General features: G+C 64.5%; 97 protein-coding genes, 1 pseudogene and 1 riboswitch. Of the genes and pseudogenes, 55 read left to right on the top strand and 43 right to left on the bottom strand.

Going from position 1 to position 90,554, the window contains the following annotated elements; genetic code table 11:
• Positions 1-94: 94 nt before the first annotated feature.
• Positions 95-706, bottom strand: coding sequence for a TIGR00730 family Rossman fold protein (locus FJW05_RS23545; RefSeq protein WP_140636093.1), 612 nt, complete (start codon positions 704-706; stop codon positions 95-97).
• Positions 707-918: 212 nt separating this feature from the next.
• Positions 919-1,092, bottom strand: a complete 174-nt coding sequence (locus FJW05_RS27835) for a hypothetical protein (RefSeq protein ID WP_246673614.1) — start codon at positions 1,090-1,092, stop codon at positions 919-921.
• Between FJW05_RS27835 and FJW05_RS23540 the strand changes: the two genes are divergently transcribed.
• The 4 genes from FJW05_RS23540 to FJW05_RS23520 all read left to right on the top strand — a co-directional run bounded on the left by FJW05_RS23540 (position 1,073) and on the right by FJW05_RS23520 (position 5,513).
• Positions 1,073-2,344 carry a LysM peptidoglycan-binding domain-containing protein gene (locus FJW05_RS23540; RefSeq protein ID WP_246673613.1) on the top strand — a complete coding sequence of 424 codons (1,272 nt, stop codon included), beginning with the start codon at positions 1,073-1,075 and terminating at the stop codon, positions 2,342-2,344. The two genes, FJW05_RS27835 and FJW05_RS23540, sit on opposite strands and share 20 nt — an antisense overlap.
• Before the next feature lie 271 nt (positions 2,345-2,615).
• Positions 2,616-2,951, top strand: coding sequence for a metalloregulator ArsR/SmtB family transcription factor (locus FJW05_RS23530; protein WP_140636089.1), 336 nt, complete (start codon positions 2,616-2,618; stop codon positions 2,949-2,951).
• Complete coding sequence (locus FJW05_RS23525; protein WP_140636087.1) at positions 2,951-4,834, top strand: ABC transporter ATP-binding protein/permease; 1,884 nt, start codon at positions 2,951-2,953, stop codon at positions 4,832-4,834. Before FJW05_RS23530 ends, FJW05_RS23525 begins: the two co-directional genes overlap by 1 nt.
• Before the next feature lie 337 nt (positions 4,835-5,171).
• Positions 5,172-5,513: an antibiotic biosynthesis monooxygenase gene (locus FJW05_RS23520; RefSeq protein ID WP_181165051.1), complete on the top strand. Its 342-nt coding sequence runs from the start codon at positions 5,172-5,174 to the stop codon at positions 5,511-5,513.
• Here FJW05_RS23520 and FJW05_RS23515 read toward each other — a convergent pair.
• Positions 5,489-6,361 (bottom strand): SMP-30/gluconolactonase/LRE family protein, encoded by an 873-nt coding sequence (locus FJW05_RS23515; protein WP_140636083.1) that lies wholly within the window; start codon positions 6,359-6,361, stop codon positions 5,489-5,491. The two genes, FJW05_RS23520 and FJW05_RS23515, sit on opposite strands and share 25 nt — an antisense overlap.
• A 161-nt stretch (positions 6,362-6,522) precedes the next feature.
• Here FJW05_RS23515 and FJW05_RS23510 point away from each other — a divergent pair, with 161 nt between their 5' ends.
• On the top strand, positions 6,523-7,260 hold the full coding sequence (locus FJW05_RS23510; protein WP_281405784.1) for a phosphatidylserine decarboxylase: 738 nt from the start codon (positions 6,523-6,525) through the stop codon (positions 7,258-7,260).
• A gap of 75 nt (positions 7,261-7,335) precedes the next feature.
• Entirely contained in the window at positions 7,336-8,079 is a 744-nt protein-coding gene (locus tag FJW05_RS23505; protein ID WP_224525202.1) for a phosphatidylcholine/phosphatidylserine synthase, read from the top strand.
• Positions 8,080-8,088: 9 nt separating this feature from the next.
• On the opposite strand, the gene FJW05_RS23500 is transcribed toward FJW05_RS23505, so the two are convergent.
• Complete coding sequence (locus tag FJW05_RS23500) at positions 8,089-10,311, bottom strand: AMP-binding protein (protein ID WP_140636081.1); 2,223 nt, start codon at positions 10,309-10,311, stop codon at positions 8,089-8,091.
• 170 nt (positions 10,312-10,481) lie between these two features.
• Here FJW05_RS23500 and FJW05_RS23495 point away from each other — a divergent pair, with 170 nt between their 5' ends.
• Positions 10,482-10,967 carry an antitoxin Xre/MbcA/ParS toxin-binding domain-containing protein gene (locus FJW05_RS23495; RefSeq protein WP_140636079.1) on the top strand — a complete coding sequence of 162 codons (486 nt, stop codon included), beginning with the start codon at positions 10,482-10,484 and terminating at the stop codon, positions 10,965-10,967.
• A complete protein-coding gene (locus FJW05_RS23490; RefSeq protein ID WP_140636077.1) occupies positions 10,964-11,470 on the top strand; it encodes an RES domain-containing protein in 507 nt (168 codons plus the stop codon). The genes FJW05_RS23495 and FJW05_RS23490 overlap by 4 nt, the downstream gene beginning before the upstream one ends.
• 34 nt (positions 11,471-11,504) lie before the next feature.
• Here the strand turns inward: FJW05_RS23490 and FJW05_RS23485 are convergent, their stop codons facing one another.
• Positions 11,505-11,912 carry a 4-oxalocrotonate tautomerase family protein gene (locus FJW05_RS23485; RefSeq protein WP_140636075.1) on the bottom strand — a complete coding sequence of 136 codons (408 nt, stop codon included), beginning with the start codon at positions 11,910-11,912 and terminating at the stop codon, positions 11,505-11,507.
• A gap of 111 nt (positions 11,913-12,023) precedes the next feature.
• Between FJW05_RS23485 and FJW05_RS23480 the strand changes: the two genes are divergently transcribed.
• Entirely contained in the window at positions 12,024-12,878 is an 855-nt protein-coding gene (locus tag FJW05_RS23480; protein WP_140636074.1) for a LysR substrate-binding domain-containing protein, read from the top strand.
• 145 nt (positions 12,879-13,023) lie between these two features.
• On the opposite strand, the gene FJW05_RS23475 is transcribed toward FJW05_RS23480, so the two are convergent.
• The 3 genes from FJW05_RS23475 to FJW05_RS23465 all read right to left on the bottom strand — a co-directional run bounded on the left by FJW05_RS23475 (position 13,024) and on the right by FJW05_RS23465 (position 16,513).
• Positions 13,024-13,941, bottom strand: a complete 918-nt coding sequence (locus FJW05_RS23475) for a DMT family transporter (protein ID WP_246673612.1) — start codon at positions 13,939-13,941, stop codon at positions 13,024-13,026.
• A gap of 40 nt (positions 13,942-13,981) precedes the next feature.
• Positions 13,982-14,875: a DMT family transporter gene (locus FJW05_RS23470; RefSeq protein ID WP_140636072.1), complete on the bottom strand. Its 894-nt coding sequence runs from the start codon at positions 14,873-14,875 to the stop codon at positions 13,982-13,984.
• Positions 14,876-15,016: 141 nt separating this feature from the next.
• Positions 15,017-16,513, bottom strand: coding sequence for a peptidase S10 (locus FJW05_RS23465; protein ID WP_140636070.1), 1,497 nt, complete (start codon positions 16,511-16,513; stop codon positions 15,017-15,019).
• A gap of 321 nt (positions 16,514-16,834) precedes the next feature.
• Between FJW05_RS23465 and FJW05_RS23460 the strand changes: the two genes are divergently transcribed.
• Complete coding sequence (locus tag FJW05_RS23460) at positions 16,835-17,338, top strand: OsmC family protein (protein WP_140636068.1); 504 nt, start codon at positions 16,835-16,837, stop codon at positions 17,336-17,338.
• A gap of 164 nt (positions 17,339-17,502) precedes the next feature.
• On the opposite strand, the gene FJW05_RS23455 is transcribed toward FJW05_RS23460, so the two are convergent.
• From FJW05_RS23455 to rpsF, 12 genes are all read right to left on the bottom strand, one after another.
• Positions 17,503-17,727 carry a hypothetical protein gene (locus FJW05_RS23455; RefSeq protein WP_027165524.1) on the bottom strand — a complete coding sequence of 75 codons (225 nt, stop codon included), beginning with the start codon at positions 17,725-17,727 and terminating at the stop codon, positions 17,503-17,505.
• 145 nt (positions 17,728-17,872) lie between these two features.
• A complete protein-coding gene (locus FJW05_RS23450; RefSeq protein ID WP_140636066.1) occupies positions 17,873-18,616 on the bottom strand; it encodes an SDR family NAD(P)-dependent oxidoreductase in 744 nt (247 codons plus the stop codon).
• A 59-nt stretch (positions 18,617-18,675) separates the two neighbouring features.
• Positions 18,676-20,157: an amidophosphoribosyltransferase gene (gene purF, locus FJW05_RS23445; RefSeq protein ID WP_095766993.1), complete on the bottom strand. Its 1,482-nt coding sequence runs from the start codon at positions 20,155-20,157 to the stop codon at positions 18,676-18,678.
• 101 nt (positions 20,158-20,258) lie between these two features.
• Complete coding sequence (locus FJW05_RS23440; RefSeq protein WP_140636064.1) at positions 20,259-20,936, bottom strand: CvpA family protein; 678 nt, start codon at positions 20,934-20,936, stop codon at positions 20,259-20,261.
• A gap of 42 nt (positions 20,937-20,978) precedes the next feature.
• Complete coding sequence (gene radA / locus FJW05_RS23435; RefSeq protein ID WP_095766995.1) at positions 20,979-22,382, bottom strand: DNA repair protein RadA; 1,404 nt, start codon at positions 22,380-22,382, stop codon at positions 20,979-20,981.
• 220 nt (positions 22,383-22,602) lie between these two features.
• Positions 22,603-24,093 (bottom strand): replicative DNA helicase, encoded by a 1,491-nt coding sequence (locus FJW05_RS23425; protein WP_095766996.1) that lies wholly within the window; start codon positions 24,091-24,093, stop codon positions 22,603-22,605.
• A 646-nt stretch (positions 24,094-24,739) separates the two neighbouring features.
• Complete coding sequence (locus FJW05_RS23420) at positions 24,740-25,705, bottom strand: small ribosomal subunit Rsm22 family protein (RefSeq protein ID WP_140636062.1); 966 nt, start codon at positions 25,703-25,705, stop codon at positions 24,740-24,742.
• A 1-nt stretch (position 25,706) separates the two neighbouring features.
• Positions 25,707-26,030 (bottom strand): YnfA family protein, encoded by a 324-nt coding sequence (locus tag FJW05_RS23415; RefSeq protein ID WP_140636060.1) that lies wholly within the window; start codon positions 26,028-26,030, stop codon positions 25,707-25,709.
• 68 nt (positions 26,031-26,098) lie between these two features.
• Positions 26,099-27,385, bottom strand: a complete 1,287-nt coding sequence (locus tag FJW05_RS23410; protein WP_140636058.1) for a cyclopropane-fatty-acyl-phospholipid synthase family protein — start codon at positions 27,383-27,385, stop codon at positions 26,099-26,101.
• Between the two features lie 245 nt (positions 27,386-27,630).
• Positions 27,631-28,215, bottom strand: a complete 585-nt coding sequence (gene rplI, locus FJW05_RS23405) for a 50S ribosomal protein L9 (protein ID WP_095767000.1) — start codon at positions 28,213-28,215, stop codon at positions 27,631-27,633.
• Between the two features lie 218 nt (positions 28,216-28,433).
• Complete coding sequence (gene rpsR, locus FJW05_RS23400; protein ID WP_006203718.1) at positions 28,434-28,682, bottom strand: 30S ribosomal protein S18; 249 nt, start codon at positions 28,680-28,682, stop codon at positions 28,434-28,436.
• Positions 28,682-29,158: a 30S ribosomal protein S6 gene (rpsF, locus tag FJW05_RS23395; protein WP_140636056.1), complete on the bottom strand. Its 477-nt coding sequence runs from the start codon at positions 29,156-29,158 to the stop codon at positions 28,682-28,684. Before rpsF ends, rpsR begins: the two co-directional genes overlap by 1 nt.
• 433 nt (positions 29,159-29,591) lie before the next feature.
• On the opposite strand from rpsF, the gene FJW05_RS23390 reads away from it, so the two are divergent.
• The gene (locus FJW05_RS23390) at positions 29,592-31,202 is read left to right on the top strand and encodes a pilus assembly protein (protein ID WP_140636054.1); all 1,611 of its coding nucleotides are present in this window, start codon (positions 29,592-29,594) and stop codon (positions 31,200-31,202) included.
• Between the two features lie 158 nt (positions 31,203-31,360).
• Here the strand turns inward: FJW05_RS23390 and FJW05_RS23385 are convergent, their stop codons facing one another.
• Both FJW05_RS23385 and FJW05_RS27830 read right to left on the bottom strand, forming a co-directional pair.
• Positions 31,361-32,482: an ABC transporter permease gene (locus FJW05_RS23385; RefSeq protein ID WP_140636052.1), complete on the bottom strand. Its 1,122-nt coding sequence runs from the start codon at positions 32,480-32,482 to the stop codon at positions 31,361-31,363.
• 3 nt (positions 32,483-32,485) lie between these two features.
• Positions 32,486-32,662: a hypothetical protein gene (locus FJW05_RS27830; protein WP_224627788.1), complete on the bottom strand. Its 177-nt coding sequence runs from the start codon at positions 32,660-32,662 to the stop codon at positions 32,486-32,488.
• Here FJW05_RS27830 and FJW05_RS27825 point away from each other — a divergent pair.
• Entirely contained in the window at positions 32,639-33,235 is a 597-nt protein-coding gene (locus tag FJW05_RS27825; protein WP_246673611.1) for a hypothetical protein, read from the top strand. The genes FJW05_RS27830 and FJW05_RS27825 overlap by 24 nt on opposite strands.
• Here the strand turns inward: FJW05_RS27825 and FJW05_RS23375 are convergent.
• From FJW05_RS23375 to FJW05_RS23365, 3 genes are read right to left on the bottom strand one after another with little or no spacing between them, the layout of a single operon-like run.
• Positions 33,216-33,824 carry an ABC transporter substrate-binding protein gene (locus FJW05_RS23375; protein ID WP_140636048.1) on the bottom strand — a complete coding sequence of 203 codons (609 nt, stop codon included), beginning with the start codon at positions 33,822-33,824 and terminating at the stop codon, positions 33,216-33,218. The two genes, FJW05_RS27825 and FJW05_RS23375, sit on opposite strands and share 20 nt — an antisense overlap.
• 9 nt (positions 33,825-33,833) lie before the next feature.
• On the bottom strand, positions 33,834-35,051 hold the full coding sequence (locus FJW05_RS23370; RefSeq protein ID WP_140636046.1) for a sulfotransferase: 1,218 nt from the start codon (positions 35,049-35,051) through the stop codon (positions 33,834-33,836).
• A complete protein-coding gene (locus tag FJW05_RS23365) occupies positions 35,051-36,067 on the bottom strand; it encodes a type III polyketide synthase (protein ID WP_246673610.1) in 1,017 nt (338 codons plus the stop codon). Before FJW05_RS23365 ends, FJW05_RS23370 begins: the two co-directional genes overlap by 1 nt.
• Positions 36,068-36,429: 362 nt before the next feature.
• On the opposite strand from FJW05_RS23365, the gene FJW05_RS23360 reads away from it, so the two are divergent.
• Both FJW05_RS23360 and FJW05_RS23355 read left to right on the top strand, forming a co-directional pair.
• Positions 36,430-37,134, top strand: a complete 705-nt coding sequence (locus tag FJW05_RS23360) for a class I SAM-dependent methyltransferase (protein ID WP_140636042.1) — start codon at positions 36,430-36,432, stop codon at positions 37,132-37,134.
• On the top strand, positions 37,131-38,303 hold the full coding sequence (locus tag FJW05_RS23355) for an NAD(P)/FAD-dependent oxidoreductase (RefSeq protein ID WP_140636040.1): 1,173 nt from the start codon (positions 37,131-37,133) through the stop codon (positions 38,301-38,303). Before FJW05_RS23360 ends, FJW05_RS23355 begins: the two co-directional genes overlap by 4 nt.
• Positions 38,304-38,507: 204 nt before the next feature.
• On the opposite strand, the gene FJW05_RS23350 is transcribed toward FJW05_RS23355, so the two are convergent.
• Positions 38,508-40,433, bottom strand: a complete 1,926-nt coding sequence (locus tag FJW05_RS23350; RefSeq protein ID WP_140636038.1) for an LTA synthase family protein — start codon at positions 40,431-40,433, stop codon at positions 38,508-38,510.
• A gap of 277 nt (positions 40,434-40,710) precedes the next feature.
• Here FJW05_RS23350 and fabD point away from each other — a divergent pair, with 277 nt between their 5' ends.
• The 7 genes from fabD to gmk all read left to right on the top strand — a co-directional run bounded on the left by fabD (position 40,711) and on the right by gmk (position 47,666).
• A complete protein-coding gene (fabD, locus tag FJW05_RS23345; RefSeq protein WP_140636036.1) occupies positions 40,711-41,664 on the top strand; it encodes an ACP S-malonyltransferase in 954 nt (317 codons plus the stop codon).
• Positions 41,665-41,892: 228 nt separating this feature from the next.
• A complete protein-coding gene (gene fabG / locus FJW05_RS23340; protein ID WP_140636034.1) occupies positions 41,893-42,630 on the top strand; it encodes a 3-oxoacyl-[acyl-carrier-protein] reductase in 738 nt (245 codons plus the stop codon).
• A gap of 198 nt (positions 42,631-42,828) precedes the next feature.
• Complete coding sequence (locus FJW05_RS23335) at positions 42,829-43,065, top strand: acyl carrier protein (protein WP_006203723.1); 237 nt, start codon at positions 42,829-42,831, stop codon at positions 43,063-43,065.
• Positions 43,066-43,099: 34 nt separating this feature from the next.
• Positions 43,100-44,362, top strand: coding sequence for a beta-ketoacyl-ACP synthase II (gene fabF, locus FJW05_RS23330; RefSeq protein ID WP_140636032.1), 1,263 nt, complete (start codon positions 43,100-43,102; stop codon positions 44,360-44,362).
• 168 nt (positions 44,363-44,530) lie between these two features.
• Complete coding sequence (mltG, locus tag FJW05_RS23325) at positions 44,531-45,793, top strand: endolytic transglycosylase MltG (RefSeq protein ID WP_140636030.1); 1,263 nt, start codon at positions 44,531-44,533, stop codon at positions 45,791-45,793.
• A 303-nt stretch (positions 45,794-46,096) separates the two neighbouring features.
• Positions 46,097-46,987 carry a YicC/YloC family endoribonuclease gene (locus tag FJW05_RS23320; RefSeq protein WP_140636028.1) on the top strand — a complete coding sequence of 297 codons (891 nt, stop codon included), beginning with the start codon at positions 46,097-46,099 and terminating at the stop codon, positions 46,985-46,987.
• Positions 46,988-46,991: 4 nt separating this feature from the next.
• The gene (gene gmk / locus FJW05_RS23315) at positions 46,992-47,666 is read left to right on the top strand and encodes a guanylate kinase (RefSeq protein WP_095767013.1); all 675 of its coding nucleotides are present in this window, start codon (positions 46,992-46,994) and stop codon (positions 47,664-47,666) included.
• 211 nt (positions 47,667-47,877) lie between these two features.
• On the opposite strand, the gene rsmA is transcribed toward gmk, so the two are convergent.
• The 6 genes from rsmA to lptF form a co-directional block, all read right to left on the bottom strand.
• On the bottom strand, positions 47,878-48,723 hold the full coding sequence (gene rsmA / locus FJW05_RS23310) for a 16S rRNA (adenine(1518)-N(6)/adenine(1519)-N(6))-dimethyltransferase RsmA (protein WP_246673609.1): 846 nt from the start codon (positions 48,721-48,723) through the stop codon (positions 47,878-47,880).
• Positions 48,724-48,730: 7 nt separating this feature from the next.
• The gene (gene pdxA, locus FJW05_RS23305; protein WP_140636024.1) at positions 48,731-49,765 is read right to left on the bottom strand and encodes a 4-hydroxythreonine-4-phosphate dehydrogenase PdxA; all 1,035 of its coding nucleotides are present in this window, start codon (positions 49,763-49,765) and stop codon (positions 48,731-48,733) included.
• Positions 49,766-50,027: 262 nt separating this feature from the next.
• Positions 50,028-50,948, bottom strand: coding sequence for a peptidylprolyl isomerase (locus FJW05_RS23295; protein WP_140636020.1), 921 nt, complete (start codon positions 50,946-50,948; stop codon positions 50,028-50,030).
• A 235-nt stretch (positions 50,949-51,183) separates the two neighbouring features.
• On the bottom strand, positions 51,184-53,595 hold the full coding sequence (locus FJW05_RS23290) for an LPS-assembly protein LptD (RefSeq protein ID WP_181165049.1): 2,412 nt from the start codon (positions 53,593-53,595) through the stop codon (positions 51,184-51,186).
• Complete coding sequence (lptG, locus tag FJW05_RS23285) at positions 53,595-54,677, bottom strand: LPS export ABC transporter permease LptG (RefSeq protein WP_140636019.1); 1,083 nt, start codon at positions 54,675-54,677, stop codon at positions 53,595-53,597. Before lptG ends, FJW05_RS23290 begins: the two co-directional genes overlap by 1 nt.
• Positions 54,678-54,679: 2 nt before the next feature.
• On the bottom strand, positions 54,680-55,876 hold the full coding sequence (lptF, locus tag FJW05_RS23280; protein WP_140636017.1) for an LPS export ABC transporter permease LptF: 1,197 nt from the start codon (positions 55,874-55,876) through the stop codon (positions 54,680-54,682).
• A gap of 377 nt (positions 55,877-56,253) precedes the next feature.
• Between lptF and FJW05_RS23275 the strand changes: the two genes are divergently transcribed.
• From FJW05_RS23275 to FJW05_RS23225, 11 genes are all read left to right on the top strand, one after another.
• Positions 56,254-57,756, top strand: a complete 1,503-nt coding sequence (locus FJW05_RS23275) for a leucyl aminopeptidase (protein WP_140636015.1) — start codon at positions 56,254-56,256, stop codon at positions 57,754-57,756.
• Positions 57,757-57,765: 9 nt separating this feature from the next.
• A complete protein-coding gene (locus FJW05_RS23270; RefSeq protein WP_140636013.1) occupies positions 57,766-58,215 on the top strand; it encodes a DNA polymerase III subunit chi in 450 nt (149 codons plus the stop codon).
• Between the two features lie 81 nt (positions 58,216-58,296).
• Positions 58,297-59,154: a hypothetical protein gene (locus FJW05_RS23265; RefSeq protein ID WP_140636011.1), complete on the top strand. Its 858-nt coding sequence runs from the start codon at positions 58,297-58,299 to the stop codon at positions 59,152-59,154.
• Positions 59,155-59,246: 92 nt separating this feature from the next.
• Positions 59,247-60,236, top strand: coding sequence for a 3-oxoacyl-[acyl-carrier-protein] synthase III C-terminal domain-containing protein (locus FJW05_RS23260; protein ID WP_140636009.1), 990 nt, complete (start codon positions 59,247-59,249; stop codon positions 60,234-60,236).
• 2 nt (positions 60,237-60,238) lie between these two features.
• Positions 60,239-61,222 carry an NAD(P)-dependent oxidoreductase gene (locus FJW05_RS23255; protein ID WP_140636007.1) on the top strand — a complete coding sequence of 328 codons (984 nt, stop codon included), beginning with the start codon at positions 60,239-60,241 and terminating at the stop codon, positions 61,220-61,222.
• The gene (locus FJW05_RS23250) at positions 61,219-62,043 is read left to right on the top strand and encodes an MBL fold metallo-hydrolase (RefSeq protein WP_140636005.1); all 825 of its coding nucleotides are present in this window, start codon (positions 61,219-61,221) and stop codon (positions 62,041-62,043) included. The genes FJW05_RS23255 and FJW05_RS23250 overlap by 4 nt, the downstream gene beginning before the upstream one ends.
• Complete coding sequence (locus FJW05_RS23245) at positions 62,040-63,296, top strand: F390 synthetase-related protein (protein ID WP_140636003.1); 1,257 nt, start codon at positions 62,040-62,042, stop codon at positions 63,294-63,296. Before FJW05_RS23250 ends, FJW05_RS23245 begins: the two co-directional genes overlap by 4 nt.
• Entirely contained in the window at positions 63,293-64,438 is a 1,146-nt protein-coding gene (locus tag FJW05_RS23240) for a GNAT family N-acetyltransferase (protein ID WP_140636000.1), read from the top strand. The genes FJW05_RS23245 and FJW05_RS23240 overlap by 4 nt, the downstream gene beginning before the upstream one ends.
• A complete protein-coding gene (locus tag FJW05_RS23235; protein ID WP_140635998.1) occupies positions 64,435-65,430 on the top strand; it encodes a Rieske 2Fe-2S domain-containing protein in 996 nt (331 codons plus the stop codon). The genes FJW05_RS23240 and FJW05_RS23235 overlap by 4 nt, the downstream gene beginning before the upstream one ends.
• A 52-nt stretch (positions 65,431-65,482) precedes the next feature.
• Positions 65,483-65,770 (top strand): type II toxin-antitoxin system RelE/ParE family toxin, encoded by a 288-nt coding sequence (locus FJW05_RS23230; RefSeq protein WP_140635996.1) that lies wholly within the window; start codon positions 65,483-65,485, stop codon positions 65,768-65,770.
• 1 nt (position 65,771) lies between these two features.
• A complete protein-coding gene (locus FJW05_RS23225; RefSeq protein WP_140540881.1) occupies positions 65,772-66,077 on the top strand; it encodes an addiction module antidote protein in 306 nt (101 codons plus the stop codon).
• A gap of 6 nt (positions 66,078-66,083) precedes the next feature.
• Here FJW05_RS23225 and FJW05_RS23220 read toward each other — a convergent pair whose 3' ends face one another.
• The 4 genes from FJW05_RS23220 to FJW05_RS23205 all read right to left on the bottom strand — a co-directional run bounded on the left by FJW05_RS23220 (position 66,084) and on the right by FJW05_RS23205 (position 70,105).
• Positions 66,084-67,247, bottom strand: a complete 1,164-nt coding sequence (locus FJW05_RS23220) for a hypothetical protein (RefSeq protein WP_140635994.1) — start codon at positions 67,245-67,247, stop codon at positions 66,084-66,086.
• 91 nt (positions 67,248-67,338) lie between these two features.
• Positions 67,339-68,409 carry a glycosyltransferase family 2 protein gene (locus FJW05_RS23215; RefSeq protein ID WP_140635992.1) on the bottom strand — a complete coding sequence of 357 codons (1,071 nt, stop codon included), beginning with the start codon at positions 68,407-68,409 and terminating at the stop codon, positions 67,339-67,341.
• Positions 68,410-68,414: 5 nt separating this feature from the next.
• Positions 68,415-69,332, bottom strand: a complete 918-nt coding sequence (locus FJW05_RS23210; protein ID WP_140635990.1) for a lysylphosphatidylglycerol synthase domain-containing protein — start codon at positions 69,330-69,332, stop codon at positions 68,415-68,417.
• 299 nt (positions 69,333-69,631) lie between these two features.
• Positions 69,632-70,105: a carboxymuconolactone decarboxylase family protein gene (locus FJW05_RS23205; protein WP_140635988.1), complete on the bottom strand. Its 474-nt coding sequence runs from the start codon at positions 70,103-70,105 to the stop codon at positions 69,632-69,634.
• A 132-nt stretch (positions 70,106-70,237) separates the two neighbouring features.
• On the opposite strand from FJW05_RS23205, the gene FJW05_RS23200 reads away from it, so the two are divergent.
• From FJW05_RS23200 to FJW05_RS23190, 3 genes are read left to right on the top strand one after another with little or no spacing between them, the layout of a single operon-like run.
• Positions 70,238-70,858 carry a TetR/AcrR family transcriptional regulator gene (locus tag FJW05_RS23200; RefSeq protein ID WP_246673608.1) on the top strand — a complete coding sequence of 207 codons (621 nt, stop codon included), beginning with the start codon at positions 70,238-70,240 and terminating at the stop codon, positions 70,856-70,858.
• A 31-nt stretch (positions 70,859-70,889) separates the two neighbouring features.
• Positions 70,890-71,516, top strand: a complete 627-nt coding sequence (locus FJW05_RS23195) for a hypothetical protein (RefSeq protein WP_140635984.1) — start codon at positions 70,890-70,892, stop codon at positions 71,514-71,516.
• 56 nt (positions 71,517-71,572) lie between these two features.
• Positions 71,573-72,421 (top strand): 23S rRNA (adenine(2030)-N(6))-methyltransferase RlmJ, encoded by an 849-nt coding sequence (locus tag FJW05_RS23190; RefSeq protein WP_140635982.1) that lies wholly within the window; start codon positions 71,573-71,575, stop codon positions 72,419-72,421.
• 14 nt (positions 72,422-72,435) lie between these two features.
• On the opposite strand, the gene FJW05_RS23185 is transcribed toward FJW05_RS23190, so the two are convergent.
• A complete protein-coding gene (locus FJW05_RS23185; RefSeq protein ID WP_140635980.1) occupies positions 72,436-73,191 on the bottom strand; it encodes a helix-turn-helix domain-containing protein in 756 nt (251 codons plus the stop codon).
• Positions 73,192-73,374: 183 nt separating this feature from the next.
• Here FJW05_RS23185 and FJW05_RS23180 point away from each other — a divergent pair, with 183 nt between their 5' ends.
• From FJW05_RS23180 to FJW05_RS23170, 3 genes are all read left to right on the top strand, one after another.
• Positions 73,375-73,797 carry a VOC family protein gene (locus FJW05_RS23180; RefSeq protein ID WP_095767036.1) on the top strand — a complete coding sequence of 141 codons (423 nt, stop codon included), beginning with the start codon at positions 73,375-73,377 and terminating at the stop codon, positions 73,795-73,797.
• Positions 73,798-73,833: 36 nt separating this feature from the next.
• Positions 73,834-74,196: a DoxX family protein gene (locus FJW05_RS23175; RefSeq protein WP_140635979.1), complete on the top strand. Its 363-nt coding sequence runs from the start codon at positions 73,834-73,836 to the stop codon at positions 74,194-74,196.
• 436 nt (positions 74,197-74,632) lie between these two features.
• On the top strand, positions 74,633-75,085 hold the full coding sequence (locus FJW05_RS23170) for a hypothetical protein (protein WP_140635977.1): 453 nt from the start codon (positions 74,633-74,635) through the stop codon (positions 75,083-75,085).
• Between the two features lie 258 nt (positions 75,086-75,343).
• Here the strand turns inward: FJW05_RS23170 and FJW05_RS23165 are convergent, their stop codons facing one another.
• Entirely contained in the window at positions 75,344-75,934 is a 591-nt protein-coding gene (locus FJW05_RS23165; RefSeq protein ID WP_140541114.1) for a TetR/AcrR family transcriptional regulator, read from the bottom strand.
• A 105-nt stretch (positions 75,935-76,039) separates the two neighbouring features.
• On the opposite strand from FJW05_RS23165, the gene FJW05_RS23160 reads away from it, so the two are divergent.
• The 5 genes from FJW05_RS23160 (at position 76,040) to FJW05_RS23140 (ending at position 79,363) form a co-directional block, all read left to right on the top strand.
• Positions 76,040-76,570, top strand: coding sequence for a DinB family protein (locus FJW05_RS23160; protein WP_140635975.1), 531 nt, complete (start codon positions 76,040-76,042; stop codon positions 76,568-76,570).
• Between the two features lie 410 nt (positions 76,571-76,980).
• The gene (locus FJW05_RS23155) at positions 76,981-77,358 is read left to right on the top strand and encodes a hypothetical protein (RefSeq protein ID WP_181165047.1); all 378 of its coding nucleotides are present in this window, start codon (positions 76,981-76,983) and stop codon (positions 77,356-77,358) included.
• 272 nt (positions 77,359-77,630) lie between these two features.
• On the top strand, positions 77,631-78,227 hold the full coding sequence (locus FJW05_RS23150; protein WP_140635973.1) for a glutathione S-transferase: 597 nt from the start codon (positions 77,631-77,633) through the stop codon (positions 78,225-78,227).
• 258 nt (positions 78,228-78,485) lie between these two features.
• Positions 78,486-78,863, top strand: a complete 378-nt coding sequence (locus FJW05_RS23145) for a TfoX/Sxy family protein (protein WP_140635971.1) — start codon at positions 78,486-78,488, stop codon at positions 78,861-78,863.
• 86 nt (positions 78,864-78,949) lie between these two features.
• Entirely contained in the window at positions 78,950-79,363 is a 414-nt protein-coding gene (locus FJW05_RS23140) for a GFA family protein (protein ID WP_140635969.1), read from the top strand.
• A 148-nt stretch (positions 79,364-79,511) separates the two neighbouring features.
• On the opposite strand, the gene FJW05_RS23135 is transcribed toward FJW05_RS23140, so the two are convergent.
• Positions 79,512-80,159 (bottom strand): outer membrane protein, encoded by a 648-nt coding sequence (locus FJW05_RS23135; protein ID WP_140635967.1) that lies wholly within the window; start codon positions 80,157-80,159, stop codon positions 79,512-79,514.
• 413 nt (positions 80,160-80,572) lie between these two features.
• Between FJW05_RS23135 and FJW05_RS23130 the strand changes: the two genes are divergently transcribed.
• The 10 genes and pseudogenes from FJW05_RS23130 (at position 80,573) to FJW05_RS23080 (ending at position 87,945) form a co-directional block, all read left to right on the top strand.
• Positions 80,573-81,337: an SDR family oxidoreductase gene (locus tag FJW05_RS23130; RefSeq protein WP_140635965.1), complete on the top strand. Its 765-nt coding sequence runs from the start codon at positions 80,573-80,575 to the stop codon at positions 81,335-81,337.
• Complete coding sequence (gene uvrC / locus FJW05_RS23125; RefSeq protein ID WP_140635963.1) at positions 81,334-83,424, top strand: excinuclease ABC subunit UvrC; 2,091 nt, start codon at positions 81,334-81,336, stop codon at positions 83,422-83,424. Before FJW05_RS23130 ends, uvrC begins: the two co-directional genes overlap by 4 nt.
• Before the next feature lie 513 nt (positions 83,425-83,937).
• The gene (pgsA, locus tag FJW05_RS23115) at positions 83,938-84,534 is read left to right on the top strand and encodes a CDP-diacylglycerol--glycerol-3-phosphate 3-phosphatidyltransferase (RefSeq protein ID WP_040984724.1); all 597 of its coding nucleotides are present in this window, start codon (positions 83,938-83,940) and stop codon (positions 84,532-84,534) included.
• 9 nt (positions 84,535-84,543) lie between these two features.
• Positions 84,544-84,801, top strand: a complete 258-nt coding sequence (moaD, locus tag FJW05_RS23110) for a molybdopterin converting factor subunit 1 (protein WP_095767047.1) — start codon at positions 84,544-84,546, stop codon at positions 84,799-84,801.
• Between the two features lies 1 nt (position 84,802).
• A complete protein-coding gene (locus FJW05_RS23105; protein ID WP_140635959.1) occupies positions 84,803-85,282 on the top strand; it encodes a molybdenum cofactor biosynthesis protein MoaE in 480 nt (159 codons plus the stop codon).
• Between the two features lie 133 nt (positions 85,283-85,415).
• Complete coding sequence (locus FJW05_RS23100; RefSeq protein WP_140635957.1) at positions 85,416-85,829, top strand: YbaY family lipoprotein; 414 nt, start codon at positions 85,416-85,418, stop codon at positions 85,827-85,829.
• A gap of 181 nt (positions 85,830-86,010) precedes the next feature.
• Positions 86,011-86,280 carry a hypothetical protein gene (locus FJW05_RS23095; RefSeq protein WP_140635955.1) on the top strand — a complete coding sequence of 90 codons (270 nt, stop codon included), beginning with the start codon at positions 86,011-86,013 and terminating at the stop codon, positions 86,278-86,280.
• Positions 86,281-86,502: 222 nt separating this feature from the next.
• Positions 86,503-86,565: riboswitch (Fluoride riboswitch) on the top strand.
• Between the two features lie 98 nt (positions 86,566-86,663).
• Positions 86,664-87,053: pseudogene (gene crcB / locus FJW05_RS23090) on the top strand (fluoride efflux transporter CrcB); the annotation flags it as partial.
• Positions 87,054-87,158: 105 nt separating this feature from the next.
• Positions 87,159-87,566 (top strand): fluoride efflux transporter CrcB, encoded by a 408-nt coding sequence (gene crcB / locus FJW05_RS23085; RefSeq protein WP_140635951.1) that lies wholly within the window; start codon positions 87,159-87,161, stop codon positions 87,564-87,566.
• 34 nt (positions 87,567-87,600) lie between these two features.
• Positions 87,601-87,945 (top strand): DUF190 domain-containing protein, encoded by a 345-nt coding sequence (locus FJW05_RS23080; RefSeq protein WP_027165589.1) that lies wholly within the window; start codon positions 87,601-87,603, stop codon positions 87,943-87,945.
• On the opposite strand, the gene FJW05_RS23075 is transcribed toward FJW05_RS23080, so the two are convergent.
• Together FJW05_RS23075 and ndk are read right to left on the bottom strand one after the other, a co-directional pair.
• On the bottom strand, positions 87,927-88,169 hold the full coding sequence (locus tag FJW05_RS23075) for a hypothetical protein (RefSeq protein WP_140635949.1): 243 nt from the start codon (positions 88,167-88,169) through the stop codon (positions 87,927-87,929). The two genes, FJW05_RS23080 and FJW05_RS23075, sit on opposite strands and share 19 nt — an antisense overlap.
• A gap of 164 nt (positions 88,170-88,333) precedes the next feature.
• Positions 88,334-88,756, bottom strand: a complete 423-nt coding sequence (gene ndk, locus FJW05_RS23070) for a nucleoside-diphosphate kinase (RefSeq protein ID WP_027165590.1) — start codon at positions 88,754-88,756, stop codon at positions 88,334-88,336.
• A gap of 158 nt (positions 88,757-88,914) precedes the next feature.
• Between ndk and FJW05_RS23065 the strand changes: the two genes are divergently transcribed.
• A complete protein-coding gene (locus FJW05_RS23065) occupies positions 88,915-89,148 on the top strand; it encodes a hypothetical protein (protein WP_140540922.1) in 234 nt (77 codons plus the stop codon).
• Positions 89,149-89,197: 49 nt separating this feature from the next.
• Here the strand turns inward: FJW05_RS23065 and FJW05_RS23060 are convergent, their stop codons facing one another.
• Both FJW05_RS23060 and FJW05_RS23055 read right to left on the bottom strand, forming a co-directional pair.
• A complete protein-coding gene (locus FJW05_RS23060) occupies positions 89,198-89,494 on the bottom strand; it encodes a DUF1905 domain-containing protein (RefSeq protein ID WP_140540923.1) in 297 nt (98 codons plus the stop codon).
• A 23-nt stretch (positions 89,495-89,517) separates the two neighbouring features.
• Positions 89,518-90,210: a glutathione S-transferase family protein gene (locus tag FJW05_RS23055; RefSeq protein ID WP_140635947.1), complete on the bottom strand. Its 693-nt coding sequence runs from the start codon at positions 90,208-90,210 to the stop codon at positions 89,518-89,520.
• 60 nt (positions 90,211-90,270) lie between these two features.
• Here FJW05_RS23055 and FJW05_RS23050 point away from each other — a divergent pair.
• Positions 90,271-90,554 (top strand): DinB family protein (locus tag FJW05_RS23050; protein WP_246673607.1); only part of this gene is annotated, 284 nt, incomplete at its 3' end.

The raw sequence follows: 90,554 nt of genomic DNA, 5'->3' as shown, positions 1-90,554 counted from the left end.
GGGGAGTAGGGGAGTAGGGGAGCCACTTCCGGGGTGCCGTTTTGCGGCAACCTAACATACTCCCTTACTCCCCTATTCCCTTACTCCCCTGGATCTACATCTTGTCGATCACCGACTGCACCCCTTCCGTCGGCGCGTCGACCGACGAGCCGGCCACCATGATGGCTGCGACGATCGCCTCCGGGTCGTCGACCACCAGCGGCTTCACGCGATGCGCGGTGTGGATGAACCCCTCGGCCGACATGTGCTCGATCAGCGCCAGCATTGGGTCCCAGAAACCCTTGATGTTGGCGAAGACCATCGGCTTGCGGTGGTGGCCAAGCTGCGCCCAGGTCATGATCTCGACGATCTCTTCGACCGTGCCGATGCCGCCCGGCAGCGCCACAAAGGCGTCGGATTTTTCGAACATGCTATGCTTGCGCTCGTGCATGTTGTCGGTGATCAAGAGTTCGTCGAGCTTGTCGAGCGCGGTCTCGGTCGCCTCCTTGTTGATCAGGAAGCGCGGGATGATGCCGGTGACCTTGCCGCCGGCCTTGAGCGCACCGTCGGCGACAGCGCCCATGATGCCCTTGGTGCCGCCGCCATAGATGAGGCGCAACCCGGATTTGGCAACCGAGCGGCCAAGTGTGTGGCCGGCCTTGATATAGGCCTCGTCGCGGCCCGGAGACGAGCCGCAATAGACGCAGACGGATCGAATCGTGTTCATGGCGATGATTGGTGATGGGGACGGTCGGCGGGGTCAAGCCCGCGGACGGGCTTTTTCTTGTCGGACTCGGGAAAACACGCTAGACCGGGCGTTAGGTGGCTAAGGGGGCAATACGGAATTATGGCGATCAATCCTTCTAAGGCGTTCTTGTTCGCGGCGGGCGGCGTTGTCGCCGTCGCGGCCGTCGCCTATGGCTCGGGTGCGCTCGATCCTTACATCGACAGCCAGAAGCCGGCGCAGGTCGCGACGCTGCCGCAGACCGATGCAAAACCGGCTGAATCCTCGAGCACGAGCACGGAGGCGCGTGTGCCCCAAGCTCCTTCAAACACAATGGCTCCTTCAAACACAATGGCTCCGGCGAACACCATGGCGCCAGCCAACACCATGGCGCCCGCCAATAAGATGGCGCCAGCCAACAATGCGGCAGCGGCCCAGGCGCCCGCCGCCACCGGTCCGACACTGCCGACCTTCGATGTCGTGCGCGTCGAGGGCAATGGCTCGATCGTCGTCGCCGGCAACGCCGCGCCCAACGCCAAGGTCGAGATTTTGAATGGGGGCACGGTGCTCGGCTCGACCGAGTCCGGACCCGACGGCGCCTTCGCCATCGTGCTCGACGAGCCGCTGAAGCCCGGCGACTATACGATCACGCTGCGCCAGACGGTTGGCGGCATCGCCGTTGCCTCGGCCCAGACCGCCGTCGTCTCGGTGCCGCAGAGCCCGACAGGCCAGGTGCTGGCCATGGTCGAGGAGCCGGGTAAGGCCTCGCAACTGATCACCGTTCCTGAGACCGAGAGCAAGCCGGCGGCGTCGGCCGCGACCGATCAGGCAGCGGCGCCCGCGACCCAGGCAACGACCGCGCCGGCGGCATCGGACACGGCCTCGGCGCCGGCCGCGACCGCGCCGGCCGCCACAGACCAGGCGACCGCGCCGGCTGCGGCCGCCGCGGCGGAGCCCAAGATCGCGGTCGAAGCGGTCGAAATCGACGGCAGCAAGATCTTCGTCGCCGGCACGGCCGATCCCGGCCGCAAGGTGCGCGCCTATGCCGACGCCATCCTGCTCGGCGACGCCAAGACTTCGGCCGACGGGCATTTCCTGATCGAAGCGACGCGCGACATTCCGGTCGGCAGCTACACCATCCATGTCGACGGCCTGGACAATGATGGCGTCAAGGTCGTCGCCCGCGCTGCCGTCCCGTTCGAGCGCGAGCCCGGCGAGTCGGTCGCCGCCGTCGCCCCAAGCGGGACCAAGCCGGCCGAGACCAAGACCGCCGAAATCACGACCGACACAGCAACGGCCGAAGCGGCCAAGCCCGCCCCGGCCGCCGGGGGCGCTGCCAAGGTTGCCGAGGCGACGCCCTCGACCGACGTGCCCGAAACGGTCGCGCCAAAGCTCGAACATGCCGACAGCGCCGTCATCATCCGCCGCAACGACACGCTCTGGCGCATCTCGCGCCGCGTCTACGGCCATGGCACGCGCTTCTCGACGATCTATCTGGCCAACAAGGACCAGATCCGCGATCCCGATCGCATCTGGCCGGGCCAGGTGTTCAAGGTGCCCTCGACTTCGAAGGAAGGCGAGGCCGCCGACATGAAGGCCATGGGCGAGCAGATGACAGCCGCACCGGCGAAGACGGAGTAGGGGTTGGCGAATAGCCAATCTCCGCCCTTGTGGGGGAGATGCCCGGCAGGGCAGAGGGGGGCGCTGTCCCGCCGACTTGTCAGTCTTGCTGCTTCCCGCAAATCGCCGACGCCAGCGATGTACCACCTTATTTTGATTGGTCGCGTTCCTTCGCGCCCCCCTCTGGCCTGCCGGCCATCTCCCCCACGAGGGGGGAGATCAGCAGCTCCGGCCATTCTACCCATGCGCCTAGCTTGCCCTCCCATCGTTCATCGTCTATCGCCGATGAACGATGTCCGAATCCCCCGACACCCGCTGCACCGAAAGCCGCGCCATTGCCGCGCGGCTGGCGGCGCTGTCGCATCCGGCGCGCATCGAGATCCTGAAACATCTCTCGGCCAGCCGCTGCTGCTCCTGCCGTGAGGTGGTCGATCACCTCGATCTCGCGCAGTCGACCGTTTCGCAGCATCTGAAGGTGCTGGTCGAGGCCGGGCTCGTCCGTTTCGAGGCCGACCGGCAGCGCTCGCGCTACGCGGTCGACCACGCCGCCCTTGCGGGTGTCTCCGCTTCGCTCACCCAGCTCGTCAACTCCTGCTGCCCCAGCCTCTCACCCATAAGGCAAGACTAGTGGCCGAAAAGACCGTATCCGCCGAAGCCGGCACCCTCACCACCCTGCGCAATCTGTGGCCCTATATGTGGCCGGCCGACCGCGCCGATCTCAGAGCCCGCGTCACCTGGGCGACGCTGCTTCTGGTCGTCGCCAAGGTCACCTTGGTCGCCGGCCCGTATTTCTTCAAATGGGCGACCGATGCGCTGGCCCATGGCTCGAAGACACCGCCGCCGCTGCCATCCTTCCTGCTGGCGCCGGTGGCGCTGGTCATCGCCTATAACGTGCTGCGCCTGATCCAGCTCGGCTTCAACCAGCTGCGCGACGCGCTGTTCGCCCGTGTCGGCCAGTATGCGGTGCGCCAGCTCGCCTTCCGCACCTTCGTCCATATGCATCAGCTGTCGCTGCGCTTCCATCTCGAGCGCCGCACCGGCGGCCTGTCGCGCATCATCGAGCGCGGCACCAAGGGCATCGAGACGATCGTGCGCTTCATCATGCTGAACACGGCGCCGACCATTCTCGAATTCGCGCTGACAGCCGGCATATTTGCCTTCACCTATGGCTGGAAATACGTCGCCGTGGTCGCCGTCACCGTCAGCCTCTATGTCTGGTTCACCGTCAAGGCGAGCGACTGGCGCATCTCGATCCGCCGTGACATGAACGACAGCGACACCGACGCCAACACCAAGGCGATCGACTCGCTGCTCAACTTCGAGACGGTCAAATACTTCACCAATGAGCGCATGGAGGCCGAGCGCTTCGACCGCTCGATGGCACGCTACGAGATCGCCGCGACGAAGACCTGGACCTCGCTCGGCTGGCTGAACTTCGGCCAGGGCCTCATCTTCGGCCTCGGCACGGTCATCGTCATGTGCATGTCGGCGCTGGAGGTGCAGGCCGGCAGGCAGACGGTCGGCGATTTCGTCTTCATCAACGCCATGCTGATCCAGCTTTCGGTGCCGCTCAATTTCATCGGCTTCATCTACCGCGAAATAAGGCAAGGGTTGACCGATCTCGAGCATATGTTCGACCTGCTCGACGTGCCCCAGGAGATCGTCGACAAGCCGGATGCCAAGCCTTTGAAGGTCGGGCCCGGCAAGGTCGAGTTCCGCGACGTGCATTTCTCCTATGATCCCAACCGCAAGATCCTGAAGGGCGTCTCCTTCGAGGTGCCGGCCGGCAAGACGGTTGCGATCGTGGGCCCGTCCGGCGCCGGCAAGTCGACCATCTCCCGGCTGCTGTTCCGTTTCTACGACGTTCAGGGCGGCAAGGTGCTGATCGACGGGCAGGACATCCGCGACGTCACGCAGGAGAGCCTGCGGGCGGTGCTCGGCATGGTGCCGCAGGACACCGTCCTGTTCAACGACACCATCGCCTACAACATCCGCTACGGTCGCGTCGGCGCCAGCGAGGAGGAGGTGCGCAAGGCGGCCGAGCTCGCCCAGATCGGCCCGTTCATCCAGAAGCTGCCAGAGGGCTACAAGTCAATGGTCGGGGAGCGCGGGCTGAAACTTTCGGGCGGCGAGAAGCAGCGCGTGGCGATCGCCCGCACCATCCTGAAGGCGCCGCCGATCCTGATGCTGGACGAGGCGACCTCGGCGCTGGACACCCAGACCGAGCAGGAGATCCAGGCAGCCCTCGACCTGGTCAGCAAGGGCCGTACCACGATCGTCATTGCTCACCGGCTGTCGACGGTGATTTCGGCCGACGAGATCATCGTGCTGAAGGACGGCCAGATCGCCGAGCGCGGCACCCATGCGGCGCTGCTTGCCAAGCACGGCCTCTACGCCTCGATGTGGGACCGCCAGCGCGAGGCGACCGAAGCCGAGGAGCGCCTGCGCATCGCCCGCGAGAGCGACGAGTTTGGGGTTATTGTGCGCAGGAGGACTTCGGAGGTGAGCTAGCTGTGGCTCTTCCTTCTCCCCTTGTGGGAGAAGGTGGCCGCGAAGCGGCCGGATGAGGGGTGTTCCAGCGGAGTGAGACGCTGGCGTTCCCTGGAACACCCCTCATCCGGCTCGGCGCTATCGCGCCGATCCACCGCCCGGCCCTTCGCAGGCTCAGGGCGTTCGAAGCTCGAAAAGCCAAGCAATTGGCTTTTCGTCCGCTAACGCGGACCGCTTCTCACCCCACAAGGGGAGAAGGGAAGGACAAAAATTCCCCTTGACCTCAACCTATCTTGAGCTTGCAAACCGTCTCCGAGCCACCTGCCAGGCAAACCTTCCAAATCGGAGATGGATGAAAATGACCGCCAATAATCCCCGCACCGGCAGCGTGTTCCGGGTCGATAAATTCGTCGTGCCGGCGCAAGCGCGCGACGAAATCCTCAGCAAGGCCAGGATGACGCATGAATTGCTGCGCCAGCAGGAGGGTTTTGTGCAGGACTTCCTGCTCGAGCAATTCTCCGGCCCGGGCGAGTTCAACCTCGTCACCATGGTCGAGTGGGAAAGCCAAGCCGCGGTTGACAAGGCGGTGCCGATCGTGAAGGCCGCGCATGAGCGTATCGCCTTCAGCGCGCAGGAAACGATCGCGCGCCTCGGCGTCAAGGCCGACATCGCCAACTATCGGCGCGTGCCCGAACTATAGGAAGGCCATCCGGCTCCGGGCACCGAAACAGCGGCGCTCAGCACCTGGCCGGTGCGGGCGTCGCTCACCATACTTTCGAACCCGCGCCATTCGGCGGCGGCGATGAACAACGTCCTGCCGTCGGCGCCGCCCAACATGCAGGCAAAGCAGCCGCGATCGACCTCAACCCTGTCGATTTTCTCGCCGCCTTCGCGAACCCTGACACAGTGGCGGTTCGGCACGTCGGCATACCAGACACAGCCTTCGGCATCGATGCAGATCCCGTCGGGATAGTCGTTGCCGAGATCGGCCCAGACGCGCCGCTTGGAAAGGCTCCCGTCCTCGCCAATATCGAAGGCGGTTAGCCTCCTGGCGTGGGACTCGGCGACGATCAGTGTCTTGTTGTCCGGCGTCACCGCCATGCCGTTGGCGAAGGCGATATCCTCGGCGACCTGCCGCACGCCGCCGTCCGCTGCGACCAGCACGATCGTGCCCGGTCCGAAATGCTCGCCCGGCGCCGGCGCCGGCCCGCCGCCATTGACATAGATATTGCCGCGCCCATCGACGACGATCTCGTTCCACGGGTTCTTCGACAGATGCCTCAGATCGGCATGGGTGACGAGCGTCCCGCCTGCCTCCTGCCGGAGCAGCAGGCCTTCCCGGCCCGAGACCACCAGAAGCCGGCCATCCGGCAACCAGTCGATCGAATAGGGCAGGACGGCCGGCACGGTAAGCATCACCTCGCTCCGGCCATTTTCGTCCACCGCGACGATCTCGCCGGTACCCCAGTTGCAGAGCCAGAGCCGGCCGTCATGCCAGCGCGGCGACTCGCCGAAGGCGAGGCCTGTTGTCACGACCTTGGCACTCATTGAAGACGGTTTCGGCGAAGGCATTGGCGGGCTCCCTGGGTGTCCTCTCGCCAAGGACGTGTGACGGAGCCGAGTTCCTACATACGGAGCAAAAGTTAGGCTTGCGTGCCGGCGTTGCTGCCTCCCCCATTGTTGCGTTGCGGGGAAGGGGGCTTTCCGCTATTGAGGCGCATCCTGAAACAGGGACCGCCCCAAGCCCTATGACGCTTCTCGACTCGGTCAAGAATACATTCGTTCCGATCCATCGCGAAGGCTATCCCTTCATCGCCGCCTTCGCCGCGGCGACGCTGTTTCTCGGCTATTTCTCCTCGGTCCTGTTCTGGATCGGACTGATCCTGACCGCATGGTGCATCTATTTCTACCGCGATCCCGAGCGCGTCACCCCGGTCGACGACCGGCTGGTGGTGAGCCCGGCCGATGGCGTGATTTCCGCGGTCGGCCCCGCCGTGCCGCCGAGCGAGCTTGGCCTGGGCTCGGGCGAGATGACCCGCATCTCGGTGTTCATGAACGTGTTTTCCTGCCACATCAACCGCGCTCCGGTGCGCGGTCGGATCACGCGCATCGAGCACAAGCCCGGCAAATTCCTTAACGCCGAGCTCGACAAGGCAAGCGCGGAGAACGAGCGCAACGGCCTAGTCATCGACAGCCCGAACGGCACGATTGCCGCTGTCCAGATCGCCGGCCTTGTGGCACGGCGCATCGTCTGCTGGGCCGAGATCGGCGGTACGATCGCGATCGGCGAGCGTTTCGGCTTGATCCGCTTCGGCTCGCGCGTCGACGTCTTCCTGCCGTCGGGCGCCGTGCCGCGCGTCGCGGTCGGCCAGACGGCGGTCGGCGGCGAGACCGTGCTTGCCGAATTCGGCGGCACCGCGGTCACGCCCTTGGTCAGGGTTTCCTGAGCGTTGGGCGCGCCGTTCAAGAAATTCGAGGCCCATGCCAGCGGCGGTCCGCGCATCCGCGAGATCCCGATGCGCATGGTGCTGCCCAACCTGGTCACCGTGCTTGCCATCTGCGCCGGCCTTTCCGGCATCCGCTTCGCCTTCGAGAACCGCTTCGAGATCGCTGTGGTCATGGTGCTGCTTGCCGCTTTCCTCGACGGCATCGACGGGCGGCTGGCGCGCATGCTGAAGGCGACCTCGAAATTCGGCGCGCAGATGGATTCGCTGGCCGATATCGTCAATTTCGGCGTGGCGCCGGCCCTGGTGCTCTACGCCTTCCTGCTCGACCGCGCCGGCTCGCCGGGCTGGATCGCCGCACTTCTCTTCACCATCGCCTGCGGCATGCGGCTGGCCCGCTTCAACGTTCTGGCCGACGACGCCGAGCAGCCGGCCTGGCAGACCGAATATTTCGTCGGCGTGCCGGCCCCGGCGGGTGCTGTGCTGGTCATGCTCCCGCTCTATCTTTATTTCCTGCGGCTTGGTCTGGAGCCCAGCCGGCCGGCCGCCTTCGTCGCCACCGGCTTCACCGTGCTGGTCGCTTTCCTTCTGGTCAGCCGCCTACCGGTCTACTCGGGCAAGAGCGTCAAGGTGCCGGGCGACAGGGTGCTGCCGGTCATCCTGGGCGTCGTGCTCTACATTCTCTTGCTGATGACCTATCCCTGGTACACGCTGACGGCTTCCGTCGCTGGGTACCTGCTTTTCCTGCCGTTGTCGGTGCGCGCCTATTCGAAGCGGGCCATGCGCGAAGGCGAGAAGGTGCCGCCGTCGGATATCGGGTAGCGCTGCGCCCTAGGCCGCCGCACTCAGCCCCAGCCGGTCGATCGCCAGCTTTCTTGCCGAGATGTAATCCGTCTTGCCCGAACCCAGCACCGGGATATCGTCCACCTTGATGATGTCGTTGGGCACCATCAATTCGGCCGCGCCGGCTTTCTTGCCGAACTGGCGCAGCTCCTCGGCATTGGCGTCGTCGGCGGTGGTGACCAGCACGATGCGCTCGCCGCGCCTCTTGTCGGGCACTGCCACCGCCGCGTGGCGCTCTTCCGGCCATAGCGACTGCACCAGCATCTCGACGGCGCCCAGCGACACCATCTCGCCGGCGATCTTGGCGAAGCGCTTGGCCCGCCCGCGTATGGTGATGAAGCCCTCGCGGTCGACCGAGACGATGTCGCCGGTATCGTGCCAGCCTTCCAGCCGCTGCAATTCGCCGGGACGGTCGGCGGTCATATAGCCCATCATCATGTTCGGTCCGTCGAGCCACAGCCGGCCGCCCTCGGCGATGCCTTCGACCGGCTCCAGCTTCATGCGGATCGCCGGCAGCGGCCGCCCGACTGTGCCGTCGCGGCTGTGGATGGCGGTGTTCACCGCCACCACGGGCGCGGCCTCGGTCAGCCCGAAGCCTTCGACGATCGAGGCCTGGAAGCGGTCGCGATAGGTGCGCCGCGTCTCCGGCTTCACCGCTTCGGCGCCGGCCACGACGAAGCGCAGGCTGGAGAAGTCGCCGTCCTTGGCGGTGCGCGCGTAATTGGCGAGGAAGGTGTCGGTGCCGAACATCACGGTCGGTTTCACCTTGCGGGCGATCTCGGGGATGATCTTGTAATGCAGCGGCGAGGGGTAAAGGAACAGCTTAACGCCCAGCACCAGCGGCAGGATGGTGCCGCCGGTCAATCCGAAGGAATGGAACACCGGCAGAACGTTGAGCAGGATGTCGGCCGGCGAGACGGAGACGCGCGCCTCGGCCTGCATGACATTGGCAAGCAGGTTGCGGTTCGACAGCACCACCGCCTTCGGCGTGCCTTCCGAGCCGGAGGTGAACAGGATGACAGCGGGCTTCGCGGCTTGCTGCCGCTGCAGCGGCAAACGCCACAGAAGCGCTGCGGCGACCTTGTCCAGGGTCGTCACATTTGCGCGCACATCTTCCAGCCACAGCATCTTGGCGCCACCCGCCTCGACCGCGGCGACGATATCGTCGATGCCCGCCTTTTCGATGAAGGCGCGGGAGGAAACCACCGTCCTGATGACGGCAGTGCGGATCGCCGCGGTCACGCTCGCCGGGCCGGCGGTGTAGTTGATCATCGCCGCCACCCGGGCAGCTGAGACCAGGCCGACGAAGGACAGCACCACGCCATTGGCGTTGGGCAGCAGCACGCCGACCGCTTCGCCGGGCGCCGTCACCGCCTCGAAATGGCGGCCGAGCACGCGCGCGCCGATGAACAGCTTGCGGTAGCTGAGCGAACCGGAAATCACATCCTCGATGATCGGCCGCGAAGGGCCGATGCGGTCGGCGGCGTCGCGCATGGCGAGGAAGAGCCCGCGATCGAGATTGGTGCCGTAAAGCCGCGCCTCGGCGAACCGGTCGAACAGCGCATTGGTGTTGGACGCCATGTCGGGATTGCGCGCCACCAGCTCGGCAATGGTCATCGGCTCCAGCACACTCATCGAAAGCCGCGGGAACCAGTGGCGCGGCGCTTTTTCCTTCGGCGTCAGCGACACCGGCAGGTCACGCGTGCCGGCAACGAAGATTGGCACGATGCGTGCGTCGGCCTGCATGGCGATGCGCGTGATGGCGCGAAACAGCCTGAAGGACTTGACGTCCGGCTCGACATTGTCCGGCAGATAGACGGCAAGCCGCCCCTTGCCCTTGAGCACGCGCACCAGCCGGCGGCTGACGAAGATATGCTCGGCGTTGAAGGCGATAGTGCGGGCAAGCTCACGCCACGGCTCCAGCCATGGCGAGCGCGCCGAAGCCTCGTCCAGGATGTGCAGCGTGTCGTCGGGAAGCAGCGACAGCATCAGCGCCGGCTCGATGCGCGACTGGTGCCAGACCACATAGATGACGGGGGTCTTCGCGCTGCGGGCAATGCGGATGCGGTTATCGGCGATGCGGTAGGCGAGCTTGAACGGAACATAGAGCAGCGCCTGGGTGAAGCGCAGGTCGAGCCGGAACCGCTCGATCACGGCGATCAGCAGCCAGGCAAGGACAAGGCCCGCCAGCAGCGCCAGGGTCAGGATCATGCCGCTCTCTCCCAGTCTCCTCCAGGACGCGGCTCTTGGCGACCGCTTCGGTGGCAGAGGGTAGCGGAAGTGCGGGCAAGGTCAATGCGGACTGAAGCAGTGCCTCGATCTCCACTTGAAAAACTCTGACACATGTCGTAAATAAACCGACACGTGACGGAGAGGCAAAGATGGCCAGTTTCCCGACGGGGTTTGCCGAAGCACCACACATGGAGCCGGAGTTCGAACGGCTGATCGACCTGTTCGGCGGGCCGAAGGTTCTTGGATCCTCGGTATCCAGCCCGCTCGAGGCGCATGAAATGATCCTGCATGGAATTCCAAGCCAGGCTCTGGAAAGCCTCGTCAGGCAATTGACCGTCATCGAAGCAGATGCCTTCGAGGCGGCATTCGGCATGAGCGAGCGGACATATCAGCGGCACAAATCTGATCACTCCCGGACGCTCAATCGGGAGCAGGGTTCAAGGACCTGGAATTTCGCCAGGGTTCTCACCAAGGCCACGTCTGTTTTCGGCAACCAGGAAGCGGCCGAGAAATGGATGATTGAGCCTGCCATGGGCTTGGACAACCGGCGACCCATCGATCTCTTGGCCACGGCGGCGGGTACCATGCTTGTACAGGAATTCCTCGAACGGCTCGACTACGGTGTCTACGCGTGACGCCTCTGCCGGGTTCTCTCGGAACGGGCGATGTCCTCGGCTGGAGACTTGATCACAAACGCTTCCAGGCAAGCTGGGACAGCGGTGAGGGAGCCTTCAAGCTCGGGGGAAGGTGGAACAGCAAAGGCGTCAGGGCTGTCTATGCATCCATTGACCCCTCGACCGCCATTCTCGAGGTGGCCGTACACAAAGGATTTCGGACGCTTGATACAGTCCGCCACGTGCTGACGGCATTCGAGATCTCCGATCCTTCGAAAATTCATGTGGTGGAAATCGGCGATATTCCAAACGCAAACTGGCTTCGGCCAGGCATTCCAAGCGCAGGGCAGCAACAGTTTGGCGACGGTCTCTTGGCGGAGCACCCCTTATTTCTGATTCCGAGCGCCGTGTCCCAGCATAGCTGGAACCTGGTGTTCGATCCCGGCCGCGCGAGCGGCCTCTACAAGCCGCGCCTGCAGGAGGATTTTGCGCTGGATACCAGGCTTCATCCTCCCACGAGATAGCGTACCGTCCAGAGAGGCGGCGGAGCGAAACACCCTACGCCGCCTTCAATCTCCCGCTGATGAAGCGGAACTCCTGACTCTTGCCGCCATAGCCATAGGCCGCCGCCGGCACCTCATGCATGAAGGCGTAGCTTTCCTCATGCACGCCGCCCAGAAGCCGGCCGAAAGCCTCGAAGATCGCCTTGAGGTAGGCTTCGAGCTCGAGCTTGGTGTTGGTGCCGTCGACCACCTTGATATCCAGCCAGAACGTGCTGGTCCCATGCCCGGCCAGCGACTTGCCGCCGGCGAACCAGTGCTGCGGCTCGATGTAGTTGACGGCGACCGCAGTGATCGTCGGATCCTTGTGCAACAGCTTCGCGGTGGTGTCGGTGGCCTCCTTGGCGATTGCCGCGGACAGCTTGGCGTCGGGCTTGCCGGTGACGCTGATATTGATGATCGGCATTTTTCTCTCCTTTGGCTTCGCGCGTCGCGCTCTCGATGGGAGAGATATGGGCTCATCCCTACATCAATAAAATCGAATTGTTTTTGATAAATCATTCGATATCATCGAAGTATGGAAACGCTCGATCCGGATCTTCTGAAGACCTTTCTCGCCTTTGTCGATGGCGGCTCGCTCGCCAGGGCCGCATCTACCGTCGGCCGCACGCCGTCGGCGGTGACCGCGCAGATGCAGCGGCTGGAAGAGATCGTCGGCGAGCAATTGCTCACCCCGCAGGGCAGGGGACGCGGGTTGACCCCGGCCGGCGAGGACCTTGTCGGCCATGCACGGCGCATTCTTGCCGTCCACACCGAGGCGTGGCTGGCGCTGAAAGGCGCGCGCGCCGGCGGCCGCATCGCCATCGGCACGACGCAGGATTTCGCCGATCAGGGTCTGCCGGACCTGCTCCGGGCCTTCGCCGCCAGCCATCCGCGCGTCAGGGTCGAGCTCCGCGTCGGTCGCTCCCTGGAGCTTGGGTCAGCGCTGCAGGCGGGCCAGCTCGACCTCGCGATCGCCATGCGCCATGCCCCGTCGCCGGATGAAGCGGCTGTGATCAGCGAGCCGATGCTGTGGCTCTGCTCGGAAAAAGGCCTGGCGGCGCGGCAGGAGGTGGTGCCGCTGGCCCTGCTCGATCCCTATTGCGGCTTCAGGGAGGCGGCGCTCAACGCGCTCGACGCCGCCGGCCGCCGCTATCGCATCGCCGCCGGCAGCGCCAGCCTTGCCGGCCTGCGCGCCGCGGTCAATGCCGGCATCGCGCTGACGCCGCGCACCCGGCGCTTCGCCCATTCCGGAATCGTCGAGGCATCTGCCGATTTCGACCTCCCGCCGCTGCCGATGGCCGATTTCGCCATCCGGCTCGGCCGCGAAGCCGCGCGTCCCGCGCGGGACCTGGCGGAGCTGCTTGCTGGCGGGTTGGCCCTTCCGTCCTGAGGCCGGTCGCCAAAAGAAAAAGCCGACCTTTTTGAGGGTCGGCTTCTAGTCGGACGGGTCGAGGGGTTTGGGGGGACTTGGGGGGTGACCCGTCGATCCAATAATGCTCCACGCGAATGATGGTTCCGTGACCGGCGAAATATTTTTACGAGGCCGCCGATTTCGCCCTCAGCCAGTCGCGTCCGGCATGCGCAAAGACCGCGCAAAGCACGATGGCGCCGCCGATGACGCTGGCCACCGGTGGGATCTCGCCGAGGAACAGCAGCGCAAACAGGATGGCGAACGGCACCTCGGCGGAACCGAGCAGTCCGGCTTCCGCCGACGGGATCAGCCGCGAGCCTTCCGTCCACAGGATCGAGGCGAGCGCGAAGGAGCAGCCGAATGTGGCAAGCAGCACCACGTCGCGGGCGGACACGGCCAGCGGATCGGTGACGAACCAGCCGAGCACGAAAAGCAGGAAGGCCGAGACAGCGCCCGCCCAGACGACCGGCGAGTCGCGAAAAGCGCGCACCATGATCATGTAGAGCGCGCTGCCGGCGGTCATCAGCAGCGCCAGGGCGTCGCCGAACAGGTGCCCGTTGCCGAGGCCGGCGCCCACCATGATGGCGACGCCGCAAAGCGATACGGCCGCCGCAACCATTGTCTGCAGCCGGAATTTTTCCCGCACCAGAAGGAAGGCGAGCAGTGCCGCGATGAAGGGCGAAGTGGCGTAGATGACCGCGACATTGGCGACATAGGTGAATTTGAAGGCCGAGATGAAGGCGATGCTGGCGGCGGCGCCCTCAATCGCAAGCAGCCAGCCGCGCCAGCCGAGTTTCAGGCTTTCGCGCCCGCCCGAGCGGCGCCGGCGCCACAGCACGTAGAAGCTGATCAGGATCGAGCCGAAAAAACCGCGCCAGCAGGTGATGGTAAGCGGATCGGCATGGATCGACTTGGTCAACACGCCGGTGAGCGCGAAGGCGATGGCCGATGCCGACACCAGGATGATGCCGAGCGTGCGCTCGGCCGCCACGTCGGCCGCGGCAGGCGCAAGCTTTTCCGGCATGTCGAGCGTGTCCGTCATGATGCCAGCCTACCCAGTTCTTGCTGACAGCCTTCTGTCATCAGGCCTGCTCCCGTTTGCGGAAATGCTCGTTGCCGACGATGAGCAGGCCGGCGCCGACGATCAGCGCCGCGCCCATGAAAACTTCCATGCGCGGCAGGTCGCCCCAGATGGCGTAGCCCAGCGCGAAGGCCCAGACCAGCGAGGTGTATTCGAACGGTGCCACGATCGACACCGGCGCGCGTTTCATGCCCTCGAACAGCATGTATTGCGCCACGCCGCCGAGCGCGCCGACGCTGACGAGCAAGAGGAACTGCGTTCCGTCGGGCATATGCCACCAGATCAGGGCCGGGACGGCCGAAAAGAGCATGAAATAGAAATTGTTGAGCACGAGTTGGATCGTTGTGCGCTCCTGCATGGCGATCTTGCGTAGCAGCACCACGGCGATCCCCCAAAGGACGGCCGCTGCCAGCACCAGGAGCACCGGCACGGAGAGGCCGAGTCGGGTCGGATCGCAGGCGATGAAGACGCCGGCGAAGCCGATGAACACCGCGATCCAGCGCAGCAGCGGCACCGTCTCGCCCAGGATCAGCACGGACAGCACAGTAACGATGATCGGCGCGGCGTAATAGATGGTGGTGAGCTCTGCAAGCTGCAGCGAGCGCGCGGCGTTGTAGTAGCAAAGCCAGGCGGCGAGCGTGAAGGCGCCGCGCACCAGCATCGGCTTGACGATCGGCGAATCCATCGTATCGGCGAACAGCCGCCTGCCGCCGATCGCGCCGCAGGCGAGGAGCACGGTGATCGAGCGGACGAACATGATCTGCCAGACCGTCATGCCGACGACCAGAAGCTTGATCGAGGCATCCTGCGCCGAAAACAGGAAATAGGCGGCGGCCGTGAACAGGATGCCGGCCAGCACCCTTTCGCGGCTTTCCAGGATGACGACATCGGCCATGTGGGCTCAGCGTGTTCGCGTGAGGCGGTTCCGCCCCAGCCGGGACCGTTGCTCAAGCTATAGGGGCGAAAGCTTGCACGGCGCTGCTCCAGCGCGGCGCTTGCGTTGGCGCAGGTCTTTCGCTTGAACCGGTCGGAACTCCTACTGTGTCGCCTGGTAAAGCTCGGATGCCGCATCCTTCAGCGCGCGTCGGCCATCGGGCCGCAGATACATCATGTGGCCGCCCTCGACGACGTCGAGCCGGATCGGCTTGGCGTCTGATAGCGAAGGAAGCTGGTTCACCAGATAGCGCGAGGCGAGATAGGGCGTGACGAGGTCGGTATAGCCGTTGACGATGACGACGCCGAGCGCCGGGTTGAGCGAGCGCGCCCGCTGCAGGTCGTTCATCACGCCGGCATAGCCCTGGCCCGATGTGCCGTAATCCCAGCTGCGGCTGACCTCGCCATTGAGCAGCCGGTAGCTGACATCGGTGCGGTAGTTGAGCTCGTTTCGCGCATAGGCGACGAAGGCGGATGTCAGCACCGGAACGCTGCGGTCGAGCACGGGATCGGGGCCGGCCTCACGGGCGCTTTGCGGTGCGATGTCGGCGGTGCCGATGGTGGCGTCGTAGGGGCTGAGCACCTTGCCGGTGGCGCGCTGGAATTCCTTGGCGAAAAGCCCGATGGGGATGCGGGCGAAATTGCGCTGGACGAGCTCCAGCGGCAGGCCGGTGATCTCCGAGACGCGCCCGCTGGCGAGCTTGCCGCCTTGCTCCAGCCCGCTGTTCAGCGCCGTCAGGTAATCGCCGAGCGCGTAATGCTCGACCTCGGCCAGCCTGTCGCGCAACGCGTCGCCGCTCACGCCGTCGCCCTTCAGCCGCGTTGCCGCCAGCGAAGGCAGCTCCAGCGCCCAGTGCAGCTGGTCGAACTGGTCGGGCCGCACCAGCATGAATTCCAGCGCCGGCGAGATCAGCACGATGCCGCTGGGGCTGAGGCCGACATCCTCCTGCAGCGTGCGGGCAAGCAGCGCGGCGCGAAAGCCGCCATAGCTCTCGCCGGCGAGGAACAGCGGCGATCCGGTGCGGCCGTTCTGCGCCAGATAAAGGCGGATGAAGGCGCCGACCGAGCTGGCGTCGGCATCGACGCTCCAGAATTCCTTCGGCTCGTGCCCAGGCGCCTCGCGGCTGTAACCGGTGCCGACCGGATCGACGAAGACGAGATCGCTCATGTCGAGCCAGCTGTCGGGGTTGTCAATGAGCTTTTGCGGCGGCCGCAGGAACTCGCCGTCGGCGGCGGTCTCGACGATGCGCGGCCCGATCGCGCCGATATGCAGGTAAGCCGATGCAGCACCGGGCCCGCCATTGAAGACGAAGGTGATCGGCCGCTCTTTCGCAGGGGCGGGCGATTGCTGCGAGTAGGCGACATAGAAGATCTCGGCCGTCACCTCGCCCTTGCCGGATAGGAGAGACAGCGTGCCGGCCTTGGCCTGGTAATCCAGCTTGCGCCCGCCGAGCGTGATCGAATGCTCTGTCACCTGCGGTGGCGGCAACAGCGACAGCACGCCGCCGGTCGGGGCTGGACGCTCGGGTGCTTCGGCGAAGGTGGGCTGAGCGAAGGCGGCGAGCGCCAGCAGGACGAGGGAGACGAGCTTGGATCGCATGTGGGCTCCGGAAATGGTCTCGGAATAGGTATGGCCTGGGAGTGTGAAGTCAAAACAACAATCGCAAACGTTGCGATCCTTCGCGCCCCCCTCTGCCCTGCCGGGCATCTCCCCCTCAAGGGGGGAGATCAGATGTCGCGTCGGCCTTCGTCATTCTCCCACGCTCGCTAATCTCCCACGCGCTGCAGAAAGGGCGCCGCCGGAGAAGCTGCCAATCTCTCCCCAAGAGGGGGAGATGTCCGGCAGGATAGAGGGGGGGCGCTGTCCCGCCGGCATATCAGTGCTATCAAGGCATCAAAGACCGATTGGAAGGACAACACAATGGACGCAACCGCGCTCAAGGCCATGCAGGCCCCGTTGAAGGACGCCTATCGCGAGGACGCCGCGCGAGCGCTGATCACGCTCAAGGCGCGCGGCACGCTCGACGACCAGTCGATCGCCTGCAAGGTGGAGACGGGCAGAGCGCTTGCTGTCGCCGGGCTTCATCCGGCCACCGGCGGCTCGGGCCTCGAGCTGTGCTCGGGAGACATGCTGCTGGAGGCGCTGGTCGCCTGCGCCGGCGTGACGCTGAAAGCGGTGGCGACCGCCTTGGAGTTCAAGCTCGGCAACGCTACGGTCGAGGCCGAGGGCGACCTCGATTTTCGCGGCACGCTCGGCGTCGCCCGCGACGCGCCGGTCGGCTTCCGCGAGATAAGGCTGAAATTCGATCTCGACACCGACGAGCCGCAGGAGCGCATCGATTCGCTCATAAAACTCACCGAGCGCTACTGCGTGGTGTTCCAGACGATCAACAACAAGCCGGCGTTGAGCGTGAGCGCAAGCTGATCTCCCCCCTTGAGGGGGAGATGTCGCCGAAGGCGACAGAGGGGGTCGTCTCAGGTAGAGCGCCGGCGTTGTCCGTCGTCAGAAAGAGGTCGGCGCTCCATGCGAGGAGCCCCCTCTGACCGCTTCGCGGCCATCTCCCCCTCGAGTGGGGAGATAAGTCGGCGCTACTGCGCCGAGGGCGTTTCCGCGTCCCCTTCATCGGTAAAGGGCGAGGCGCTCGGCACGCATTGCACGGCCCAGCCCTGGGGGGTCGGCTGCTTCTGATATTCGGTGACGGCGTTGGTGCATTGTTCGCGGGTGTCGAAGGTGCTGGGCAGCACCACCATGCCGCCCTGCGGGCCGGCGATCACCAGATACCAGACCAACGCTACGCTGGGAGTAGCAGCCATGGGAATTCCTCGCTTTGAAATGTCGGAGTCGGGCCGATCCTAGCAACTCCGATGAAGCAACGAAAGCAGCGAGGCGGCACACGGTTTCACCGCTCCGTTCACAGACCCGTGAATAGAGGGGCGCCACGCGTCAGGCACCCAGGTCTTATTCCGGCTGCCGGTAGGCGACGAAGCGGTTGTGCTTGGCCTGGAAGATCAGGCCGGTTTCCTTCAGTTCCGGGCTTGCCAGGGGCACGATGCACCTGGCGATCTCGGACGGATGCGGCAGCGTCTCCGGGTCTTCGCCGGGCATGGCCTGGGCGCGCATTGCGGTGCGGGTCGCGCCCGGATCGGCAGCGTTCACCCTCAGCGGCAGGCTCTCGGTTTCATGCGCCCAGGACCGCATCATCGTTTCGACCGCCGCTTTCGAGGCCGCATAGGGCGCCCAGAAGGCGCGCGCCGAATGCGCGGCGTTGGAGGTGAGAATGATGGCGCGGCCGGCGTCGGAGAGCCTGAGCAGCGGATCGACCGAGCGGATCAGCCGCCAGGTCGCCGTCACGTTGATGGTCATCACCTTCTCGAAGGTCTTGGCCTCGACATGGCCGATCGGCGAGATGACGCCGAGCACGCCGGCATTGGCGACCAGGACATCGAGCTTGCCCCAGCGCTCGTGGATCGCGCCACCCAGCCGGTCGATGCCGGCCATGTCGGCAAGATCGAGCGGCACCAGCGTCGCCTGGCCGCGGCCGTCGGCCTTTATCTGGTCGTCCAGCTCTTCCAGCCCGCCGACCGTGCGCGCCACCGCGATCACATGCGCGCCTGCTGCCGCCAGCTCACTGGCGATGAAATAGCCGATGCCGCGCGAGGCGCCGGTTACGACCGCCACGCGGCCTGAAAGGTCGAGGGTCATGTGAGAGATTCCATAAGGCGCGAGACGGCTCGGCGATGGCAAATGATAGTCCGGGCGCCCTACGCCCCGCCGCTCGCCAGCAGCGACAGCGTGCGCACATTGTCGTGGCCTTCGAAGTCGAGCAGGCGGGTGGGGTACTGTCCCGTGAAGCAGGCGTCGCAGAATTGCGGCTGGTCGTTGTCGCGGCGCGCCTCGCCGACGGCGCGGTAGAGCCCGTCGATCGACAGGAAGCCGAGCGAATCGACGCGGATGAACTCCGCCATCTCCTCGACCGACATGCGCGACGCAAGCAGCTTCGACTTCTCCGGCGTGTCGACGCCGTAGAAGCAGGACGCGCTGGTCGGCGGCGAGGCGATGCGCATATGCACTTCCCTGGCGCCGGCGTCGCGCACCATCTGCACGATCTTCTGGCTGGTGGTGCCGCGAACGATCGAATCGTCGACCAGCACCACGCGCTTGCCCTCGATCATGCGGCGGTTGGCGTTGTGCTTGAGCTTCACGCCCATGTGGCGAATGGAATCGCCTGGCTGGATGAAGGTGCGGCCGACATAATGGTTGCGGATGATGCCGAGCTCGAAGGGAATGCCGGCGGCCTGGGAGAAGCCGATCGCGGCCGGCGTCCCGGAATCCGGCACCGGCACGACGATGTCGGCCTCGACCGGGCTTTCCTGCGCGAGCTCGGCTCCGATGCGCTTCCTCACATCATAGACATTGCGGCCTTCGACCGAGGAATCCGGCCGCGCGAAATAGACATATTCGAAGATGCAGAAGCGCGTCTTCTGCGGCTCGAACGGGAAGATGCTCTCGATGCCCTTCGCGGTGACCACAACCATCTCGCCGGGCTTGATGTCGCGCACGAAGCGGGCGCCGATGATGTCGAGCGCGCAGGTTTCGGAAGCGAGGATCCAGGCGCCGTCGAGGTCGCCAAGCACCAGCGGGCGGATGCCGAGCGGATCGCGGCAGCCGATCATCTTCTTGGCGGTCATCGCCACCAGCGAGAAGGCGCCTTCGACCTGGCGGATCGCATCGATGAAACGCGAATTCAAATCGCGCTCCTTGCTGGTTGCGACCAGATGCAGCAGCGTCTCGGTGTCGGAGGTCGAGGAGAAGATCGAGCCCTGCTTCTGCAGCGCGCGCTGCACGGTGAGCGCGTTGGTGAGATTGCCGTTGTGAGCCACGGCAAGACCGCCTTCCGCGAGCTCGGCGAAGAAAGGCTGGATGTTGCGCAGCCCGGCGCCGCCGGTGGTGGCGTAGCGCGTGTGGCCGATGGCGCGGTTGCCTTGCAGGCTGTCGATGACGCGCTGTTTGGTGAAGGTATCGCCGATCAGGCCGACATGGCGTTCGACATGGAACTGGGTGCCATCATAGGAGACGATGCCGGCCGCTTCCTGGCCGCGATGCTGCAGGGCATGAAGGCCGAGTGTGACGATGGCCGCCGCGTCCTGCCGGCCGAAGATGCCGAACACGCCGCATTCGTCATGAAAATGATCATCGGCCTCGGCGGAAAGGACCTTGCCTTCATCTGCCGTTGAGTCTGCCATCTGGTGCTCAAGCTCCGCTAAAGCCGCCATATAAGGCGATCGCTCGCGGAACGCAACGCACGCTTTCTTGCATTCACAACCGGCACCAGGCCGGCTCGCGATCAGTTTGCCGGCGCTGGAGCCGGGGCGGGCGCTGGCGTGGCCGGCGCCGGCTCGTTGTCGGCGGGCGCCTCGCCCTCGCTATCGTCTGGCGCCGGCGCGTTGTCGTCGCCTGCCGGCGGCTCGGCCGCGGGCTGGTCGGTCGTGGCCGGTGCGCCGGCCTGCGGCGTGCCCTTATGCGTGTATTTGTTGACCAGTTCCTCGGTGTTTTCCGGCAGCACGCTTTCGAGCTTGGCGCCGATCGTCTCCAGCAACGGCCGCGACTTGGCGTTGGCGATCCAGGCAGGCGCCTTGGCGCCGGCCAGCCAGTTGAAGAACAGCAGCGCCACCGCGACCACCAGGATGCCGCGCGCCGCGCCATAGAGGAAGCCGAGCGTGCGGTCGAGCGCGCCGATGCGCGAATCGATGATCCAGTCGGCGAGCTTCATGGTGATGACGGAGACGACGATCAGCGCGATGAGGAAGACGATGCCCGCCGAAGCCGCCATCGCGATCTTGTCGTTGTCGACATAGGGCTGAACATAGGGCAGGACCGGCTTGTAGAAGAAGAAAGCCGCCGCCGCCGCCGCTGCCCAGGAAACCACCGAGAGCACTTCGCGGGAGAAGCCGCGCACCATGGCGAGCATTGCTGAGACCAGGGTGAAGCCGACGAGGATTCCGTCAAGCAGCGTAATCGGCATGGTTCTCGCCCCACTTCCTGTCTTACGGCCCGACGAGCCGCATCACTCCCCGTCGTCGGCACGACCGCGCCGTGAGCCGGCTATGCGCGCCACAAGGTCGGCAAGCTCGGTGGGCTGGAAAGCGCCGGCCCCGATCCCCCCGGCAAGTTCCTCGCTGCCGAGCGGCAGCACCGCGCTTCCAAAACCCAGCTTTTCGGCTTCCTTGAGGCGCTGCTGCGCATGCGCAACCGGCCTCACGGCGCCCGATAGGCTGATTTCGCCGAAATAGACGCAATCGGCGGGAAGGGCAAGACCGGTGAGCGACGAAACCAGCGCCGCGGCGACCGCCAGATCGGCCGCCGGCTCCGAGATCCGGTAGCCGCCGGCGACGTTGAGATAGACGTCGTGCTGGCCGAAGCGCACGCCGCAATGCGCCTCAAGCACGGCGAGCACCATCGACAGCCGCGCGCCGTCCCAGCCGACAACGGCGCGGCGCGGCGTGCCGAGCGAGGAAGGCGCGACAAGCGCCTGGATCTCGACCAGCACCGGCCTCGTGCCTTCCATGCCGGCGAAAACCGCGGCGCCCGGGGACTTTGCGTGGCGCTCGCCGAGGAAAAGCTCGGATGGATTGGAAACCTCGCGCAGCCCCTTGTCCGACATTTCGAACACGCCGATCTCGTCGGTCGGCCCAAAGCGGTTCTTCACCGTGCGCAGGATGCGGAAGTGGTGATTGCCTTCGCCCTCGAAGTAGAGCACGCCGTCGACCATGTGCTCGACGACGCGAGGGCCGGCGATCTGGCCTTCCTTGGTGACATGGCCGACGAGCACGATCGCCGCGCCTGTGGATTTCGCGTAGCGGATCATCGCCTGGGCGGCCGCGCGCACCTGGGTGACGGTGCCCGGCGCCGAATCGGCAAGATCGGTCCACAGCGTCTGGATGGAATCGAGGATGACGAGGTCCGGCCGCTTGCCGTCGGCGATGGTCGCCAGGATGTCCTCGACATTGGTTTCGGCCGCAAGCTCGACCGGCGTCGAGGCGACGCCGAGGCGTTGTGCCCGCAGCCGGATCTGCGCCACCGCTTCCTCGCCCGAGACATAGACGATGCGGTGGCCTTTCGAGGCGAGCGCGGCGGCTGCCTGCGTCAAGAGCGTCGACTTGCCGATGCCGGGATCGCCGCCGACCAGAAGTGCCGAGCCGCGCACGAAGCCGCCGCCGGTGGCGCGGTCGAGCTCGCCGATGCCCGAAACGATGCGCGGCGCGTCCTCGATGTCGCCCGACAGGCTGGTCAGCACCACGGCACGCCCTTTGCGGGCGTTGCGCGTGTTGGCCGGCCCCGAGCCGATGCCACCGGACGTGCCTTCCTCGACCAGCGTGTTCCACTCGCCGCAGGCATCGCATTTGCCGGCCCAGCGCTGATGCACCGAGCCGCAATTCTGGCAGATGAACTGAACGCGCGATTTGGCCATCAGGGATGGCCCAACATTGGATAGGCCGGCGGGACAGCGCCCCCCTCTGTCCTGCCGGACATCTCCCCCTCTAGGGGGGAGATCGGCAGTTTTGCCGACGGCGCCCACCTTGCAACGTCGGCGATTGGCGAAAGCCGATGCGACATCCAATCTCCCCCCTTGAGGGGGAGATGTCCGGCAGGACAGAGAGGGGGGTGACGGAGTGAGACCTGTCTCAAGCTCACTCAAACCTCTCCGGCAGATGATGCTCTTCCGCCAGATCCGAGAACCGCGTGAATTCACCGTGGAAGGCGAGGCTGACGGTGCCGGTCGGTCCGTGGCGCTGCTTGGCGATGATGCACTCGGCCTTGCCGCGCGCCTCGTTCATCTCGTTTTCCCACTTGATGTATTCCTCGGTGCCGAGCTTCGGCTCGCGGTTCTTGAGGTAATATTCCTCGCGATAGACGAACAGCACCACGTCGGCGTCCTGCTCGATGGAGCCGGATTCGCGCAGGTCCGAGAGCTGTGGGCGCTTGTCGTCGCGGCTTTCGACCTGACGCGACAGCTGCGACAGCGCGATGATCGGCACGCCGAGCTCCTTGGCCAGAGCCTTCAGGCCCGTGGTGATCTCGGTGATTTCCTGCACGCGGTTCTGCGAGGCGCGCGCGGAGGAGCCCTGCATCAGCTGGATATAGTCGATGACGATGAGATCGAGACCGCGCTGGCGCTTCAGACGCCGCGCGCGGGCGGAAAGCTGCGCGATCGAGATACCGCCGGTCTGGTCGATGAACAGCGGGATCTTCTGCATCGTCTGCGAGCAGGCGACCAGTTTTTCGAAATCCATCTCGGTGATCTCGCCGCGGCGGATCTTCGAGGACGAGATCTCGGTCTGCTCGGAGATGATGCGGGTGGCCAGCTGCTCCGATGACATTTCGAGCGAGAAGAAGCCGACGACGCCGCCATTGGCGGCCTTGAAGCTGCCATCGGCCTGCTGCGCCGGAACGTAAGCCTCGGCAATGTTGAAGGCGATGTTGGTGGCCAACGAGGTCTTGCCCATGCCCGGACGTCCGGCGAGCACGATCAGGTCGGAGGGCTGCAGGCCGCCCATGCGGCGATCGAGGTCGCGCAGTCCGGTGGCGATGCCCGACAGGTGGCCGTCGCGCATATAGGCGGCGTTGGCCATGTCGACAGCGGTCTTGACCGCATCGTTGAAGCTCTCGAAGCCGCCATCATAGCGGCCGGTTTCGGCAAGCTCGAACAGCCGGCGCTCGGCATCCTCGATCTGGTCGGAGGGCGACATGTCGACCGGCGCGTCATAGGCGATGTTGACCATGTCCTCGCCGACGGTGATCAGCGCGCGGCGCGTCGCAAGGTCGTAGATGGCGCGGCCATAGTCGGTGGCGTTGACGACGGTGACGGCCTCGACGGCGAGGCGCACGACATATTGCGCCACCGTCATGTCGCCGACCTTCTCGTCGGCCGGCAGGAAGGTCTTGAGCGTGATCGGCGTCGCGATCTTGCCCATGCGGATGAGCTCGGCCGCGATCTCGAAGATGCGGCGGTGCAGCGGCTCGTAGAAATGCGCCGGCTTCAAGAAATCGGAAACGCGGTAGAAGGCGTCGTTGTTGACGAGGATGGCGCCGAGCAGCGCCTGCTCGGCCTCGATGTTGTTCGGTGCCTCGCGATAGAGCGGCGTCTCCGCCGCGCCGAATTTCAGTGCCGCCTCTGCCATGATATCCCCGGTTTCGATCCCGCTGTCCTCGATATCAGAACGGGAAGATTCGATGCTGACCTTTCTGCAACACCCTCGGTCCAACCAGCTTGACGCCCCAATGTTCACAGGATCGGCAAACCATCCACAGGACAGTATTCCGGGGGCCCGATTCCGGTTGACTCGGCAAGCGGCGATTCTTAGTTGCAAATATGGAACGAAGCAAGAACATTTCGGGCGCCCGATTGTCGTCGAACGCTCGCTCACAACCGACCAGCCGCATCCGCTCGCGCAGAGAATCGCGGACGTCCTCGGCTGATCGCCAAAGTAGCGAGTTGCTTCTTTTGGGCGTTCACCAACCTTCGAGGTTAGCCGAAATGTCGGTCAAGTCGTCATCCACGGGCGGAGCAAGGAGCGAAGCGACGCGCGCAGACCCGAGGATCCATTCCGTGACCTATAAGCGTCGCGGCGATGCAGAACGGCCCTGTTCTGCGCCGCCTTCATTCTTCGCGCGAGGTCACGGAATGGATCCTCGGGTCTACGCGTCCGCTGCGCTCCCGCTCCGCCCGTGGATGACGAAGTTTCGGGCGCTTCGGCTAATCTCCAAAGTCGCTGTTCCACAAAGGCATCGGCCACATCGACGATGCGTCTTCTCCCGATCGCTCGCTCAGCCCAGCGTGTCGCCCCAGTCTGCCCGCCGCGCAGCCTTGAAAACGTCCCCGTCGCGCTTGCTGAACAGGCGCTCGCCGGCGCTGCCGTCCGGTTGGCAGAGTTTCAGCATCACCTTGCCGGAGCCCGCCTTTGGCGGCGCGATCACCCTCGCCGAATGCGCCGGCGCAGGCTGCCGGGAGGCGGCGAGGTAGATGAACTTCTCGTCCTCCCATGGCACCTCGGCCTCCTTGACCAGGCGATGCAGGCGCGAGCGGGCGACGCGGCGCGCGAAATGGCACCAGTCGGGCGGCGTAAGCGGGCAGGGCGCTGCGTGCGGGCAGGGCGCCGAAACATGCGCGCCGGCCGCAATCAGTTGCCGGCGCGCGGCAAGGATGCGCTGCCAGCCGGCGGGCGTGCCGGGCTCGACGATGAGCAATGTGTCGACCGTGAGCCGCCAGAGGCGGTCGATGAGCCTCGGCAGCGATAAAGGCACGATCTCGTCCAGCACATAGGCGGCGCTGACGAGGTCGGCGGGCATGATGCCGTCGAGATCGATGGTGGCGTCGCCGGCGATCCAGTCGGTGCGGGCAGCGATCGCGCCTTCCGCGAGCGCCTGGCCGACCTTGCGCACGGCAGCGCTTGCCTCGACCAGCACCGCCCGTTCCAGCTCAGGCCAGGCGTCAGTCGTGGCCCAAAGCATGGTGCCAGGTCCGGCGCCGACATCGAGCAGGCTCGCCGGCCGGAAGTCGGGGCGGGTCTCGATCAAGGCATCGAGGCTGGCGCGCACGGCGGCATAGGTGGCGGGCAGCCGCGTCGCCAGATAGGCCTTGACGGCCATGTCCTCGCCCATATGCGGGCGGCCGTCGCGCAGCTCGGCGCGGTAGCGCTCCGAGAGCGTCCGCGCCGCCTGTTTCAGCGCCGAAAGCGGCACCTTCTCCAGGAGGCTGTCGACGCCTTGCCGGAGCGGGGCGGGCAGTTCCATTTCAGGCCCCCCTCGGCGCAAGCAGGATGACCGAGGCGCCGACGATGCAGAGCGCGGCGCCGGCCAGATCCCAGCGGTCGGGGCGCACGCCCTCGACCAGCCACAGCCAGCCGAGCGAGGCGGCGATGTAGATGCCGCCATAGGCGGCATAGGCGCGGCCCGCCGCCTCCGTGTCGACCAGCGACAGCAGCAAGGCGAACAGCGCCAGCGAGACGAGGCCGGGGAGAAGCCAGAGCGCCGACTTCTCCAGCCGCCACCACGCCCAGAACGAGAAGCAGCCGGCGATCTCGGCAAGAGCGGCTGCGGTGTAGATGAGGTAGGTCATGAAAAAAGGTCTCGCGAACGAGACCTTTTTCGTGGCGTCAGGCCGCAATGGCAAGCGGCATTGCGCGACTATTCCACCTTCTTGCGGCGGGTCGGCTTGGAGGGCGCCGGCGCCGCCGGCTCCTGGTGGCCGATATCGCGCAGCTCCAGCGCCTTCTCGCATTTGGCCATGTAGTCGCGCGTCATCGGCAGCGTGTCGTTCTTCTTGGCGATCTGGAACTGGAAGATCACCAGGTCCTGCCAGCGGAAGGCGGCCTCGGAAGCGGCGAGATAGAACTCCCACATGCGGCAGAAGCGCTCGTCATAGATCGCTTTCGCCTTGTCGCGGTTGGCGGCGAAGCGCTCGCCCCAATGCTTGAGCGTATCGGCGTAATGCAGCCGCAGGATTTCGATATCGGTGACGACGAGGCCCGACTTCTCGATCGCCGGCATCACCTCCGACATCGCCGGGATGTAGCCGCCCGGGAAAATGTACTTGCGGACGAAGGCACTGGTCGCCCACGGCACGCCGGAACGGCCGATGGTATGGAGCAGCATCACGCCGTCGGGCTTGAGCAGCGTCGCGGCCTTGTCGAAGAAGGTGCGGTAGTGGTTGACGCCGACATGCTCGAACATGCCGACCGAGACGATGCGGTCGAAACGTTCGTTGATGTGGCGATAATCCTTGAGTTCGAAATGCACGCGGTCCTGCAGGCCCTGCGCATGAGCGCGGTCGGTGGCGACGCCATGCTGTTCGGTGGAGAGGGTGACGCCCTGCACGTCGACGTCGAAGACCTTGGCGAGATAGAGGCCCAGCCCGCCCCAGCCGGAGCCGATGTCGAGCACCGTTTGGCCGGCCTTGAGCCTCAGCTTGGCGGCGATGTGTCGCTTCTTGGCAAGCTGCGCCTCGTCGAGCGTCATGTCGGGCTGTTCGAAATAGGCGCAGGAATACTGCATGTCCTCGTCGAGGAAGAGCTTGTAGAGCTCGCCCGAGAGATCGTAGTGGCGTTCGACGTTGCGGCGCGAGCGCGCGGCGGTGTTGATCTGCTGCAGCCGGCGGAAGGCGTGGCGCAGCCCCTCGATCGCCTTCGACCAGGTTACGTCGATGCCGCTCGATCCCATGTTCTGGAACGCGATGCGCATCAGGCCGAGAACGCCGCCCTCGATCACGTCGAGCTCGCCGTCCATATAGGCTTCGGGCACCGCCAGCATCGGATCGAAGGTGATGGCGCGCTCGGCATGCGTGGTCTTGATGTGGATATGCACCGGCTCGCCGCTGCCGTCGCCGAACTTGTGCGTCGCGCCCTTCGGCCCCGTCACCTTGAGGTCGCCGGCGCGCACCAGGCGTTCGAGAACGTGTTTCAACAGGATATTCATGACCAAATGTCCCCTCAGTCGGATCACCCGGTAATCGGACTGGAATGCCAGATCGAAAATGCCACGGCGCCTCGCCCGCGTCCAATCGACGCGCCACGCTGTAATGTGCACAAGATATGGGGTGTCGAAAAGTTCCTTTTGGCACAAAAAAGCCCGGGTCGAAGACCCGGGCGTTGGTCCAGAAATCCTGGACGTCTGCGAACCGAAGCGACGCTTCGGAGGATGTGCCAAATCAGGCCCAGAGATCAGGCGTTCTCTTCGCCGCCTTCGAATTCCGCGTTCGGGTCGAAGAAATTCTCCGGCCGGGCGTTGTCGTTGATGTCCTCGCCATAGATGGCTTCGGCGGTGGTCAGCGTCTCGCCCTTGGCCTGGCGCTCCGCCTCGTCGGCCGAACGGGCGACGTTGAGCGTCACGGTGACCTCGACTTCCGGATGCAGCGCGATCGCCACGTTGGAGAGGCCGATGGTCTTGATCGGCTGGTTGAGCTCGACCTGGTTGCGGTTGACGGTGAAGCCTTCGGCGATCAGCAGATCGGCGATGTCGCGGGTCGACACCGAGCCGTAGAGCTGACCGGTCTCGCCGGCCGAGCGCACCACGATGAAGCTCTTGCCGTCGAGCTTCTCGGCGACCTGCGCGGCCTCCGACTTACGCTCCAGGTTGCGGGCTTCGAGCTGGGCGCGCTGGCCCTCGAACTTCTTCTTGTTGGCTTCGTTGGCGCGCAGCGCCTTGCCCTGCGGCAGCAGGAAATTGCGGGCGAACCCGTCCTTGACCTTGACGGTCTCGCCCATCTGGCCGAGGCGGGAAATGCGCTCGAGGAGAATGACTTCCATGGTTTCGTTCCTTCGGTTGGCGCCGGCCGGAAGGCTGGCGCAATGATCTGGAACAGGTCAGGAAGCTCTTTGCGGCGCTCGCCGCTCTTGTCGCTGTCCTGCCTGTCCTGGCAGTTAGAGGCCATCCGGCCCCAACTCGGGATTTGACTTGAACCGCGCGGCGCCCGTCGCCGTGGGGTGGATGCGGGCGGCAAGCGCCCGCATCGAACTTTCAGGCCTCAGCGAACCACGTAGGGCAGCAGGCCGAGGAAGCGGGCGCGCTTGATCGCCTTGGCGAGCTCGCGCTGCTTCTTCTGGCTGACGGCGGTGATGCGCGAGGGCACGATCTTGCCGCGTTCGGAAATGTAGCGCTGCAGGAGACGCACGTCCTTGTAGTCGATCTTGGGCGCGTTGGCGCCGGAGAACGGGCAGGTCTTGCGGCGGCGATGGAACGGACGCCGGGTCGGGATCTGGTTGATGTCGACCATTATTCTGCACCTCCTTCAACGCCTTCGCGCGGACGGCGCGGGCCACGGTCGCCGCCTTCGCGGTCGCCGAACGAACGCGGGCCGCGGTCGCGGTCGCCGAACGAACGCGGGCCACGGTCGCGGTCGCCGAAGCCGCCGCGCTCGGAGCGCTCTTCGCGCTTCTGCATCATCGCCGATGCGCCTTCCTCATGCGCTTCCACCTTGATGGTGAGGAAGCGAAGGACGTCTTCCGACAGGCCCATCTGGCGCTCCATTTCGTTGAGCGCGGCCGGCGGGCAGGTGATGTCCATCAGCGTGTAGTAAGCCTTCCGGTTTTTCTTGACCCGGTAGGTGAGGGACTTCAGTCCCCAGTTCTCGATCCGGCCGACCGATCCGCCATTCGCCGTGATGACGCCCTTGTACTGTTCGACAAGCGCATCAACCTGCTGCTGCGACAGGTCCTGCCGGGCAAGAAACACATGTTCGTAAAGAGCCATTATGTTTAAGTGCCTTTCTTCGTTTCTCTCACCGGCCCTCGCGGCTAAGCCTCTGCAACTTGTCTGACCCGATCGCGAAAGAGCGGGGAAGAAAGGAGCATCACGAGACGGTCGAGAGCGGAGACACGGGAGGCTGGAAGCCTTTCCGGCTTCGTGTCGCGACCTTTGAAAAGGCCGCGGCCCTCCGTTCAGCCCCCAGCAAGGACCGGCAGATTGCGCGGGTCTATATAGCAATTCGCCAGGAAGGCAAGGCCCGGCCTGCGTCGCCGATGCCGCGGACCTGCGAACCGGCCGTTTCGTTTATACGCGCCAGGCAAGTCTGCCTTAACCATCAAATGCGTTGTTTTCTCAAGCAGCGCCAAGGTGCTCCTGGTTTATTAACATCTTCGTATCTAATGGAATTCATTGCGAAATGCGGCCAATGGGGGCGGTTTTGGCTTTGCATAAAGATTTCTGGCGCTCGAGGAGCGGCAATTTCGCGTTGGTGCTGGCCTTGGGCGTGCCGGCGATCCTGGCCGCGGTGGCGTTTGCCACCGATGTCTCGACGCTGATGCGGGCCAAGAGCAATCTTCAGAACGCTCTCGACGCTGCGAACCTCGCCTCCTCGCATCTCGGCGATGCGGACGTGACCCGCAACGACGTCTTCAACCGCTACTTCCAGGCCAATATCGCCACCCGCGGCGAATTGTCGAATGCCCAGGCGACGCTGACCGTCGACAAGGGCGTCAGCTACGTGAAGACCAAGGCGATCGCCAGCGCCGACGTGAACCTCAACTTCGCGTTCCTGTTCGGCAGCGAACGGCATATCAGCGTCGACGCAGGCGCAGTCGAATCCAACAACCAGTTGGAAGTGGTGTTGGTGCTGGACAACACCGGCTCGATGGCCGGCGCCCGCATCACCGCGCTGCGGCAGGCGACGACGTCCGTGCTCGACTATCTCGAAGCGGTCAAATCGCCGACCCGTCCCGTGCACGCGTCGCTGGTGCCCTTCGTCACCGCCGTCAACGTCAACGGTCCCGAATTCGACCCGGCCTGGATCGACATGGACGGCCAGTCCTCGACCAACGGCGTCAATTTCGAGCCTGTCGACGGCAAGCGTCCCGACCATATGACGCTGTTCAAGGAGCTCGAGGAAGACGTGCCGGTGTCGAAGCGCACCGGCTGGAATGGCACAGGCTGGAAAGGCTGCGTCGAGGCGAGGCCGGGCGCACTGAACATCGCCGATGCGCCGCCGGATCCGTCGAAGCCCGACAGCTTGTTCGTGCCCTATTTCGCGCCCGACGATCCCGACGTCGCCAAGAGGCCGTCCGCCGCCTACGGCAATTCCGCGGCCAGCTACAACAACTCCTATCTCGACGACACCGTCGACGATGTGAAGTTGTCGCAATCGAAGACCAAGCTCGTCGGCAAAAATGCTGAAAAGGTTGCCAAGTACCCGGCTTCGACCAACAAGCTGATCACCGAGGCCGGCAGCACGATCACCATCGGCCCGAACCGCGCCTGCCCGACGCCTATCGTTCCGTTGACCGACGACTTCGACAAGCTGCGCCAGGCCGCCGCCCAGATGACCGAGTGGAACGGCTCCGGCACCAATGTTTCGGAAGGGCTGGCCTGGGGTCAGCGGGTGCTGTCGCCGCAGCCGCCCTATACCGACGCCACACCGTACAAGACGCCGGGCGTCACCAAGGTGGTGATGCTTTTGACCGACGGCGAGAACGTCGTCTACGGCGCCAGCAACACGCCGCAGAAATCGGACTACACCTCCTACGGTTATCTCGCCAGCGGCCGTTTCGGTTCGAGCAATCAGGCGGCGGCGGCGCGCAACGTCGACGGTTGGACGAAGGATGTCTGCACGCAGCTGAAGAGCCAGGGCGTGCAGATTTACACCATGGTGCTGCAGGCCGACACGGCGGCCAACCGCTCGCTCTACAGCGCCTGCGCTTCCGACCCGAGCGACTATTACGCCGTCGAGGACCCGGCCAAGCTGCCCAACGTCTTCCAGACGATCGCCCACAAGTTCTCCAGGTTGCAGCTCACCAACTGACGAGGCTTGGCGCCGCGGCATGAGAACACTCGTGGCGGAACGGGGCCTGCCGCGTCCCTTCTGTGAGGCCGTACGGCGAACAGGGCCAGACTTCCGGACAGATCGATGCTTTTGCCGGCGCTATCGGCACCGAACGCTGCCCCGGCCGACACGACAAGTCAGATCCTGCGGAGCGCTTCAGCGGGCAGAAGACGCGTGGCGCGCCAAGCCGGGTAGAGTGCGCCGAGCGGGCCGGCGATGAAGACGAAGATCAGCGCCTGGGCGATCGACCAGCCTGACAGATAAGGCACGATCAGCCCCGCCGCGAACCTTGTCTTCGCCGCCGCTTCCATGGTCAGGGCGCCGAGAACGATGCCGATAACGCCGCCGGCTGCGCTCATGAAGACGCCTTCGATGAGGATGAGCCGAAGAATCCGCCGCGGCGCCCAGCCAAGCGCCGCCAGAACACCAATCTCGAACGTCCGTTCGTTCACGGCCATCAGCAGCGTGTTGGCGACCGCAACCGAGGCCATCGCCATGACGACCAGCGAAATCGTGCGGGCGATCGCCCGAAGCAGATCGAAGATGCGGATGCTGTTGGCGAACTGCTCGGTGTCGCCGACCACGAATCCCGGCGCGGCTGCAACGAGCCGGGTGCGGGCAGCGGCGATGCCGTCGGCGTCGAGCGGGCGCTTCAGTCTCACCTCGAACAAGGTAAAGGCGTCCTCCCGCGACAGGAGCTGCTGCAGCCCCTCGAGCGGAACGATGGCGCTGTTCTGGTTCAGCATGGACGAGAACGACGCGATGCCGACGATCCGATAGGGCTGGAACTGCAGCTCGACGGTATCGCCGACCCGCTTGTCCAATGCGCCGGCGATCGATTGGCCGAGGATCACCGGCCACTGGTCCCCCGGCACAGGGAGCCGCCCCGCTACGAGCGGCACGTCTTTCCACAGGAAGCTGCCGCTTGGCCAGCCGACCATGACGATATTGGCGTCCTCGTCGGCGGTGGTGATGTTGAGGAGAACGCCCGACACCGCCTCGACATTCGGCACCGCCGAAAGCGCCGGGCCGAGCGCTCTGGGCACGGTGCTGCTCACCAAATTGAAGGTGCTGCGCTGGCTAACCACCAGATCCGCGCCGTTCTCATCGATTCCCGACGCAAATGAGCGCTGGACGCCGGCGGTCAGGCCGGTAAGCGCCACGAAGCCGGCGACCGCCAAGGCGATGCCGAGCACCGTGAGCAAAGTGCGCAGCGGACGTGCGATGAGACCGCGCAAGGGCAGGGTCAGCTCCGTCATGGGCTAGCCGATCCGCGATGCCGGTGCGGGCGCTGAGATTGCCGCCATCCGGCTGTCCGAGCGGATGCGGCCATCCGAGATCTCGACCCGCCGTCCGCACAATGCGGCCACGTCCTCGTCATGGGTCACCACGATCACTGCGGTCCCGAATTCGCGATGCGCATTGCCGATGATGTCCATGACGGATTGGCTTGTCTGCACGTCGAGGCTTCCTGTCGGCTCGTCGGCAAGAAGAAGCTTCGGACGGTTGGCAAGCGCCCGCGCAATGGCAAGCCGCTGGCGTTCGCCGCCCGAAAGCTCGGCCGGCCGCAGCGCAGCGCGATCGGCAAGACCGAAATGCGCCAGAAGTTCCAGCGCGCGAGCGCGACGCTGCTGCGCTCCGCCGAGGTTTCCCAGCAGAGCCACCTCGATGTTCTCGCGCGCCGACAAGGAGGGGAGCAGGCAGAAGTTCTGGAAGACGATGCCTATCCTGCTGGCCCGGACCGCTGCCCACGCAGCACTTCCATTGACGGCCCGTCCTTCGAACCGAACTTCGCCGCGGGTCGGCCGGTCGAGCCCGCAGACCAGGTTCAGGATCGTCGATTTGCCGCTGCCGCTGCGGCCGACAATCGCGACGGTCTCGTCATTCCCGATCGCGAGCGACACGTCGTCAACGGCGACGATGCGGCCGCCGTCAAAATCGCGGCCGACATTGCTCAATTCGACGAGGAAGGACATGAGCGCCGGCGAGGAGTCATACCCGGCCTTTCCTGAGATCGACGACAAGCGCGGGGATCGAGCCGCCATTGCCGGCGAGGATCTGGCTGATGCGGTCCCGCTGCCGCACGGTCACCGACCCGCCGTCGACAAAGACATCGCCGATACAGAGTTGCCCGCGGCAGCGGCGGACACGCCAGTCCACGGATGTTGGGCCGTGGAGCCGCCGGCGGAATTCGCTGCGCACCAGTGTGTCGCCGTTGGCCAGAGTCTTTGTGCCGAGCACGGTGAAAGTCTTGTCCTGCGTCCGCTCCAGCTTGTCGGCCAGCCCGTGTGCGATGGCATAAAGAAGCGCATCGACCACCGCGGCGCGGTCGTCCGCGCTCGCGCTGCGCCAACGCGTCCCGAGCACGGCTTGGGCAATTCCCTTTCCGTCGAAGGCCGCTGAGATCGAGCGGAGCTGCGCCTCGGCGGGCCCGCCGTGCCCGAGCACGAGCGCCGCCTGGCGCACGGTCTCAACCAGCTTGACCGCATCGCCCTGCTCGTCGGCAACCGCCGAAGGGGCGCAGATGCTGAGCAACAGAGGGACGAGCAACAGCCGGGCCAAACCTGCCCAGCTTGCGTATGACCATAGGCCTGCCGTCATGATGCCATGTCATCCAATGCGCGGTTGGCTGTCAATATTGACAGTCCCGGGAGGCAGCGCAGGCACATGCCCGAAATTGGAAGCGAGCGGTTCGAGGCGGGCTAAGCGCGCTTTCTGCCCTTCCGTCAGGTCGGGATGGCGGTTGCGCGGCTGTTTGCCGAACGTCGCGGCGACTTGCAGCATGCGCTCCTCGCAGCCGTGGGAGAATGGCAAGCCCAGTTCGCGGTAGATCCGCTTCATCTCGCCCATCGGATCGGCAATCAGATCCTGTAGCCTCACCTCGGCGAGGTCGGCGGCTGGAATCCGGGTTCTATCAGCCAGATAGTGCATCTCCGTCGCGAGATATTCGCAGGCGATGATCTCTTCCTGCTCGTGCTCGGGCAGCGGCGGCTGCAGGGCGAACGCACGCTGCAACTCGCGCGTCAGAACAAGGTTGGACCGGAACACGGCTTCCGGCGAACGCGAGATGTGGACAAACTTGGCGCCAGGGAACAGCTCCAAAAGGTGGCGGACGCGCGCCGTGTGGCTCGGCGACTTGAGCAGAAGTCGCCGCCCTCCGGCGATGAGCGTGAGCTTCTGGACGAAAGCGAACTGATGTGAGCGCCAGCGGCTCAGCTCTCGCGCCGAGAGCGAGTCGAGATCCTGATATCGATTGAAGAAGGCTTGCCGGCGGGGAAGCACGGCGCGTCCCGCCAGGATCGACATTCCACCCAGATTGTTCAATGCGAAGTCGTCCTCCGCCGGCAGCCTGGCGCCAACCGGCACGACCGCGTCGAGGCGCGTCAACGGCAGCAAGGGCACGAAAAGATAGCGCAGCAAGGCCCAGCCAAGGACGAATGTCTGAGGCGCCAGGACCTGCGGCCAGCCAGGCGATCTCAGGTCCGGGTCCGCCGACAGCAGGTTCTGCAAAAAAGTCGTCCCGGAGCGGAAGTAGCCAAGAACGAACACAGGCGCGTTATCCGGTTCCATCCGCGGAGGCCGCAGCCGCAGCCATGCCCCAAGGATCACGCGCTCCGGCAGAGAGGCGATCGTGTTGATGCCCGAAATCAGGAGCAGGAGCACCAGGCGCGGCCAATAAACGGGAGGTAACCGGCCTTCCGCACGCCATAGGACGCGCAACACGGCGTCAAGAGGTGCCACACACATGAAGTGCGGATACGGCAAGTAGGGCACCAGCCAACGGGCTGCGAAAGCACGGACGCGGTGCCGACTGGCGTTCGACTTCATCAGGCAGTCCGGAACATCATGGTCTCGGTGGTCAATCCCGGCCCAAACGCCATGCCGCAGCCGAGCAAGCCCGACGGCTCCTTCAGCATTTCAGCCATCGCGAACATTACGGTGGCCGACGACATGTTGCCGTATTGCCGGAGCACTTCGCGCGATGCGGCGAGCGCGGCCGGCTTCAGTTCGAGTGCCCGCTCGACTGCGTCGAGCACCGAGCGGCCGCCGGGATGCACCGCCCACAAATCGATCTCCTTGGCGGGCCTGCCGCCGAGGATGGCCGGATGCTCGTTGCGCAGCGTCTCGCGGACGGCACCGGGAACCTGGCCGGACAGCACCATGTCAAAGCCGTCGTCGCGGATATTCCAGCTCATCAGCTCCTTGCGCTCCGCTGCCACGATCGCGTGGAAGCTTTCGAGCAGGATGCCGTGCGGCTCGGCCGTCACCAGCGAGGCCGCGCAACCGTCGCCCCATAGACAGAACGAGATCAGCTTCTCGAGCTCCGTGGCTTCCTTGAAATGCAGCGTGCACAATTCGATGTTGACGATCAGCACGCGGGCCTTCGGATCCGATCGCACGATGTGGCGCGAAAGCTTCAAGGCGTTGATGGCGGCATAGCATCCCATGAAGCCGATGATGGTGCGCTCGACCGACGTCGACAGGCCGCACCGCTGCACCAGCTCCAGGTCGATGCCGGGCGCCGAAAAGCCGGTGCAGCTCGTCACGATCAAATGCGTGATCTGCGAGCGCTCGTCGTTGGCCAGAAGTCTGTCGACGGCCCGTTGCGCGAGCTCCGGTGCGGCGGCTTCGTACATCCGCATCCGCATTGCGGTGCTGGCGAACGAGCCTCTGACCGAGGTTCCGTCGCGGTCGATTGCCCCGCCGCGCGGATCGTCGGCAGGCGCAAAGCAGGAATAGCGATGCTCGATCCCGGCCAGGGCGACCATTCGCTCGAAGAGCGCAAGGCGCTGCGCATCGTTTTCAAGCAGCGAGGCTCCATAGCCGAGGAAGAACCGATGCACGTCATGTTCGGGGACACACGTGGCAATGCCGTTCAGATACGCTTGAGGGGACAAAATAGCTCCGAGAATGAGCCCAATCGGGTCTCAAATGAGCGCAATCGGGCTCATAAGAGGTCTGCGAATTGGAGAAGAAGTGTTCCTAAGGTAAACGCCTGCATAGAGCATTTTATTGCGCGGTGCCGATATTTCTCATTAGCAAACTGTGATATCAGCCTCCGATCTCGCATGAAGGGGCCGACTTTCTTCGCTATCCGGGTTGGGTTCAAATGCGGGTTCCGCGACCAGCAGCGCGCGGCCATGAAGGTACGACCGAATTCTATTTGCCGGATTGCCGGCTGAAGCCTAGATTTCCGATCCATCGCATGACCGACATAGACATCCGGCATCTGGAGCCAGAACTCCTTGACGGCCTCCCGGCTGACGATCCCAGTGCGATTGCGTCCCGTCGCGATCTCGTTCGCATCAATGCATTGATGTTCCAGGCCAGGATCATGGCATCGCTGATGCGGCAAAACGTGCAAAAGCCGCCATTGCGCATCCTCGAAATAGGCGCCGGCGACGGAAAGTTCATGCTGGCGGTGGCGCGGCTGATGGCGCGCCATTGGCCCGACGTCGAGATCGTCATGGTCGACAGGATCGGGCTGATCGGCGAGGACTTGCGCAGCTCTTTCGCTGAATTGGGTTGGCGGGCGCAGCCCGTGACTGCGGATCTGTTCGATTGGACCCAGGACAGGCCCTTCGACCTTGTTTGCGCCAACCTTATCCTCCACCACTTCGACGACATGCGTCTGCAGGAGCTGTTTTCTCGGATGATGACGATGGCCCCGATGCTGGTCGCCACGGAGCCGTTGAGAGCCAAGGTGCCACTTGTGGCGACACGGTTCCTGCGATTGATCGGCGCCTGCGCCGTAACGCTCAATGATGCAGCGCAAAGTGTGCGCGCCGGTTTTCGCGGCACGGAACTTTCACAATTGTGGCAACTGTCGGGTGGAACGCCCGTGATGGAGGGCCGCAGAGGTCCGTTTACGCAAGGATTTGTCGGCGCCAGCATGCCCGACACGAAATGATGCACGACGCAATTGTCATCGGTGCCGGTCCTGCCGGCAGTTCCACCGCCATTGCACTCGCCCAACATGGTTGGTCTGTGGCGATGGTGGAGAAGGTGGTATTTCCTCGCCGCAAGGTCTGCGGCGAATTCATGTCGGGCACCAGCCTTGCCTTGCTCGATCAGCTGGGCGTCGGCGAGAGCTGGCGCGCGGAAGCCGGCCCCGAAATAAGGCGCGTCGGGTTCTTTTCGGGCGATGTGTCAGCGCAGGCGCGAATGCCTGGCGCCAAGACGGGTCTCGGCCGCGCGCTCGGGCGCGATCGTCTGGACACCATCCTGCTACAGGCCGCCGAACGTGCGGGTGTCGAGATCCTCCAGCCTTGCAAGGCAGTCGCTATCCGCCGGCGCGATGACTTGCAATTTCTGACTGTGGAATCTGACCAGCAACAGAAGCTGCTCAGCACACCTGTCATCATTGCCGCGCACGGATCCTGGGAAACCGGGAAACTTCCGAGCCAGCTTGAAAGAACGAGCCAACCCTCCGACCTTTTCGGCTTCAAGGCGCATTTTACCGGCGCCGCGCTGGCGCCCGATCTGATGCCGCTGCTGGTATTCCCAGGCGGATATGGCGGGATGGTAACTGCGGACCATGGCCGGGTTTCGATCTCCTGCTGTATCCGCCGCGATGTTCTATCCGGGCTGCGCCGGCGCTTTGGAAATATTGCGGCGGCGGATGCGGTATCGCGCCACGTCCTCGACTCGTGCCGAGGCGTGCGAACTGCGCTGGCAGGTGCCGAATTGGATGGCCCATGGCTGGCTGCGGGACCGATTCATCCCGGCATTCGGGCCGGCTACGATCAGGGCATCTTCCGTGTCGGCAATATCGCCGGCGAGTCGCATCCTGTCATCGCCGAAGGGATTTCGATGGCGCTGCAATCGGGCTGGCTGCTTGCACGAGAACTGATCGCATCGGGCAAGAGTCGCGCGGACCGCGACGCCGCCGGGCATCGCTACGAACGCGAATGGCGTCGGCAATTCTCGACCCGTCTGCGTGCCGCGGCCTTGATTGCCACAATAGCGCTTGGGCCAGGTGGCGCGTCGGCCATGCGCGCGGTGATCAAGAATTTTCCGGCCGCTTTGACTCTTGGCGCTCGGCTGAGTGGAAAGGTCCAGCCCGTTCCAGGCTTTTGACTTTCAGTGCGTTTTACCGTTTCACGGAAACGGCGAAACGCCCTGTCTCTTTGTTTTTTACGCAATTCCGGACGGAAAACCGCTCACACTTTTCCTGGAATTGCTCTAAATCGCAGCGACAAAACTTTTCCAAGGCCCGGCATCGAAGCATCGTTTCCCGCCACGGACCGGGATAGCCGCGATCGGCTGTGACCGCCGCTCAGCTCAGCTCGTATGCGCGACCAGCCTGCTCACTGTCTCGGGGAAGAAGTCGGGCGCCGAGAGCCGCTTGCCGAACATCATGTCGTATTGGATGAGCCGGAAATCGTTGATCTTCGGATCGATCTGCTTCTGCCTCGCCCAATCCGGCGTTGCTTCGCCCACGGGCGACAGGAGCAGGTTGCGGTCGACCACCCGATAGTGTTCGCGCAGCGCGCCGAGGAAGCCAGTGTAATAGGGGTGGCTGATGCCTGCCGTGGTCAGGATATGGTAGGGCAGGAAGGCCGGGCTCACCGAGCCGATGTTCTCGACCGGACCGGAGCGGTTCGACCAGATGACCAAAGGCGTATCGTGGTGTTCGAGCGCGGCGACCGCCGGCTCCTTGCGCGGCGCGACATTGTCCTTGAGGAAGCCGGTCTCGACATAGACGGGTCCGAGCGGCGGCAGATGGTCGCCGAAGAAGGCGATGATGGTCGGCCGCTGGCGGGCCTTCGCCCAGTCGATCAGGCGCTGCAGGCCGCGGTCGGCGTCGGCCGACCCCTCGGCATAGGAAAGCAGCGATTCCCGCGCCCAGGAACTGATCGGCGCGCCGATCGAATGCGTCGGGTTGTAGTAGCGGTAGGGCTCGTAAGGACCGTGGTTCTGCAGACTGACGGCGAACAGGAACACCGGATCGTCGCTGGCGTCGGCCTCGCGGATGATCTCGTCGGTCATCGCCGCGTCGGAAGCCAGCGGCCCGCGCTTTTCCATCGGCGGCAGCGTCTCTTCGGAGCGAAAGTCGTTGAAGCCGAAATCGGCATAGACGGCGCCGCGGTTCCAGAACCAGTTGGTGCCGGGATGGATGGCGCGCGCCCGGTAGCCCTGGCTCTTCAGGAAGGTCGCCAGCGACGGGGTCGGGGTGCGCACATATTGCTGATAGGGGATCGAGCCGGCCGGCAGGAAGGCGTTGGAAAAGCCGGTCAGCGCCTCGAACTCGATATTGGCGGTCATGCCGCCGAACTCGGGCGAGAACATCGAGCCGGAGCGCAACGCCCTGACCGTCGGGATCGGGTCGGGCTTGATGGTGACGCCGGGCAGGTGCGTCGGATCCCAGAAGGATTCGCTCATCACCACCACGATATCCGGCTTCTCGTCCGGCACGGAAGCGGCGACGTCGGGGCGCTGGATCGCGGCCATCGTCTTCTCGGAATAGCCGGGCGGCGCCGCGACATGCGCCATCGGCACGTTCATCGCGAAGGCCAGCGCAAAGCCGTTGGAGGCGTAATTCTCCTTCTGGTCCCACATGATCGGGATGATCTGCAGCCGGTCGCGCGTCCACGAGAAGGTGGCGTAGTCCATGATCGAGACGAAGAAGGCGAGCAGCGGCACGGCAAGCGCCAGCCGCGCCAGGCGGCCCTTGCGGCTGAGGATCGGCACCCGCCGGCGCCAGGTCCGCCAGCCGTAGACGAGCAGCGTCAGACCGCCGACGATGCCGACCGCCAGCATGACGGCCGTCCACGGCCGCTCGCGCACCAGGAGCGGCATCAGCGCCACGATCTGGCGGGCGAACAGGAAATCCGTGGGATAGAGCGGGTCGCCGAGATAGCGCGATTTCTGGTGGCCGACAAAGGCCAGCGCCAGCGTCAGCGGCGCCACGATCATCAGGCTCTGGTGGCTGCGGCCGAGTATGGCGTCCAGTCCGAGCAGCACCAGGGCGAAGACGATGATGGTGGTCCAGCCGGGCTTGAAGGGCTGCATGAAGAAATCGACTGTGCCGAAGAAATCGCCGCGTACGATCAGCTCGATCGCGAAGACGAGCAGGGCTGAGGCAAGAAGCGTCGACAGCCCGTAGCGTACGGTCGGCCAGGCTCGTCCCGGCAAATAGCCGGTGGACGGATCGTCTTCCAAAAATTGCGGCGCGGGTTTGGCCGCGCCTTTCCTGATCCTTGCCACTTTGCTTCCCCGGCCCTTGTCACGCGTCTTCCACTCGCGTCACGCCACTGTCATCGAAATGTCACGCAAAGCTAGCGCCTGTGGCGGAAATAAGAAGAGCCAGCAAACTAAACGTGAGCGGTTTTCATCAGGTGTGATCGCCAAAAAGGCCTTTTGGAACAGGGGAGTCAGCCGGTTCTTGCGGCTGAAATGCGGGCCGAAGAGACGCCTGCGGGCTTGACTTGGCTGTCCGCCTTGCGCCAGAGGCAGACAAAACCAGCCTCTGGAGAGACCTCAAATGGCCGTCGCATTCACCTTTCCGGGACAGGGCAGCCAGGCCGTCGGCATGGGCAAGGACCTCGCCGATGCATTCCCCGAAGCGCGCCGCGTCTTCGAGGAAGTGGACGCAGCGCTCGGCGAAAAACTGTCGAAACTCATCTGGGAAGGACCGGAAGAGCGGCTGACGCTGACCGCCAATGCCCAGCCTGCGCTGATGGCGGTGTCGCTGGCGGCGATGCGCGCGCTCGAAGCGCGCGGCTTCTCTTTGAAGGACAAGGTGGCCTATGTCGCCGGCCATTCGCTTGGTGAATATTCCGCGCTTGCCGCCGCCGGCTTTGTTTCGGTCGGCGACGCGGCGCGGCTGCTTCGGACGCGCGGCAACGCCATGCAGGCGGCTGTGCCGGCCGGCGAGGGCGCCATGGCCGCGATCATCGGGCTGGAACAGGCCGACGTCGAGGCCGCTTGCGCCGAGGCAGCTCGCGAGGCCGGCAACGGCTCCGTCTGCCAGGTCGCCAACGACAATGGCGGCGGCCAGCTGGTGATCTCCGGCGCCAGGCCGGCGGTCGAGCAGGCGGCGAAGCTGTGCACCGAAAAAGGCGCCAAGCGAGCGCTGATGCTGCAGGTTTCCGCCCCCTTTCATTCGGCGCTGATGACGCCGGCCGCCGACATCATGCGCGAGGCGCTGGCCGGTGTCGCGAAATCCGTGCCGGTGGTTCCGATCGTCTCGAACGTCACCGTAACCCCGACCAGCGACCCCGATGAGATCGCCCGCCGCTTGGTCGAGCAGGTGATCGCCCGCGTGCGCTGGCGCGAGACGGTGGAGTGGTTTGGCGCCCACGGCGTCGCGAGCCTCTATGAAGTCGGCGCAGGCAAGGTGCTGTCGGGCCTGGCGCGCCGCATCAACCGCGACATCGCCACGTCCGCCGTCGGCACGGCGGCAGAGGTCGAGGCCGCGCTGGCGGCGCTTGGCTAGGACGACCGAACCTATCATAGGTGCGATATGGCCAGATCAAAGCCAAGGCGGAGCAAAGTCCAGCGCTCGCGAGACGAGGACTATCGCCTCGCAGCTGAGGTCGTGAAGCGCATCGGGCTTGGACAGGAAGATATCCTTAATTCCGAAGATTTCTGGCACGGTTTGGACGATTTAACGTATACGGAACGCGCATCGCCTGTGGCGCATTCGCAAAAATGAGGTTGGAAAATGTTCGAACTGACCGGCCGCAAGGCGCTCGTCACCGGCGCAACTGGGGGCATCGGCGAGGCGATCGCCAGGGTGCTGCACAGCCAGGGCGCGATCGTCGGCCTGCACGGCACCCGTGTGGAGAAGCTGGAAGCCTTGGCTGGCGAATTGGGCGACCGCGTAAAACTGTTTCCGGCGGACCTGACGAACCGCGACGCGGTCAAGGCGCTCGGCCAGAAAGCGGAGGCCGATCTCGAGGGCGTCGACATCCTGGTCAACAATGCCGGCATCACCAAGGACGGCCTGTTCGTGCGCATGTCGGACGCCGACTGGGATTCGGTGATCGAGGTCAACCTCACCGCCGTGTTCCGGCTGGCCCGCGAGCTGACCCACCCGATGATGCGCCGCCGCCATGGCCGCATCATCAACATCACCTCGGTGGTCGGCGTCACCGGCAATCCCGGCCAGACCAATTACTGCGCCTCCAAAGCAGGCATGATCGGCTTTTCCAAGTCGCTGGCGCAGGAGATCGCCACCCGCAACATCACCGTCAACTGCGTCGCCCCGGGCTTCATCGAATCGGCCATGACCGACAAGCTCAACGACAAGCAGAAGGAGACGATCATGGCCGCGATCCCGACCCGGCGCATGGGCACCAGCGTTGAAGTGGCATCCGCCGTCGCTTATCTTGCCTCAAACGAGGCGGCCTATGTCACCGGCCAGACCATTCACGTCAACGGCGGCATGGCAATGATCTGAGGCTGGGCGGGCGCCTGTGAAAACAGCCATTTCGGCTTGGACGCCCGTCATTTTTCGTGTAATGCGGCCCGCAACCCGGCGGTTCGGGCAAAAACCGGTCCTGTGGCGTTGCGTTGCCCGCAAGACCATCTTTCAGCTTGATTAGCGGCATTCCGCCCGCTAACGAAGATAGACAACCTAAGACGAGGATTGCCCCAAATGAGTGACACCGCAGAGCGCGTCAAGAAGATCGTCATCGAGCATCTCGGCGTCGACGCCGACAAGGTGACGGAACAGGCGAGCTTCATCGACGATCTGGGCGCGGACAGCCTCGACACGGTTGAGCTCGTCATGGCGTTCGAAGAGGAGTTCGGCGTCGAGATTCCGGACGATGCGGCCGAGACCATCCTCACCGTCGGCGACGCCGTGAAGTATATCGACAAGGCCTCGGCCTGAGTTCTTTCGCAGGCATCACCGGGGAGGACCTGCGATGAGGCGTGTCGTCGTCACGGGCCTTGGCCTGCTTTCGCCGTTCGGCATGGGCGTCGAGCATAGCTGGCGGGAATTGCTCTCCGGCCGCAGCGCCTGCCGGCGCGTCACCGAATTCGAGGTGGACGATCTTGCCTGCAAGATCGCCCACATCATTCCGCGCGGCGACGGCTCGAACGGCACCTTCAATCCGGAGGCAGTGCTCGAGCCGAAGGAACTGCGCAAGATCGGCGAGTTCATTCTCTATGGCATCGCGGCCGCCGACGAGGCGCTGGCCGATTCCGGCTGGAAGCCGCAGACACATGAGGACCAGTGCGCCACCGGCGTTCTGATCGGCTCCGGCATCGGCGGCATCGACGGCATCGCCGAGAACGCGATGATCCTGAAGGAACGCGGCCCGCGCCGGATCAGCCCCTTCTTCATCCCCGGACAGATCATCAATCTGGTCTCGGGCCAGGTTTCCATCCGCCACGGCCTGAAAGGCCCGAACCATGCGGTGGTCACTGCCTGCTCGACCGGTGCGCACGCCATTGGCGACGCAGCCCGGCTGATCATGTGGGGCGATGCCGATGTGATGCTGGCCGGAGGCGCCGAGGCACCGGTCACCCGGCTGTCGATTGCCGGCTTCGCCGCCTGCCGCGCGCTCTCCACCGAGCGCAACGACAGCCCCGAAACAGCTTCGCGTCCTTACGATCGCGACCGCGACGGCTTCGTCATGGGCGAGGGCGCGGGCGTCGTCGTCCTGGAAGAGCTGGAGCACGCCAAGGCGCGCGGTGCCAAGATTTATGCCGAGGTCACCGGCTATGGCCTGACCGGCGATGCCCACCATATCACCGCGCCGGCCGAAGATGGCGATGGCGCCTTCCGCTGCATGACGGCGGCGCTGAACCGGGCGAAACTCTCGCCGGCCGACGTCGACTACATCAACGCGCACGGCACCTCGACCATGGCCGACACGATCGAGCTCGGCGCGGTCGAGCGGCTGGTCGGCAATGCCGCCTCGAAAATCTCAATGTCGTCGACCAAGTCGTCGATCGGCCATCTGCTGGGCGCCGCGGGTGCCGCCGAAGCGATCTTCTCGATCCTCGCCATCCGCGACAACGTCGCGCCGGCAACCATCAATCTCGACAATCCGGAACGCGAGACTGCGATCGATCTCGTGCCGAACAAGCCGCGCCAGCGCCAGATCGATGTCGCGCTGTCGAATTCCTTCGGCTTCGGCGGCACCAACGCCTCGCTCGTGTTCCAGCGTTACAATGGCTGAAAGGCAAACCCGGGCAATCCCGGGAAGGGTGCTCAGCGCCTTTCCGCTCGGGATTGCTCGGAAACCCACAACCAGCCGGCAGTCCCGCCATCTGCCGTCATTTTTGCCAAATTCTTCCCTAGTTTGTAGCTAGGGGATTCGTTGCAAGATCAGACGGTAGGGCGCGCCATGAGCACAAATCCTGGGAGCACAAATCCGGGCGGCGACGGGGATTTCGCACGGCAGGGCACAAGGCCGATCATGCCGAAGACCGCGGCCGAGGCGTTGCGCCCGGAAGCCGGCACGCCGCCGCCGTCGAAGCGCTCGCGCGCCTCGCGCAGCCAGTTCGTCGTGTTCCTGAATTTCTTCCTCTCCATGGTTATCCTTGCGGTGCTCGCCTCGGGTGCCGCGCTCTATTTCGGCATGCAGGCTTTCGTCGAGCCCGGCCCGTCCGCCAATGGCGACACCTTCATGATCAAGCCGAACACCGGCGTGCAGGAAATTGCCGACCAGCTGGAACGCCGCAGCCTGATCAGCGATGCCCGCATCTTCCGGCTCGGCGTGCGCGCCACGGGCAATGAATCGGCGCTCAAGGCTGGCGAATATGCCATCAAGCCTCGCGCCTCGATGCGCGACATCATGGAGCTCTTCAAGAGCGGCAAGTCGGTGATGTACTCGCTTACCATTCCCGAAGGGCTGACGGTCGAGCAGGCGCTGCAGCGCGTCGCCGATCAGGAGGCACTCACCGGCGACATGCCGTCGACCTTGCCGCCGGAAGGTTCCATCGCCACCGACACGCTGCGCTTCACCCGCGGCGCCACCAGGCAGCAAATGGTCGACAAGCTGGTCGCCGACCAGAAGAAGCTGGTCGAGGATGTCTGGTCGCATCGCGCGGCCGACCTGCCGATCGCCAACATCGACGACTTCGTCACGCTCGCCTCGATCGTCGAGAAGGAAACGGGCAGGAGCGACGAGCGCTCGCGCGTCGCCGCGGTGTTCCTCAACCGCCTGGCCAAGGGCATGCGGCTGCAGTCCGACCCGACCATCATCTACGGCCTGTTCGGCGGCAAGGGAAAGCCGGCGGACCGGCCGATCTACCAGTCTGACCTCGACAAGCAGACGCCCTACAACACCTACATGATCAAGGGCCTGCCGCCGACGCCGATCGCCAATCCGGGCCGGGCGGCGCTCGAAGCGGTCGCCAATCCGTCCAAGACCGACGACCTCTATTTCGTCGCCGACGGCAATGGCGGCCATGTCTTTGCAGCGACGCTGGAAGAGCACAACCAGAACGTCGTCCGCTACCGGGCGCTGCAGAAGAAGCAGGCTGATGCCGCCGCCAAGGCCTCCGGCCAGACGACGGCGCCGGCAGCCCCCGATGGCAACGCCGACAGCAGCGACGCCGGGGCCAATGGCGAGAATGGCGACGCCGGCGGCGACGACGCGCAATAGGCGCCATGCATGTCGCCCAAAAGTGCGCAGCGGTTTTGGGAAAACGACATGCATCGAAACTCAATGCATGTCGCCCAAAAGTGCGCAGCGGTTTTGGGAAGACGACATGCATCGAAACTCATTGCATGTCGCCCAAAAGTGCGCAGCGGTTCTGGGAAAACGACATGTACCACACGGAAGCACGCGTCCTTTGACGCGAGGCCATATTCATGTTTTGAGGGGGCGCCGGCCGATCGTTCGGCGATTTTGGGCGCGCAGCGCTGGGCAACGCAGCCTTGGCTGCGACAGGGGGACGACAGGGCAATGAGCCTGCAAAGCATGACCGGTTTTGCGCGGTGCGCCGCTGAAAGCGAGGGCACCTCGATCGCCTGGGAGGTGAAATCGGTGAACGGCAAGAGCGCCGAGGTGAGGCTGAGATTACCGCAGGGTTTCGACCGGCTGGAGACCGCCGTCCGGCAGACCGTTCAGAAGCGTTTCGCGCGCGGCAATTTCCAGGCGACGTTGACCGTCGGCCGCGCCGCCGCACGGCAAATCCAGCCGGTGGTCAACGAGGCGTTCCTCAGGGACCTGGCAGGGCTGGCCAAGCGTTTGCAGGAGCAGTTCGGCACCGAGCCCGCCACCGCCGACGGCCTGCTTTCCCTGCGCGGTGTGCTGGACATTCCCGAAGCCGTGGAGACGGAGGAGGAGCGGGCCGCTCTCGACGCCGCGATCCTGTCTGCGCTCGAGATGGCGCTCGCCGGGCTGGAGCAGGCGCGCCGCAGCGAGGGCGCGGCGCTGGGCGCGCTTCTTGCCGGCCATGTCGATATCATCGAGGCGCTGACGCTGAAGGCCGAAGCCGATCCCTCGCGCGAGCCAGCGGCAATCCGCGAGCGTATCGCCGAGCAGGTGCGCCTGTTGACGGATGCTTCGGCCAATCTCGACGCCGTCCGGTTGCACCAGGAAGCGGCCTTCCTCGCCACCAAGGCCGACATCCGCGAGGAGATCGACCGGCTGAAGACGCATGTCGCTTCGGCGCGCGCGCTGCTCAAAAGCGGCGCCGCCGTTGGCCGCAAGCTCGATTTTCTGGCGCAGGAATTCAATCGCGAATCGAATACCTTATGCTCCAAGTCGAACGCCGCCGCGGTCACCGCGATCGGGCTGGAGCTCAAGGCGGTGGTCGACCAGTTTCGCGAGCAGGTCCAGAATCTGGAGTGACGGGATGGTTGCCAAGGAGCCGACGGCCGCCAGGGATCTGGGGTCCCGCATCCGCCGCCGCGGATTGATGCTGGTGCTGTCGTCGCCGTCGGGCGCCGGCAAGTCGACGATCGCGCGCAATCTTCTCGAAAGCGATGGAAGTCTCGAGCTTTCGGTCTCCGTCACGACAAGGCCGCGCCGCGGCTCGGAGATCGAGGGCGTCCACTACCACTTCCGCACCATGCGCGAGTTCGAGCGGCTGCGCGATTCCGACGCGCTGCTGGAATGGGCCGAAGTGCACGGCAATTGCTATGCGACGCCGCGCGAACCGGCGGAAATCGCGCTGGCCGAAGGCCGCGACATGCTGTTCGATATCGACTGGCAGGGCGCCCAGCAGCTCAAGGAGAAGATGCGCGCCGACATCGTCTCGATCTTCATCCTGCCGCCGTCGATGAAGGAATTGAAGGCGCGCCTGAAGCGCCGCGCCGAGGACCAGGAATCGGTCATCGAGACAAGGCTGAAGAACGCCCGCCTCGAGATCGAGCATTGGAAGGAATACGACTTCGTCATCGTCAACGACGATCTCGACCGCGCCTTCGCCGAGGTCCGCGCCATCGTCACGGCCGAGCGGCTTCGCCGCGACCGGCGGCCGGGGCTGTTCGACTTCATTTCGGGATTGCTGGACGAGAAGACGGGGTGACTCTCCTTCTCCCCTTGTGGGAGAAGGTGGATCGGCGCGAAGCGCCGAGACGGATGAGGGGTGTTGGAAGGAACGAGGCACTGATGATTAAGACGCTTCAAACGCCGATTTCGTCATCGTAGCGATCCTTCCAGCACCCCTCATCCGACCGAGCTTCGCTCGGCCACCTTCTCCCACAAGGGGCCCACAAGGGGAGAAGGGAAGGACGCAGCTACACCGCGTTGGTCAGCTTAACGAACTCTTCCACACTGAGCGTCTCCGCCCGCCGCGTCGGGTCGATGCCGGCCCGTAGCAGCAGCGCCTCGCCGCCAAGGCTCTTTACGCTTTGCCTTAGCATCTTGCGGCGCTGGCCGAAGGCGGCCTCGGTGACCCGGCCCAATTTTCTGGCATCCACGGGCAGTGGAGATAAGCGGGGCACCAGATGCACCACCGATGAAGTGACCTTCGGCGGCGGCGTGAATGCCTGCGGCGGCACGTCGAAGGCGATCTTCGCCTCGGTGCGCCAGCCGGCCAGGACGCCGAGCCGGCCATAGCCGTCGCTGTCCGGGACCGCCGTGATGCGCTCCGCCACCTCGCGCTGGAACATCAGCGTCATCGATTGGTAAAAGGGCGGCCAATCGGCCACCGTCAGCCAGCGGATTAGAAGCTCGGTGCCGATATTGTAGGGCAGGTTGGCAACGATCTTCACCGGCCCGCCGTTCGCCGCGCCGACAAGCGCGGCAAACTCCGTCTTCAACGCATCGCCGGGAATGACCTCCAGGCGACCGGGATAATGGCTGGAGACCTCGGCCAGCGCTTCGAGGCAGCGCTCGTCGCGCTCGATGGCGATCACGCGCCGCGCGCCGTTGAAGAGAAGCGCCCGCGTCAGTCCGCCCGGACCCGGGCCGACCTCGATCACCGTCGCCTCGCCGAGATCGCCGGCGGCACGCGCGATCTTGCCGGTCAGGTTGAGGTCGAGCAGAAAATTCTGCCCGAGCGCCTTCTTGGCCTGCAGGCCATGCCGCTCGATCACCTCGCGCAACGGCGGCAACCCGTCGATTGTTGTGCGCCCGCTCAATGGATCCTCACGCGGCGGCGGCCTGCCGTCCATGGTCGGCCAGGCGGCGCGCCAGCCTTAGCGCGGCGATCAGGCTGTCGGCGCGCGCAATACCCTTGCCGGCAATGTCGAAAGCGGTGCCGTGATCGGGCGAGGTTCGGATGAAGGGCAGGCCCAGCGTCACGTTCACCGCCTCGTCGAAGGCTAAAGTCTTGGCCGGGATCAGCGCCTGGTCGTGATACATGCAGAGCGCCGCGTCATAGGAAGCGCGCGCGCGCGGATGAAACATCGTGTCGGCCGGCAGCGGTCCGATCGCGTCGATCCCTTCCGCTTTGAGCATCTCGACGGCCGGCGTCACGATCGCAGCATCCTCCAGGCCCATGGCGCCGCCTTCGCCGGCATGCGGGTTGAGCCCGGCGATCGCAAGCTTCGGCCGCGCAATGCCGAAGCGGGTCTCGAGATCGGCGGCGGTGATGCGCGCGGTCGCGACGATCAGCTCCGTCGTGAGCAGCTTCGGCACTTCGGCCAAAGCGATATGGATGGTCACCGGAACGGTGCGCAGATCCGGTCCTGCCAGCAACATCACCGGCGTCACATCCCTGCCGGTGTGGCGCGAAGCCAGATGTGCCAGATATTCGGTGTGGCCGGGAAAGCCAAATCCGGCATCATAAAGCGGCTTCTTGGCGATCGGGCAGGTGACTATCGCCGCGGCGTGGCCGGCGAGACAGTCGGCGACGGCGCGGTCGATGGCTTCGATGGTGCCGGCGGCGTTGGCCGGGTTCGGCTCTCCCGGGCTGTCGAAATGACGCGCATCGAGCGGAACGACAGGCAGAGCCCGGGCAAAGTGGTGCGCTGCCTGTCCCGGGGAGGTCTCGGCGATCGTCACATTCGCGCCGACCAGGCGGGCGCGGGCTTCGATCAAAGCGGGGTCGGCAAGCAGGTAGAAGGGCGGCACACCGGCGCTGTCGCCAGCCTGCCAGGCGGCGATGGCGATCTCGGGCCCGATGCCCGAGGGATCGCCGACACTGAGCGCCAGCGGCGCGTGGGTCTTCTGCGTGCTCATGCGGTCGGCTGGCTGCGGCATCGCACGCTTGTCGCTCAGAGCATGATGCCGAAAAGCATGCAGCGGTCTTCTGGCGACATCATGCTTCGTTTCTTCGGTTTGGAGACGGATTCGGATTTCAGGTCGGACCGACCTGAAATCATCCGGCTCAGAGCATGATGCCGAAAAGTATGCAGCGGGCTCCGGGCGACATCATGCTTCGTTTCTTCGGTTTAGAGACGGATTCGGATATCAGGTCGACTCGACCTGAAATCATCCGGCTCTAGCGCTCGACGATCTTGGCCTTCTGGCGCAGCTCGGCGACATATTTCTTGCTGAGCTCGTCGGCGTCCTTGTCGTTGCTGCCTTCGGCCTGGAACACCATCTGCGCGGCCTTGTCGTCGGAAACCTCGCGCGAGGAGCAGATGCCGATGAACTCGACGCCGCGCTCGGTCTCGCGGGTTGGCGTCGCGGCGCCGACCTTGGTCGCCTTGATCTGCTCGGCCCAGTCGGACGGCAATTGCGGCGCCAGCACGCGGCCGAGGTCGCGCACGGTGACGTCGATCAGGCCCTTGGCGAATTCCCGCGTGGTGCTGCAGCCGCTGAAGCGGGCGCGCATGGCGTCGGCCTCGCGCTTGCGCTTGGCGAGTGTGCCGGCGCGCTCCGATGCCGGCACCACGAAGATCACCTGCTGCAGCATGTATTCCGTCGCGGTCGGCTTGGCGCCGCCCTTGTCGAGCATGCGCCGCACGGCGTCCTGCTCGGTCACCGAGCCGCCTTCGCCGGAGCGGTAGCGCGCGCTGAGCGCCTGGTTCCAGGCCATCTGGGCACGGATGAATTCCTTGAAATGTTCCTTGGTGACGCCCGACTGCGTCATGATCGCGTCGAGTTTCGCCAGCGGCATCTTGTTGCCCGAGGCGAAGCGCTGGTAGGCGGCTTCGACCTGCTGATCGCTGATGCGGATGCCCAGCCGCCTGGCCTCGGCCAGGCGCAGCGTCTGGTCGATCATCTCCTGCGCGGCATCGCCCTTCTTGTGCTGCAACTTGAAGAAGGCGGCGCGGTGCGCGATGTCGCCGGTGGTGATCGCGATGTTGTTGACGACATACTTGATCTCAGCGGCGAAAGCAGGCCGCACGACAGCCGTGACCGAAATCGAGGCCGCCACCAGAAGCGCGAATCCCGCTGAAAACAGGTATTTCCTCATCTTACCTTCCTAATTTTCCCCATCCCGATTTTCCGCCATCGCGGCGCCGCGCGTCCTCCGAACGCCTGCGCGATGCAGTCGACCCCATGCCCATCTTATGCGGCGAAACGATGTCGCCGGCGCATGGCCCCGGGAAACGCGGCCCATTCTCGAAGGAACGCGCTCCAAATCAAGACCAAAGCCCATCAGCGCCCCAGCCGGCGCACGGCTCGGAGACCGCGCGCCCGCCGCTTGATCACTGGATGGTATCGACCGCGCTTGTTGACGAACCGAAATCGCCGAGCGTGCGGAACGACAGGTTGAAACCGATGTTCTGCGATACTTCCTTGGTGACGGTGTCACGCGTCTGCGAATACGTCATGATGTAAGTGAAGCAGGTATCGTTGTAGGCGAAGCCGACGCCGTCCTTGACCAGCACATTTGTCTCGATGTCGTAAGTGCCGGTGCCGAACAGCCGCCAGTTCTGCGCCAGATGGGTCGAAGCGCCGAGCGTGAGCTCGTGTCGGTCGGTGGTGAACCCATAGAGCGGCTGCGCCTCGATGAAGGCATATTTGGCGCTGAGCGATATCGGCAGGCTGGAATAGGCGGCCTTCACTTCGGCGCGCCTGACCTCGAATGTCTGCTCGTCGAAACGCCCGCTCAGCGAGCCGGAGAAACCGCTCGGGCTGTTGAAACCGACAAGGCCGACATAATCCGAGGTCTGCTTGTCCAGGCCGGACTCGGCCCCGACATTGACGAGGTCGGGCGCGGCAAAGGAGTTTTCGCCCGCGAGCTGGTACGACTGGCCGAAAATTGCATTCGTGGCCCAGCCATTGTCATAGGCGCCTGAATACCGGAAGCCGACATTGGCGCGCGTGCCGCCTTCTATGCGGTCATAGCCCGAGAATTTGTCGCGTTCGAACAGCGTGGTGGCGTCGAAGACGAAGCTCTGCGCGTCTTCGTTCGGGACGGCCAGTCCGCCGACATATTGCTCGTTCGGGCGCACGAAGACCTGCGCCGTCGGCTCCAGGACATGGCTGGAGTTCGCCATCGAGAACAACAGCGGCCAACGCGCCTCGAGGCCGAGGGTCGCCATGTAGCGGGCGAGCGAGGAACGCATGTCGACGTCCTCGCCGAGATTCGTCCCCATCTGGTTGACGGCGGCGAGCGAAGCCGAATTGGCGTTGACGTAACCGGCATCGCCGCGCAACGCGAGCAGCGGCGTCAGTTGCAGGCCGCCATCTGTGGTGAAGGTGCGCTTCCATTCGGCTTCCGCCGTCAACCGGCTCGACTCGCCTTCGATGCCGCGCACATTGTTGATGGAAGTGTCGACGACCGGATTGGCCAGAACAGCATCCAGCCGGTTGCGGCTGATCACGCGTGTATTGACGTTGAACGACAATTGGCCGCCGGCCACCGACGTGTCGGGGATATAGGCGTAGTCGAGCGACGGCAGCACCCAGGGCTGCTTGGCGGAACGCGCCGTCGGATCGCTGGAGAGCGTGTCTTCCTGCACCTCGAAGCGCATGGCGCGAACGTCGAAATAATTGCGGTCGCTCAAGCCCGTCAGATAGATCGACGACTGGTGGACGAGGTCGTTGTAGCCTTCGATGTTGTAGGTGCGCGAGAAATTCTTGTCGGTCTGGAGCAGCACGTCCCAGCCGAAGTCCCAGCGCTCGTTGATGGCGAACTGGCCCTTGGTGCCCATCATGCCGCGGAACTTGTTCGGATCGTTGACAGGCCCCGAATTCACATTATGGCCGGCGGCATCGACAAATGCGCCGGGATCCTGCTGATTGATGCCGGCGATCTTCAGCGTGTACTGGCCGCTGTTGAAGCGCTGGCGCCACTCGGCCTCGCCGAGGAAACCCTGCTTGGTATAGCCGCTGCCGGTGACGGTCAGGTCATAGGTCGGAGACAGGGCGAAGTAATACGGGACTTTGACGCCGACGCCGAGATGGTTGTTGTAGACGATGCCGGGGATCAGGAAGCCGCTCTTGTGCTTCACCGTCGGGTCGGCGATCTCGAAGGCCGGCAGATAGGCGAGCGGGTAGCCGAAGAATTCGAAATTCGAGTTCTCGAAGCGGACCGTCTTCTTCTCGCCGTTCCAGATGATCTTTCGCGCCTTGATGCGCCAGGTCGGCGCTTTGTCCGGCTTGTCCTCGCAAGGTTCGCAGGCGGTGTAGACGCCGTTGTGGAAGGTGGTGAGCACGCCGCCCATGCGCTCCGCGCTCTCGGCGGCGAAATAGGCTTTGTCTATCGTCTCGACGCGCAGCGCATTGAGAAAGCCGTCGGCGAAGTCGTCGGTGATGTCGATATGGTCAGAATTGACCTTGGTGCCGTCGCTGTTGATCAGTTCGACGGCGCCGCTGGCGACGAGGCGCTTGGTGTCGCGGTTATACACCACGCGCTGGGCGACCAGCTTGTTGCCGCCATAGTCGATCTGCACGCCGCCGACGGCCGTCACCGTGTGCTTGTCGTTGTCATAGACAAGCGTATCGGCGGCCAGCAGCATCTGCGTGCCGGAAGGGACGGACTTGGCAGTGATCTGCTGCGCCAGCGCAGATGCCGTCGGCACCGCGCAAGCGAACAGACACGCCAAGGCAGTCGCCCCATAGAGGCGTGCCAAACCGGCCTGCCTATGGCTGCGCAAAACCGCCTCCCTCACTAGCCGTCTTCCTTGTATAGCAGAAACGTCACCCCAAAGAACATAGCCACGACAACCGGAACCCATGCAGCCACCACAGTAGGCACGAATCCGGCTACACCGAATGCCTTGACCAGTACCGAAACGACATAAAGCAGAAAGCCGGCCACGACGCCACCCAGAATCATCGTTGCCGACTGTCCCATTCGTGCAAATCGCATTGAAACCGTTGCAGCAATCAGCGTCATGGCGACGAGGAGGAACGGCAAGGCCACCAGCGAATCAAACTGCATGGCGAAGGCGTTTGCCTTGAGCCCGAAGGAACGGGCAACCTCGATCTTGCGCGGCAGCTCGTAGAAGGGGATGGTTTCCGGGCGCGCCAGGCGCTCCTGCACGAATTCCGGCTTGAGATTGGTCGGCACCCTGTCGGACGGCAGCGCCTGGATATTGCCTCCCTTGAAGACCTTTACGTCCTGCAATTCCCAATAGCCGTCGCGCAGGAAGGCTTTGGCTGCATCCTTGCGTTCGGCGATGTTGCCCTGCGGGTCGAGGATGAAAAACACCGCGTCCGCCATCTCCAGCCCCTGATTGAGGATGGCGCGGGCGCCGATGATGGTGTCGCCCGATTCGGTCTTCTGCCTGAGCCAGGGCGTGACGTTGGTCGTGACGGCATTCGACTTGCCGGCCCTGAGGTCGTTCTCCATCTGCTCGGACCAGGAAAAGCCGTGCGCGGCGATCGGATTGATCACGGCAACCGACAGCACGCCGAACATCAGCGCGCCGACGCAGCACGGAAACAGGAACTGCCAGGCCGAGACGCCGGCCGAGCGGGCGATCACCAGCTCGTAACGGCGGTTGAGCGACACCAGCGTCGCCATTGCCGAGAACAGTCCGACGAACGGCACCGTCTGCAGCATGATCATCGGCATCCTGAGCGCCGAAATGGCGAAGGCTGTGCCGTAAGTGAAGCCGGGCAGCCCGGTCGTGCGGCCGGAAAGCTCGGTAAAGTCGATCAGGAACACCAGCGCCAGCAGGCCGAGGAAGAACCAGAAGGTGATCGAGACGTAACGGAAGAAGAAATAGCGACCCAGCGTCCAGCCCATGGTCAGGCTCCCTGGCCGGAAGTGCGCCGGACGAGCCAGAGCTTGAATGTTGTCCAGTTGTCGCCGGCTCGCTTGGCAATGCCTGTCAGCCAGTCTGCCCAGGCGACCGGCAACTCCATGGTGCGCGACGATACGATGAACCAGATCGAAACCGCGGAGGCGATGAGCGGTATGGCGTAGAGCAGGTAGACATAGTACCAGACCCTGTCGGCCTTGCCGGCGGCGAAGAAGCCCAGCCATCGCACGAAAAGCGCTATCGCGATTGCCGTGATCAGCGGATTGATCCGCGCCTCCCGGTGCGAGCGCGCGTCGCCCGCAACGGCAAGAGCGATCAGCGCGAACACCAGCGAATAGGACCATTCGGCGAGACGCTGGTTGAGCTCGGCCCGGTAGCTGCCCGGTTCGCGCTGGAACATCTTGTCGTTGGGATCCGGGTTGAGCAGATATTGCGTCGTGCGGTCCTTGGGCAAAAGCGTGATGTCGTTCGCCGCCGACATGAACGCCGACATGTCGAAGGCGTAGGAGGTGAAGCGGATGACGGAGAGGTCGCCGGTCACCGATTTGCGGTTGATGACGCCGTCATTCATCATCAGCACCTTCTCGTCGCCCTTTTCGACGATGCTGCCGGTCTTGGCATAGTAGGTCAGGCTGGCGCCTTCCTCGCGTGAATCGGCCACGAAGATGCCGCCGAGCCGGTTGCCGGGAAGCCGCTCGCCAACCTGCAGGAACAGGCCTTCGTCAATCTTGCGGAACGTGCCTTCCTGGATGATCAGCGACAGAAGGTCGGCGCGCGATGCTGCCACCAGCTGGCGGTTCTTCTGCCTGGCATAGGGATCGATGGCGTTGTCGACGATGAAGGAAAACGCGCAAGCCGCTATCGCGAGCAGCAGGATCGGCCGCGCGATCGTCCAGCGTGAGGCGCCGGCGGCGCCGAGCACGGCGAGCTCCGAATCGGTGTTCATGGCGCTCAGCGTCTGCGCCACCGCCACCACCAAGGCGAACGGCACCACGATCGGGATGATCGAGGGGATGATGAGTGCTGCGACTTCGAAGAAAGTCAGCGCCGACTGGCCATTGTCGGTGACGAGGTCGATCTTGGCCAGAACCTGCGTGGTCCACACGATCGCCAGCGTCCAGACCAGCGCCGCGAGGAACATCGTCAGCGCGCGGCGCATGATGTAGCGTTCAACGACCTTCATGAAGGCTTTTCTCGATTTTGCCGAACGGCATCATGCCCGCCGACAAGGTAGTGATCCGGCGGCGCCCGCACAACTGCGTCATGGGCGGCTCGCTCCGGTTTGTCGCCCCACGCCACGTGCCCCGGCGTGGCGGAGTCTCCGCGCCAATGAATAAGAAATGCAAAACATCGATGGTTAACAGCAGGTTGCGGCAGCAAGCTAAGGTCGTGCCGAGGCGAATCCTTTGTCTATGGTGGCGCCGATATAGACCGCGATTTCGGCCAAAGTCTTGCCAAATGGCGGAAAACGACCAAATGTCGCGCACGCTTGCCAAACCGCTCGCCCGTTGAAAATTACCTTTGCCGGCACCTTACGGCCATCCCCGAAAGCAGGACCTGATGACGTCGAGACCATCCATTTCCTTCGCCAAATTCGCCGCGCCTAAAAAGGGCAGCGTCTTCGTCTTCGCGGCCGATGACGGCGGGCTCGGCGAGGCGGCGAAAGCCTGCGATCCGGCTGGTGCATTGGCTCGCGCCTTTCCGGTCGCCGATTTCTCCGGCAAATTCGCAAGCTCGGCCGAGGTGCTGGCGCCGGAAGGAACGCCGGTCGACCGGCTGGTGGCGGTCGGCGCCGGCAAGGTCTCGAACCTCGACGACAATGCCTGGCTGAAGCTCGGCGGCGCCGTTGCCGCTTCGCTGCGCAAGGCGACCGAGGTGGCCGTCATCCTCGATCTGCCGGAGTTGCAGCCCGACGGTCGCCAGGCGGCGAGCCTCGCCGCCGGCATCCTGCTGCGCAGCTATTCCTTCGACAAATACAAGACCAGGAAAGACAAGGAAGACGGCCAATCCGACACGAAGTCGGGCAAGCCCGCTAAGGTAACCATTCACTGCGCCGATCCCGCTGCCGCGAAGAAGGCTTTCGCCGGCGAGGAAGCGGTGGTCGACGGCGTGCTGCTTGCGCGCGATCTGGTCAACGAGCCGGCCAATGCGCTTGGGCCCGTCGAATTCGCCGAGCGCGTCAAGGCGCTGGAGCAACTCGGCGTCGAGGTCGAGATCTTGGCTGAAAAAGAGATGAAGAAGCTCGGCATGGGCTCGCTGCTCGGCGTCGCGCAAGGCTCGCCGCGCGGCGCGCGCCTGGCTGTGATGCGCTGGAACGGCGGCAAGGCCAAGGGCGCGCCGCTCGCCTTCATCGGCAAGGGCGTCACCTTCGACACCGGCGGCAATTCGATGAAGCCGGCCTCGGGCATGGAGGACATGAAGGGCGACATGGGTGGTGCCGCAGCCGTCACCGGCCTTATGCGTGCGCTCGCTGCGCGTAAGGCGAAGGCCAATGTGGTCGGCGTCATCGGCCTGGTCGAGAACGCCGTCGACGGCCATGCCCAGCGTCCCGGCGACATCGTCACCTCGATGTCGGGCCAGACCATCGAGGTGCTCAACACCGATGCGGAAGGCCGCCTCGTTCTGGCCGACGCGCTCTGGTACGCCAACGACCGTTTCAAGCCGAAATTCATGATCAACCTGGCGACCTTGACCGGCGCCGTCATGGTGGCGCTCGGCCAGCATTACGCCGGCCTTTTCTCCAACAATGACGAGCTTGCCGGCCGGCTTTTCGGCGCCGGCCAGGCATCGCAGGAGCGGCTATGGCGCATGCCGCTCGGGCCCGAATACGACAAGTTGATCGATTCCAAGAACGCCGACATGAAGAACATCGGCGGCCGCTATGGCGGCGCCATCATCGCCGCGCAGTTCCTGCAGCGCTTCGTCAAGGACACGCCCTGGGCGCATCTCGACATCGCCGGCACCGCGATGGGCGCCCCGTCGAGCGAGATCAACCAGTCCTGGGGCTCGGGTTTCGGCGTGAGGCTGCTCGATAGGCTGGTCCGCGACCACTATGAGGGTTAGGTTTCCGGGATGACAGACATCCTGTTCTACCATTTGACCGAATCGACGCTCGAGGAGGCGCTGCCCGGCCTGCTCGAGCGCAGCATCGAGCGCGGCTGGCGCGCGGTAGTGCAGACCGGCACGGAAGATCGCCGTGACGCGCTCGACCAGCATCTGTGGACTTTCCGCGACGATTCTTTCCTGGCGCATGCCACCGACCGCGAGGCCTATCCGGCCGAACAGCCGATCCTGCTCACCACGGGCGAAGGCAACCAGAATGCGGCGCAGATCCGTTTCCTGGTCGACGGCGCGACGCCTCCCGACTTGTCCGGCTACGAGCGCGCCGTCTTCCTGTTCGACGGCCATGACGCGGCACAGCTCGAAGCCGCTCGCGGCCATTGGAAGACGATGAAGGAGGCCGGCCACGCCGTCACCTACTGGCAGCAGACCCAGGACCGACGCTGGGAACGCAAGGCTTAGCTCGCAAATTTATAAATTAGCGTCCGATTCTGACCCATTGCGGACGTTGGCAGCACCCCCACGGAGGCGGATCCTGACTTCATGACAGAGTTGAAGTTCAGCTTAGACACGCTTGAGACAGGAGCTGACGAGTTCCTGACAGACGATCACACGGCTCAGCTGGCGGCCAATCCTCACTACGATGAGATCTACATTCGATGGAACAAGCTGTTTGCGAAATCTGATGCCGGTAAACTGAAGGCGATCCGGTCTGTATACAGCGTCCAGATATGGTGCGACATCACGCGCGCGGCGGTCAATTCTATCGTGCAACTTCCTAACCTTAGGGCACTTCATCTGCTGGGTATTTCTCGGGCCGGTCGCTTGGACGGTTTTAGAACGGCCGAAGCTCTTGAGGAGTTTAGCTGTCTGTGGGGTGTAGGCAGCAGTGATCTGTTCCAAATTGCACAGCTTCCAGCTGTCAGAAAACTCACCGCGCAAAGGGCGCGCATTACGGAAGAATCCCTTGCAGCGCTCCTCGGCAATCCGTCGCTGACCGAACTGGACTTTGAGGACTCAAGGTTCTCCGACGATTTTGCGCGGATGGTCTCGCATTCGAAGGCAATCACGGCTTTGGAGCTTGGCGCCACAGACATCACGGCAGTTGGCCTGCAGGCGATCTGCAAGATGTCGCAGCTGCGTTGGCTCGACATATGGTCAACGGGTATCGCTGAGCACGATCTCAAAATGCTGTCACAGCTCCCGAACCTTGAATATTTGTCCATTGGCGGCCACGAAGGCCAAACAACGTTGACCGCTGCAGGAACTCTGGCAACGCTGTACGAAATCCCGTCTTTGAAAACAGTTTGGTTGGACGGATTGCATGTTACTAAGCAGGATTGGGGAAAACTCACCGAACGGTTCGAAAAGGTCTGGGTGTCATCGGTTATCGACGGCTAGGCCGAGGTCCCAAAGGACCGCATGAGCTTGGAAACGTCGCTATCGATCGCTTTTTGCGCTAGATAGGGCCAAGCTCATGCGGCGGGGGGAGAATGCGGATCAGGATCGTCGGAACCGGCAGGGCGGTACCGGCTGAGCGCGTCACGACGCGGACGCTGGAGGAGCGGCTTGGCCTCGGCGAGGGCGCGCTCGAAACCGCGACCGGCGTCGTCGAGCGCTATGTCTGCGAGGGCGAATCGCAAATCGATCTAGCTTGCGCGGCGGCGACGCTGGCGCTTGAGGATGCCGGCCTCGATCCCGGCGCCGTCGACCTGATCATCGGCGGCTGCGGCGTGCCTTATCAGCCGCTGCCGGCGACCGCGCCCTTGGTCATGCAGCGCCTTGGGCTGGCCGACGGCTCGGCCGCCGCCTTCGACGTCAACAGCACATGCCTGGGCTTCCTCACCGCCTTCGAGACCGCCGGCCGCATGATCGAGGCCGGGCAATGCGAGACGGCGCTGGTGTTTTCCTCCGAGATCGCCTCGCGCGCCTTGCCGTGGCAGGATGCGCCCGAGATCGCCGCGCTCTTCGGCGACGGCGCCGCGGCCGCCGTGCTGCGCAAAGGCGGCCAAGGCGAGGGCAAGGTGGCGGCAAGCCTGATGCGCACCTATCCATCTGCGTGGGAAGCCTGCGGCATCGGTTCGGGCGGCACGCGCTTCGATTTCCGCAAGGAGCAGGAAGCGTTCGCGGCGCACAGTCTGTTCCACATGGACGGCAAGGAACTGTTCAGGCTCACCGCGCGCCATTTCAACGGCTTCGTCGCTGCTCTGCTCGAGCGCGCCGGCTGGCGGCATGCCGATGTCGATCTCGTCGTGCCGCACCAGGCGAGCCCGTTCGCGCTCGCCCATATGGCGCGCCAGACCGGCTTTGCGCCGGAAAAGCTCGTCGACATTTCCGCCCGCTTCGGCAACCAGATCGCGGCGTCCATTCCCTTCGCGCTGGACGTCGCGCGCCGCGAGGGCCGCGTAGCGCCGGGCATGAAGCTGCTCATCCTCGGCACGTCGGCCGGCGTCTCCTTCGGCGGCATGGCGCTGGAGGTCTGAGGATGGCCGTGCTCGTCACCGGCGCCAGCGGTTTCTTGGGCTCGCACGTGCTCGAGCGGCTGGCCGCGTCCGGCACGCTGGCGCTCGGGCTCGGCCGCGATGAAGCGTGCTGCGCCGCGCTGGAGGCCGCCGGCCATCGCATCGTCCGCCACGATCTCGTGCGGCCGCTCGACGGCGCGCTCGATCCGAGGCTTGGCAGGGTCGAACGGATCATCCATTGCGCGGCGCTCTCCTCGCCTTTCGGACGCCTCGCGGATTTCGAGGCGGCCAATGTCACGGCAACGCGCAACCTTGTCGATTTCGCACAGCGGCAGGGTGTCAGCCGCTTCGTCCACATCTCCACCCCGTCCGTCTGCTTTGCCTTCCGCGACCAGCTTGGGCTCAGCGAGGACGCGGCCTTGCCGGAGCCCGTGAACCACTATGCCCGCACCAAGCGCGAGGCCGAAAAGATCGTGCTCGGCCAGCCAGATGTCCATCCGCTGGCGCTGCGGCCGCGCGGCATCTACGGCAAAGGCGACCACGCGCTGCTGCCGCGCCTGCTCAAGGCGGCAAGAAGCCGCCCGCTGCCGCTGTTTCGCGATGGCCGGGCGGCCATCGACCTCACTTATGTCGACGACGTCGTTGACGCAGTGATGGCGGCGCTTGCCGCGACCGGGGAAGCGGAATGCCGGATCTTCAACATCTCCGGCGGCGAGGTGCTGCCGGTCCGCCGCATCGCCGACGAGGCCTGCGCCCGCGCCGGTCTCCAGGCGCGCTGGCGGCCGACGCCGCTCAAGCCGGCGATGCTGGCGGCGGGCCTGATAGAAGCAGTGGCGCTCCGGTTGCCTGGACGGCCCGAGCCGCCGGTCACCCGCTATGGGCTCGGCCTCTTCGCCTATGCGCAAAGCCTCGATCTTTCCAACGCCAAGCGAGTTCTCGGTTGGACGCCGAAAATCTCGTTCGAACAGGGGCTTGACCGCACTTTTTCCGGCGGTGCGCAGGCATGAGGATCGTCTTCGCCAACAGCGCCTGGGTGAGCGCTGCCGAGCGATTGATCCTGCGCGGCGGCAACTGGCAAAGCGTCAGGCTGCGCGTCCGTTACGGGCTGTTCTTTCACCCGGCTGCCGGGCCGGTGCTCATCGACACCGGCTACACACCTGAGGCGTTGAGCGACGCGCGGCGCAGCCGCATGCTTCGGCTCTACGCTGCGCTGCTGAAACCTCAAATCAACGCCGCCGAGCAGGTCCTGCCGGTGCTGCGGCGTTTCGGCCTGTCGCCCGACGACATCCGCACGATCACCGTCACCCATTTCCACGCCGACCACATTTCGGGCCTGTCGCTGTTCCGCAACGCGCGCTTCATCGCCAGCGACGCCGCCTGGGCGCGGGTCAAGGCGCGCAGCCCGAGGCAGAATCTGCGCCACGGCGTCTTCACCGAACTCTTCCCGCCGGATTTCGAGGCGCGGCTGGAGGCGTTGTCCGCGAAGCGGCGAGTCGAGGCGCGCGAAGGCGCGCCAGGCGGCGCCGATCTTTTCGGCGACGGCAGCGTGATCGCGGTCGATCTTCCAGGACATGCCGACGGCCAGTTCGGCCTGCTGTTTACCGGACCGGCCCGGCCGCTGCTCTACGCCGTCGATGCGCAATGGCTGCTCAATGCCTTGACCCATAACCGCACGCCGGGTTTCCCGACCACGTTAATCGCCGAGGATGCCGCGGCGATCGAGCCGACCAGCGCCATGCTGCGTCGCTTCCTCGCCTCAGGCGGCGAAGTGATGCTCTGCCATGATCCCGCTCCGACATCTTACGACCTCGCACCGGAGGCCGCATGAACGGGCTGGCGGAAGCGGCAGGCTCCTTCGCGCTGACACGCTGGGTCTCGCGCAAGCCCCGGCCCGACTTCGAGCGCTGGCAGGCGGCGGCCTTGCGGCGCTTCCTGAACGGCGACCTGCCGCGCGCGCCCTTTTACGGCAAGCCGCCGGCGCGCCTCAGCGATCTGCCGGTCACCGACAAGGCACTGCTGATGGCGCGCTTCGACGAATTCAACATCCACCGTCTCACCGCCGCGCAAGCCTGGGCGGCCCTGGCGGGCGAGGGCCGCGCAGGACCGCTCACTATCGGCGCCAGCACCGGAACATCGGGCAATCGCGGCCTGTTCGTGATTTCCGAGGCCGAAAAATACCGCTGGCTGGGCGCGGTCCTGGCCAAGGCGGCGCCCGATCTTCTATGGAGCGGCATGCGCGTCGCGGTCATACTGCCGCAGAATACCGGGCTTTACGACAGCGCCCGCAAATCGCGCCTGATCAAGCTCGCCTTCTTCGATCTGACATCAGGGCCGGAGAGCTGGCGCGGCGCGCTCCAAGCCTTCGACCCGACGGTGATTATCGCGCCGCCGAAAGTCCTGCGGCATTTCGCGAGCGAGGGTTTCCGTCTGCGTCCGAAGCGTGTCTTCTCGGCGGCTGAAACGCTGGATCCGGTTGACCGTCCGGTTATAGAGGATTTCTTCCGGCTGCCGCTCGATCAGATCTACATGGCGACCGAAGGCCTGTTCGCGGTCACCTGCCGCCAGGGCGGACTGCACCTTGCCGAAGACTCCGTATTCTTCGAATTCGAGCCGGCGGGCGAGGGCCTGGTGACCCCGCTGGTGACGGCCTTTCGCCGCCGGACACAGATCATGGCGCGCTACAGGATGAACGACCTATTGCGCTTGTCCGAAGAACCTTGCCGCTGTGGTTCGCCGCTGCGCAGCGTCGACGAGATCGTCGGCCGCATGGACGATGTGTTCCGGCTCATGTCGCCGGACGGACCGGTCCTCGTCACGCCGGATGTGCTGCGCAACGCCGTGCTCAAGGCCGATCGCCGCATCGACGATTTTCGTCTTGTCCAGACCGGGCTGGACAGGATCGAGCTCAGCCTTCCGCCGACGCTTCCGGACGACGCGGCAGCTGCCGCGCATCAAGCTGTGCTAGCGTTGCTGGAAGCAAGAAAGGCGGTCGCCGCCGTCACGCTCGTCCGCGCGCCGCTGCCGCTGGAGACAGGCCGCAAGCTGCGTCGCGTCGAAGCCCGCCTGGAGCGCGCGCGATGAGCGGCGCGGCGATGGCGCAAAGGCCTGTGCAACAGGCCGACCGGGTCGAGAACAAGCCGGCAAAGGTCGAGACTTTTGTAAGGCTTTTCAATGAGATGCCGGTGCGCCACCTCATCGCCAATCTGGACACGAAAGTCGAGACGTTCGAAATCGCCGGAGGCATTTTTCCGCTGACGTTGAACGACGAGGGCAAGGCGCACAACTGCTATATCTGCTGCCCGACCAGCGCCTATATCGACTACGCGATGGATGAGACGCGCAACTTCGCCGCCCATCCTCTGCTGCGGCGCGCGCTGAGTACTCTGATTGGAGTCTGCGCGCCGCTGGTCAGGGCAAGCGGCCTCGACCGTCAGGCGCAGGTCAACAACTGGCTCTATTCGACCAATCCGGTGCCGCTGCTCGACGGGCCGGCGATCGCGTCGCTGCGCGCGGCCTTGACCGCGCGTTTCCCCGATCGCGCCATCGTCATCCGCTCGTTGAACGACATCGCCGACCCGGCGACCATTGCCGCCTTGAGGGCCGAGGGGTTCCGCATGCTGGCGGCGCGCCAGATCTACATCTTCGCCGATCGCAGCGCCGCGCCCGCAATGACGCGCGACATGAAGCGCGATCGCGCCCGCTTGCGCGCAACACCGTTTGAGCGGGTCGGCAATGGCGATTTCACCGAGGCCGATTATGCGCGCGCCGAGCAGCTCTACGCCATGCTCTATCTCGACAAGTACACGCCGCTCAATCCGCACTACACCGCCCGCTGCATCGCCGAAATGCACCGGCGCGGCATCATCAGCCTGGCGGGATTGCGCCGGCCGGCAGGCGAGCTGGTCGCCGTCACCGGCCTGTTCGAAAACGGCGGCACGCTGACCCAGCCCATCGTCGGCTATGACACCAGCCTGCCGGTCGCCGGCGGGCTTTATCGCATGATGATGGCGGTGGCGCAGGACCATGCCACGGCGCGCGGCCTTTTCTTCAACATGAGCGCGGGTGCCGCAGATTTCAAACGCCGGCGCGGCGCTGTCGCCGCGATCGAATACAACGCCGTCTATGCCGGGCATCTTGCGCTTCGCCGACGCATGGCGATCCGCGTCATGGAGACGGTGCTGGCATGGGTCGGCATCCCCCTCCTCAGGAGCTTCGAATTGTGAGCGAGCGCGGCAGGGAAGCCTGTTGGCAGGCGGTGGCGCTGTCCGCCGATATCGGCAAGCGGCCGAAGCGCATTATGCTCGATGGCGAGCCGGTGGTGCTGTTCCGCTCGGCGCAAGGCATTGCGGCCCTGTTCGACCGCTGTCCGCACCGGCTGGTGGAGCTGTCGACCGGCAAGATCGTCGGCGGCGAGATCGAATGCCCCTATCATGGCTGGCGTTATGACGGCGAGGGACGCTGCACCGCGATCCCCGGCCATGTCGGCGCCATGCCGCATTACCGGGTCCGTCGCTTTGCCGCGATCGAGCGCGACGGCGTCGTCTTCATTTCTTCCGGCTCGCCGACGAGCGAGCCTTACCTGCACTGCATGCAGGGCAAGGATGTCATCGTGCGGCGGGTGCGCTCATCGACGCAGTCGACGGTCATCGATGCGGCGGAAAACATCCTCGATGCCACCCATACCCATTTCACCCACAAAGGCCTGCTGCGCGGCCTGACCTCGAAGCGCCACCTGGTGCGGGTCGAGGTGACCGGCGGCGAGGGCTGGGTCGAGGCCTGCTACACCGGCGAGGACCGTCAGCAGGGCCTGATCAGCCGGCTCTTGGAAGGCGAACGTGCGAAGACCATCGGCCGCTTCCGCCATCCCGGCATCGCCGAGCTCGAATATTGGGGCAGGGACGGGCTGGTCTTAGCCACCACCTTCCATCTGCGCCAGGCGGATAAGCACACCGTCGAGGGTATCGGCTGGCTGATCGGCCGGCGCCAAGGCCTGCTCGGCGAGCTGAAGGCGCTGGCCTTCAAGCCGCTTTTCAACATCGCGCTGCACCAAGATCGCAGGGTGCTGAAATCGGCCAGCGACAACGCCCGGCTACCGCCGCAAGCCCTGCCGGTGATCGGCCCGCTCGACTTTCTGCGCCGCGACATCGCGGCGATCATGGAGGGGAAGATGCCGGCGGCGGCGACTGAGGCAAGGGTGCATGAGATTGAACTGTGAATTATAGTTCACATATCTTGATTTGCTTGTATCTGTGAATTATAGTTCACATATGATCGATGTTCGGCAGACCGAGGAATTCAGGAAGTGGCTGCGGGACCTCAAGGATATCCGGGCTGCCAGGAAGATCGCTCAGAGGCTTATCCGTGTTGGGGCCGGTCTGTTGGGGGATGCCAAATTCTTCGAAGGCATAGGCGAGCTTCGGATCGACTACGGGCCGGGTTACCGCGTCTATTTCGTCCGGCGCGGCAGCACCATCATCATCCTGCTTTGCGGAGGTGACAAATCCTCCCAAGACAGAGACATCAGAAAAGCCAAGCAGATGGCAGACGAGGTTTAATATGGCTCTCAAAACCACACCGTTCGATGCTGCTGAATATTTCGACGACGCGGAGTCCCAGGCCGAACTCCTTGCCGACGCCTTCGAAACCGGCGACGCAACCTATATCGCGCACGCGCTTGGTGTTGTCGCCCGTGCGCGCGGTATGACAGCTGTAGCCAAGGATGCTGGCGTTACGCGCGAAGCGCTTTACAAAGCGCTGAGTGAAAAAGGCGATCCACGCCTCAGCACGCTGCTCGGTGTAACCAAGGCGCTGGGCTTGCAGCTCGAAGTCAGGCCGATCGGCCCTGGCTCGCTCGGAGCTTGAATCGCGTCAACAAGGCCCATTCCACTCGATATCGCGCGTCGACGCCGCCTGCAGGCTGATCCGCTCGCGCAACGCCATTTGTGCAATCTCCGCCAGCGCCGGCCATTGCGCCTTAACCGGCGCTGAATCTTCCGGCCAATTGAGCAATTCCTGGCCCCCGCGCATCGCCTTTCGGAATTCGCCAAGCCCGCCCGAACGCAGCGCCACCGGCAATCCGTAAATCCACATCGCGAGCCGCACCGTTTGCGGGGCGATGACGTCGGGCGTGAGTTCCCGACCGTCGCCGAGCACGGCATCCACAAAGCGCGCGGGGTCGCGAAAGAAATGCAGGCCGCTCACCGCGCGCGGATTGCATTCGAGCGGCAGCACACGGCCGCCCGGCTCGCGCATCATGTCGAAGGAAATCTGCCCGGTCCACGTGGTGCCGGCCACGATCCGCTCGACCAGCTCGCGCGCGGCCTCGTCCTCGACCCGCTCGAAGAAGATGCCTGCGCCCTTTCCGGCACGATAGAGCGATCGGTAGAGCGCGAGCGCCTTGAGCCTGCCCTGGCGCGCCATCGCATAGGCGCTGATCTCCTCGCCCTCGACAAAACGCTGCGCCACCCAGGGCATGGCGGCCGAGGGCGCGATCGCATCGAGCGCTTCGGGCGGCGGACGCAGCAGCACATGGCTGGCAAAGCGCGACCAGACCGGCTTGAACGCCAGCTCGCGAGAGCGGCCGCGCACGACCTCCATATCGCTACGCGAGCTGAGCAGCGTCGTTTCCGGCACCTCCAGCCCGAGCCGTTCGGCGAGCCGGATGAAGCTGTGCTTGTTGTGGACCTCCGCCAGCAGCTCGATATCGGGCGCGAACATTTTTGCCGGCATGCTCCTGCCGCGCCAGGCAAGCGCAAGGTGAAAGACCTCCTCGCAGGTCGGGACGACCAGGCCGATGCCCTCGGCCCGGATCAGCTCCTCAACCGCATCGGCATAGGCCCGCGGCTCGAAGCGCGGCGGCGGCAATCGATGATAACGCGCGCAGGCTTTGCTCGCCGCCGCGATCGGCCGCGTCGGCGTGTCGGCCAGGATCACCCTGTGGCCCGCGCCATGGAAAAGGCGCGCCAGATGCAGCGCAACCGGCGCCCGCGCCCCGGTAATCAGCATGGGTCCGTCAGCCCCGGCATCGCTCATTCGCGTCGTTCCCGTCGCGAAAATCGTTGCGCGAAATCGGCGTGGTTGGCAACGCGGGCAGCGATCGGGGCCGGAGCGGCAAGATCATTTCTTACGCGGCTTCGCCTTCTCGGCCGCCGGCTTGCTTCGGCCAATGCCAGCCGTCGCCCTCGCCATGCGCGGCCTGCGGCCGCGCCACATAGGCGAGCGCGCCATTGGCCTCGAGATAGACGCGCGACAGCATCTCGGCGAGCACGCCCGACGTCACCGCCTGCAGCGCGGCGATCACCAGGAAGAAGCCGGTGATGAGCATCGGCCGCGTGCCGATGTCCTGCCCCCAGAAAACCTTGATCGCTAACAGATAGGCAAGGATCAGCGAGCCGAGCACGCCGAGCACGATGCCGATGCCGCCGAAGAAATGGCCGGGCCGCGTGCGGTAGCGCAGGAAGAAGAACATGAAGACGAGGTCCAGCACCACGCGGAAGGTGCGCGAGATGCCGTATTTCGACTGGCCGTGGATGCGGGCGTGGTGCGTCACCACCTCCTCGGCGATGCGGCGCGGCGTCGTCACCGTCGCGAGCCAGGCCGGGATGAAGCGGTGCATCTCGCCATAGAGCCGCACGCTGCGGATGACGCTGCCGCGGAACACTTTCAGGCTGCAGCCATAGTCCTTGAGCTGCACCCCGGTGACGCGGGCGATCAGCCTGTTGGCGATGCGCGAGGGCAGGCGGCGCATCCAGAAGCCTTCCTTGCGGTCCTTGCGCCAGCCGGCGACGAGGTCGAGATCCTCGGTCAGCAGGCGGTACACCATGCGCGGAATGTCGAACGGATCGTTCTGCAGGTCGCCGTCGAGCGTCGCGATGATGTCGCCGCGCGCGGCGTCGAGGCCGGCCTGCATGGCGGCGGTCTGCTTGTAGTTGCGCACCAGTTCCACGCCATGGACATGCGGCCCGTATTGGGCCGCCAGCCGGCGGATCTCGGCGGGCGTGGCGTCGGTGCTGCCGTCGTCGACCAGCGCCACTTCCCAGGGCTGGCTGTAATTTTCCATCGCCTGATGGATGCGGACCAGCAGCGGCTCGACATTGTCGGCTTCGTTGTACATCGGGACGACGATGGAGAGCTTGTGCTCGGGCATGACGGCGCCCTCGGGCAATCCGGAGGCCGGAATGGGAAGCACGTTCATCGCGATCATTTCCTTGCCGGCCCCGCCGCCGGGGTTTCCGGCAGCGTCGATTTCGAGGGGAACAGCCAGGCGATCGCACCGGTTGCGACCGCCGAGCACAGGATGAAGAGATGCAGCGCGAGCGCAGCCTGCAGGCCGTCCTTCATGGCAATGCCGGAATAAAGCAGTGCGGCGGCCGCGCCCGCTTCATAGGTGCCGAAACCGGCGACACCCTGTACCGGCAGGATGGCGGCCGCCTCTGCCCCGACCGCGCCGGGAAAGGCGGTCTGGAACGAGGTGTCAAGCAGCATGGCGAGCAGCCAGCCCTGCACGCCGAGCTTCAGCGCCCAGTTGGCCATCGTCCACCACCAGCCGTAGCGCGAGCGTCCCGTCGCTTCGGTGAAGGTGTCGCGCAATTTGCCGAGCGTCGAGACGATCCTGCCGCCCGCCGTCCAGTTGTGCGGCGCGCGCGCCCAGCGCGGCAGATACCATGCGGCGGCGATCAGCGCCGCGATGCCGGCGGCCCGCAGCGCCGGATGCAGGCCCGGCCAAACCAGGCAGGCCAGCACCCCGACGACGAAAGCGTCCTGCAGCCTGAACCACAACAGCGAAGCGCTGGCGCGCACGATCGGCACGCCGAACACCTGGCGCAAAAGGATCGGGAAGGCCGTCTCGCCGCCGCGGAACGGCACGACGTTGATCATCGCATTGTGGACCAGGATGACGCGAAGCACGGCGCCGAAGCGGCCGTTCACGTCGTCGCGGAACTCGTCGCAGACACGCAGCGCCCTGAGCACATAGGTGACGAACAGCGCCGCCGCGACTGCCGCGAAGGCGCCTGGTGTAATGGAGGCGAAGGCATCGCCGACCATCTTCCAGCGCTGGTCGCCGGCAAGCCATGCCAGCAGCGCCAGAGTGACGATTATCGATATCGCTCGTTTCAAACAGGTCTCCAACGGGCCGCCCGGACGGGGCGGAAGCGCCATCCGGCGCCGGTCCGATATCGGATCCGTGCCGGCTTTTTCAAGGCGCTGTTCCTATAGAGCAATTCCAGGAAAAGTGTGAGCGGTTTTCCGTCCGGAATTGCGTCGAAACAAAGAGATAGAGCGGTTCGCCGTTTCCGTGAAACGGTGAAACGCTCTGGCGCAGCGGCGGCGGCGAATCCACAAGCTTGGTTGGAGCCTCGATCGGGATGGCGAAAAGCGGGCGGGTTTCGCGCCCGCCCGCTTTGCCGTGATAAGCTCTACTCTCCGCCCATCTCTTTCTTGAACTGATCGAAATCGACCTGCATGCCATTGAAGATGGTGCTCCAATGGCGCGTCAGTGCCGCCATGGTGACGGCCTCCTGGATCTCCTCGTCGGTGGCGCCGGCGTGCTTGGCGTTCTGGGTGTCCGACCAGATGCAGTAGCTGCAAGGGATCTGCGCCGCGACCGCCAGCGAGATCAGGGACTTCTCCTTCGGCGTCAGCGCCGTCTTGTCGCTGAGCTCGATGGCCTTGACCTCGGCCCAGGCGCCGGGCAGACCGGCCTTGGGGAACTGTTTGATGAAGCTCGGCACACCGCCCATCGTCGACTGGATGTCCTTGAGCGCGGCGTCATAGTCATCGGCGCGGGCAGGCGCGGAGGCGAGCACTGCGGCAGACACGCCCGCCGCGGCGATCAGCGAGGCGAAGCGAAGGTAGGAATGCGCGGTTGAGACGATGCGAATGACTGACATGATATTCTCCTCTGGTTTTTGTTAGCCTTACGATGTAAGGTGTGCGGAAGATGAACCTTACAGTGTAAGTTGTCAAGCGCCATGGATGCACCGAGCAAAAAAAAGCGACCCCGCGGAAAACTCTCCCGCGAGATGATCGAGGACGCCGCCTTCGAGGTGATCGAGCGGGAAGGGCTTTCCGGCTTTTCCATGCGCAAGCTCGCCGCCAGGCTCGGCTGCGAAGCGATGAGCATCTATCACCACTTCCCCTCGCAGGCGCATCTCTACGAGGCGCTGGTTGACCGCCAGATGAGCGGGCTTGTAATCCCCGACGATAAGCTGCCCTGGCGCGAGCGGGCCCGCATCGGCATGCAGGAATTCCGGCGTGTCGCCACCGAGCACCCGGCCTTTGCGCCGTTCATCGTCGTCTACCGAATGAACTCGCCGCCCTGCCTTGCCAAGCTCAATGCCATCATCGGCCTGTTCGAGGATGGCGGCTTCGGCCCCGAGCTCAGCGCCCGCCTGTTCCGCGCCGCAGGCTATTATCTGATGGGCGCGATCCTCGACGAGACGGCCGGCTACGCCAAGGGGCCTTCGGCGGTCACCACCGTCAGCGACGAGGAACTGGCGCGCGACTATCCGAGCGTCGTGAAGGCCGGCGCCTATTTCGGCGCCGCCAGCTTCGACAAGACTTTCGAGCTTGGCCTGGAAATGTTTCTGGACGAGATGGAACGGGTCCGCGAAGCTGCGCGAGACGAACCCGCCAAAAAATAGCGGCGATCTCGCTCAGAAAACCAAGGCTTGAATGCGTTTCCTCTGTGTCCTTCTCCTCATCGCCGGTGCCGCCATCGGCATCTTCTATCCCTGGGTGATGAGCAATTTTTCCGGCCACGCGATCGGCATGTATCGGGTCTATGAGGGCGGCCGCTTCCGGCCCGTCACCGTGCAACTTGCCGCAAGCGACGCTCCGGTAAGGGTGCTGGTCGACCTGACCGCGCGGGCCGAGCGCGTCGCGGGCCAGCAGCGCACGGTGCTGACGCTGACCGCGGCGCATGGCGGCCGCACGGTGCTGGCCTCGGCGCTCTCCTTCAACCACACGGACAATCCGCGCCAGGCCAGCCCGCAACTGCCCGACAAGATCTTTCGCGACGAAGCCGGCGTCATCGATAGGGTCACGCCCGGTCCTTACCTCTTCACCGTCGGACCCGGCGATGCCGACGGCATCGACATGCGCGCGGTCGATCTCATCCTGCGCGCCGGCACCGGCTCGATCGACGAACGCGCGCGGCCGGCCGGCTATACGCTGATGGGCTTCGGCCTTGCCGGACTGGCGCTGTCGCTGGTCTTCGGGCGCCGCGGCGGTGGCCCGAAAAATCCCAATTCGCAGCCGCCACCGCCGCGCTGGGGCCGCAACGGTTCGCCACGAGCATGATGCCGAAAAGGATGAAGCGGTTCGCTCGACATCATGCTCTCTGAAGGTAAGCACGCATGAATTATCGCCACGCCTATCACGCCGGCAATTTCGCCGATGTCGTCAAGCATGCCGTGCTCGCTCGCCTCGTCGAATATCTCAAGCATAAGGACAAGGCTTTTCGCGTCATCGACACCCATGCCGGCATCGGCCGCTACAATCTTGCCTCGGTCGAGGCCGGCAAGACCGGCGAATGGCAGACCGGCATCGGCCGGCTGGTCGAGTCCACGCTCGAACCGCGGGCGGCGGCACTGCTTCAGCCCTATCTCGAAGCGGTGCGCGCGCGAAATCCCGACGGCGGCCTCAAGCATTATCCCGGCTCGCCGCTGATCGTTCGCCATCTCCTGCGCAACCAGGACCGGCTGACGGCGATCGAGCTGCACCCCCAGGATGCGGCGCGGCTGAAATCCGTCTTCGCCGGCGATTTCCAGACAAGGGTGATCGAGCTCGACGGCTGGCTGGCGCTTGGCGCGCAACTGCCACCGAAGGAAAAGCGCGGCCTCGTCCTCATCGATCCGCCCTTCGAGGAGGAGGGCGAGTTCTCCAGGCTCGTCGAAGGCCTGCAGAAGGCGCATCGGCGCTGGCCGGGCGGCATCTACGCGCTCTGGTACCCGATCAAGGACCGCAAGGCGGTCACCGCTTTCCGCACGGCGTTGAAGGAGACCGGCATTCCGAAGCTGCTCGACATCGCCTTCGAGATCCGGCCCGCCTCGAACGAGCCCAGCCTCGACGGCAGCGGGCTGGTGGTTGTCAATCCGCCCTACACGCTGGAACGCGAATTGAAGGTGCTGTTGCCGGCCCTCCACAAGGTTCTCGCCCTCCGGCAACCGTCGCGCTGGACCCTTGATTGGCTGGCGGGCGAGTAGGGCGCCGCCTTCTCTTACGCCAGCGCCGTAGGCGTCACGCCGGTCAGCCGCCGGCTTTCGCGGATCAGATGCGCCTGGTCGGCATAGCCGGCCTCGATGGCGAGCAGCGCGGTCGAGGCGTCGCCTTGCTGTCGTTGCAAGCGCCGGTACCGATGGAAGCGCAGGATGCGGTCGAGCGTCTTGGGGCCATAACCGAAGGCGTCCTCGAAGCGGCGGCGCAGCGTCCGTTCGCTCATATGCAGCTGGCGCTGCAGGAAGGGAACCAGCGGCGTTTCCGGCGGCAAACCTTTGTGGATGACGTCGAAGGCCCGGCCCATCTGCGGGTCGAGCGCGTCGCGGCCTTCGGTGCGCATGCCGACCGCCTCTTCCAATTGCCGCAGCATGGCCGGCAGATCGCTCGCAGCCTTGATGCGATCCGATAATTCGCGGGCACGCGTACCCCATAATTCCTGGAGGCTCAGCCGCCCGCCGACGATTTCGCTTGCCGGCACCCCCAGCCAACCGGCGGCCGCGCCGGGCCGGAAACGGAAGCCGACGATCACCGCGCCGGCCGGCGGCATCTCGATCTGCGGCTCCTTGTCGGGGCCGGCCACGCGGAAGCGGCCGTCGATCCATTGCAGGTCGATCGTCGCGTCCGGCGTGATGACGATGGGCGGAACGGCGCGGTCGTCCATCCGGTGGACCCAGACCGCGCAGAAGGCAGCTGCCAAGCCGCCAGCGACGGGCCGCTCGCGAAAGAAGCCGGTGGTCTGCGCCAGGACCGGTTCCATTCTCTCTCCGATCTGCTCCAGCGGGAGTTGCCGGATCGGTGCGACGGTCATTTTGGCCGAAATCTTCAAGGCCGGCCACGTCATCCATGGCAAAACGGACGCAACTTCACCGCGCTTCATGCGCTCGCGTCAGACCGCATCCGTTTGCGGCTGTGGTCGCGAATATAGAAAGGAGTGAGAGAAATGAAAGCTCGCATCACCGTATTGACGCTCGGCGTCGACGATCTGGAAGCGTCGCTCAAATTCTATCGCGACGGCCTCGGCCTGCCGACGGAAGGCATCATCGGGCGGGAATTCGAACATGGCGCCGTCGCCTTCTTCGAACTCGCCGGCGGCTTGAAATTCGCCATCTTCGAACGGTCCAGCATCGCCCATGACGCGACGGTGCCGCAGAGCGGCCGCAGCCCGACCGAGCTCACCATTGGCCACAATGTCGGCAGCGAGGCCGAGGTCGATGCCGTGATGGCCGAGGCCGTCAAGGCCGGCGCGCGCGTGGTCAAGCCGGCGCAAAAGACTTTCTGGGGCGGCTATGCCGGCTATTTCCAGGATCCCGACGATCATCTATGGGAGGTCGTCTACAACCCGGCCTTCATTCCGCTGGATTGAGCAAAGCAAAGCGCGTCGTCGAGAGAGGAGGCCGCCATGCCCGTTCAATCCATTCAAGCGCTTGGCGCTCTCCTCATCGGCGGCGTGTTCGTCTTCGCCGGCATCGAACATTTCCTGAAATTCGGAGCGATGCGCGACTATCTGGCCGCGCAGAAATTTCCGGCGCCGGCCTTGATGCTGGCCGTCGGTTCGATGGTCGAGGCCGTCGCGGGTTTCCTGCTTGCCGTTGGCATAACTCGGTCCTTTGCCGCCGGTGCGCTCGCCACCTTCACGCTGGCGACGAACGTCATGCTGCTACGTTTCTGGGCCGTGGAGGAGCCGGAGAGGCAGGTCCTGCGCAACGCATTCCTGATCAACATTGCCGTCATCGGCGGGCTGCTGCTTGCCGGCACGTTTTGATGAGGTGGCTATGTCGGGAACGAAGTTTTGCGGAAACCCAAGTCTCTTTCGAAAAACCTTTATTTCGGGTAGTGTCTCAGTTTGTGAGCCCATTAGTAAAATATTATGGCGCTTGGTTAGCATTCGCAGCGCTAGTCGTTGTCGAAATTTCTGTTCTTGACAGCGATTTTGGCCATAAATTTGAGGCATTTTTCTTTGGGCAGGCCGGGTTAGTCGTTTATGCGTGCTGGCTTGTCCGCTGCCCGCAATGTGGCCTGCGCCTCCACGCTGGGCGCGTTTGGTATCTCCGCCGCATTCCGGGCCGTGTTTGCCCCAACTGCGGCCATGACTTGCTGTCGCAACGAATTTCAAACTGAGACACCACATTATTTCGCGACCGCTTGACCGCCGCCAAGCGAATCCGCACAGTGCGCGGAACCGATCTTGAGAGGCTGTCATGACTCGCTTCGCCCATTCCGCTCTTGCCGCGCTGATTTCTCTATGCACCCCGTTGGCCACATCGCTGGGCTTCAGCCAGGCAGCGCATGCCGCCGACCTTTCCATCTACACCGAGGATGACGGCAGCGTCTGCGGCGAGGCCTGGGTGCTGAGCAAGATCACCGACCGCTTCTCCTATCAGGTGCATCACGTGCCGCATCTGCCCGACGTCGCGATCACCGATTTCCGCAACATCCGCCAGCATCGCTATGAGCCGGCGAGCGACGAATGGCCGATCGGCCGCCATTATTGCCGCGCCACCGTCAACCTGACGGACGGCCGCGACCGTTCGATCTTCTACCTGATCGAGGAAGGTCAGGGCTTTGCCTCGATCGGCGACAATGTCGAATTCTGCGTCTTGGGCTTCGACCGCTGGCTGGTCTATAACGGCCGCTGCCGGGTGCTGCGATAAAGTTTCGTCGGCCGATAGATTGGTGAGGTAGGCGCTCTACGGCGCCCCGGCTTCGGCGTTCAGCTGCATTCTGTAGAGTTGGTGATTGGCGAAAGCCGGCGCGCCAACTGATCTCCCCCCTGGTGGGGGAGATGTCCGGCAGGACAGAGGGGGGCGCTGTCCCGCCGACCTGTCGGAAGTTGGCTTCTGGCTTTCAGAGGTCCGCCGACGGCAGTCCTCCAAGCAGCTCCCGCTCATAGCCGTTTCGCTGCCGCTCGCTCAGGCTGCCTTGCGGCCCGATACGTAAGCCTCGATCAACTCGACCAGCTGCTTCTGCAATTCCGGCGCGTCGAGCATGTTGCGCCGTGCCGCATTGTGGATCACGCCCTCGATCGCCGAGGAGAGCACGCGCGCCATCGTCTCGGTATCCTTGCGGCGCTTGCGATACTGCGCGACGGCCGCCGCATAGTGTTCGAGATAGCGCGCCTGGAACGAGGCATGCGCGGCGCGCGAGCCGCGGTCGCCGGGTGCTTCGTCGAGCAGCACCTGGTGCAGCGTCGGATGGATCGAGTGCGCTCCGATCATGCCGCGCACCAGCTCGCGCGCGAATTGCCTGAGCGGCTTCTCGTCGGCCGCCGCTTCGCGAATCACCGACAGCACATGATCGAAGTGGCGGCGCCGGATCGCTTCGACTAGGGCGAGCTTGTCGGGGAAATATTGATAGAGCGAGCCGATGCTGACGCCCGCGGCCTCGGCCACCTTGTTGGTGGAAAAGCCTGCCCAGCCGAGCTCGCTCAAAACGTGAGCACCGGCTTCGATGATCGCCTCGACGGTGGCGATCGAACGCGCCTGGCGCGGCTGCTTGCGCATGCGTGCGGCCGGCTTTGCAACGCGAGTAGACATGCTGGGCCCGTCTCCCGAGAATATAGACAGGATACTCACATTCATTTCACCAACGCAAATGGGGCGGCAAAGATGAGCGCCAAGACCTTGCTGAAGGGCATGCTCGCCTATCAGGCCCGGGCGAACGATGAATTGGTGGAGAAGCTTGCCGGGATGGACCCGTCTCGCGACGCCGGGGAACGCCACGCCGCGATCCGTCTGATGAACCATATCCATGTCGTGGCGCGGATTTTTGCCGCTCATCTGAAGGGCGTCGCCCATGGCTATGCGAGCGATAATACGCCGGACACGCCCGAGCCGCGCGCATTGCGCGCCGCCTTGGCTGAGATCGACGGCTGGTATCTCGACTATCTCGAAACCGTTTCGGAGCAAGAGCTTGGTGGTCCTGTCGCTTTCACCTTCACTGACGGCAACAGGGGCTGCATGACGAGGCAGGAGATGCTGATCCATATCGTCTTGCACGGCAGCTACCATCGCGGCGAGATCGGCCGCATGCTGGCCGCCATCGCGCTCTCGCCGCCCTGGGACACCTACGCCGTCCATCTGCACCAGGCCGAGCCGGCGCGCCGCCTGCGGCCCGGACGCCACCCGGCGGGCGTTTGAATGCGGCGCCTGAATATGAGCTTTACGCTCACTTTAAGCGTTCAAGCTTTGGTCGTCGCATCTAGCCGGTTCGTCTGTAGATGTTTCTGCTGGACAAGATGAAGTCGACGTTCGGCGGCCTGTTGTCTATTATGAGCACTCTGCTCACATTGCGATGCAAGGTTATGCCGCCGGCCGATGGAGGATCTGGCGATAGAAGCCGCGCGAAAATCTGTGCGCCGGGCCATCACTTCGAAAGTGACAGATTCGCTCACAATTTTTCAATGAGATGCATCTTAAAGCGTTTCGTGTAACCAAAATTCAATAACTGAAAATCATTGTGTTGCTTCGCTGGCTAGACAGTCGCGAGTCAGATATGCATAGACACGCCGGGTCACTCACGACCATTGGCAAAACGCAAGGGGCATCGCATGGCAAAGACGACAACCAAGGCGCCGGCGGCGAAAGCGCCGGCAAAGAAGCCGGCAGCTAAGGCTGCCGCGAAACCTGCAGCAGTGAAGAAGGCAGCCGCACCGAAGGCCGCCGCCAAGGCCCCGGCCAAGGCAGCAGCGAAGCCGGCAGCGAAGGCTGCGGCTAAGCCTGCCGCCAAGAAGCCGGTAGCGAAGGCCGCGGCCAAGCCCGCCGTCAAGGCAGCGGCAAAGCCGGCGGCCAAGCCCGCCGCCAAGAAGCCGGCAGCGAAGGCCGCGGCCAAGCCCGCTGCCAAGGCTCCGATGAAGGCCGCCGCCGCCAAGGCACCGGCAGCCGTGAAGAAGGCAGCTCCGGCCAAGAAGCCGGCCGCCAAGAAGTAATCGCGTAGCTTCGCTCGCGAACCGCAACAGGTGAGGGCGGGTGCCACTCAGGCATCCCTTTCGCCAATTCGGTGTCACGGCGAGCGGAGCCGGAGCACACACTCCTCCTAAAGCTCTCGGAAATTTTGCTGCCAGGCAAAACTTCCGGGAGCTTTTTTGTTGCCGCGCCCGCGCTGCCAGAATGCATTGGCCAAGCTGGATTGGCCTTGCTGGGCCGTTGCCCTGGAGACCCATTCGGTCGACAGTGCCGCAGACAAACTGGAAAGCCGATCATGCCGAAGCTGCTTTACGCGCCCACGTCCCCTTACAGTTCGAAGGTCCGCATGGCGGCCGTCCATGCCGGCATCGCCATCGATCTCGTGCCCGTCAAGACGGAGGACAAGCCGGCCGAGCTGATCTCGGCCAATCCGCTCGGCAAGATCCCGGTGCTGGTGCTGGAGGACGGCCGTTCGATCCATGACAGCCGCGCCATCACCCAGCATCTCAACCGGCTGTCGAATAACGCGCTGTTCCCCCGCAATCCCGACAAGCGGCTCGAAGCGGAAGTTCTCGAGGCGCTGGCCGACGGCATCTGCGACTGCGCGCTGTCGATGGTCCATGAACGACGCACGCGTCCGGAAACGATGGTCTACCAGCCCTGGCTCGATCGACAGTGGGCGAAGATCACCGCCGCGCTCGACCTCATCAACACCAACCCGCCGAAGCTGCCGAAGAAGATCACCGCCGGCCATATGGCGCTGCGCGCCTGCCTCGGCTATCTAGCGCTGCGCTTTCCCGGCCAATGGGAGAAGGGCCGCAGCCGGCTCGTGCGCTGGGCCGCGAGGTTTGATGAGAAGTTTCCGGAGCTGAAGGGCTGCGTGCCGGGGTGACGGCGGCGCCTCCTTCTCCCCCTGTGGGAGAAGGTGGATCGGCGCGATAGCGCCGAGACGGATGAGGGGTGCTCCAGCGGAGTGGGACTGTGGCGAACCCGGTGCCGTCCATCGCTGATGAATGCGTCAAGCTGGAGCACCCCTCATCCGTCCGAGCTTCGCTCGGCCACCTTCTCCCACAAGGGGAGAAGGGGAAGACCACCTTGAACCCCGTCCGTTTCCATGCTTGCCTGACATCGCCCAAGTTGGAGTGGTGACATGGCAAAGCCCTCAACCAGCCTCGCGCCCGACCCGATGGTCGAGCGTCTGCGCGCGGCGCTCGGCCGGCGCGCCTTCACCGAACAGAAAATGTTCGGCGGCACCTGCTTCATGATCGACGGCAACATGCTGATCGGCACGTCGAAGCGCGGCTTGCTGGTGCGTGTCGGCAAGGCCGCGCATGCGGCCGCAGCCGCACGGCCCCATGCAAGCCCGATGGAGATGGGCGGGCGCTCGATGGAAGGTTATGTCCATGTCGCGCCGGAAGGCACAGCCGCCGAGGCGGATCTCCGCGGCTGGCTCGGCCTTGCGCTGGCATTCGTCGAAACGTTGCCACCGAAGGTCAAACTCGCCAAGGTCGCAAAGAAACGCGCGTAAGCCGCTCGTCGCACCGGCCTTCCGAGCCGCGACATGTCAGTGTTGTTGAGCTGGCATCGAGGAACGCACGGCCAAGGGAGGAAGCAATGGCACTCAATGGGCATTGCATGTGCGGTGCTGTGGCCTGGGCCTATTCGGGCGAGATCACGCGCAACCTGGTCTGTCACTGTACCGATTGTCAGCGGGCGACATCCGCCCCCTTCACGGCCTTTCTGGGAATGAGGCCGGACAAGCTGAGCTGGAGCGGCGACATCAGGCACTATGAAAGCAGCCCGAATACTTTTCGCGGTTTCTGCCCGTCCTGCGGCGCGAGGCTCTACTTCCGCTCCGACCGATGGCCTGCCGAGATCCATGTCCACGCCGCCACGCTGGATGACCCGGGCGCGTACCGTGCGGACGCGCAAGTCATGATGCGCTCAAGAGCAGAATGGCTCGACCGGCTGCAGTCGATTCCAGTCCATGAGGATTTCCAGCAGGCGCCGTCGACGGCGACTCCCTGAAGCCTGGGCGATACGGCTCGCGTGAAGTTTGTTGCCTGCGCGTTCAAAGTTCTCGAAGCAAGCTCTGGACAAGGGCAGGAAACAGCCTTGCAAACACAAAAAAAGCCGGGCGCAAGGCCCGGCTTTTCCGTGTCGTGGCTTCTACGACTTAGAACTTCATACCGACGCCGAAGGTGACGCGGTTGTCCGAAGACTTGACCTTGCCGGTGGCACCGAAGTTCTTGCTGCCGTAGTCGGTGTAGCGGTATTCGACGCGGCCGAACACGTTGTCCGTGATCTTGATGTCGGTGCCGGCGCCGGCGGTCCAGCCGAGCATGGCCTTGCTGTCGTTTACGCCGGTGACACTGTCATCGATCTTCTGGTTCTTGGCAGCGAGACCGCCCGTGCCGTAGAGCAGGATTTCCGGGGTCACGGCATAGCCGAGGCGAGCGCGCAGCGAACCCTCGATGCCGGACTTAGCGGAAAGGCCGTTATCCGAGCCCTTGGTGCCGTTATAGCCGAGGTCGGCTTCAGCACCGTACACGAAGTTCTCCTGCTGCCAGTTGTAGCCGCCGAAAACGCCGCCGATGAAACCCTTGGTCTTGGCGTCAACGCCCGGGGCCTTCACATGGCCGCCGAAGCCGTAGCCGAGATTGATACCGGCATAGGGGCCGGCCCAGGAAGCGACCGGAAGCTCGGCAACCGGAGCGGGAGCCGGCGGCTCTTCGGAAACGACGTCCGCCGCAAAGGCGGTGCCGGCAAAGGCGAACAGCCCGAGCGCAGCGGCAAGCGGCGCGAATTTGAAATTGGTCTTCATTGTTATACTCTCCTTAAGCCACAAGACACGTAGGCTTTTTTGTTCATGAAACGCCCCGGCCCGTCCGGGGGGATAAACGGGCTTGGCGCTCAACGGTTCCAAATGTCGTGCTGAAATGCGGCTGAAGCGAACCTGAACTTGGGTCATTCCCCGGCGCGAATAAGGCCGAAAGTTGACGTTGCATCTTCGCAACAGCGAATGTCAGCAGGCTAATCATGTTGCGCTGCACACCGCTTGGTTCAAGGGGTCCGCCGACATATATTGCCGGGAACGGCGCCCCGAATCCGATGGGGCGGAAGTGCGTCCGGGCCGCTTCGCCACATTCCTGCCCCAGGTGGAAATGGCATTTAACGCTTGGCCCGTCACATTGTGCCGGCTTCCCGGAATCGTGAAGCCGATTGAGGATTGACACCATGAAACAAGCTACGACCGTCGCGCTGGTGACGGGTGGAGCAAGGCGGATCGGCAAGGCGATCGTCGAGGATCTGGCCGCCAACGGCTTCGCCGTCGCCATCCACGCCAATCGCTCCGGTAACGAGGCCGAGGCGCTGGCGAAGAAGATCGTGGGCGAGGGCGGCCGCGCCGCCGTGGTCGCCGCCGACCTCACCGACATGGATGCCGTGGGTGACCTTGTCGGTGGCGCGCAAGCAGCGCTCGGACCCGTCACGCTGCTGGTTAACAACGCTTCGTTGTTTGTCGACGATCGTGTCGAGGATTTCGACTGGCAGGCCTGGGACCGCCACTTCGCCATCCATGTGAAGGCGCCGGCGCTTTTGGCGCAGAATTTTGCCCGCGCGCTGCCGCAAGACGGGGAAGGGCTGATCGTCAACATCGTCGACCAGCGCGTCTGGCGGCCAACGCCGCGCTATTTCTCCTACGCGCTGTCGAAATCGGCTCTGTGGACGCAAACGCAAATGCTTGCACAGGCGCTCGGGCCGCGCATCCGCGTCAACGCCATAGGTCCTGGCCCGACACTGAAGAACAAGCGCCAGGATGACGATGATTTCGAAAGCCAGGTCGAGGGCCTGATCCTGAAGCGCGGCCCGCAATTGCCCGAATTCGGCGCCACGATCCGCTATCTGTGGCAGGCACGCTCGGTGACCGGCCAGATGATCGCGCTCGATGGCGGCCAGCATCTTGCGTGGCAGACGCCCGATGTGACAGGCATGGTGGAATGAGTCCCGCAGCCCAAAGAGACAAACGAAACGGCGCCGCCGACGATCTGCCGCCCGATATCGACCCCGAAATCGACGTTGAGGACGAGGCGGCGGAGGAGATCGTCGAGGCCGAGCCTTTGCCGTCCGGCCCCGAGGTCGCCTTCACGGCCATCGACTGGACGCCGCATGCCGGCGACGCCGACGGCATGGTGGGCGCCGAGGTGATCCAGACCTTGGTCAAGCGGCTGCCCAACCAGCCCGGCGTCTATCGCATGATGAACGCCGCCGGCGACGTTCTCTATGTCGGCAAGGCGCGCAGCCTGAAGAAGCGCGTCACCAATTACGCGCAGGGGCGCTTCCACACCGCCCGCATCGGCCGCATGGTGCGCGAGACGGCGACGATGGAATTCGTCGTCACCCGCACCGAGATCGAAGCCCTGCTGCTCGAGGCCAACCTCATCAAGCGGCTGCGGCCCCGTTTCAACGTGCTGATGCGGGACGACAAGTCCTTCCCCTATATCCTCTTGACCGGCGACCATGTCTCGCCCGGCATCTACAAGCATCGCGGCGCGCGCTCGCGAAAAGGCGACTATTTCGGCCCCTTCGCTTCCGCCGGCGCCGTCGGGCGCACCATCAACTCGCTGCAGCGCGCCTTCCTGCTTCGAAGCTGCACCAACTCCTTCTACGAGAACCGCACAAGGCCGTGCCTGCTCTATCAGATCAAGCGCTGCGCCGGGCCTTGCACCGGCGAGATCTCGCATCAGGGCTATGCCGAGCTGGTCGCCGAGGCCAAGGATTTCCTCTCCGGCCGCAGCCAGAAGGTGAAGACCGAAATTTCGGCCGCCATGCAGCAGGCCTCCGAAGAGCTCGATTTCGAGCGCGCCGCCATCTACCGCGACCGGCTTGCGGCGCTCTCGCATGTCCAGGCACATCAGGGCATCAACCCGCAGACGGTCGAGGAGGCCGACGTCTTCGCCATCCACCAGGAGGGCGGCCAGACCTGCATCCAGGTGTTCTTCTTCCGCACCGGTCAGAACTGGGGCAACCGCGCCTATTTCCCCAAGGCCGATCCGGCGCTGGAGCCGGCGGAGGTGCTGGGCTCGTTCCTGGCGCAATTCTATGACGACAAACTGCCGGCGCGCATGCTGCTTCTGTCGCAGGCCGCGCAGGAACAGGAACTGCTCGCGGAGGCGCTCGCGACCCATGCCGGCCGCAAGATATCCATCTCTGTGCCGCAGCGCGGCGAGAAGAAGGAGCTGACTGACCACGCGCTGCAGAACGCGCGGGAGGCGCTTGGCCGCAGGTTGGCCGAGACCTCGACGCAGGCGCGGCTGCTCGCCGGCTTCGCCGAGACCTTCGGCCTGGCAAAGCCGCCGGTGCGTATCGAGGTCTACGACAACTCGCACATCATGGGCACCAACGCGGTCGGCGCCATGGTCGTCGCCGGACCGGAAGGTTTCGTGAAAAACCAGTACCGCAAATTCAACATCCGCTCCACCGAGATCACGCCGGGCGACGATTTCGGCATGATGCGCGAAGTGATGCAGCGGCGCTTTTCGCGGCTGCTCAAGGAGCATGGCGACGTCCAGCCCGGCTCGACCGTCGAGGACGAAGCCGGCGAGGAGGATCTGGTCGCCGGCAATGGCGGCTTCCCGGCCTGGCCCGACGTCATCTTGATCGACGGCGGCCAGGGCCAGATGACGGCCGTGCGCCAGATTCTTGCCGATCTCGGCGTCGAGGACAGGGTGGTGGCCATCGGTATCGCCAAGGGCCCGGACCGCGACGCCGGCCGCGAGCGCTTCTTCGTCAAGGGCAGGGAAAGTTTCATGCTGCCGGTACGCGACCCGGTGCTCTATTTCGTCCAACGCCTGCGCGACGAGGTGCACCGTTTCGCCATTGGCTCGCACCGCGCCCGCCGCAAGAAGGAGATGGTCAAAAGCCCGCTCGACGAGATCGCCGGCATCGGCCCCGGTCGCAAGCGCGCGCTGCTCCACGCCTTCGGCACCGCCAAGGCGGTCAGCCGCGCCGCAGTCGAGGACCTTGTCAAGGTCGACGGCATTTCCGAGCATGTGGCGAAGCTGGTCTACAATCACTTCCACGAGAGCTGAGGGCTGGTCGCGAGCACGGAAGGTTGACCAAGCCGTCCGTGTGGTGAGGGATGTTGCACCTTGGCGATTAGCTCAAACGCCCACCACGTCGTCATTCCAGGGCGGAGCAAGGAGCGCAGCGACGCGGCGCAGACCCTGGAATCCATTCCGTTACCTCTACGCGTTGCAGCGGTTCAGAAAACCTCCGTTCTGCTCCGTTGCGCCCTTCGCGCGAGGTCACGGAATGGATCCTCGGGTCTGCGCGTCCGCTTCGCTGCCGCTCGGCCCGTGGATGACGAAGTTGCCTGGGCTTCGCCAGCCCCCAACGTTGCAAGAAAAGCTTACATCCGTGCAAGAAGAGTATACATCGAAGTTGCCAATCTCTGCGTCTGACGTGGGATGCCCAGGCCAGAGCGAGGTGCTTCACGCCGACCTTCACGCCATTTTTCCCTGGTCAATCGAATCTCGGCTGTTGACCCCCTACATTGGCTTCTGATTTGAGTACGTCTGGCGGTGGAGATTTCCCGAGACGACATGGCACAGCGCGCGTTCAACCTGCCGAACATCCTTACCTATGCCCGCATCGTCGCGGTGCCGCTGGTCGTGCTGTGCTTTTTTCTTGAAGGCCACCTGAAGTCGTCCGACTTCGCCCGCTGGTCGGCGCTGGTCATTTTCCTGCTTGCCTCGATCACCGACTACTTTGACGGCTATTTCGCGCGCGCCTGGCAGCAGACTTCCAACATCGGCAAGATGCTCGACCCGATAGCCGACAAATTGCTGGTTGCCACCTGCCTGCTCCTGCTTGCCGCCGACACCGACCGCCATGGCGGCATCGCCGGCTGGTCGCTATGGGCGGCAATCATCATCCTGTGCCGCGAGATCCTGGTCTCGGGCCTGCGCGAATATCTGGCCGCCTTGAAGGTGTCGGTGCCGGTGACCCAGCTCGCCAAGTGGAAGACCACCATACAGATGGTCGCCATCGCCTTCCTGCTGGTCGGCCCCGCCGGCGACAAGATCTTTCCGCTGACCACGCAGATCGGCCTCGTGCTGCTGTGGGTCGCGGCACTTGTCACGCTCTACACCGGCTACGACTATTTCCGCGCCGGCCTCAAGCACATCATGGACGAGTAGGAAGCGCGGATGTCGACGAAACTCATCTATTTCGCCTGGGTGCGCGAGCGGATCGGCAAGCCGGAAGAGGACGTCGACTTGCCTGCCGGCATCGAGACGGTAGCCGATCTGCTGCGCTGGCTGAAGTCGCGCGGCGAGGAGTATGAAAACGCGCTGCAATACCCGGACGTCATTCGCGTCGCCATCAACCAGGAACATGTCGGCCATCGCGAGAAGATCGAAGGCGCACGCGAGATCGCCCTGTTTCCGCCGATGACCGGCGGCTGACATGGCCGGTGCGGTCGTGCCCGCCATCCGCATCCAGCGCGAGGACTTCGACGTCGCCGCCGAGATCGCCGGCCTGACCAAAGGCCGGACCGATATCGGCGCCGTGGTCACTTTTTCCGGCCTTTGCCGTGACGAGCAGGGCGCGCTCTCGGCGCTCGAGCTCGAGCACTATCCCGGCATGGCGGAGGCCGAGATCGGCCGCATCGCCGCCGAGGCCGCCGGGCGCTGGCCGCTGCAGGGGCTCACCGTCATCCATCGCCACGGCAAGATAGCGCCGGGCGACAATATCGTGCTGGTGGTCGCGGCCTCGTCGCACCGCCAGGCCGCCTTCGAGGCGGCGAATTTCCTGATGGATTACCTGAAGTCGCGTGCGCCCTTCTGGAAGAAGGAACACCGCGCCGACGGCTCCCAGGGCGGCTGGGTCGAGGCCAAGGAAGCTGACGATCAAGCTGCGGAGCGCTGGAAGAAACAGGGCGAATAATGATGTCGCCCAGAAGTGGGCAGCGGTTCTGGGGCAACGACATGCATCAGAAAAAACTCCGGTTCGGCCATTGAACGACCGCAATCCTTCCCAAGCCTGTCGATTGGTTTGATTTGCTTGGCGGAGCAATCTCATGCTGGACCGGATCGCGGAATTCTTCATCTTCGGGCTGGTGCCGCTGGCCGTCGGCGTGCTCGCCGTGCCGGAAGCGACCAACGCCGGCGAAAAGACGATCGCGGGCGAGGTGACCTATCGTGAGCGCATCGCGCTGCCGCCCGACGCCGTGCTCGTGGTCGAGCTCGCCGATGTCTCGCTGGCCGATGCGCCGGCAATCGTGATCGCCAAGCGCAGGATAGCGCCCACCGGCCAGGTGCCGATCAGGTTCGACATCGGTTTCGATCCCAAGGCGATCCAGAAGGGCCGGACCTATACGCTGCAGGCGCGTATCACCGTTGGCGAACGGCTGATGTTCGTTACCGGTACAAGTCATCAGGTCGATCCGCTGACGGGCAAGCCTCAGACGGTTCTGCTGAAAATGGCGCGCTGACGTCGCGCGCCGAGCCCGACCGCGCAACTTTTGTGCCTGGACACCGTTTTCTCCGGAATAAACCGGCAACGCCGGGCGTTGACTTATGCAGATGGCGGGCAGGCAAAGGGACAATGTCCCTTCACTTAAGCCGCCAGACCGAATGCGCGGGCTCGATCTGGCCACTCAAAGGAGACCAGACATGAAAAAGCGCACGCTCATCCTCGCAGCCGCGAGTGTATCGCTGATTGCCTTTGCCGGCATTGCCCGGGCGGACGACCATCTGTTCAATGCCGAGCAGCATGGCCTCAGCCCAGACAGCCAGCCGTTCCAGACCAACAAGGCCGGCCACAGCGGCGACCTTGCCCCTGGACAGGGCAGTCCGTTCACCGGTGAGGAGACGAAGACGCCGTCTACCGATACAGAGGCAGCGAACGCCCATGCGAATGTGAAAGACCGTCAAGCCAAATGACGTCTGCCCGCCGGGTGCCGGCGGGTTTTATGAGCAATTCCGGGAAAAACGGGACGCGGTTTTCCGTCCGGAATTGCGTCGAAGACAACAGAGCATGATGTCGCCCGAAAACCGCTCCATGCTTTTCGGCATCATGCTCTGGCTGGTCTGACCGTCTCAACGGTTCTGTCCGTCATTCAAGCACGTCGCAATTGACCGCACCGCCGCAACCGCCTAGGTTCCCTCGAAAATGGGGATGGGGTTCCCCCGAAACCGCCCTTATGGGCTGATGACTCCTGCTAGGCGTGCTCTTGCGCGGCAGGATTTGTTTTTCCGCTCCGCTTCGTGCCTGTTCTTGTGAGGTGATTCCGGTTTGGGATCGCGTTTGGAAAGGCATTGAAGCTATGACCCTTGCGGCTTGCGCCCTGGTCCTGATCGGCGGTTTCTTCGGCGGCATTTCCCGCTTTTTCCTCTCCGGCGTGGTCGGCCGTTCCATCGGCGAGACCTTTCCCTGGGGCACGTTGTTGGTCAATGTTTCCGGCGCCCTGGCCATCGGCGCCTTCGCCGGCGCGGCACGCTCGGTCGGCGGCGTCTTCGCCAGCGATCTCGTGCGCGACCTGATCGTCGTCGGCCTGTTCGGCGGCTACACCACGGTGTCGTCCTTCTGCCTGCAGACGGTCAACCTCGCGGTCGACGGCGAGGGGCGGCTCGCCGCCTTCAACGTCGTCGCTTCGTCGGTGCTGTGCGTGCTGTTCGTCGCGCTCGGCTTTTGGGCGATGGTCTGGGTGACTGAGTCAGCCACCTGGGTGGTTGGTTCAACCACCTGGGTGGTTGGTTCAACCACCTGGGTGGTTGGTTCAACCACCGCAGCTATGGGCTGAGCGATGGTGGACAGGTAGATGGCAATGCGGCTTTATCTGGCGGTCGGCTGCGGCGCGGCGATCGGCTCGCTGGCCCGCTTCCTGTCGGGCTATGTCATCGTCTCGCTGCTCGGCCTGAACGCGCTGTGGTCGACCGCTCTCGTCAATATCGTCGGCTCGTGGATCATCGTGGTTTTCGCCACGCTCACCGGGCCGGACGGCCGCATAATGGTTGGTCCCGCCAGTCGCAATTTCGTCATGGCGGGCTTCTGCGGCGGCCTCACCACGTTTTCAGCGATGAGCCTCGACACCTTCACTCTGCTGTTCGAGGGCGACTTGCCGCTGGCCGCGACCTATCTCATCAGTGTGGTCGGCCTGTCGCTCGCCGCCGCGTGGCTGGGCTATCTCATGGCGTCCAGGCTCAACCGCTTGCCAATCGACAGGTGATCGAGCCAACACAGGTGATCAGGGAGAAGTGAACATGGAACTTCCCGCGCAATGCGCGCTGCTCAGGATCTTCTTCGGCGAGGATGACAGGGCGGCCGACGGCAAGCCGCTGCATGAAGCGATCGTCATCAAGGCGCGCGAGACCGGCATGGCCGGCGCCACGGTTTTGAGAGGCCCGCTCGGCTTCGGCCGCTCCAGCGTGCTCCACACCGCCAAGATCCTGCGCCTGTCGCAGGATTTGCCCATCGTCGTCGAGATCGTCGACGCGCCGGAGAAGATCGATGCGCTGATCCCCGAGATCAAGGCACTGACCAAGACCAAGAGCTGCCTGATCACCCGGGAGAAGGTGGAAGTCATCCGCTATGGCGACGGGGACTGAACTCCCCGGTCTCCCCGTCCACCGCCTCGGAGACGGCGGCCGATCGTCACTTCATCGAAGACACCGGCGGAAAACAGTCTCATCGCCTCTATCGCCAGGTCCGACGCCTCGGGACTGCCTAAGACGATGCCGCGCTCCTCGCAGACCTCGTCATAGATGCGCTTCAACAGGGCGAGGTCGTCCGGATAGGCAAGGCCACTTTCAGAAACATGAGGCTTGATCATGCCTCCCTCCCACGGTTCGGCGGAAGCGCGGCTCACAGCCGCCGAGCGCTACTTTGTTGCCAATTTCGCTGAACCTAGGGCAGGCGGCGAATGTGACCACCCGTTTCAAAAACAAAAAAACGGCCCGCTGGAGCGGGCCGTTCCGTGAAACTCGAGCTTGGGCCTCAGCCGACGATCTCGGTGTCCGAGAACCAGTACTTGATCTCCTGCGCGGCAGTTTCGGGCGCGTCCGAGCCATGCACCGAATTCTCGCCGATCGATAGTGCATGTACCTTGCGGATGGTGCCCTCGGCGGCGTTGGCCGGATTGGTGGCGCCCATCACTTCGCGGTTCTTGGCGATGGCATTCTCGCCCTCCAGCACCTGGACGATGGTCGGCGCCGACGACATGAATTCCACCAGCTCGCCGAAGAACGGGCGATCCTTATGGACGGCGTAGAACCCTTCCGCCTCGCGGCGGCTCATCCACACGCGGCGCGATGCGATGACGCGCAGGCCGGCGTCTTCCAGCATTTTGGTGATGGCGCCCGTCAGGTTGCGCCTGGTCGCGTCCGGCTTGATCATGGAGAAGGTGCGTTCGATCGCCATAGGGTCGTCCTTGTTGTGGGAATGGAAATTGGAGTGGCGGGCTCTATACAAGCCGCCCGGCGGCTTGCCAAGGGGAGGCGGCTTCTGGTCAAGGCGAGCGCATTGCGGGATAATTGGACGGCTGCGAACGCGCTGGACGCAGCTTGGAGCTGAGGCGAATGAACTGGCCCTACCTCAGGCGCGGCGACATGGCGGGCATTGTCTTCATGGCCGTGGTTCTTGCCGTGGCTGCCTTCGCGCTGCTGTTCTTCCCGCAGCGCGCAGAGCAGAATTTCGGCTTCGGCCCGGAATGGCAATGCGTGCGCATGGAACAGGGCGATCCGATCTGCGTGAGGCTGGCCGACGGCAATGCGCCGAACGGAGACGCGCGCGACAAGGACAGGTCAAAGTAGACTGGCACTGCACAGGGATTTTGACCGGTCGGCTTCAGTCGGCTCTGATCTAAAGCTCGACCTCAATGGTCAGCGTCGGCGAATCCCCTGCCTTGAGACCTTCGCGCTGGCGCACCGAGGCCTTGACCGGCAACAGAAGGCTGCCGGACGCCTTGTCGGGAAAGAGCGATGTTTGCCACCTGGTCTTGCCGATCGCCGCCGTGATGCCGAGCGAGCCCCAAGGGCGCGCCAGCCCCGCCATCGCCGCCTTGATCCGTGCCGCGAACTCCACCGGTAGTGTCACGAAATGCCAGCCGCCCTTGCCGGGGTAGACCCAAATCTCGGCTCGCATCTCATAGCGCAACATGCCAGCCCCAACACTCGCGGTCTTCACGCCGCCGCCGCGACCTGCCGGCCGATCCGGTCGTGCAGGTCGAGACAGCGCTCGAACCAGCGGGCGATGCTGTCGCCGTCGTCGAGCAACCGGAAAGGCGAGGCGATGCGGCCCCATTGCAGCGCCCCGAACACGATGTAATCGGCAAACAGCGGCGCCTCGCCACCGATGAAAGGCTGGTAGGCGAGTGTCGAGCGCAGCGGCTCCAGCGCGGCGCGGAAGGCCGGGAGCCCGGCATCGCGGTTGGCCACGACGTCTTCCAGGCGCTTGCCATAGCGCTGCTCGCGATTCTCACGGAAATAGGCCGCGTTCGGTTCGTCCTGCATCGCATGCAGATCGGTCAGCGCCACCGTCGCGATGTAGGGGTGTATGGTGAGCTGCGACCAGCGCTCGATGAAGCGCGCCATCGCCTTGCCGCCTTCGCCGGAAAACAGCGTCGGCCGTTCCGGATAGGCTTCGTCGAGATACAGCGCGATGGCGAAGGAATCGGCGACAACCCGCTCGCCGTCGCGGATCACTGGCACCGTCTTCGACACGCCGCCTTCGACTTTCGGCACCTCCAGGAAGCGCGTCGGCACACTGGTGGCGGCAAGTCCCTTATGCGCCAGTGCCATCTTGGTCTTCCAGCAATGCGGGCTGAACGGGCGGGCGACGTCATGGCCGACGAGGTCATAGAGTAGAATGGTCATTGGCGGGTCCGTTGCTGCGGGTTACGAAGGGCCCGGATTCGCGTAACCGGGGTGGGAAGAATGAAGCAGCATTTCATGATGTTTGCGGCCTACAATCAATGGGCCAATGGCCGTCTCTATGATGCCGCCGCCGATCTTGGCGAAGACGAGCTCGGTCGCGACGTCGGCGCCATCTTCGGCTCGATGCTCGGCACGCTCAACCATCTGCTCGCCGTCGACCGCGTATGGATGAAGCGCTTCACCGGCGAGGGCGACGCGCCTTCGAACACCGCCGCCATACTCTACCACGCCTTGCCGGCCTTGAGGTTGGCGCGCGAGGCCGAGGACAGGAGGATCGTCGACTG

Source organism: Mesorhizobium sp. B2-9-1, from assembly GCF_006439455.1.
GTDB lineage: Bacteria > Pseudomonadota > Alphaproteobacteria > Rhizobiales > Rhizobiaceae > Mesorhizobium.
Note: the sequence above shows the minus strand (reverse complement) of the source record. Positions and strands in the feature narration are given on the sequence as shown.

Excerpts from the sequence above, each read along its gene's own strand:
- FJW05_RS23545 (WP_140636093.1), bottom strand. The coding sequence starts at position 706 with ATGAACACGATTCGATCCGTCTGCGTCTATTGCGGCTCGTCTCCGGGC.
- FJW05_RS23540 (WP_246673613.1), top strand. The coding sequence starts at position 1,073 with ATGGCGCCAGCCAACACCATGGCGCCCGCCAATAAGATGGCGCCAGCC.
- FJW05_RS27835 (WP_246673614.1), bottom strand. The coding sequence starts at position 1,092 with ATGGTGTTGGCTGGCGCCATGGTGTTCGCCGGAGCCATTGTGTTTGAA.
- FJW05_RS23530 (WP_140636089.1), top strand. The coding sequence starts at position 2,616 with ATGTCCGAATCCCCCGACACCCGCTGCACCGAAAGCCGCGCCATTGCC.
- FJW05_RS23520 (WP_181165051.1), top strand. The coding sequence starts at position 5,172 with ATGACCGCCAATAATCCCCGCACCGGCAGCGTGTTCCGGGTCGATAAA.
- FJW05_RS23515 (WP_140636083.1), bottom strand. The coding sequence starts at position 6,361 with ATGAGTGCCAAGGTCGTGACAACAGGCCTCGCCTTCGGCGAGTCGCCG.
- FJW05_RS23505 (WP_224525202.1), top strand. The coding sequence starts at position 7,336 with ATGGTGCTGCCCAACCTGGTCACCGTGCTTGCCATCTGCGCCGGCCTT.
- FJW05_RS23500 (WP_140636081.1), bottom strand. The coding sequence starts at position 10,311 with ATGATCCTGACCCTGGCGCTGCTGGCGGGCCTTGTCCTTGCCTGGCTG.
- FJW05_RS23495 (WP_140636079.1), top strand. The coding sequence starts at position 10,482 with ATGGCCAGTTTCCCGACGGGGTTTGCCGAAGCACCACACATGGAGCCG.
- FJW05_RS23485 (WP_140636075.1), bottom strand. The coding sequence starts at position 11,912 with ATGCCGATCATCAATATCAGCGTCACCGGCAAGCCCGACGCCAAGCTG.
- FJW05_RS23480 (WP_140636074.1), top strand. The coding sequence starts at position 12,024 with ATGGAAACGCTCGATCCGGATCTTCTGAAGACCTTTCTCGCCTTTGTC.
- FJW05_RS23475 (WP_246673612.1), bottom strand. The coding sequence starts at position 13,941 with ATGACGGACACGCTCGACATGCCGGAAAAGCTTGCGCCTGCCGCGGCC.
- FJW05_RS23470 (WP_140636072.1), bottom strand. The coding sequence starts at position 14,875 with ATGGCCGATGTCGTCATCCTGGAAAGCCGCGAAAGGGTGCTGGCCGGC.
- FJW05_RS23465 (WP_140636070.1), bottom strand. The coding sequence starts at position 16,513 with ATGCGATCCAAGCTCGTCTCCCTCGTCCTGCTGGCGCTCGCCGCCTTC.
- FJW05_RS23460 (WP_140636068.1), top strand. The coding sequence starts at position 16,835 with ATGGACGCAACCGCGCTCAAGGCCATGCAGGCCCCGTTGAAGGACGCC.
- FJW05_RS23455 (WP_027165524.1), bottom strand. The coding sequence starts at position 17,727 with ATGGCTGCTACTCCCAGCGTAGCGTTGGTCTGGTATCTGGTGATCGCC.
- FJW05_RS23450 (WP_140636066.1), bottom strand. The coding sequence starts at position 18,616 with ATGACCCTCGACCTTTCAGGCCGCGTGGCGGTCGTAACCGGCGCCTCG.
- purF (WP_095766993.1), bottom strand. The coding sequence starts at position 20,157 with ATGGCAGACTCAACGGCAGATGAAGGCAAGGTCCTTTCCGCCGAGGCC.
- FJW05_RS23440 (WP_140636064.1), bottom strand. The coding sequence starts at position 20,936 with ATGCCGATTACGCTGCTTGACGGAATCCTCGTCGGCTTCACCCTGGTC.
- radA (WP_095766995.1), bottom strand. The coding sequence starts at position 22,382 with ATGGCCAAATCGCGCGTTCAGTTCATCTGCCAGAATTGCGGCTCGGTG.
- FJW05_RS23425 (WP_095766996.1), bottom strand. The coding sequence starts at position 24,093 with ATGGCAGAGGCGGCACTGAAATTCGGCGCGGCGGAGACGCCGCTCTAT.
- FJW05_RS23420 (WP_140636062.1), bottom strand. The coding sequence starts at position 25,705 with ATGGAACTGCCCGCCCCGCTCCGGCAAGGCGTCGACAGCCTCCTGGAG.
- FJW05_RS23415 (WP_140636060.1), bottom strand. The coding sequence starts at position 26,030 with ATGACCTACCTCATCTACACCGCAGCCGCTCTTGCCGAGATCGCCGGC.
- FJW05_RS23410 (WP_140636058.1), bottom strand. The coding sequence starts at position 27,385 with ATGAATATCCTGTTGAAACACGTTCTCGAACGCCTGGTGCGCGCCGGC.
- rplI (WP_095767000.1), bottom strand. The coding sequence starts at position 28,215 with ATGGAAGTCATTCTCCTCGAGCGCATTTCCCGCCTCGGCCAGATGGGC.
- rpsR (WP_006203718.1), bottom strand. The coding sequence starts at position 28,682 with ATGGTCGACATCAACCAGATCCCGACCCGGCGTCCGTTCCATCGCCGC.
- rpsF (WP_140636056.1), bottom strand. The coding sequence starts at position 29,158 with ATGGCTCTTTACGAACATGTGTTTCTTGCCCGGCAGGACCTGTCGCAG.
- FJW05_RS23385 (WP_140636052.1), bottom strand. The coding sequence starts at position 32,482 with ATGACGGAGCTGACCCTGCCCTTGCGCGGTCTCATCGCACGTCCGCTG.
- FJW05_RS27825 (WP_246673611.1), top strand. The coding sequence starts at position 32,639 with ATGCGCATTGCCGATGATGTCCATGACGGATTGGCTTGTCTGCACGTC.
- FJW05_RS27830 (WP_224627788.1), bottom strand. The coding sequence starts at position 32,662 with ATGGACATCATCGGCAATGCGCATCGCGAATTCGGGACCGCAGTGATC.
- FJW05_RS23375 (WP_140636048.1), bottom strand. The coding sequence starts at position 33,824 with ATGACGGCAGGCCTATGGTCATACGCAAGCTGGGCAGGTTTGGCCCGG.
- FJW05_RS23370 (WP_140636046.1), bottom strand. The coding sequence starts at position 35,051 with ATGAAGTCGAACGCCAGTCGGCACCGCGTCCGTGCTTTCGCAGCCCGT.
- FJW05_RS23360 (WP_140636042.1), top strand. The coding sequence starts at position 36,430 with ATGACCGACATAGACATCCGGCATCTGGAGCCAGAACTCCTTGACGGC.
- FJW05_RS23355 (WP_140636040.1), top strand. The coding sequence starts at position 37,131 with ATGATGCACGACGCAATTGTCATCGGTGCCGGTCCTGCCGGCAGTTCC.
- fabD (WP_140636036.1), top strand. The coding sequence starts at position 40,711 with ATGGCCGTCGCATTCACCTTTCCGGGACAGGGCAGCCAGGCCGTCGGC.
- fabG (WP_140636034.1), top strand. The coding sequence starts at position 41,893 with ATGTTCGAACTGACCGGCCGCAAGGCGCTCGTCACCGGCGCAACTGGG.
- FJW05_RS23335 (WP_006203723.1), top strand. The coding sequence starts at position 42,829 with ATGAGTGACACCGCAGAGCGCGTCAAGAAGATCGTCATCGAGCATCTC.
- fabF (WP_140636032.1), top strand. The coding sequence starts at position 43,100 with ATGAGGCGTGTCGTCGTCACGGGCCTTGGCCTGCTTTCGCCGTTCGGC.
- mltG (WP_140636030.1), top strand. The coding sequence starts at position 44,531 with ATGAGCACAAATCCTGGGAGCACAAATCCGGGCGGCGACGGGGATTTC.
- FJW05_RS23320 (WP_140636028.1), top strand. The coding sequence starts at position 46,097 with ATGAGCCTGCAAAGCATGACCGGTTTTGCGCGGTGCGCCGCTGAAAGC.
- gmk (WP_095767013.1), top strand. The coding sequence starts at position 46,992 with ATGGTTGCCAAGGAGCCGACGGCCGCCAGGGATCTGGGGTCCCGCATC.
- pdxA (WP_140636024.1), bottom strand. The coding sequence starts at position 49,765 with ATGAGCACGCAGAAGACCCACGCGCCGCTGGCGCTCAGTGTCGGCGAT.
- FJW05_RS23295 (WP_140636020.1), bottom strand. The coding sequence starts at position 50,948 with ATGAGGAAATACCTGTTTTCAGCGGGATTCGCGCTTCTGGTGGCGGCC.
- lptG (WP_140636019.1), bottom strand. The coding sequence starts at position 54,677 with ATGGGCTGGACGCTGGGTCGCTATTTCTTCTTCCGTTACGTCTCGATC.
- lptF (WP_140636017.1), bottom strand. The coding sequence starts at position 55,876 with ATGAAGGTCGTTGAACGCTACATCATGCGCCGCGCGCTGACGATGTTC.
- FJW05_RS23275 (WP_140636015.1), top strand. The coding sequence starts at position 56,254 with ATGACGTCGAGACCATCCATTTCCTTCGCCAAATTCGCCGCGCCTAAA.
- FJW05_RS23270 (WP_140636013.1), top strand. The coding sequence starts at position 57,766 with ATGACAGACATCCTGTTCTACCATTTGACCGAATCGACGCTCGAGGAG.
- FJW05_RS23265 (WP_140636011.1), top strand. The coding sequence starts at position 58,297 with ATGACAGAGTTGAAGTTCAGCTTAGACACGCTTGAGACAGGAGCTGAC.
- FJW05_RS23260 (WP_140636009.1), top strand. The coding sequence starts at position 59,247 with ATGCGGATCAGGATCGTCGGAACCGGCAGGGCGGTACCGGCTGAGCGC.
- FJW05_RS23255 (WP_140636007.1), top strand. The coding sequence starts at position 60,239 with ATGGCCGTGCTCGTCACCGGCGCCAGCGGTTTCTTGGGCTCGCACGTG.
- FJW05_RS23250 (WP_140636005.1), top strand. The coding sequence starts at position 61,219 with ATGAGGATCGTCTTCGCCAACAGCGCCTGGGTGAGCGCTGCCGAGCGA.
- FJW05_RS23245 (WP_140636003.1), top strand. The coding sequence starts at position 62,040 with ATGAACGGGCTGGCGGAAGCGGCAGGCTCCTTCGCGCTGACACGCTGG.
- FJW05_RS23240 (WP_140636000.1), top strand. The coding sequence starts at position 63,293 with ATGAGCGGCGCGGCGATGGCGCAAAGGCCTGTGCAACAGGCCGACCGG.
- FJW05_RS23230 (WP_140635996.1), top strand. The coding sequence starts at position 65,483 with ATGATCGATGTTCGGCAGACCGAGGAATTCAGGAAGTGGCTGCGGGAC.
- FJW05_RS23225 (WP_140540881.1), top strand. The coding sequence starts at position 65,772 with ATGGCTCTCAAAACCACACCGTTCGATGCTGCTGAATATTTCGACGAC.
- FJW05_RS23220 (WP_140635994.1), bottom strand. The coding sequence starts at position 67,247 with ATGAGCGATGCCGGGGCTGACGGACCCATGCTGATTACCGGGGCGCGG.
- FJW05_RS23215 (WP_140635992.1), bottom strand. The coding sequence starts at position 68,409 with ATGAACGTGCTTCCCATTCCGGCCTCCGGATTGCCCGAGGGCGCCGTC.
- FJW05_RS23205 (WP_140635988.1), bottom strand. The coding sequence starts at position 70,105 with ATGTCAGTCATTCGCATCGTCTCAACCGCGCATTCCTACCTTCGCTTC.
- FJW05_RS23200 (WP_246673608.1), top strand. The coding sequence starts at position 70,238 with ATGATCGAGGACGCCGCCTTCGAGGTGATCGAGCGGGAAGGGCTTTCC.
- FJW05_RS23195 (WP_140635984.1), top strand. The coding sequence starts at position 70,890 with ATGCGTTTCCTCTGTGTCCTTCTCCTCATCGCCGGTGCCGCCATCGGC.
- FJW05_RS23190 (WP_140635982.1), top strand. The coding sequence starts at position 71,573 with ATGAATTATCGCCACGCCTATCACGCCGGCAATTTCGCCGATGTCGTC.
- FJW05_RS23185 (WP_140635980.1), bottom strand. The coding sequence starts at position 73,191 with ATGGAACCGGTCCTGGCGCAGACCACCGGCTTCTTTCGCGAGCGGCCC.
- FJW05_RS23180 (WP_095767036.1), top strand. The coding sequence starts at position 73,375 with ATGAAAGCTCGCATCACCGTATTGACGCTCGGCGTCGACGATCTGGAA.
- FJW05_RS23175 (WP_140635979.1), top strand. The coding sequence starts at position 73,834 with ATGCCCGTTCAATCCATTCAAGCGCTTGGCGCTCTCCTCATCGGCGGC.
- FJW05_RS23170 (WP_140635977.1), top strand. The coding sequence starts at position 74,633 with ATGACTCGCTTCGCCCATTCCGCTCTTGCCGCGCTGATTTCTCTATGC.
- FJW05_RS23165 (WP_140541114.1), bottom strand. The coding sequence starts at position 75,934 with ATGCGCAAGCAGCCGCGCCAGGCGCGTTCGATCGCCACCGTCGAGGCG.
- FJW05_RS23160 (WP_140635975.1), top strand. The coding sequence starts at position 76,040 with ATGAGCGCCAAGACCTTGCTGAAGGGCATGCTCGCCTATCAGGCCCGG.
- FJW05_RS23155 (WP_181165047.1), top strand. The coding sequence starts at position 76,981 with ATGGCAAAGACGACAACCAAGGCGCCGGCGGCGAAAGCGCCGGCAAAG.
- FJW05_RS23150 (WP_140635973.1), top strand. The coding sequence starts at position 77,631 with ATGCCGAAGCTGCTTTACGCGCCCACGTCCCCTTACAGTTCGAAGGTC.
- FJW05_RS23145 (WP_140635971.1), top strand. The coding sequence starts at position 78,486 with ATGGCAAAGCCCTCAACCAGCCTCGCGCCCGACCCGATGGTCGAGCGT.
- FJW05_RS23140 (WP_140635969.1), top strand. The coding sequence starts at position 78,950 with ATGGCACTCAATGGGCATTGCATGTGCGGTGCTGTGGCCTGGGCCTAT.
- FJW05_RS23135 (WP_140635967.1), bottom strand. The coding sequence starts at position 80,159 with ATGAAGACCAATTTCAAATTCGCGCCGCTTGCCGCTGCGCTCGGGCTG.
- FJW05_RS23130 (WP_140635965.1), top strand. The coding sequence starts at position 80,573 with ATGAAACAAGCTACGACCGTCGCGCTGGTGACGGGTGGAGCAAGGCGG.
- uvrC (WP_140635963.1), top strand. The coding sequence starts at position 81,334 with ATGAGTCCCGCAGCCCAAAGAGACAAACGAAACGGCGCCGCCGACGAT.
- pgsA (WP_040984724.1), top strand. The coding sequence starts at position 83,938 with ATGGCACAGCGCGCGTTCAACCTGCCGAACATCCTTACCTATGCCCGC.
- moaD (WP_095767047.1), top strand. The coding sequence starts at position 84,544 with ATGTCGACGAAACTCATCTATTTCGCCTGGGTGCGCGAGCGGATCGGC.
- FJW05_RS23105 (WP_140635959.1), top strand. The coding sequence starts at position 84,803 with ATGGCCGGTGCGGTCGTGCCCGCCATCCGCATCCAGCGCGAGGACTTC.
- FJW05_RS23100 (WP_140635957.1), top strand. The coding sequence starts at position 85,416 with ATGCTGGACCGGATCGCGGAATTCTTCATCTTCGGGCTGGTGCCGCTG.
- FJW05_RS23095 (WP_140635955.1), top strand. The coding sequence starts at position 86,011 with ATGAAAAAGCGCACGCTCATCCTCGCAGCCGCGAGTGTATCGCTGATT.
- crcB (WP_140635951.1), top strand. The coding sequence starts at position 87,159 with ATGGCAATGCGGCTTTATCTGGCGGTCGGCTGCGGCGCGGCGATCGGC.
- FJW05_RS23080 (WP_027165589.1), top strand. The coding sequence starts at position 87,601 with ATGGAACTTCCCGCGCAATGCGCGCTGCTCAGGATCTTCTTCGGCGAG.
- FJW05_RS23075 (WP_140635949.1), bottom strand. The coding sequence starts at position 88,169 with ATGATCAAGCCTCATGTTTCTGAAAGTGGCCTTGCCTATCCGGACGAC.
- ndk (WP_027165590.1), bottom strand. The coding sequence starts at position 88,756 with ATGGCGATCGAACGCACCTTCTCCATGATCAAGCCGGACGCGACCAGG.
- FJW05_RS23065 (WP_140540922.1), top strand. The coding sequence starts at position 88,915 with ATGAACTGGCCCTACCTCAGGCGCGGCGACATGGCGGGCATTGTCTTC.
- FJW05_RS23060 (WP_140540923.1), bottom strand. The coding sequence starts at position 89,494 with ATGTTGCGCTATGAGATGCGAGCCGAGATTTGGGTCTACCCCGGCAAG.
- FJW05_RS23055 (WP_140635947.1), bottom strand. The coding sequence starts at position 90,210 with ATGACCATTCTACTCTATGACCTCGTCGGCCATGACGTCGCCCGCCCG.